Annotated in this window: 113 protein-coding genes, 1 tRNA gene and 1 other annotated feature (2 of these 115 running past the window's edge); of the genes, 5 read left to right on the forward strand and 109 right to left on the reverse strand. The window is 32.9% G+C overall.

Annotated elements, in window-relative coordinates; genetic code table 11:
* The 26 genes from J2S15_RS11640 to J2S15_RS11765 form a co-directional block, all read right to left on the reverse strand.
* Nucleotides 1-498 carry the 5' portion of a hypothetical protein gene (locus tag J2S15_RS11640; protein WP_307408479.1) on the reverse strand. It extends 330 nt beyond the left edge of the window, so the window shows 498 of its 828 coding nt (coding positions 1-498); its start codon is at nt 496-498; its stop codon lies beyond the left edge, outside the window.
* Nucleotides 499-540: 42 nt separating this feature from the next.
* Nucleotides 541-798, reverse strand: coding sequence for a hypothetical protein (locus J2S15_RS11645; protein WP_307408480.1), 258 nt, complete (start codon nt 796-798; stop codon nt 541-543).
* The gene (locus J2S15_RS11650) at nt 788-1228 is read right to left on the reverse strand and encodes a hypothetical protein (RefSeq protein WP_307408482.1); all 441 of its coding nucleotides are present in this window, start codon (nt 1226-1228) and stop codon (nt 788-790) included. Before J2S15_RS11650 ends, J2S15_RS11645 begins: the two co-directional genes overlap by 11 nt.
* 244 nt (nt 1229-1472) lie before the next feature.
* On the reverse strand, nt 1473-2354 hold the full coding sequence (locus J2S15_RS11655; RefSeq protein ID WP_307408484.1) for a M15 family metallopeptidase: 882 nt from the start codon (nt 2352-2354) through the stop codon (nt 1473-1475).
* Entirely contained in the window at nt 2347-2511 is a 165-nt protein-coding gene (locus J2S15_RS11660) for a hypothetical protein (RefSeq protein ID WP_307408486.1), read from the reverse strand. Before J2S15_RS11660 ends, J2S15_RS11655 begins: the two co-directional genes overlap by 8 nt.
* A gap of 135 nt (nt 2512-2646) precedes the next feature.
* On the reverse strand, nt 2647-2853 hold the full coding sequence (locus tag J2S15_RS11665) for a hypothetical protein (RefSeq protein ID WP_307408488.1): 207 nt from the start codon (nt 2851-2853) through the stop codon (nt 2647-2649).
* A 4-nt stretch (nt 2854-2857) separates the two neighbouring features.
* Nucleotides 2858-3148, reverse strand: a complete 291-nt coding sequence (locus J2S15_RS11670) for a hypothetical protein (protein ID WP_307408490.1) — start codon at nt 3146-3148, stop codon at nt 2858-2860.
* A gap of 1 nt (nt 3149) precedes the next feature.
* Complete coding sequence (locus J2S15_RS11675; RefSeq protein WP_307408492.1) at nt 3150-3923, reverse strand: hypothetical protein; 774 nt, start codon at nt 3921-3923, stop codon at nt 3150-3152.
* 37 nt (nt 3924-3960) lie between these two features.
* Nucleotides 3961-4644: a DUF5131 family protein gene (locus J2S15_RS11680; RefSeq protein ID WP_307408494.1), complete on the reverse strand. Its 684-nt coding sequence runs from the start codon at nt 4642-4644 to the stop codon at nt 3961-3963.
* A gap of 10 nt (nt 4645-4654) precedes the next feature.
* Nucleotides 4655-6682 (reverse strand): hypothetical protein, encoded by a 2028-nt coding sequence (locus J2S15_RS11685; protein WP_307408496.1) that lies wholly within the window; start codon nt 6680-6682, stop codon nt 4655-4657.
* A 31-nt stretch (nt 6683-6713) separates the two neighbouring features.
* Nucleotides 6714-8687: a DNA cytosine methyltransferase gene (locus J2S15_RS11690; protein ID WP_307408497.1), complete on the reverse strand. Its 1974-nt coding sequence runs from the start codon at nt 8685-8687 to the stop codon at nt 6714-6716.
* Nucleotides 8684-8857 (reverse strand): hypothetical protein, encoded by a 174-nt coding sequence (locus tag J2S15_RS11695; protein ID WP_307408498.1) that lies wholly within the window; start codon nt 8855-8857, stop codon nt 8684-8686. The genes J2S15_RS11690 and J2S15_RS11695 overlap by 4 nt, the downstream gene beginning before the upstream one ends.
* A 427-nt stretch (nt 8858-9284) precedes the next feature.
* Nucleotides 9285-9461: a hypothetical protein gene (locus J2S15_RS11700; RefSeq protein WP_307408500.1), complete on the reverse strand. Its 177-nt coding sequence runs from the start codon at nt 9459-9461 to the stop codon at nt 9285-9287.
* Nucleotides 9462-9572: 111 nt separating this feature from the next.
* Nucleotides 9573-10208, reverse strand: a complete 636-nt coding sequence (locus tag J2S15_RS11705) for a hypothetical protein (protein ID WP_307408502.1) — start codon at nt 10206-10208, stop codon at nt 9573-9575.
* A 17-nt stretch (nt 10209-10225) separates the two neighbouring features.
* Nucleotides 10226-10579 (reverse strand): ArsC/Spx/MgsR family protein, encoded by a 354-nt coding sequence (locus J2S15_RS11710; RefSeq protein WP_307408504.1) that lies wholly within the window; start codon nt 10577-10579, stop codon nt 10226-10228.
* 15 nt (nt 10580-10594) lie between these two features.
* Nucleotides 10595-11287, reverse strand: coding sequence for a phosphoadenosine phosphosulfate reductase domain-containing protein (locus J2S15_RS11715; protein ID WP_307408506.1), 693 nt, complete (start codon nt 11285-11287; stop codon nt 10595-10597).
* 3 nt (nt 11288-11290) lie between these two features.
* Nucleotides 11291-11473, reverse strand: a complete 183-nt coding sequence (locus J2S15_RS11720; RefSeq protein ID WP_307408507.1) for a hypothetical protein — start codon at nt 11471-11473, stop codon at nt 11291-11293.
* Nucleotides 11454-11687: a hypothetical protein gene (locus J2S15_RS11725; protein ID WP_307408509.1), complete on the reverse strand. Its 234-nt coding sequence runs from the start codon at nt 11685-11687 to the stop codon at nt 11454-11456. Before J2S15_RS11725 ends, J2S15_RS11720 begins: the two co-directional genes overlap by 20 nt.
* A gap of 18 nt (nt 11688-11705) precedes the next feature.
* Nucleotides 11706-11933, reverse strand: a complete 228-nt coding sequence (locus tag J2S15_RS11730) for a hypothetical protein (RefSeq protein ID WP_307408511.1) — start codon at nt 11931-11933, stop codon at nt 11706-11708.
* A gap of 10 nt (nt 11934-11943) precedes the next feature.
* Complete coding sequence (locus J2S15_RS11735; RefSeq protein WP_307408513.1) at nt 11944-12327, reverse strand: beta-sandwich lipoprotein; 384 nt, start codon at nt 12325-12327, stop codon at nt 11944-11946.
* Entirely contained in the window at nt 12324-12578 is a 255-nt protein-coding gene (locus J2S15_RS11740) for a hypothetical protein (RefSeq protein WP_307408515.1), read from the reverse strand. The genes J2S15_RS11735 and J2S15_RS11740 overlap by 4 nt, the downstream gene beginning before the upstream one ends.
* A 28-nt stretch (nt 12579-12606) precedes the next feature.
* On the reverse strand, nt 12607-12834 hold the full coding sequence (locus tag J2S15_RS11745) for a hypothetical protein (protein WP_307408516.1): 228 nt from the start codon (nt 12832-12834) through the stop codon (nt 12607-12609).
* Nucleotides 12831-13106, reverse strand: a complete 276-nt coding sequence (locus J2S15_RS11750; RefSeq protein WP_307408517.1) for a hypothetical protein — start codon at nt 13104-13106, stop codon at nt 12831-12833. The genes J2S15_RS11745 and J2S15_RS11750 overlap by 4 nt, the downstream gene beginning before the upstream one ends.
* A gap of 101 nt (nt 13107-13207) precedes the next feature.
* A complete protein-coding gene (locus J2S15_RS11755) occupies nt 13208-13501 on the reverse strand; it encodes a hypothetical protein (RefSeq protein WP_307408519.1) in 294 nt (97 codons plus the stop codon).
* A 167-nt stretch (nt 13502-13668) separates the two neighbouring features.
* On the reverse strand, nt 13669-13956 hold the full coding sequence (locus J2S15_RS11760; RefSeq protein ID WP_307408521.1) for a hypothetical protein: 288 nt from the start codon (nt 13954-13956) through the stop codon (nt 13669-13671).
* Between the two features lie 108 nt (nt 13957-14064).
* Nucleotides 14065-14138 (reverse strand) — tRNA-Trp (locus J2S15_RS11765).
* A 193-nt stretch (nt 14139-14331) separates the two neighbouring features.
* Here J2S15_RS11765 and J2S15_RS11770 point away from each other — a divergent pair.
* Nucleotides 14332-17763, forward strand: coding sequence for a hypothetical protein (locus J2S15_RS11770; RefSeq protein WP_307408523.1), 3432 nt, complete (start codon nt 14332-14334; stop codon nt 17761-17763).
* Nucleotides 17764-17770: 7 nt separating this feature from the next.
* Here J2S15_RS11770 and J2S15_RS11775 read toward each other — a convergent pair whose 3' ends face one another.
* Nucleotides 17771-18913: a glycosyltransferase family 2 protein gene (locus J2S15_RS11775; RefSeq protein ID WP_307408525.1), complete on the reverse strand. Its 1143-nt coding sequence runs from the start codon at nt 18911-18913 to the stop codon at nt 17771-17773.
* A 142-nt stretch (nt 18914-19055) separates the two neighbouring features.
* On the opposite strand from J2S15_RS11775, the gene J2S15_RS11780 reads away from it, so the two are divergent.
* Nucleotides 19056-19967 (forward strand): tyrosine-type recombinase/integrase, encoded by a 912-nt coding sequence (locus J2S15_RS11780; protein ID WP_307408527.1) that lies wholly within the window; start codon nt 19056-19058, stop codon nt 19965-19967.
* Between the two features lie 32 nt (nt 19968-19999).
* On the opposite strand, the gene J2S15_RS11785 is transcribed toward J2S15_RS11780, so the two are convergent.
* The 13 genes from J2S15_RS11785 to J2S15_RS11845 form a co-directional block, all read right to left on the reverse strand.
* Entirely contained in the window at nt 20000-22666 is a 2667-nt protein-coding gene (locus J2S15_RS11785; RefSeq protein WP_307408529.1) for a cation-translocating P-type ATPase, read from the reverse strand.
* Nucleotides 22667-22839: 173 nt separating this feature from the next.
* Nucleotides 22840-24873, reverse strand: coding sequence for an ABC transporter permease (locus J2S15_RS11790; protein ID WP_307408531.1), 2034 nt, complete (start codon nt 24871-24873; stop codon nt 22840-22842).
* A complete protein-coding gene (locus J2S15_RS11795) occupies nt 24863-25630 on the reverse strand; it encodes an ABC transporter ATP-binding protein (RefSeq protein WP_307408533.1) in 768 nt (255 codons plus the stop codon). Before J2S15_RS11795 ends, J2S15_RS11790 begins: the two co-directional genes overlap by 11 nt.
* Nucleotides 25631-25781: 151 nt before the next feature.
* The gene (gene metA / locus J2S15_RS11800) at nt 25782-26693 is read right to left on the reverse strand and encodes a homoserine O-acetyltransferase MetA (RefSeq protein ID WP_307408535.1); all 912 of its coding nucleotides are present in this window, start codon (nt 26691-26693) and stop codon (nt 25782-25784) included.
* Between the two features lie 4 nt (nt 26694-26697).
* Nucleotides 26698-27966, reverse strand: coding sequence for an O-acetylhomoserine aminocarboxypropyltransferase/cysteine synthase family protein (locus tag J2S15_RS11805; RefSeq protein ID WP_307408537.1), 1269 nt, complete (start codon nt 27964-27966; stop codon nt 26698-26700).
* 42 nt (nt 27967-28008) lie between these two features.
* Nucleotides 28009-28243: a binding site (T-box leader), on the reverse strand.
* 96 nt (nt 28244-28339) lie between these two features.
* Nucleotides 28340-28795 carry a hypothetical protein gene (locus J2S15_RS11810; protein ID WP_307408540.1) on the reverse strand — a complete coding sequence of 152 codons (456 nt, stop codon included), beginning with the start codon at nt 28793-28795 and terminating at the stop codon, nt 28340-28342.
* A 74-nt stretch (nt 28796-28869) separates the two neighbouring features.
* On the reverse strand, nt 28870-30333 hold the full coding sequence (locus J2S15_RS11815; protein WP_307408542.1) for an alpha-amylase: 1464 nt from the start codon (nt 30331-30333) through the stop codon (nt 28870-28872).
* Nucleotides 30334-30454: 121 nt separating this feature from the next.
* Nucleotides 30455-33514, reverse strand: coding sequence for an InlB B-repeat-containing protein (locus J2S15_RS11820; protein ID WP_307408543.1), 3060 nt, complete (start codon nt 33512-33514; stop codon nt 30455-30457).
* 14 nt (nt 33515-33528) lie between these two features.
* A complete protein-coding gene (locus J2S15_RS11825; protein WP_307408545.1) occupies nt 33529-34854 on the reverse strand; it encodes an RNA polymerase sigma factor in 1326 nt (441 codons plus the stop codon).
* A 204-nt stretch (nt 34855-35058) separates the two neighbouring features.
* Entirely contained in the window at nt 35059-36243 is a 1185-nt protein-coding gene (gene hydF / locus J2S15_RS11830; RefSeq protein WP_307408548.1) for a [FeFe] hydrogenase H-cluster maturation GTPase HydF, read from the reverse strand.
* An 8-nt stretch (nt 36244-36251) separates the two neighbouring features.
* Nucleotides 36252-37664: a [FeFe] hydrogenase H-cluster radical SAM maturase HydG gene (gene hydG / locus J2S15_RS11835; RefSeq protein ID WP_307408550.1), complete on the reverse strand. Its 1413-nt coding sequence runs from the start codon at nt 37662-37664 to the stop codon at nt 36252-36254.
* Between the two features lie 8 nt (nt 37665-37672).
* Nucleotides 37673-38710 (reverse strand): [FeFe] hydrogenase H-cluster radical SAM maturase HydE, encoded by a 1038-nt coding sequence (hydE, locus tag J2S15_RS11840; protein ID WP_307408552.1) that lies wholly within the window; start codon nt 38708-38710, stop codon nt 37673-37675.
* A gap of 9 nt (nt 38711-38719) precedes the next feature.
* On the reverse strand, nt 38720-38965 hold the full coding sequence (locus tag J2S15_RS11845; RefSeq protein ID WP_307408554.1) for a TM1266 family iron-only hydrogenase system putative regulator: 246 nt from the start codon (nt 38963-38965) through the stop codon (nt 38720-38722).
* A 243-nt stretch (nt 38966-39208) separates the two neighbouring features.
* Here J2S15_RS11845 and J2S15_RS11850 point away from each other — a divergent pair, with 243 nt between their 5' ends.
* Nucleotides 39209-39469 carry a hypothetical protein gene (locus tag J2S15_RS11850; protein WP_307408556.1) on the forward strand — a complete coding sequence of 87 codons (261 nt, stop codon included), beginning with the start codon at nt 39209-39211 and terminating at the stop codon, nt 39467-39469.
* Nucleotides 39470-39549: 80 nt separating this feature from the next.
* Here the strand turns inward: J2S15_RS11850 and J2S15_RS11855 are convergent, their stop codons facing one another.
* From J2S15_RS11855 to J2S15_RS12100, 50 genes are all read right to left on the reverse strand, one after another.
* Complete coding sequence (locus J2S15_RS11855) at nt 39550-40260, reverse strand: hypothetical protein (RefSeq protein ID WP_307408558.1); 711 nt, start codon at nt 40258-40260, stop codon at nt 39550-39552.
* Complete coding sequence (locus tag J2S15_RS11860) at nt 40233-41894, reverse strand: hypothetical protein (RefSeq protein ID WP_307408560.1); 1662 nt, start codon at nt 41892-41894, stop codon at nt 40233-40235. The genes J2S15_RS11855 and J2S15_RS11860 overlap by 28 nt, the downstream gene beginning before the upstream one ends.
* A gap of 27 nt (nt 41895-41921) precedes the next feature.
* Complete coding sequence (locus J2S15_RS11865; protein ID WP_307408562.1) at nt 41922-43091, reverse strand: BaiN/RdsA family NAD(P)/FAD-dependent oxidoreductase; 1170 nt, start codon at nt 43089-43091, stop codon at nt 41922-41924.
* A gap of 40 nt (nt 43092-43131) precedes the next feature.
* Nucleotides 43132-43326 carry a hypothetical protein gene (locus J2S15_RS11870; protein WP_307408564.1) on the reverse strand — a complete coding sequence of 65 codons (195 nt, stop codon included), beginning with the start codon at nt 43324-43326 and terminating at the stop codon, nt 43132-43134.
* A 10-nt stretch (nt 43327-43336) separates the two neighbouring features.
* The gene (locus tag J2S15_RS11875) at nt 43337-43822 is read right to left on the reverse strand and encodes a deoxycytidylate deaminase (RefSeq protein ID WP_307408566.1); all 486 of its coding nucleotides are present in this window, start codon (nt 43820-43822) and stop codon (nt 43337-43339) included.
* Between the two features lie 2 nt (nt 43823-43824).
* The gene (locus J2S15_RS11880; protein ID WP_307408568.1) at nt 43825-45057 is read right to left on the reverse strand and encodes a rhomboid family intramembrane serine protease; all 1233 of its coding nucleotides are present in this window, start codon (nt 45055-45057) and stop codon (nt 43825-43827) included.
* Between the two features lie 3 nt (nt 45058-45060).
* A complete protein-coding gene (locus tag J2S15_RS11885; RefSeq protein ID WP_307408571.1) occupies nt 45061-45969 on the reverse strand; it encodes an RluA family pseudouridine synthase in 909 nt (302 codons plus the stop codon).
* On the reverse strand, nt 45959-46444 hold the full coding sequence (gene lspA, locus J2S15_RS11890; RefSeq protein WP_307408573.1) for a signal peptidase II: 486 nt from the start codon (nt 46442-46444) through the stop codon (nt 45959-45961). The genes J2S15_RS11885 and lspA overlap by 11 nt, the downstream gene beginning before the upstream one ends.
* 114 nt (nt 46445-46558) lie before the next feature.
* Entirely contained in the window at nt 46559-47212 is a 654-nt protein-coding gene (gene nth / locus J2S15_RS11895; protein ID WP_307408575.1) for an endonuclease III, read from the reverse strand.
* Nucleotides 47212-47754, reverse strand: a complete 543-nt coding sequence (locus tag J2S15_RS11900) for a DnaD domain-containing protein (protein ID WP_307408577.1) — start codon at nt 47752-47754, stop codon at nt 47212-47214. Before J2S15_RS11900 ends, nth begins: the two co-directional genes overlap by 1 nt.
* A 2-nt stretch (nt 47755-47756) precedes the next feature.
* On the reverse strand, nt 47757-48209 hold the full coding sequence (locus tag J2S15_RS11905) for a hypothetical protein (protein WP_307408578.1): 453 nt from the start codon (nt 48207-48209) through the stop codon (nt 47757-47759).
* 14 nt (nt 48210-48223) lie between these two features.
* Complete coding sequence (locus tag J2S15_RS11910; protein ID WP_307408580.1) at nt 48224-48898, reverse strand: 5'-methylthioadenosine/adenosylhomocysteine nucleosidase; 675 nt, start codon at nt 48896-48898, stop codon at nt 48224-48226.
* Nucleotides 48895-49596 carry a class I SAM-dependent DNA methyltransferase gene (locus J2S15_RS11915; protein ID WP_307408581.1) on the reverse strand — a complete coding sequence of 234 codons (702 nt, stop codon included), beginning with the start codon at nt 49594-49596 and terminating at the stop codon, nt 48895-48897. The genes J2S15_RS11910 and J2S15_RS11915 overlap by 4 nt, the downstream gene beginning before the upstream one ends.
* A complete protein-coding gene (gene rsfS / locus J2S15_RS11920) occupies nt 49589-49933 on the reverse strand; it encodes a ribosome silencing factor (protein WP_307408583.1) in 345 nt (114 codons plus the stop codon). Before rsfS ends, J2S15_RS11915 begins: the two co-directional genes overlap by 8 nt.
* On the reverse strand, nt 49893-50957 hold the full coding sequence (gene nadD / locus J2S15_RS11925; protein WP_307408585.1) for a nicotinate (nicotinamide) nucleotide adenylyltransferase: 1065 nt from the start codon (nt 50955-50957) through the stop codon (nt 49893-49895). Before nadD ends, rsfS begins: the two co-directional genes overlap by 41 nt.
* Nucleotides 50954-51238 (reverse strand): ribosome assembly RNA-binding protein YhbY, encoded by a 285-nt coding sequence (gene yhbY, locus J2S15_RS11930; RefSeq protein ID WP_307408587.1) that lies wholly within the window; start codon nt 51236-51238, stop codon nt 50954-50956. The genes nadD and yhbY overlap by 4 nt, the downstream gene beginning before the upstream one ends.
* A complete protein-coding gene (gene yqeH / locus J2S15_RS11935) occupies nt 51238-52305 on the reverse strand; it encodes a ribosome biogenesis GTPase YqeH (protein WP_307408589.1) in 1068 nt (355 codons plus the stop codon). The genes yhbY and yqeH overlap by 1 nt, the downstream gene beginning before the upstream one ends.
* On the reverse strand, nt 52298-52822 hold the full coding sequence (locus J2S15_RS11940) for a YqeG family HAD IIIA-type phosphatase (RefSeq protein ID WP_307408592.1): 525 nt from the start codon (nt 52820-52822) through the stop codon (nt 52298-52300). The genes yqeH and J2S15_RS11940 overlap by 8 nt, the downstream gene beginning before the upstream one ends.
* A 121-nt stretch (nt 52823-52943) precedes the next feature.
* A complete protein-coding gene (locus J2S15_RS11945) occupies nt 52944-53999 on the reverse strand; it encodes a hypothetical protein (RefSeq protein WP_307408594.1) in 1056 nt (351 codons plus the stop codon).
* A complete protein-coding gene (locus J2S15_RS11950) occupies nt 53978-54535 on the reverse strand; it encodes a VanZ family protein (protein WP_307408596.1) in 558 nt (185 codons plus the stop codon). The genes J2S15_RS11945 and J2S15_RS11950 overlap by 22 nt, the downstream gene beginning before the upstream one ends.
* Before the next feature lie 15 nt (nt 54536-54550).
* Complete coding sequence (rbfA, locus tag J2S15_RS11955) at nt 54551-54898, reverse strand: 30S ribosome-binding factor RbfA (RefSeq protein WP_307408598.1); 348 nt, start codon at nt 54896-54898, stop codon at nt 54551-54553.
* 6 nt (nt 54899-54904) lie between these two features.
* Nucleotides 54905-56740 carry a translation initiation factor IF-2 gene (gene infB, locus J2S15_RS11960; RefSeq protein ID WP_307408600.1) on the reverse strand — a complete coding sequence of 612 codons (1836 nt, stop codon included), beginning with the start codon at nt 56738-56740 and terminating at the stop codon, nt 54905-54907.
* A gap of 8 nt (nt 56741-56748) precedes the next feature.
* On the reverse strand, nt 56749-57045 hold the full coding sequence (locus J2S15_RS11965; protein WP_307408602.1) for a L7Ae/L30e/S12e/Gadd45 family ribosomal protein: 297 nt from the start codon (nt 57043-57045) through the stop codon (nt 56749-56751).
* Nucleotides 57038-57295 carry an RNase P modulator RnpM gene (gene rnpM, locus J2S15_RS11970; protein ID WP_307408603.1) on the reverse strand — a complete coding sequence of 86 codons (258 nt, stop codon included), beginning with the start codon at nt 57293-57295 and terminating at the stop codon, nt 57038-57040. Before rnpM ends, J2S15_RS11965 begins: the two co-directional genes overlap by 8 nt.
* Before the next feature lie 15 nt (nt 57296-57310).
* Nucleotides 57311-59026: a transcription termination factor NusA gene (gene nusA, locus J2S15_RS11975; protein WP_307408605.1), complete on the reverse strand. Its 1716-nt coding sequence runs from the start codon at nt 59024-59026 to the stop codon at nt 57311-57313.
* Between the two features lie 14 nt (nt 59027-59040).
* Nucleotides 59041-59508: a ribosome maturation factor RimP gene (rimP, locus tag J2S15_RS11980; RefSeq protein ID WP_307408607.1), complete on the reverse strand. Its 468-nt coding sequence runs from the start codon at nt 59506-59508 to the stop codon at nt 59041-59043.
* A 108-nt stretch (nt 59509-59616) separates the two neighbouring features.
* Nucleotides 59617-61707, reverse strand: a complete 2091-nt coding sequence (locus J2S15_RS11985; protein WP_307408609.1) for a BglG family transcription antiterminator — start codon at nt 61705-61707, stop codon at nt 59617-59619.
* Nucleotides 61708-61925: 218 nt separating this feature from the next.
* Nucleotides 61926-62810 (reverse strand): 4-hydroxy-tetrahydrodipicolinate synthase, encoded by an 885-nt coding sequence (gene dapA / locus J2S15_RS11990; protein WP_307408611.1) that lies wholly within the window; start codon nt 62808-62810, stop codon nt 61926-61928.
* Nucleotides 62807-63415, reverse strand: coding sequence for an SIS domain-containing protein (locus J2S15_RS11995; protein ID WP_307408613.1), 609 nt, complete (start codon nt 63413-63415; stop codon nt 62807-62809). The genes dapA and J2S15_RS11995 overlap by 4 nt, the downstream gene beginning before the upstream one ends.
* 54 nt (nt 63416-63469) lie before the next feature.
* On the reverse strand, nt 63470-64774 hold the full coding sequence (ulaA, locus tag J2S15_RS12000; protein WP_307408615.1) for a PTS ascorbate transporter subunit IIC: 1305 nt from the start codon (nt 64772-64774) through the stop codon (nt 63470-63472).
* Between the two features lie 24 nt (nt 64775-64798).
* A complete protein-coding gene (locus J2S15_RS12005; protein WP_307408617.1) occupies nt 64799-65080 on the reverse strand; it encodes a PTS sugar transporter subunit IIB in 282 nt (93 codons plus the stop codon).
* 5 nt (nt 65081-65085) lie between these two features.
* On the reverse strand, nt 65086-65538 hold the full coding sequence (locus tag J2S15_RS12010) for a PTS sugar transporter subunit IIA (protein WP_307408619.1): 453 nt from the start codon (nt 65536-65538) through the stop codon (nt 65086-65088).
* 184 nt (nt 65539-65722) lie between these two features.
* Entirely contained in the window at nt 65723-66013 is a 291-nt protein-coding gene (locus tag J2S15_RS12015) for a hypothetical protein (protein WP_307408621.1), read from the reverse strand.
* A gap of 18 nt (nt 66014-66031) precedes the next feature.
* The gene (locus J2S15_RS12020) at nt 66032-66406 is read right to left on the reverse strand and encodes an SseB family protein (RefSeq protein WP_307408623.1); all 375 of its coding nucleotides are present in this window, start codon (nt 66404-66406) and stop codon (nt 66032-66034) included.
* Nucleotide 66407: 1 nt separating this feature from the next.
* Nucleotides 66408-67145: a type 1 glutamine amidotransferase gene (locus J2S15_RS12025; protein WP_307408625.1), complete on the reverse strand. Its 738-nt coding sequence runs from the start codon at nt 67143-67145 to the stop codon at nt 66408-66410.
* Nucleotides 67142-68455 carry a Mur ligase family protein gene (locus J2S15_RS12030; RefSeq protein WP_307408627.1) on the reverse strand — a complete coding sequence of 438 codons (1314 nt, stop codon included), beginning with the start codon at nt 68453-68455 and terminating at the stop codon, nt 67142-67144. The genes J2S15_RS12025 and J2S15_RS12030 overlap by 4 nt, the downstream gene beginning before the upstream one ends.
* A gap of 117 nt (nt 68456-68572) precedes the next feature.
* Entirely contained in the window at nt 68573-69010 is a 438-nt protein-coding gene (locus tag J2S15_RS12035) for a pyridoxamine 5'-phosphate oxidase family protein (protein ID WP_307408629.1), read from the reverse strand.
* Nucleotides 69011-69069: 59 nt separating this feature from the next.
* The gene (locus J2S15_RS12040) at nt 69070-69807 is read right to left on the reverse strand and encodes a helix-turn-helix domain-containing protein (protein WP_307408631.1); all 738 of its coding nucleotides are present in this window, start codon (nt 69805-69807) and stop codon (nt 69070-69072) included.
* Between the two features lie 58 nt (nt 69808-69865).
* Complete coding sequence (locus J2S15_RS12045) at nt 69866-70525, reverse strand: helix-turn-helix transcriptional regulator (RefSeq protein WP_307408633.1); 660 nt, start codon at nt 70523-70525, stop codon at nt 69866-69868.
* 29 nt (nt 70526-70554) lie between these two features.
* Entirely contained in the window at nt 70555-71175 is a 621-nt protein-coding gene (locus J2S15_RS12050) for a helix-turn-helix transcriptional regulator (RefSeq protein ID WP_307408636.1), read from the reverse strand.
* 159 nt (nt 71176-71334) lie between these two features.
* Nucleotides 71335-76767, reverse strand: coding sequence for a hypothetical protein (locus J2S15_RS12055; protein WP_307408639.1), 5433 nt, complete (start codon nt 76765-76767; stop codon nt 71335-71337).
* 28 nt (nt 76768-76795) lie between these two features.
* A complete protein-coding gene (locus tag J2S15_RS12060; protein WP_307408641.1) occupies nt 76796-78103 on the reverse strand; it encodes an RNA polymerase sigma factor in 1308 nt (435 codons plus the stop codon).
* A gap of 196 nt (nt 78104-78299) precedes the next feature.
* Nucleotides 78300-79427, reverse strand: coding sequence for a D-alanyl-D-alanine carboxypeptidase family protein (locus J2S15_RS12065; protein WP_307408643.1), 1128 nt, complete (start codon nt 79425-79427; stop codon nt 78300-78302).
* A gap of 77 nt (nt 79428-79504) precedes the next feature.
* Entirely contained in the window at nt 79505-83830 is a 4326-nt protein-coding gene (locus J2S15_RS12070) for a PolC-type DNA polymerase III (protein WP_307408645.1), read from the reverse strand.
* Nucleotides 83831-83896: 66 nt separating this feature from the next.
* Nucleotides 83897-84853 (reverse strand): sodium:calcium antiporter, encoded by a 957-nt coding sequence (locus tag J2S15_RS12075; RefSeq protein ID WP_307408647.1) that lies wholly within the window; start codon nt 84851-84853, stop codon nt 83897-83899.
* Nucleotides 84850-86112 (reverse strand): D-alanyl-D-alanine carboxypeptidase family protein, encoded by a 1263-nt coding sequence (locus J2S15_RS12080; RefSeq protein WP_307408649.1) that lies wholly within the window; start codon nt 86110-86112, stop codon nt 84850-84852. Before J2S15_RS12080 ends, J2S15_RS12075 begins: the two co-directional genes overlap by 4 nt.
* Complete coding sequence (gene rnc, locus J2S15_RS12085) at nt 86109-86792, reverse strand: ribonuclease III (RefSeq protein ID WP_307408651.1); 684 nt, start codon at nt 86790-86792, stop codon at nt 86109-86111. Before rnc ends, J2S15_RS12080 begins: the two co-directional genes overlap by 4 nt.
* Nucleotides 86793-86820: 28 nt before the next feature.
* Nucleotides 86821-88812: an ATP-dependent DNA helicase RecG gene (recG, locus tag J2S15_RS12090; RefSeq protein WP_307408654.1), complete on the reverse strand. Its 1992-nt coding sequence runs from the start codon at nt 88810-88812 to the stop codon at nt 86821-86823.
* Between the two features lie 31 nt (nt 88813-88843).
* Nucleotides 88844-89395 (reverse strand): chromate transporter, encoded by a 552-nt coding sequence (locus J2S15_RS12095; RefSeq protein WP_307408655.1) that lies wholly within the window; start codon nt 89393-89395, stop codon nt 88844-88846.
* Entirely contained in the window at nt 89389-89949 is a 561-nt protein-coding gene (locus tag J2S15_RS12100; RefSeq protein WP_307408657.1) for a chromate transporter, read from the reverse strand. Before J2S15_RS12100 ends, J2S15_RS12095 begins: the two co-directional genes overlap by 7 nt.
* Before the next feature lie 96 nt (nt 89950-90045).
* On the opposite strand from J2S15_RS12100, the gene J2S15_RS12105 reads away from it, so the two are divergent.
* Nucleotides 90046-90921, forward strand: a complete 876-nt coding sequence (locus J2S15_RS12105; protein ID WP_307408659.1) for a LysR family transcriptional regulator — start codon at nt 90046-90048, stop codon at nt 90919-90921.
* Nucleotides 90922-91346: 425 nt separating this feature from the next.
* Here the strand turns inward: J2S15_RS12105 and J2S15_RS12110 are convergent, their stop codons facing one another.
* The 6 genes from J2S15_RS12110 to J2S15_RS12135 form a co-directional block, all read right to left on the reverse strand.
* Nucleotides 91347-93284 (reverse strand): ABC transporter ATP-binding protein, encoded by a 1938-nt coding sequence (locus J2S15_RS12110; RefSeq protein ID WP_307408661.1) that lies wholly within the window; start codon nt 93282-93284, stop codon nt 91347-91349.
* Entirely contained in the window at nt 93277-95553 is a 2277-nt protein-coding gene (locus J2S15_RS12115; protein ID WP_307408663.1) for an ABC transporter ATP-binding protein, read from the reverse strand. Before J2S15_RS12115 ends, J2S15_RS12110 begins: the two co-directional genes overlap by 8 nt.
* Nucleotides 95547-95996, reverse strand: coding sequence for a MarR family winged helix-turn-helix transcriptional regulator (locus J2S15_RS12120; RefSeq protein WP_307408665.1), 450 nt, complete (start codon nt 95994-95996; stop codon nt 95547-95549). The genes J2S15_RS12115 and J2S15_RS12120 overlap by 7 nt, the downstream gene beginning before the upstream one ends.
* Nucleotides 95997-96245: 249 nt before the next feature.
* Nucleotides 96246-96749, reverse strand: a complete 504-nt coding sequence (locus J2S15_RS12125) for a GNAT family N-acetyltransferase (protein ID WP_307408666.1) — start codon at nt 96747-96749, stop codon at nt 96246-96248.
* A gap of 13 nt (nt 96750-96762) precedes the next feature.
* Nucleotides 96763-97833 (reverse strand): DNA recombination protein RmuC, encoded by a 1071-nt coding sequence (locus tag J2S15_RS12130; protein WP_307408668.1) that lies wholly within the window; start codon nt 97831-97833, stop codon nt 96763-96765.
* Nucleotide 97834: 1 nt separating this feature from the next.
* Complete coding sequence (locus J2S15_RS12135; protein WP_307408670.1) at nt 97835-98320, reverse strand: flavin reductase; 486 nt, start codon at nt 98318-98320, stop codon at nt 97835-97837.
* Between the two features lie 166 nt (nt 98321-98486).
* Here J2S15_RS12135 and J2S15_RS12140 point away from each other — a divergent pair, with 166 nt between their 5' ends.
* Nucleotides 98487-99260, forward strand: coding sequence for an SDR family oxidoreductase (locus J2S15_RS12140; RefSeq protein ID WP_307408671.1), 774 nt, complete (start codon nt 98487-98489; stop codon nt 99258-99260).
* Nucleotides 99261-99339: 79 nt separating this feature from the next.
* Here the strand turns inward: J2S15_RS12140 and J2S15_RS12145 are convergent, their stop codons facing one another.
* The 13 genes from J2S15_RS12145 to J2S15_RS12205 all read right to left on the reverse strand — a co-directional run.
* The gene (locus tag J2S15_RS12145) at nt 99340-99873 is read right to left on the reverse strand and encodes a hypothetical protein (protein ID WP_307408673.1); all 534 of its coding nucleotides are present in this window, start codon (nt 99871-99873) and stop codon (nt 99340-99342) included.
* 20 nt (nt 99874-99893) lie between these two features.
* Entirely contained in the window at nt 99894-100925 is a 1032-nt protein-coding gene (locus tag J2S15_RS12150; RefSeq protein WP_307408675.1) for an aldose epimerase family protein, read from the reverse strand.
* Nucleotide 100926: 1 nt separating this feature from the next.
* The gene (locus J2S15_RS12155; protein ID WP_307408677.1) at nt 100927-102417 is read right to left on the reverse strand and encodes a UDP-glucose--hexose-1-phosphate uridylyltransferase; all 1491 of its coding nucleotides are present in this window, start codon (nt 102415-102417) and stop codon (nt 100927-100929) included.
* 2 nt (nt 102418-102419) lie between these two features.
* Nucleotides 102420-103391, reverse strand: coding sequence for a UDP-glucose 4-epimerase GalE (gene galE, locus J2S15_RS12160; protein WP_307408678.1), 972 nt, complete (start codon nt 103389-103391; stop codon nt 102420-102422).
* Between the two features lie 19 nt (nt 103392-103410).
* Entirely contained in the window at nt 103411-104691 is a 1281-nt protein-coding gene (locus J2S15_RS12165; RefSeq protein WP_307408680.1) for a galactokinase, read from the reverse strand.
* A gap of 1 nt (nt 104692) precedes the next feature.
* A complete protein-coding gene (gene lacZ / locus J2S15_RS12170; RefSeq protein WP_307408682.1) occupies nt 104693-107707 on the reverse strand; it encodes a beta-galactosidase, LacZ type in 3015 nt (1004 codons plus the stop codon).
* Between the two features lie 11 nt (nt 107708-107718).
* On the reverse strand, nt 107719-108354 hold the full coding sequence (locus J2S15_RS12175; protein WP_307408684.1) for a sugar O-acetyltransferase: 636 nt from the start codon (nt 108352-108354) through the stop codon (nt 107719-107721).
* A 39-nt stretch (nt 108355-108393) separates the two neighbouring features.
* Complete coding sequence (locus tag J2S15_RS12180) at nt 108394-109230, reverse strand: carbohydrate ABC transporter permease (protein ID WP_307408686.1); 837 nt, start codon at nt 109228-109230, stop codon at nt 108394-108396.
* Nucleotides 109223-110122: a carbohydrate ABC transporter permease gene (locus J2S15_RS12185; RefSeq protein WP_307408688.1), complete on the reverse strand. Its 900-nt coding sequence runs from the start codon at nt 110120-110122 to the stop codon at nt 109223-109225. The genes J2S15_RS12180 and J2S15_RS12185 overlap by 8 nt, the downstream gene beginning before the upstream one ends.
* Before the next feature lie 65 nt (nt 110123-110187).
* Entirely contained in the window at nt 110188-111474 is a 1287-nt protein-coding gene (locus J2S15_RS12190) for an ABC transporter substrate-binding protein (RefSeq protein ID WP_307408691.1), read from the reverse strand.
* A gap of 21 nt (nt 111475-111495) precedes the next feature.
* Nucleotides 111496-112608, reverse strand: a complete 1113-nt coding sequence (locus J2S15_RS12195) for an ABC transporter ATP-binding protein (RefSeq protein WP_307408694.1) — start codon at nt 112606-112608, stop codon at nt 111496-111498.
* 346 nt (nt 112609-112954) lie between these two features.
* The gene (locus tag J2S15_RS12200; protein WP_307408696.1) at nt 112955-114739 is read right to left on the reverse strand and encodes a sensor histidine kinase; all 1785 of its coding nucleotides are present in this window, start codon (nt 114737-114739) and stop codon (nt 112955-112957) included.
* A protein-coding gene (locus tag J2S15_RS12205; protein WP_307408698.1) for a response regulator transcription factor crosses the window boundary here: on the reverse strand, nt 114729-115343 show its 3' portion. It continues 900 nt past the right edge of the window; 615 of the gene's 1515 nt are visible here — the last part of the coding sequence; the start codon falls outside the window, past its right edge; its stop codon occupies nt 114729-114731. The genes J2S15_RS12200 and J2S15_RS12205 overlap by 11 nt, the downstream gene beginning before the upstream one ends.

Below are 115343 nucleotides of genomic sequence, written 5' to 3' on the forward strand. Positions count from 1 at the left end.
ATCTGGCGAGAATGTCTCTCTCATTGGATGGTACTTTCTTCTCATTCTTTCTCTTTTAGGAATTCGATTAAATCGTGGCTTAATAACAACAGTTACAAATCTTTCCTGATTTTCTTCATATCCATACTTCTTAGAATCTATGCACTTTTTATCAACTTCAAGTAAGCCTATTCCATATCTATCAAAATACAGTTTTCTTAATAATTCTGTTGGATCATACTTATATCCCCATCTTTCTCGTTTAGGGATTGCTATGTAAACATAATCAGCATATTGTAATGCTCTTAGAGCTTGATCCATAACTTTAAAAGTTATAGATGTTTTCATTTCAACAATTATATTTATTTCATTAGCTGCTAACCCTACAACATCAAAGTTTATAATCTCTCCATAAACTGCTTCGCAATCGACTTTTTTTATTAGAAACTGTTTAACAGCTTCAAACATTTGCTTTTCTTTCATATATTTCTTGCCTTCCAAAATATTATTTACAAGCATACAAGTGTATCTAAAAATCTTATATGCCAGATAATTGATTCATCATATTTTCTTTTCTATAAAGTATATGCAATATGGAATAATCAATAGAGGTAATGTAAATTCTAATATCGTTCCCAATAGTGGACCAAATGCTGATAATAATTTATCAATATTCATATATAGTGTTGGTAAAAACCTAATGTAAATAATTAACACAACAATATCAAAGAGCCACCAAACATATCTCAATCGGTTTAATAATCTTAATTTCTTCCATTTTCCTATCTTCTGTTGCTTATTTATGAGATTACTTTTCATTACGCCTCTTCTCTTCTTTCTGTATCATTTCAAAGAAATCTTCTATGAAACAATATGATCGGATTTTCATAAGATTCCCTTTAGCATCTTCAAAGATGCAATATAGTTCTGCTAACGATCCTGTTAAATTTGTATACTTTAACACATCACCCTTTTCTACATAAACTACAGATCCATCTGTTATTGACTCAAAGTTTAAAACTCCTGCCCATCCCCACACTTTTGATTTATATAATCTACCTCGAATTCTCATAAATGGCTCTTGAGAATAGTCACATTGCCATTCATCCGTTTCTAACTTTACTTTTACCTGATGAAATAACTGTGCAATCTTGCTGTTCTCATAACTATCCCAACAGGTATCGCACAATCCACTTTCCTTAAGCAAGTCTTTATGTTCTTTCATTGCATTCTCTAATAATTTTTTCATAGATCTATTCCCTTTCGGTTTTTTATTTAAATTGCCTTAACTTCATGTAAGAACCAAAATAGGATCAGAAGCGAAATCACAATTAATATAAGTATTAATTTTGGATTATTTAGGTTTCTATCCACCCATTTAGTTAACTTTGATGGCTCACTGCTTTTATCCTTGATTTTTTTCTGGCTTACATAGATAAGAAAATATATTGTATATATGACTATTACCACTATTATTGACATTTGCATTAAATTCATTCTGTGCAATCTCCTTTTCGATCTTTCTTATTGGCATGATATTCATCTAGTGATAGATTATTCTCATATAAATACTTTGCTAGATTTTTCCCAACATACCTGATGTGCCAAGGTTCGTATGGATAACCAGTATTCTTATCTCTTGGGTACCTTAAAATGAAAACAAACTTATGCAAATGTGAATGCATTATTCTAAATTCATCTTCACATGCAAAGAGCTCTTCATTAGTTTTGCACCACCTATAATTCACATATACATTTACATCGATTGCCTGTCCTGTATGATGCTCGCTATGACCTACAGGAGCAACATATTCTCTTGCATACTCTGAACCATATTGACTTAATAATTCGTTGTAAACTGCCTGTTGATCATCAAAGCTTCTAAATGCACTTTCTATTCCAATCAAAAGTGACTTATCATTCAATAAATAACTTGTAAGTTCAATAAAGTGCTTATATGCCTCCACTTCAACACGCGTTGGTCTTCCAAAGATATCAACTAAACTATATGTATGAATAGATTCCAGCAATATCTCTTCAACACGGTTCTTTTTATTAATCAAACAAGCATAAATCTCTTGATTAATTATTTCATCAAATCCAATACCTGGATGTTTAGACAGATGCTCATCTAATATCTGTTTGGAAATCTTTTTGTTTTTCAGTAACTCCAGCACTTGCTTGGTTTTATAATCATTGCGATTGCAGCAGCCATTCCACAATTCATATAGTCTTAATCCAAATAATTCATAGTTCTTTATTGTTTCTATATGCTTGAATCCTGATGAGGTTAATATGCTAGCCAGTGCTTCCATTGCTTCAGGTACTCCCTGTAAAATCTCAAATATTATATTGCTATTTACTTCTTCACTCATACTTCCACCCCCATATATTGCGAAAGAAGCGATTTTCTTCAAATTTACAGAACGTATCATATGGCATATTTGCAAATCTTATAACAACTAGCTCATTTTCAACTGATGTTTTTACAATTTTAACTAACTGCCCACTTTTAACGTCATAAACAGTCATATTTGTGCCCAACTCTTCAAATTCCAATGGTTCATCCTGTCTACTAATTCCTGTAGTATATTGAACTCTTCAATGAAACATTCATCTAATGTTGTTCCTAAAGGAAGGCTATTTGATGGCTCAACTTCCCTTAACCTATCTAATGCTCTTTGGTATCTTTCGTTCATTATCTCTTACCTCGACAATTTCATATCTTTCTTTATCAAGAGTTGTTGCGTCGGCTACACCCCAAAAGCCATCAATATGTTTCGCTGCGATTGATATAGCCTCTTCTTTTGTGTTCGCTTCAAACTCTTCTTCCCATACGAATGTTTGCGTTAATTTAATTGTGTATGTTTTCACATTCTTATTCCTCCTCTAGTAATTGTTTTAATAAATCAATCTGTGATTGTACTTTATTTAACTCATTTTGTGTGATTGGACCATATCCCGAAAAATCATAAATATCTTTCATTAGTTTTTCTTTCTCTTCCAACAACTTTCTTATTTTGTCTTTTGGAATGAAATCTTTTTTTGATAGCAGTTCTTCTTTTAACTCTTCCCAAATTGTAGGTCCATTATTAATTGGGAATCCCATTCGCATCAAAGACCTTTCATGGAGTCTTATTTTTTCTTCTAATGTATGTTTATTTTCCATATTACTTATCCTCTTCATTTTTCTTTAATAAATAATCTTCTAAAGTACATGATCTTACATTAAAGTCTGCAAGTTCATATATTTCTATTTCATGCTCTCTAGTTTCTCTGTATTTATGAATATCATTTATTTCTTCTGGTGTAATTTGTGTAACAATATCAACTAATGAAAAATCAACAGTGTCTAGCTCAACAAAGAACTCTAAATTCACGTATTTATATTTGTTTCTGATACTAAAAGTCTCTGGAACTCTAATTTTAATATTATTAACTTCAATAAGTTCCATCTTTTTATTTGATCTGTTTTTAATGAAATATTCGATGTAATCCATTAATTCAACACGAGGTTCACACTTCACAAAATACTTAAATTTATCATTCTCCATTTGCTTAAATAACTCAGTACGAATTGTTATTGATTTTACTATTTCTTCTATTGTTGATGCATCACTGATTGAATATGAATCTAACGGATTCCCAATAAAATAAGTTTTTCCACCAAATGTAATATCTAAGCGATAATCAAATGTAGATGAATTCTCTAATTTGAAATCAAGTTCTCCAAATTTATTAATCAAATGCTTTTCTAATTGATTTTTGAATAACTCAAAGGCACTATTCTTTTTTTCCGTCACTTTACTATTAGTATTTTTAAAAGCTTCGATACAACCAATGATTGGGTTATTCTTTTCAAGTAATTTGATCTTTTCACTAACCTTTTTACTTTCTTCTTGCAATTCTTTTTGCTTTATTTTTAAGTCATTTAAATTTTCCATTTTTCCTCCACTCTAATTGCCGATAGCAATTTTTCTTTTAAATATAAAATGCTATTAATTCTATTGGAAACTCTTGTAGTATATTATCTTTTCCAATAATTTCTATTAAACTATCTTTCATAAAAACTGGAACATTATGTTTTTTAGCTTCTTCAACTATCTTCATGATCCATTCTTTTTTTGGGATAATTTTTCCTTTTCTGTTACCTGTTTCAGCTCCAATTATTATCCAATCTATTTGATTTAAATATTTGGGCGCTATAGAGACTTCATCATGTAAAGGCTCAATAGATAGGAATTTTCGTCTTGCTGAGGTTTCTTCAATCAAACAACCCAAGCGTGTCCAATCATCATCTGTCGTATATGTAACTCCTAACCATATTTCGGTGTTTATGCCTAAGTAATATGAAATTGCTTCAGGTCTCTTTGTTAGAAATAAATAATTATGGTGAGAATTATCATGCATTACTCTATTTACTTTCTTGACAATATCAATGTTCCAGTCTGCTACATCACTCATGCTATTCATAAATATATTTTTTGGTTTTCTCAATTTGGCTATATAATCCAGTTTATCTGGAAAGACTTCAGGTTTTCCCCATTCTTTAACCCACTTAAATCTTTTATTCAGTCTAGCTGCATAACAATACGAACAGCCATATGTACATCCTATAACCGGATTTACAGTTTCATCGCACCATTCAATTTTAGTTTTTCCCATTTTCATACCTCTAGTAATAATTTGATTTTTCAATTTTATTTAACGCTTCATCAAAATCAATTCCATGTGTCCTGCAAAATGCTTTCAATCCTGACTTAGATATCCAATAGATACTATCTTCACCACTTCCAAAAATACTTACATAATTTACATCTGATGAATTAACACCAGCGGATCTTGTGGCTGTATAGTAATTATGAATTTTCATAAAATCAGGAACTTCTTCTTTATTTATAAATGTCCAAATCCTTTTCATCTCATCAATATGATTGATTTGGAGACTAACTTTATAAACACAAGACTTGCTACCATTTAATACACAGCAATGTCCTTCTTCATATTCTTTATAAGACATTTGATTGCTTTGTCGGTACTTCCAATATAACCATAGGTTTAGTCCAGCATCTTCCCAACTTTTATTTTCTCTCCACATATCTGGTTCTCGAAATCCTCTATGTCTGATTGTAGAGTTCTTTTTCTCAGTCAATGCATCTAGTAATGTAGCCTCAACAACTCTTTCTCTAAACTTCTCAGATAATAGATAATTCAAAAATCTAACATATGCTGGTACCTTGGACTTAATGATTTTTTCATATTCTTTCTTAATCAATCTGGATAAATTAGAATAGAAAAGATTATCAGTATATGACCTATATTGAGATTTTGTACCAAAGAAATTATTTGTAATACCAGATATAACATCAAGCCAAGGCTCTCTCTTATCCCATACATCCACAGCCACTTCAGCTTGCTTTCCTTTCGCATCAATTACTTCATCTTTGTTCAATTCAAAATAGATAAGTTCAAGTGGTTGTTTCTGAATTTTATTTCTAACATTCTCAATAGCCTCTTCTTGAACACTCCACCATCGTTCGCATTCATAGGAATTTTCAAATCCCCTTTTCATTTGTTTAAGATAATCCTTGTACATCTCATGAGCAATCTGATCTAAAATTTCATCCAGTTTTGGTAACTCGTACTCCGTTTTATTTAGATCACTTGCAAGAATTGGTAACTGTGATTTATTAATTGTTTTACCTTTATATGTCAACGCTAATGATTGACTTGTATATGTGAGTTCGTTTACTTTAGGTTTCTCTTTAAATAAAAGGTTATTTACATAATCAAACATGAAGTATTGTAGTAATATTTCATTATCTTCCAGTTCATTTAAGGTAAATGAACTCCAATCTTTATTATTTAAAGCGACATGATATTTATCCTCATTAAGAGGTCTCATAATTCCAAACGCATCCTCATACCACCAAACATACTTGAACTCTTTCAAATGAACATAAGGCATTAAGTCTCTATATGTATTTCTATCAGCTGTAAATAAACCATTATTCCCCTCGCTTCGATTGATATCACTAAATGCAAATAGATTTTCACCATTTTTCACAATATAAGCAAAATACCCAATTTCTCGTGAGTTCTCATCTTTCACGCCTACAAGTGCAATAAAGTTAACTGGTATTTTACTCATCACTCGTACAGCTTCATCCATTGTTCTAAAGCAATTAATGTTTCTGATGTAATGAGGTTTTATATCTGTCGACTCTCCTTTGAAGAACTGATGCAACTCCATATCACTAATTGTTAAAAAATGGAATTTAAGAATTTCAAACATCTTCTCACCCTTATCAAAGTAATTATCAATTTTTGTATTTTTTCTATAAACATCATCAAGAAATAATCTCATCTTTTTAAATGTTTCGGATTTTTGTGTGTAGTAGTTCGACTTTTCTAGTGTATTTATTATTTCTTTGGAAATCTTTACGCAATCAACAGCATCCTGATCTCTTTCAAGAACTAAATCAACTAGAGAAATACTACATTTATTCAAAAACGCTGCCAACATTAAATCGAAAGTCAAACATATTGAAAACGCATTATATTTCTTCTCCATTGCAATCTTTATTGTTTCTAAATATTCCCTTGTCTCATATGTTGGTGAATAATCCATAATCTTCTCAAATTTCGGTAGAATTTCGTTTAATGTGTTAAATAAGCCATTGTTCATTTCATTCTGATTCATTACATATCCTCCTCATATAATCCTGTGAATTTTATACTTGATATGCGATTCTTTCATTAAGCTCTGCCATTGTATGTATTTTCTTATCAACAGCATATTCAGGTAAGTTTGCTTTTACCAATGCTTCAGCAAATGCTGGAGGAACTGAGTTACCTACTCGTTTTACTTTTTCATATTTAGGTAATTCTTTTCCATTTGCTCCTTTCGATATTTCATAATCTTTTGGAAACCCATGTGCTGCATATAATTCATGTGGCTCTAGCATTCTCAGTCCAATGTCAACAATCTTGTACTTTGTCCCTTTAATCGTCACCAGACCAAAGGTATCCCTGCTTCCTATTGTGTGAAGTGGCTCTTCCAATGACTGCCCAATAGCCTGATTATAGTATTTAATTAAAAATGCTTTCACTTCACCTTCGTGAGCATTCAGAGCATCTCCATTTGCTTCCATTTTTAATTCGCATAAACGATTATGATCAACAGCTGTAACTGTATCGAGTGGATTTTGTACATCACTTCCACTCCCTAAGTAATTTCCACCATACGTTTTTTCGATAAATGCAGTAACCAATCCTTGTTTTGTAGTCGAAACAACCGTATTTAATGGTTCCTTCAAATCTAGAATTCTTGGTTTTTGATTCTGTTTTTTGTTTTCACCATAACCAGTTTGAATCATAGTTGAAACTGCCAATCCAAATTTATTACCTGCACTAGTTACCGCACCTAATGGGTTTTCTAAATCCAATACTCTTTTTCCTTCACTATCGGGATAACCCATTTGTAGTAGTGTTGGTGTTATTAATGCATGATGATTTCCTGAAGTAATTGTTTTTACAGGCTCTTTCAAATCATTTCCACTATGGTTTGAATTATTGATCATCATATATGGTGCCACTAACGCATGGTGTGGTGTTCCAGTAATCGTTGAAATTGGTTCTTCAATATTGGATCCATTATGCTCTTTGTAGTAAGTCATAATTGTCGGAGTAACTACGCAATGCTCTTGTTTCGTCACAATTGTATTGATTGGTTCATTAATAGATGTATTTCTATCTTTTGTGAATCCTGTTTGCCCCATCTGTAATATAAATGGTTCAGGATCATTAATAACGTATTTGAATATCCCTCTAGCAATTCGTTTCATTGTTGCTTCTGCCAATGGTCTTTTTCTTTCAAAGATTGAAGTTGTTGGAAGTGTCCAATCAATTATCTCTTTTGCTGGTACATACGGTTGCTTTATCTTATTTTTCACTTCTTCGCTAAACCTTGGTGCATGCGTTGATTCTGGAAACACAATTGGCTCCCCATCACATCTTGCAACTAAGAAAAATCTTTTCCTAGTTGTCGGAGCTCCATAGTCACAAGCTTTCAATTCTGTATATTCAACATGGTACCCAAGGTTTTCTAAAGCCTTTTTGAACAATCTAAAGGTTTTTCCAGATTTCTTTTTATCTGGCTCTAATAACTGCTTTTCAAAAGGAACAACTTCACCTTTATTTGCAACTCTATTTTCTTCAACATATTTGCCAGTCACTGGATCTAATACTTCGTAAATATCAGTAGTAATTATTCTCTTGGTTTTTTTGTCACGTCTTGCTTTTAGTGGTCCCCATGTCTTGAATTCTTCTACATTCTCAAGCATAATAACTCTTGGTTTTACTGCTGAAGCCCATTTAAGAGCAATCCAAGCCAATCCTCTTATTTCTTTCTTTACTGGCTTTCCACCCTTTGCCTTACTAAAATGTGTACAATCAGGTGATAACCAACACATTGCTACTTGTCTTCCTCCTGTGGCTTCTAAGGGGTCTACATCCCAAACACTTTCACAATAATGCTTTGTGAATGGGTGATTTGCTTTGTGCATTGCTATAGCATTCTTATCGTGGTTTATAGCAATGTCTACCGGTCTTCCTATTGCTAATTCAATACCTGTAGATGCTCCACCGCCTCCAGCAAAGTTATCAATAAACATTTCATCAAATAATGATGGATTATTTTTTTTCATTTTAGCACCTCTTCATTCTTTGATATATTAAATTTATTACTTCCTGATCTATACTCAGAAGTATCACTTACACAATTTGCTTTATCTAATACTTCACTGGATATTAATCCAGTTGCTGACATCAATCCCATCATTCCTAAGAAAGATGCGACTATTATTAAATTTTCCATTTCCTAACTCCTTCATAGTTTATATTTGTTTAATTAATTAGATTTATTTGTTATAATTGCTTATATATATTTGATTGGGACCCATTCTCATTAAATATATGTATTATGGAATGCCTGTATCCCTCATAGATCAGGCATTTTTTTTGTTATTTATTTACTACCTTATTTCTTCTCTTTTTTTATTTAGATATATGTTTCAAATACTTATTTCTTACTAGCGGAATTAAGCATTTTTTTAATTAACTTTGTGTCTGAGCATTACAGGGTTGAAGTATTTAATTTTAATAAACCAATCTATACATGGATTCCAATTTTGAAGGGCTTTCAAAAATAAGCTCAGACACAAACAAACAAGATTCCAAAGGGCATTGGAAATTATCTTATTTGCCTATTAATTATTCGGGGTAATAGAAATCCACGTTTTATTTTAGGAAATCATAGAATTATTCAAGCGATTTGTTATCCAGTTCTCATGTTCATAAAATTTATTCATCACTATAAACTCTTTTTTTCCTTTAACAGTTTTCCCTATTAAAAGCTTCTTTAGTCCCTGGTTTTTTTCTTCTGATTTTTTCAATTTATATTTTTTCCATTTTTTTAACATGAATTTCTCCTCGTATTTTGTTAAGCCTGATTGACTAACTATCATATTTCTTATATTCCATCACACTGCCTTGCCATGTATTAATCGAATGGATTGTATCCATAATATTTATTATTCTTTTGACGAAAATATTTTATGTTCTATCTTTTCAAGTTCTTTTTCTTTACTAGCCTTTATCTCTTTTCGAGATTGTTTTTTCTTGGTTTCAATTACTCCAAGTTCATCTAATGCCTGATAATAAAGCCAACATACCATTTCCCAACTTGCATATTGATTTATTTCAAAATCGGTTGTATGATCATAAACTTTCTTTGTATAAATTCTTAAATTATTGACCTTGAGTATGTATTCATGCTTAGGTCTATCTGGAGTGAAAAGATTTTCGTTCTCCTCAAATGTAATTGAAATTAATGTATTACTTATCATCCCAATTAATTTAGTATGCTTTACAATGATTTGATCAAAACAAGTAATCATTCCTCTTTTTGTATATAAGTTTTTCTTTTTTCTTATGGAGATAAAAATATTAAATAAAAGAATTATCATAACTACTTGTATGGCTATTGCTAGCACTACATTCCAATGAGCTTTTCCCAAAGCACTCCAAATATAAATAAATATTTTATCGCTAAATATCAAAGCAACTGGAATCGTTAACATTTGTAATATCCATAGCAATCTCATTAAATATTTTCTTCTTGTATAAAACCTTCTACTTTTATCTTTGTATCTTTTTATGTATTCCATCCTTCACTCCTTTTTACTTATTGCATTCGCCCTGCTAGTTCGATTTCATCATCAGACCATCCAGTTATAAGAATATCTTCATTTACAACCACAGGGAGCTTTAACATGTTTGGCTTCTCCTGAATGAAATGCGCAAGCTGACTAATAGACATATCATCTATATCTTTATGAATTTGCATATATGGTTTTGACCTGGTACTAATTAAATCTGATGTTCCATTCTCACAACGGCTTAACAAATATTTAATTTCTCCAGTTGATAATTTTGAAGTTTGAATATTCTTTTCTACAAATACCTTTTTATTCTTTATGAGAAAATCTTTAGCTCGTTTCGATCCAACATTTCCCCAGTTCGTATAAACTACAATCATTCTTTATACCTCCCTTTAGTAAAGTTCTTTTTCAAATCTATGCTCCAATTGATGGATTCCAACTTTTCTATATAATCTGCTAGTTCTGCATTGCATAGATTTTAATCTATCCCAATAATCTGGTAAGTGATTATACATATTTCTTAATTCTTTTAAATTCTTATTTCCACAACAGAAACAACTTGCACGATCTAACAAGTCATATAATCGGAATCCTTCTTCTATGTATTCAATACCATTTTTATAGCAATGATTTAATGCATCAGCTTCTGTCATCTCCCAATCATTCAATGGAAATACTTTTATTCCTTTTCTCTTCTTTACAATTCTTTGTTGCTCATCATGTGCAAAACCAATATACTCAATATTGCCTCTACAGTATTTTTCTAAATTCCTGATTTTTTCACTTGTTCCCCATCTTGCAAGACCTCCACACCACGAATATCCTTTTTGGTGAGTTCCATCTCGTTTCCTTACATCTTTTTCAAAAGCTAGATAATCAAATGTATGTTCGCTTTTTATTGTTGTAAACTTTATTCCCAAGGTCTCGCATTTCATCTTGTGTTGTTTAATGTTTTCATATACAGCATCAAATTCCCATGTTGTATCAAAAAACACGACTTCATCAATTGGCATACCCTTCTCAATCATTAAGTTCAGCATCGCTGTACTATCTTTTCCCCCGCTGAACTGGACAATATGTCTCATAAGTTAATCCTCTTTGTTCAATGTATTCATAAGGCTCATATTCATTTCTACTTGCTCTATGTCCTTTATATAAACAGCAGCTGCACAGTGCGCTGAACAGTAAACCCTATTATGTGTTGTATATACTACATCACCTTCATGAATATCCTCATTACATTCATCACAGTTAGCAATTACCTCTTTCATAATTCTCCTTACTTAAATTTTCCTTAATACTCTTTTCGACCATAAGTCTATGAATGGCATTTATTTCCATAGCAACTTGAAATAGCATTACAAATATCGCTAATAATCCAGTAAATAATATATCTCCATCTAATACCATTTGAAGCGTTAGTAGAATTATGAATGCAAATACTGTAAATTGTAATATTTTCACTCTCTGTTTTACATATTCCATAATTTTCTCCTTTATTTTTTATAGTTTATCTACATCAAATTTATTTATGCGTAATTTTCTAGTATGACCTTTACATAAATTCATATCAAAAGGTTCTTTTTCAAAAGGAATCCAAATGATTTCTTTATTAGTTTTGATTTGTACAAGCGGATTACCATTCACTACTGCTGAAGCAGTTATAAAACCATCACCTCTTGGTGTCTGAAAGGTAATACCTAAATACGGTGTTATATCATAAATCCTCATTGCCGATCCCCTATTCCACATCTATTGTAATTGGGATGATTTGTTCTGGTTTAAATATTAATTCGTATTTATACTTATCTACTTCAATCCATTCCAATTGCTCAACTGTATAAGTAACAGTTGGTGATAAACCAAAGAAATGCTTTTGGTAACTATTATCGCCAATCTTACAAGTTACTTCGAGTTGTTCATCCTCCATATCCGCTGTAATGGAACAATTCCCTTCCACTGAAAATAAATATGTATCAGTCATTGTATTCATAAATACAATTCTTCTTCTCACTCTAAACTCATCAGCTTCTTTGCTGATATTTTCAGATGCAACATCCGACTCCCTACTACATCCAACTAAAACTAAGCTAACTGCAAATACCATCAATATTAATTTTTTCATTTTTTACTTTCTCCTCTATTAAATATTTGTTTAAATGTACTTTTTGATGATTTCAATGTATTTTTCACTAATTTCCAAATACCTATAATTACGATTGGTATTAGGAATAGAAACCATAATGCGAATACTGAAAGTAAGCTCTTTTCTTGAGCATTTTTAGAAAATACTAGAAAATAAAGTCCTACTGTTAAACCTCCAAAAGGTATCCATATAAATATGATTCCAATGATTATATTTAAAATTTGTTCCATATCAGTTCCTTCCTAAACAACAACTACCTCAAACTTTTTTTGATACTTCAGCAATATAAGTTATATCTTTCTTTTTCCTACCTACCTTATGTAGGGTTTCATCAGCTATAATGGATGTTTTAATTTCTACATCTACACCCATTTGAGTTTTAATTTGTTGCGTCACTTTTTCTACTCCATGCTTTTTTATTAACTTATTAGGAATCAAGCGATTATTGTAATTATTTAAATTCCATCCAACCCATTGAGGAATCATAAACGTGTCTCCTCCTTCTCATCTTCAGTTTCACCAATGGAAAGATTATTTCTTTCCAGATACCTCATACACTCGTCTTCAAGCTGCTTGATATTATCATTAATAAAATGGTTACGACCTATCATCATCAAAAGTTCAAATGTATCTTCTATTGTTGACTTGTGATTTCTTTCTTCATTTTTGTTGTAGATATTTCGCATTTTCACAATCTTCTGTAATCTTTCAACTTGCTCGTTTGTGAGTTCGTGTTCTATTTCAATCGTTATTTTCATTACTATCCTCTTTCTGTATAATTTTTAATATGTGTAGCACACCAATTGCATTGTCAATCAATTTGGTTCGAGTCCTTTGGACCTAAACCCTTTTACGTGTTTTACTTATTTCTTGCTGGGTATTGCTTTCTATGAATCTTTTCTAATTGGTCATAAAGCTTGCTTATTTTACCGCTAATTATAGGAAAGTCAGGTGTACCAATAGCTGCTTCTAATTCAGCTGTTTTATCATCTAATTTTCTACTTATTCTTTCATATTGAGTTTCTAAAATATAATCATCTATCTGTTTATCTATATCTCTTCTAAAATAGCCAAATCCATTACTTAGAAAGAAATCAATGATCTCTTCTTTCGTGCAATTCTTCATCAACTTCAGATAACGTTTATCTTCCATGTGTTAAATCCTCCATTTTTTCTAAATACTATTGAAATATATTTATAATTTGCTATAATAAGGTTGTAAACATGACGAAAAGTGTAGTTTTACTACTATAAAATTTTGGTTCATGTGTATTCTGTAATCTAATTCATGCTTTGGACGGCTTGGGAATTAGATTTTTTTTATTTCCTTTTTTTCTTCTTTTTTTGTAATTCTTCAAATTCACTTCTTTCTTTATCTGATAGTGCTGATATCATCACTTCATTAGAAACTCCAAATTCTTTAGCTAGCATTTCAATTGAACGTTCTTCAATAAACATCTTATTTTTATTATTTACTAAACTATATGTAACTGAATATGCTTTATTTAGTTTTTTGGACAACTGAAGGATACTCATTCCTCTTTTTAATAAATAATATTGCGATCGTTCCGCTAAATTCTTCTTTGTTTCATATAAAATTTCATACATAATATGTTCTCCTTTCTCATTTTTACGTATAATCTGGTAACTAACCTGTTAGTCAAAACACAAAAAAACAGACATCTAGTTTAACTAAATGTCTGTTTTGTGCTTTCTTGGCAGGGGTGACAGGAATTGAACCCGTATCAGCGGTTTTGGAGACCGTTATACTACCATTGTACTACACCCCTAGATTTTCACTGCTAGATTATAATACCATGAACTCCCCTATTTTTCAACAATCTTTAAGGAAATTAATGAATTATTGTAAATTTTTCCAATTGTTACATTAACATATTAATAACCTTTAAAAATTATCATTAAAGACACACTAAAAATATCTAATAAAGGATAATATATAGTTATCTATAGGAAAGGATAAACATGAAATATTTGACTGAAAAATATTGGATAAATTTTGAGAAAAAAGTTGTTATTAAAGGGGTAAAAAAGATTATAAAAGATGGAAAAAAATTTGAAAATTTAATAAAAGATTTACTTGCTCTTGAATATGGGGATAATAAATGGGTTCCAACTCAAGATAGTTGGGATGGAAGTAAAGATTTTTATTTTTACAATGACAATAATAAGTGGGCAGAGTGTAAAAATTATAAAAGTGATATCTCACTTAATACTTTATCACCAACCTTAGTCATGGCAGAGATAAAAGGTATTGATGAAATTCTATTTTTTTGCTATTCACAAATAATTGATAATGCTAGATATAAAATAATTAACTTTTGCAATAGAACTAATAAAATTGTAAAGTTTTATGATGATACAACTCTGGAGCAACTAATAATAAAACATAGAAACAAATTATCAGATTTTTTTGATTTTACTAAGTTAGAAAATGATATAAATTTTATAGAAGATCCACTAATTGATTACTCAATTAATAAAGACTTTTTAATGAATTATGATGTAAAAATAAACGAAGATGTTATAAAACGCGATTTGCATGATATAAATGTAGACGAATTATTTAGAATTGATATTGCAATTACAAATAGAATTATGAAGGAAATTAAAATTCTTTTGAAGTTTGATAATAAAGATATATATCAACTTGAAAATATTGAATTCATTACATTCTCTGAAATGAAATATGAAAATGCAGTGATAGATATAGATGGTAATGATAGTAAAATTATTAGCATTATTCTTAAAGTGAAATCATATACTGAATGGCTGCATATACCAAATATTGAAATAGAAGAAGTTAATTCAAAGTTTAAATATAGTATTTCATTTTCATCAATAAAATGTAATTTTTTAAAAACACCAAAATTGATAGGAAGCTCATATAGAGACAAATTAGATTTATTTAAAAACAAAGGGTTAAGAGAATATTACTTTTCATCATTTTTGTTATTTGGACAAAGTGGAGTAGGAAAAACTAAATTATCAAAATCCATGTTAGAAGAAGGTTTAAGGAAAAAATTTAATATTCTGAAATTTTATGGCGATAATTCTAATAACAATGACAATTACAGTGTGAATACTTTACTAAAAGAATTGATTTATTCTGTTTACAATATACCAGATGTAGATACTTTGTATTCTTCCGAAATAGAAATATATGGAGAGAATGATAATTCTAATAATACTAGTTATGCTTTTCATTTGATAAAGGAAGTTTTTTCGTTAAAAAAGGAGGAAGAAACTATAAAATTTATTGATGAAAAGATAAAAGAATTATTTTATTTGCTTTTTTCTAATAAGTATTTACTAATTATTGACAATGTACAATATTTTGATAATCTCTCTCTTTTCTTAATACAAAAACTAATTACCTATGGATTAGAAAGTAATAGAGAATGCAATCTTTGTCTAGTTTTAATATTTAATGTAGATTATATTACTCCGAATTCTAGACTTGAAAAATATTTTGAAAATCTTTTACGTTTAAACGATAAAATTTATCCTATTCATCTCAAAGGGTTTAAAGACAAAGGAGAATCTAAACAATATCTAAAGCAGTTACTATCTGGCATAGAATTTGATGAGCAATCATTAAAAAAAATTATAAACAAAAGTTCTAATAATCCATATGTTATTAAAGAAGTTGTTTTATGGCTTGAAGATAATAATTGTATAAAATATGAAGATAATAGCTATCATATTCGCGACCACAATAAATTTTCAAAAATGATAGAAATCATACCTGATTCGGTAAATAAACTGCTTGAAAATAGATGGAAAAAGTTTTGTGAATGCGATAAGTCCCTCAGAATTATATCAGCAATTCATTTTTTAGATGGATTAAAACTAAATGATATAAATTTGTACAATTTATCTAAAGAGAGTATTTCATTACTATTAAAACATAAATTTATCTCTATAGATGAAATGGATAAAAATTTATATATCTTTGATCACGATTTAATTGAAAACTTTTTTATTGATAGAGATAGTTCGTTATCAGAAATTTTCATAAACTGGATAGGACTAGAAAAGCTAAATGATATGAATCTCGATTTTTTTAGAAGTTATTATATACAACTGTTGACACCTAATAATAAGAGTAGTCTAAAAGCTCTAAGTTTAGTACTTGATGATTTAAGTTTTTTAGAAATACCTCAAAAATTAAAATATGATTTTTATACAATAATTTTTAAGAAACTATTTTTTGCATTTAATCATACAAAAAATAAGAATGATTGGTTAGAATTATGTTTTAAATACCTCCAAATAACTCACCATAATACAAAGAATATATTTATTAGAGATTTATATGAAAAGGTATACTCAAAAGTTGAGTTAAGCGAAGAAATACCTAAAATTACCAAAGAATATTATTCATTTATTCTTTATTATACAGAATTATTGGATTCAATAGGAAATTACAATAAAGCAATACAAATTACTATGAAATTATGTAAACTATTCGAAAAAGAAAAAAATACAGTATCTAAAAATTATGAATTAAATGTAGGATATAGTTATTTATTAAATCGTCTTAATGTATATGAAAGGCATAAACACAATTTTCCTATCAATAGTTCCATCATATTAAATTATCTCGAACAATCACTATCGATTAGCAAAGAAATAAATGATGATATTATGATTTATACAAATTATTCTGATTTTGGATACATGTATTTTATTGATAGAAATTACACTAAAACTGTTCTTTCTTATTGGGAGAAAGCGGCTTCTTTTTTTGAAGAAAAAGAAGCAATTGATAGTCCTGTAAAAGAAAAAAAACTTAACTATTATAGAAAAAAAACACAAATAGCTATTATTTCACATGATTTTAAAATGGCTTCAAAATATTGTTCATATGGAATTGATTACATAGAAAATGGAGAATATTCTTATCAAAAAATACTATTCAGGAGATGGTTTAGTATAGCAAATATAGCAATTCTATTATTGAACTATAGTAATAAAAAGAATAGTGAAATTGAGAGTGCTTTACAAAATGCTGATGACTATGAAATATTAATGGATTCTCCTAAAAAATTTGTAGTTTCATATTTGCGTTCAATTTATTACTTTAAGATAAGAGATGAGAATAGAATGATAACCTCAATTATACAAACATATTTTTTATTAAAAGATAGTACATATTGCACTTATAAGAGCAATATAATTAATCAGTTCTTGGATAATATCATTATCATGTGTAAAAATGTAAACATTAAAAAATTAAGACTAGAGTTTGAAGAGTTTGATAATTCTGACTATAATCAAATATTTAGTATATTAGGATATTCTATAAATAAATTTAATATTTATATTGATAATTATGAACCTACAGCAATAATTCATGAAGATATATATAAACTTAATTACCCTGAAATCTAGTCTCTTTCTATATGACTAGATTTTCTAAGTCAGTATAATTAATGAAATTACCATGTATATCTACTATTAAATCATGGTTTACATTTCGCAGTGTAGACCATATTTTATTGTCAAATAATGAGGTGAAGTTATCTACGAAATAAATAACAGGAGTAATTAAATCAATTAAATAAGACTCCAATACACCTGAGAGTGATATATGTTTTATATTACGTTCTTTTAATGGATAATGATAAACATCATATATATTAAGCTTTAAATTATATTTAAAGAAATCTATATATTCATGAGAAGTTGGAAAAGTACTTAGGTTTACAATAACATAGTTTTCTTGTATGTTATTTGTATTTTTTTTATACCACTTAAAGCTTTTTGCTAACCAACTTTGGTAATCTATGGAGCGAATATTTATATACTTACTATAAAAAGCAGCCTTTGAGTCTTCTCTAAGATATCGGAATGAATAATATTTAGAATTATTATCATTAGTATCACCAATATGATAAACACAAGAGTTCGCAGCAACAAATGTATTTAAACCATGTTTTAATAGTTTTAGACAATAAGCATTATCACAATAAATATAAGGCATATCAGTATCAATACCATTTACTAATTCAAAGTTTTTTTTCGAAGTGAAAAAAATCGCACCACATGCTGATTGAACTTCTCTATCTGATAAAGTATATGGATGATTATAAGGGAGCCCCTTTGACATGTGAATGACATTGTAATCTAAGTATGCCATTCCAAAATCCATAATTCTATTGCTAAGAGGATTAATGATTTTTGAACTTACAACACCAACATTTTTATTAGAAAAATAGCATTTAATTAATTCTTCTAACCAATTATCCCAATAAAAAATATCAGGATCACAAAACAATAAATATTCAGTATTTGAAAGCTTTGCGCCTAAATTAATTGCACCTGGCCAAAATAAGTTTTTATTTCTCCTAATCACTTCAATATTTTTTTCTTTAAATTTTAAACTTAATTGACTTTTATCATAGTTATTTGCAATAACCTTAATTGTAATGTCATTTGGTATTGTTCTTAATAATGTCTTAATACTCAGTTTAATCATTTCCTTATTTTTATGAAAAGGTATTATTATTGTTAAATTATCATATATTTCCCTGAAATCCATATTTCCCTCCTTGTATAGATAACTATATATTATCCTTTACTATTTTCTTTTACTGCATTATACCAAAATACTTTCACAGTTACTATTTCATTATATTTTTAAATTAAAAGTATATTATAATACTAATTACGGAGGTATTTAAATGCGATTAGACTATTCTACAATTGATAACTATATCAATTACTGTGAAAACCAAAGAAAACTAGGAAAGCAAACCATAAAGGCTTATAAGATAGATATGAATCAATTCCATTGTTTCTGTAAAAACTTTGATTACATAGTAGATAAGACAACTCTACAAAGATATATGGAGCATCTTAATAAAGCTTATAAATCAAAATCAGTGAAACGGAAGATTGCTACAATCAAAGCCTTTTTTAATTATTTAGAATTTGAAGAAAAAATAGAATTAAATCCTATGAGAAAAATAAGAGTATCTATTAAAGAACCTATTACCTTGCCTAAGACTATTCAACATAATGATTTAGATAATCTATATAAATTATTATACAGTTGGAAGAAGGAAATAAACGAAGAAAAAGAATACAACAATATTCTAAGAGATATTTGTATATTAGAGTTATTAATATCAACTGGTATTAGAGTATCAGAAATATCTGACTTAAAACCTTCAGATATCAATTTATCTGAAAAGAATATCTTAATAAGTGGTAAAGGAAATAAAGAAAGAATTGTGCAGATTGGAAGTAAAGAATTATATGACATATTAAGTGAGTATATGTTAGATACACAAGTACAATCCAATCCATATCTTTTTATGAATAAACGTAAGTCTAGAATATCCGATCAATCAATTCGAATGCTTATATCAAAATATGCAAAACTTGCTGGTATAACAGAACGTATCACACCACATATGTTTCGCCATACATTTGCGACGTACTTGTTAGAGGAAGATGTTGATATTCGTTATATCCAAAAGATACTAGGTCATTCTTCAATTACAACAACCCAAATATATACACATATTGCTTCTAGTAAACAACGATATATATTAGAGAATAAGAATCCCAGAAGTAGAATACACACATAAAAATAGCAGCGTTTTGCTGCTATTTCTTTTGCTTATTTTAATCCTGTTACTTTCTTTAAAATTGTTACTAATACGGTAGCAATTACAGATATCGTAATAATTAATACCCAGTCAATAAGTGGCAGAGGTACTGTACCTACTACATCATTTAAGAATGGTACATAAATTACCATTAACTGTAAACTTACTGATAAAAGCATTGAGATAATCATTGTTTTATTTTGCAATAGTGATTTATCAATACCAAAGATTTTATCTCTACGTACATTTAGGATATGTAATAACTGCATAATCGCCATTAATGTAAATGTAGTTGTTTGTGCTTCAATAACTGGTGCACCACGCATTAGCATAATTTGGAAAATCGCAAATGATGATAATCCTAATACTGCTCCACTAAGTAAAATCTTTAATAAGAATTTCTTAGATAGTAATCCTTCATTCTTATCTCTTGGCGGTTGTTTCATAATATTATCTTCAGCTGGTTCAAATCCCAATGACATAGCTGGGAAAATATCTACAACTAAGTTTAACCATAAAATATGTAGTGGCAATACTGGTAAGTCTGGTAATAAGAAAATCAAACTTAACATAATTGCGGTAATCTCAACCATATTACATGAGAATAAATAATACACGAACTTTTTAATGTTGGCAAAGATAATTCGTCCTTCTCTAACTGCATCTACAATCGTTGAGAACTTATCATCTGTAAGAATCATATCTGAAGCTTCTTTTGCTACTTCAGTTCCACGGATTCCCATTGCAACTCCAATATCGGCACCATTTAATGCTGGTGCATCGTTTACACCATCACCAGTCATTGCAACAACTTCACCATTGTTCTTAAGTATATTTACAATCTCTAATTTATTTCTTGGTGATACACGAGCAAACACTCCAGTCTTACATACTTCTTTTGAAAAACTATCATCCTTCTCTGATTTATCAAATTCAAATCCAGTCATTGTTTCTTCGTATTCACTCATTCCAATATCTTTTGCAATCATAGAAGCTGTCTGAGGGTGGTCACCTGTAATCATCTTAACGCGAATTCCTGCATCCTGACAGATTCGTATTGCTTCTTTTACATCTTCTCTAGGTGGGTCAATAATACCAACCAGACCTAATATCTTAACATTACCATCACAGTTATTGGTATAAATAGCTTCGTTATCTGTAATCTCACCAATTGCTAGTACACGAAGACCTTTCTTCGCTAACTCTTGGTTTGCTCTATCAATTTCTTCTTTTGTATCTTGATCATGATGCGACATATCAAGCAATACATCAGGTCCACCTTTTATATATGTCTTTTTACCTTCTGCTGATTCATATAAGGTAATCATATATTTTAATTTTGAATTAAATGGAATTTCATCTAAACGTTTATATTCACTTTCTTCTAAACCACTACGTGTTACCTGTAACTTTTCTCCTAATACAATTAAGGCACCTTCTGTAGGATCTCCGATAATTGCATTTTCATTATTATCATCTATTGTAATCGTAGCATTGGTATTTAATACAGATGCATAGATAAAATCTTTTAGTTGTTTATCTTCTTCTAAGGATACATTCTTGCCATCCTTCGTAACATCACCTTTGGTCTGATATCCTCCACCAGTGACTTCATATACTCCATCATTTAATAAATAAATACGTTCTACTGTCATCTGATTTTCTGTTAATGTTCCTGTCTTATCACTACAGATAACACTAGTAGAACCTAAAGTTTCCACTGCAGGTAAACTCTTTACTAATGCCTTATGTTCACTCATTCTCGACATCCCACGAGCCAATGTAATTGTAGATACTGCAGGCATTGCTTCAGGGATTGCTGCAATCGCTAGAATTAAGGCAATCTGAATAATAAATCCAAACTCTCTACCAGTCAATAATCCAACAATAATAACTAATACTGCAAAAATTGCTGCCAGTAATATTAATAATCTTCCTAAGTGTTCCAACTCTTTATTCAGAGGAGTTTCTTCTTTCTTGTGGTCCTTTAGCATACTACTAATTTGACCAACCTCACTATCCATTCCAGTAGCTGTTACAACCGCTGTTGCATTACCTCTGGTTACAGCTGTACCAGCAAATACAAAGTTTGTTCGATCTCCAATTGAAACTTCTTCTTCATCAAATACAGCTTCACTGTCTTTTGACACTGGCGCTGACTCGCCTGTTAATGCAGACTCTATACAGGCAAAGTTCTGATCTTGTACCAGTCTACCATCCGCACTAATCGAATCACCACCAACTAACAACATAATATCTCCAGGTACAAGTTCTTCTGAAGGAATTATCTTCTTCTCTCCATCACGAATAACGGTTGTTGTATTTTCAATCATGCCCTGTAATGACTCTACTGATTTTTGTGCCTTGAACTCGGTCACAAAACCAAAAATAACCGCAATAAATACTGCTATCAGAACCGCGACACCTTCAATCGGGTCGTTCATTAAAAACGACACAACAGACGCACTTAGCAATAAGTATACGATTATATTGTTTACCTTTTCAAATAATATTTTCCATGCAGATATTTTCTCACCAGTCTCCAAAACATTCTTGCCATACTGCTCAACACGTTTCTGCACTTCTTTGTCACTTAATCCACTTTCTATACTTGTATTTAATTCTTCTACTACTTGCGAGCTACTCGCTCGATAAAACTCTTTTCCTTTGTTTTCCATAAATATATCCCTTTCTTTCCTATATACATTTTAATATACATCACTTCATTTTCTTAGGGATATGCTCGATAAATTTATTTTACTTCTTACAGAAGACATAAAATAAGCGATGACTATTGACATCGCTTATGATTAAAATGCTTATTTTCACTATATGCTTTTTGATATGAATCTTACTTCATTTTAACAATATTACAGTAATATTTATAAGTAACAAAGAAGTAAACTCCATAGATTAATACAATACATCCTCCTCCCATTAGGGATGATGCAAAGATATCTCCTTTTCCATACAACAATACAATTGTATTTACTACCTGTATACCAACAATACTATGAACAATAGCTAATGCCAATGGAATCATAAAGTACATTAGTAATTGCAGTAAGACTGATTTGCGAATCATTTTGTCATCGGCACCCATCTTCTCTAAAATCAGATAACGACGTTTGTTGTCACTTGCCTTTGATAATTGTTGAAGCGATAATACAGCAGCACTTGCAATCAGGAAGGTAATTCCTAAATAAATACCTACATAAGTAGCTAATACGGATACACCTTTATTAGATGTATAAACATCATCATGATCAACTACATCAATGTATGTGTAACCATTGTATTCCTCTCCTTCTTCTACTGCTAGTTCTTCATATATTTGATCTGTTTTTCTATTTAATTCCTCCACTACCTTCGTTACGTCTACACCCTCTTCAAAATCGAAGTTATAATATCTCATATATTCAGCATAGTTTGAATCAGCAATTTCATTATCATTAATAATTATAACCGTTGATACCGTACTATTTGCTCGTGTTGTTGCCACATTCATTAATTCATACTCATATGGTTTAATTGTATATGCCTTGCCTGAAAGAGTAAGTTCTTTCAGTTTTCCTGAATCCACTATTTCTTCTAATTCTTCTGATCTTCCCTGATGATTTGACCATAATGCAATTTCATCATCTTTTAATTCTAATGGCTCCATATCTACATCTTTCATCAACTGATTATATTCACTTAATTTAATCAGTTGAATCATTGTAGTACCAGTATACTCACTATCATAATAGCTGGTTTCTTTTGCGGTTGTGTATTCTCCAAGTATGCTTTCATTTAATTCACTGTAATACACATGCAGTTCCTGCATATTTTTCACACCATCAATTTCATCTAATCCAAAATCTTCGACTGGATCTCGGTTTTCTGGCGTGAACATTAAATGAACCGAAAGGTCATATGGAGTCATCATTTCCATTGCTGTATTTGATGCACTATTTAAACTTAATCCAATAGATAATGCACCTATTGAAAACAATAGTAAGATACATACAAAACTCATTGATATAAAGTTTGATTTAATACTTGAGTTTACTTCTCGTAGTACAAACATATTTAAGTTTCTGAAATATAGTCGTTTGCTTGTCTGAACAAATCTTAACAGGAATCCTGCAAGTGATAAGAAGAACAATAAGGTTCCAATTAATCCTAAAGGTATAATTATATTTAAATAATTGAATGCCTCTATTCCTTTACTTAACCCCATGTAATATGCAGTTCCCAATAATCCTATAGATACAAGGAACATTAGTACATATAACTTTACATTCTTAACTTTTAATATTTCATTTTTACGGTCTGCATACAACAAGTCAATTAGTTTATACCTTCTTAAAACAATCGTATTAAAAATCATTACAATAATAAAGATAACTGAGAATGCAAAGATGGTAAGCATCGTTGCATCAACAGAGAATACAAAACTGTAATTTAATGGAATCGTAAACATTCCAGCAGTTACTACTGTTAATACTTGTGATAAACCAATACCTAATAACATTCCAACAATTAGTGATATAAGTCCAATTAGAAATGTTTCATATACAAGAATCTTTGACATCTTTCCTTTTGGCATACCTAGTAATGTATATAAACCAAATTCTTTTTTTCTTCGCTTAATCAAAAAGTTATTTGAATAAAGAATTAAGAATCCTAATACTAATGCCACAAAGACTGATAACCAAGTAAGTACTTCAGCCAATCCTTCAATAATCTCAGATTGAGCAGCCGTCATATCCAATACTGCCTGTTGCGCTTGAAAGGAATTAAACGTATAAAACAGACAGACAGAGAATGCCAATGTAAGAAAGTAAATAAAGTAATCTTTATAACTTTTCTTTACATTCTGCATTGCTAACTTAAAGTACATTAGATGCATCTCCTCCAAGGAGAGTAACTACTTCAATAATTCGATTAAAGAATTCCTTTCTAGTATCTTCACCTCTGTGTAATTCATTAAATATTTTTCCATCTTTGATAAACAAGATACGTTCTGCATACGATGCAGTAAATGCATCATGAGTAACCATCATAATTGTTGCATTCCATTCCTTGTTTAACTTTTCCATTGATTCCAGTAACATTCTACTTGATTTTGAATCAAGCGCACCGGTTGGTTCATCCGCTAAAATCAAACTAGGGTTATGCACAAGTGCACGTGCAGAAGCAACTCTTTGCTTTTGTCCACCACTCATTTGGTAAGGATACTTTTGTAGTACATCCTCAATTTCCAAACGTTTGGCAACTTCATTAACTTGTGCTTCAACTTCTGAGGGTTTCACTTTTTGTATTGTTAATGCTAGTGCAATATTTTCAAATGCTGTAAGTGTATCTAACAAGTTGAAATCCTGAAAGATAAATCCCAGTTCATTTCTACGAAATGCTGATAACTGTGATCCCTTTAACGTTGTAATATCCTGATTATTAATCAAGATATGACCACTTGTTACACGATCAATTGTCGAGATACAATTTAATAATGTTGTTTTACCAGAACCACTAGGCCCCATCACTCCTACAAATTCTCCTTCATCGACTGAGAAACTGATTTGATTGATTGCCTTTGTAAGACTATCTTGTGTTCCATAAAACTTTTCTATGTTTTTAACATCTAATATTTTTTCCATAGTATATCTCTCCTTTAACTGATTACAGTATATTATATCCAAGTATAATCGTGACATTGCTTCCGCTTACATTTATATTACATTTTTGTAAGGTTCACATTATTATAGCATGTAATCAAGAGCATATGAAAACCCTACAATATTGTAGGGTCTACTTTAAATCTTCTAAATTATATGGAGTCTGTTGATAAACATAGTTTAACCAGTTATGGTAAAACAAGTTTGCATGTGATCTCCATGTATTAATTGGAATACTTGTTGGATCATCATTACGGAAATAATTATGAGGCATTTGAATATCCAAACCTTTATCAACATCTCTTTGATATTCTTTGGCTAATGTAAATGCATCATATTCCAGATGTCCAAGAATAAATATATTCTTACTGTCTTTGCTTGTAATCATATTGATTCCAGCAGGATGAGAATAAGTTAATACTTCCAACTCCTCATGTTCTTCTACCTGTTTCTCATTGATTCCAGTATAACGAGATTGTGGTGTATGGAATTCATCATCAAATCCATCCACAAGGAAATGAGTACTACACAGATGTTGGCCATAGATACCAAACAACTTTTGATTATAAGTTACTTTATCCACTCCATAATGATAGTAAAGTCCTGCCTGTGCTCCCCAACAGATATGTACGGTTGAGAATACATGTGACTTACTCCACTTCATTACTTCGCAGATTTCATCCCAGTAATCCACTTCATTAAATTCTAAATGTTCCAGTGGTGCCCCAGTAATAATCATTCCATCATAACGGTTATCTCTGATTTCATCAAAGGTCTGATAGAATTTCTTTAAATGACTGATACTTGTGTTTTTTGATACATGAGATTTCATTGTTAGAAAATCAACATCAATTTGTAATGGTGTCTTACTGATTAATCTTAACAGCTGAATTTCTGTATCAATCTTATTTGGCATCAGATTTAATATAAGAATACGAAGAGGCCGAATATCCTGATGGATTGCTCTTTCATCATCAATTGAAAAGATATTCTCTTTCTCTAACACATCTTTTGCAGGAAAATCATTTTGTAGTTTAATTGGCATAGAACTATCCTAACGCTGCAAATGCTTGGGTTAAATCTTCTAGGATGTCATCGATATGTTCAATCCCACAAGACAGACGAACAAGACCTGGTGTAATACCACATTCTAATAACTGTTCATCATTTAACTGACGATGTGTTGAGGTTGCTGGATGTAAGATACAAGTACGAATATCTGCTACATGCACTTCCAAAGAAATTAACTTTAATTGATCAATCAGTGCTGCTGCTCTTTCTCTTCCACCTTTTACTTCAAAAGAAATAACTCCACAGTTTCCTTTTGGAAGATATTTTTGAGCCAACTCATAGTAAGGACTACTTTCTAATCCTGGATAATTAACCTTTACTACATCATCCTGTGCTTCTAAAAATTTAGCTACCGCAAGTGCATTTGAGTAATGACGTTCCATTCTTACAGGTAATGTTTCTAATCCTGTATTTAAGTAGAAAGCATTTTGAGGAGCTGGTGAAGACCCTAAATCTCTCATCAACTGAACTCTCGCTTTTACAATATATGCCTGTTCTTTGAATGTTTCCACATAACTAATTCCATGGTATGTAACATCTGGTTCTACAAGACCTGGGAACTTACCATTGTTCCAGTTGAAGTTACCACTATCTACAATTACACCACCAACTTGTAATGCATGTCCATCCATGTATTTAGTAGTACTGTGAATTACAATATCTGCACCAAACTCAATTGGTCTACAGAAATAAGGTGTTGGGAATGTATTGTCGATAAGCAATGGTACATCATTGTCATGTGCCAGTTTCGCAAACTTTTCAATATCCAATACTGTAAGTGCTGGATTTGCAACTGTTTCTGCAAATACTGCCTTAGTATTTTCTTTTACATACTTTTGTAGTTCTTCAAGTGGTAAATCCTGATCAACAAATGTTACTTCTATTCCAAACTTCTTAAAGGTATGAGCAAATAGATTTACCGTTCCTCCATAAATATAAGAGGAAGAGATAAAGTGATCTCCACATTCTAAGATATTTAATATCGCAAAGAAGCTAGCTGCTTGTCCTGAAGAAGTACATAGTGCTCCAACCCCACCTTCTAAAGAAGCAATTTTTTGTTCAACTGCATCTACTGTTGGATTGGCTAATCTTGTGTAGAAGAATCCTGGTGCAGTTAAATCAAACAATTGTCCAACATATTCAGTTGAATCATATTTGAATGTTGTACTTTGACAAATTGGTAGAACTCTTGGTTCTCCATTTTTTGGTTTATAACCTTCATGTAATACTTTAGTTTCAATTTTCATATTGCTCACGCTCTCTTTCTAAAAATAAAAAATCTTTCATCTATATAGGACGAAAGATTCGTGGTACCACCTAATTTTGTTATAGCTTCACAACTATAACCTCTTCGAGTACTAATATACTCTATCGCTGTAACGTGCGAATACGTCATTCTCTAACTATTGTTCGAGCAATGCAACTCCAAGACCATCTTCTAATATCATCACTTTATTCCATTTCACCATACTGGAATTCTCTAAGAAAGCTTCTATATTGTACTCTTCTCTTCAACGTATTTTATTGATTTCAATTTTATCATAAAGCCTATCGATGTCAATACTAATTTCATTTTTTTACAATTCTTTCATTAATTTTCATTTGAGTTTCAATTTAAAACTAATCTTTTAATGAGTGTTCTACATCATAAGCAGTAATATAGTTTTCTTCTTTTGCTAACTTATCAAGCCAGCGATTTTCAAAATCTCTTCTTATTGTGTAATGATCTGCGATTCCATATAACTGTAATTTCTTTGGTTTATGAATATCTTTTAAATCTTTTGTTTGTTTCATTAATCTATCATAATTGCTTTGCTGTTCTTGTGTTAGTTCTTTACCTTTTACTTTTTCACTTATTTTATTATCTACATCAATATAACTATCTACTCTTTCATACTCATATAAATAGAATACTATCGTAATATTACATTCATTAGCGTAGCCAAAAAATGTTTCTTCATTATGTACATCTAATGAAAATCGTCTACGATCATACCCTGTTTTTCTTAATGGTATAAGGGTAATACCATATCTTTTCCCTAACTCTAGAAAATCCTTTTCATTTAATATATCCATTTGGGTCCTCCTGTCCATAATAACTATAGTATACTACATAATCATACAAAGAAAAAAAGAGAGTTTTTCACTCTCTAAATAATCTGATCAATTGCTTTCTCTGAAATCCATACCGATGCTGATCCATCATTCACGGCAAAGTCAGCACATCCATCTTCTTCAATGGTAAGTTTCTCTTCACGATTACCTGTACAATCGACAAAGATTTCTCCAGCATGTTGAGCACCAACACTCATACGTTTGATTCCACCTTTGGCATTGGTAACAACAACTGCCAATCCTGAGTCTTCATGTTCATCATCACCAAAACGAGTAAAACCAATTACATCCGGATGATCAAAGTAATCCATCTCAGGTCCATAAGCAAACTTCTCACGTACTTTTATCAAAGCTTTAAGTTCATCTCCAACTGGAGCTATTTCTTGGTTAGGGATACCATAGAGGTCTCCATAGAAGACACATGGTACACCTTCATCTTTTAATAAGATCAATGCATATGCCTGCACCTTAAACCAACCTTCTACCCAAGACTCTAAACTTTGTCCTGGTTGGGTATCATGATTATCAACAAAGGTAACAGCCCAATTATGGCGTTCTTTCAATAACGTATTTTCAAAGATATTACGCATATCAAATCGCCCGTCTGAATTTGATGCATTCTGTAAATTATAATGCAAAGGAACATCAAACAAACTCATCATTCCTCCACAAGAATCCAGATAGTTTACTAACTTGTCCAAATCTCCATGCCAGTATTCACCTACCGCAAACATATCTTTACCTGCTTCTTCATTTCGATTTTTCAACCAATCAATAAAGAAAGAGAACTGAATATGCTTCACTGCATCTAAACGATATCCATCAATACCTGTTGTTTCCTGATACCATTTTCCCCAGCGATTTAACTGTTCTACAGTTTCTGGATAATCCATATCCAAGTCAGCACCCATCAGATAATCAAAGTTTCCATTTTCATCATCTACATTCTGTTCCCAGCGTTTTCCTTCAAACCCAAAGATTGCACTTTCCTTAGTTTTCTCATCCCAGTTTACACCTTTAAAATTATTCCACCACCAGTGATAATCATTATACATTCCATTTCTTCCAGGAAACGTAAAACGTGTCCATGCAAGAATTTCTTCTTTATCACTAATCGGTTGATTACGGTTCGTATCTGAAAAGCGAATTGCCTCTACAGTTTCAGCTTCATCAGCACCCATAAAATGATCGAATACAATATCTGCATATGCTTCTAATCCAACTTCATGTAAGGTGTTGATAGCATGCAAGTACTGATCCTTTGTTCCATACTTGGTAGCTACTGTACCTTTTTGGTCAAACTCTCCTAAGTCAAATAAGTCATATACTCCATATCCTACTTCATCTTTACCTGCTGAACCTTTATATGCAGGTGGTAACCAAACACCTGAAAAACCCATCACTTTCAGTTGATGAGCAATTTCGCTTATATGTTCCCAGTGATTTGAATCTGCATCCAAATACCACTCAAACGCTTGTAATATTGTTTTATTCTCCATAATCTCTCCATCACCATTCCTATATTACCCTTATTATACTTTTTTTTAGTACTATCATGCAAATGATACACAACATTTTAAAAGGAACTCTCCTAATGGAAAGTTCCCTGTTTCATATTATTTAATCCTTTTTTAGTTTTAATGCTGTAACTGCGCCAAAACTTGCGAGCAGTAATAAAATCAATAGTTGTGTATTTTTATTATCGCCTGAATTTACTCCAGCCATACTAGCACTGCTATTGTTTCCATTTGGATTCGTACTTGGATTGAATGTGGCTTCTCGACCAATTGCCTTATAATACAACCTTAGAGTTAGACTTCCATCACTATCAATCACTCCACTTTGCTTCGTATTAACATGGAATGTATTTGAAACATATCCAGTATAAGTTTTATAACTTGCACTTACATTTGAACCAATCGTTCCTGTTTTATTTTCCACTTCTTTTACCACATATGTTCCGTCTGTCTGTTGTAAGTAGTGTTCTACTTTATACGATGCTGTTGTTTGCGTTGGTGGAGTAACAACTGTTTTTTCACTCCACTGTGCATACAATGTAACATTACCTGTTATCATAATCATATCATTTACACTATATGCTGTACCACTGCCATCAGCCTTGGTATTCCATCCTTTAAACTCATAATTATCACGTACATAATTTAGGTTTGTATCACTACTTGCTAATACTGTATGCGAACTACTGTAGTTAGCACTTACTGAGTAGTTGCTTCCACTTCCACCATTTGTATCATAAGTAATCGTATATGAATTAATTTTCCATTGTGCATATAGTGTTACATTAGCAGTAATTGTTATTGGCGTATTCACTGCATAAGCAGTTCCACTACCATTTGCACTAGTATTCCACCCATTAAATGTATATCCTTCACGTACTAATGCTCCTTGACTCATTACAGTAGCAGTAGCATTTGCCAAATATTGATTTGCATCAACTGGTACATTTCCTGAAGTTGCATTATTCTTATGATAAGTTATGCTATATTTTTCAGGAACTTTCACTACTCCATTCACAGTAATAACTAAATCACCATTTACATTAGGAATTGAAATAGCACCTGTTGTTTTGTCATAAGTAAATCCTGTTCCTTGTACTAATGAAATTCCATTCATTGTTACAGTAATTGTATCTGGTAAAACATAACCACTATCTGCTGTTGTAGTTGCTGTATAAGTTGCACCAGGTGCAATACTATCAGCACCACTAATTGAAGCATTCGTTGCTGTTTTCGTTACTGCATAATCGGCAGTTCTTGCTAATACATCCACAGGTAAGATAAACTTCACCAACACCTCAGCATCACTTGTTCGTGTAATATTACCACCAACATTGAAATCATTTCCTTGAAGCGTTCCAGTAACTGTACCATCACTATTGTCAGTAATTGTTCCTGTAGCATCTGCATCACTATAAGCAAATACAAATGTATTGTCAATTACTCCTGCTGTACCATCACTAGCAATTCCAGTATAAGTAAATGGTTCTTCAGCTGTATTTACATGTAAATCATTAATATCTATGAAATACACATCTCGCTCATTCACTGATCCTAATGTTCCTGTTGCACTAGAATTAATACCAGAAACTTTGTCATTCACTCCTGTATTCAAACAAAATACTTCAGAAATATCAATTGAATATGTATCTTGTGGCATAATTCTTAGTCCTATTACATTTCCATACACTTCACTATTTGCACCTGTAAACTCCATTGAACTGAAGCAAGATTTAATTGTTGAACCATATACTCTTGAATTACCACTCCAGTTTCCTGCCTGCCCTGCAATTCCTCCAGCGAATAATCCTTTGCTTGCCAAACCTCCTGTAGCATTTGAGGTGATGGATCCTACAGCACTACATCTTAATACTTCAGCACCACCATCAATAGAACCAACAACTCCACCTGCACTAATTCCTCTAAATCCAGTTGTAGTAAAACTACCTGTGAAATTCATATCATACGTTGCAGTACAATCAACAATTTCAAAAACAGCATTGGTTCTACCTACTAATCCTCCAACTGCCTCTGGCCAAGTAACATTCGTACCTGCTGATGATCGGTTTACTTTGAAGTTAATTACATTACTGTCATGAACTGATGATGCTGATGACGCTGGTCCAGGTCCCCCAATCGCACCATAGTCATTTCCATGTCCGCCAACTAATCCACCGATTGCCAGTAAATATCCACCACCACTTGTACTATAATTTACTGTTGAATTAATTGTAGTACAGTTAACGACTTTTGATGGTGTTGTATCAATATTCCAGTTCAATGATCCTACTAACATACCTGCCGTATTCCAACCATCACAGTTAATATTAGTTAAATTCATAGTACTGTCTTTTACGGTAATGTTTTCAAATGTTGCACCTCTTACTGCACCAGCAACGATTCCAACATGATTTGTTTCATATTGCCCAAGACTAGAACCCTGTTGATCAATTGTTGCATTTTCAACAACTAAATTTTTGATAGTACCACCATATACAAAACGAAACATTGCAGTACCATTCATTGCATCTCCTGCAGAATTTGTCGATACAGAACGACTCAATCTCATTCCACTAATTGTATTACCACCACCATCAAATGTCCCAGCAAAACTTAAATCCGAATTATAAGCAATTGGTAACCAAGTATATGCACTAATATCAATATCATTCATCAATTTAATTGTTTTTCCACTAAATGGAGCGTATGAATTACTCGTCATATATGCAAATGCTGCAAATTCTTCTGCCGTATAAATCTCAAATGTATCACTTGAACTATAGTTACTAGAAGTAGTCGTTCTCCATGCAGCATCATAATGAAGTTCCCAACCATCACTAGAACGTGGTTGGCGAAGAAGCGTGGCTGCAGTATCTGCGCTTACTACATCTGTCTTCACATCATCTGTGTTTTCTTCTACTTCTTCATTCTCTGAATCAACTTCATCCAAAGTAGTTTCTTCTTCATCATTCTGATCAGTTCCCATTTCTTCTTCCATTAGTTCTTCTTTTGAAGTTTCTTCAGCCTGTTCACTAGAAACTTCTTCTCCTTGCATATCTGTTTCCTCTGAAGCAGATACAACATTAAATAGCCCTAAGCTAACAAATGCTACAAGCACTGCTATCATAATCTTTAATGTCTTTGCTAATTTAAGTTTACTCATTTTGCCCTCCTTACTTAAATTTTATTATTTACTTGAATATCAAGAGTATTACCTGCATAATCACTTATTTTGAAAGTGTCTAATGTGTAATGATCCGGAACTGTTAATGTGTTATTTCCTACATTAAATTGATAATCATAACTTTGCACACCATCTCGATAGAATTGTATTGATTCTGGATTAATCTGGGATAAATCATCATAAAGGTATAGAATATAATAATCACCTTTATGTTCAAACGTTCCAGTAGGACTTTGGGTATCAATATTCATGATTGTCACTTCTTTTTCATCTATGATCGTACCTTCTTTTGCCAACTGTACTGTATAGGTTCCATTCGCTAGAATCGTTGTTGTTTCTACACCATTCACTAGAATTTGATCATACTCCTCATTTGTAGTACTAATTTCTAGATTGACTGGTTGATTGGTCCAATACTGACTAAAAACAGTATCTTCAATTTTTGCAGTTTCAATCTCTGGTTCTACCACTGGCTGCTCTTGCACTACTGGCTGTGGTTCCACAGCTACAATTGGTTCTTCCTCTTTTGGTGGCGAATAGTTTAACACTGTCACACCAACAACTGATGCACAAACAGCAACCCCTGCAATCACCTTATACGATAGTAAAGATGTTGCTTTTCCTGCAGCTGCTGTAACGGAAAGAGCTCTGATTGCGGTCTCACTTGGAATACTTTGAACAACATAGACTTCACTTAACATTTCATATGCATGATGAATCATTGCAGGTGTCAGCAATGCAATTCCATAATTTTTTGGAGAAATACCATTATTCTGTAAATCCGAACGTAATACTTTTTTTATCTTGTCTATTCTTGAATTCACTGTGCCCCTGGGTATATTTAGTATCTCTGCAATTTCTTTTAACTGCATTCCATCATAGAACCGTAGCATCCCTACACTTCTTAATGGAGTACTCATATTCTCAAGTGAATTCATTATAATCTTATTTACCCTGTCATCTTCCATTTTGTCTAATGTACTTACATGTTTCTGATCACCGAAATCTTCTACAGTCATCTCACTTCCAAGATCCACAATTTTCATTTTTCTACGATTTTGATTTAGGCAAATCGTATAGGTAACTTTTTGAATCCATGTATTAAAAGTTTTGGGTTCTCTCAAGTCTTTTAATTTCTTATGAACCCGTATGAATACTTCTTGCACAACATCTTTTGCCATTTCTTCATTGTGAAAGTATTGCATCGCTATAAAATAAATCTTATTGTAATATGCTTTGTATATACTGCTAAATGCTTCAGTATCTCCTCCCTGCGCTCGTCGTACTGTATCTTCTGTAATTGCACTAAGTTGTTTCACTTCTATACCAACCTTTCTACTTGCCCTTTTCCTCCTATTAATTAGTAGTGATTTTCTCTGTAATCGTTCACTTTTTGTTCAATACTTGAGATATCATATTTAAAGAAATGTTTTCCCAGCATGACATTTCTCCAAATCACTACATAGACACAATGAATGTATAAAATTGTCGCAGTTTTGACATAAAAAAATCAGTATAAATTTTTATATACTGATTTTATCTAAAATATTATTTACATATGCAATAGTGACTCCATAGTTTGTAATTGGAACACCAGCCTGCTTTGCCTGTTGTAATCTTGATAATACATACTTTCGATTAAACATACAAGCTCCACAGTGGATAATTAAATCGTAATCTCTTACATCTTCTGGAAAGTTATTTCCACTTACAATATCGATCTGTAAGTTTGGATCAATTCGCTTCTTCAACATTCTTGGTATTTTTTCCCGACCAATATCTTCCGTCAGTGGAGCATGGGTACATGCTTCCGCAATCAATACCTTTGAATCTTTGGTAAGTTTGTCAATTGCATTTGCGCCTTCCACAAACGTATGAATATCACCTTTGTAGTCTGCAAAGAGTACCGAGAATGAAGTAAGTTTACTTTTCTCTGGCTTCTTATCATATACAATTTTAAATACCTGTGAGTCACAAATAATTAAATCCGGTTCTTTTGATAACGATTGTAGCGTCTGATCAATTTTATCAGTTGTACAACTTACCACAATACATTTCTTATCCAGTAAATCTCGAATTGTCTGTACCTGTGGTAGAATTAATCTTCCTTTCGGTGCCTGAATGTCCTGTGGCATAACTAACATTACTAGGTCATCTTCTTTTGCCAACGACTTTGTGATGCTATCCATCCCATAGTCTTCTGGTAATAAACGAATGATTGCTTTACGAATCTCATCAGTATGATCAGCTTTCGCATTGATTACCATTACATCTTCCTGTAGGGTTGCTTCCACTAATTCTTTTATCTTTTGAGTATCATTTTTATTAGTATCATTCACTACTAATAAAGTAGTAATATTTAATTCCTTAAAGAACTGATACCACTGTACTCCTTCTTCAATCTCTTCATCTGCAAACATGACAATTGCGATATCACTTTTCTGAGCAGCAAGACGTGTCTTTTCCATTCGCTGCTCTCCAAGTTCACTGACATCACCAAAACCAGCAGTGTCAATGAATACAACAGGACCAATCCCGTGTAACTCCATTGCTTTATAGATTGGATCGGTTGTTGTACCTTCCTTGTCAGAAACTATTGCAACTGACTGCTTGGTAAGTGTATTTAGCAGTGTTGATTTTCCACTGTTTACTTTCCCAAATATTCCAATGTGTAATCTGTTTGCATGAGGTGTGTTCTGTAATCCCATAAACTCACCTAGAAACGGAAGTCACGTTTACCATCATGAAGTTCTTTTAGATAACCTTCGGCAATAGCGCGAACTTTCTCGTTTTTAATATGAGGAATTTCTTTACGAATCACTTCTTCACCCAATGCTCTAGTTTCTTCACTGGCATAGTCTTCCAGATATTCTTTTAATGTCATAAGTGCATTTGGCTGACAGATATTTGCAATCTGGCCTGATTTTACAAGACTCATAAAACGGTCACCCGTTCTACCTTCACGATAACATGCAGTACAGAAACTTGGAATAAATCCTAATGATAATAACCAGTTCACTACTTCATCTAAGGTTCTGGTATCACTAACATCAAATTGTGCACTGTTTTCTTCTTCAGGTTCTACATATCCACCAACACTTGTTGATGAACCACCACTTAACTGTGATACTCCCAAGTCAAGAACGCGTTCTCTTGATTTTTGTGATTCTCTTGTAGAGATAATCATTCCTGTATAAGGTACTGCAATACGAATGATTGCAGTAATCTTTGCAAATACATCATCACTGATTGCATCTTCAAAATCCTCTGGATCAATATCATCTGCAGCACGAATCCTAGGTACACTAATTGTATGTGGACCTACACCAAAACGTTCTTCTAAATGTTCTGCATGCATCAGTAAACCAACAAAGTCATAACGATACATGTTCAGACCAAACAATACACCAATTCCAACATCATCAATTCCACCCTGCATAGCACGGTCCATAGCCTCTGTGTGGTAGGCATAGTTATGTTTTGGACCTGTTGGATGTAATTCTTCATAATTCTTCTTGTGATACGTTTCCTGGAACAAGATATAGGTTCCAATTCCTGCATCATGCAATCGCTTATAATTTTCAACTGTAGTCGCTGCGATATTTACATTTACTCTACGAATTGCACCATTTTTATGTTTGATTGAATAAATTGTTTCAATACTTTCCAGTACATATTCAATAGGACTGTTAATTGGATCTTCTCCAGTTTCCAGCGCTAAGCGTTTATGTCCCATATCCTGTAATGCAATTACTTCCTGTTTGATTTCTTCCTGTGTTAATTTCTTTCTTGCAATTGTCTTGTTTTTATAGTGATAAGGACAATAGACACATCCATTTACACAATAGTTAGAAAGATAAAGTGGCGCAAACATAACAATACGATTTCCATAAAACTTCTGTTTGATTTCTCTTGCCAACTCTTCAATTCTTTTATTTTCTTCTGGTAAATCACATTCCAATAGCACTGCTGCTTCACGATGTGACAACCCCTTACAATCTTTTGCTTTTTCTAAAATACTATCAATTAATTCTTTGTTTGATTTATTTGCTTTCGCATACGCAAGTGTATCTAAAATTTCACCATCATTGATAAACTCTTCTGCTTTTTCTGATCCTTTATTGTACATAACTTCCTCTACTTTCTAAAATCTCCTCTGTCATATGAAATTGTATAACCAATCTTTTCTAAACGCTTTTGAAGTGACGCTAATGATTCTGCAGCCTCATCATCCATACATGCTTTATCATTGTATAATAAATACTTCTTACGAAAGCGTATAGGAGACAAGTTAGGCATTACAACATTTGCACCTGCCAATATTCCTTTATCTCTTCCATCATCTGCAATTGTAGCAAGTGCAGTTGTGGAAGGAATAAGTGCATATGGATGCATCAGTCGTAATATTGCAACCACAATTAAGGTCAATTCCAAACTACCTTTTTCCTTATCTTTAAACGGTGTATCCTTATGTGGCAAGTAAGGTCCAATCCCAATCATCTGTGGTTGTAATTCTTCTAAGAATAAGATATCTTCCACAATGTTATCAATTGTCTGATTTGGTGACCCTACCATAATTCCACTACCCGTTTGAAAACCAATTTTCTTTAAATTAAACAGACATTCACTTCTTGTCTGTATGGTCATCCCCTGTGGATGAAGTGATGCATAATGTTCAGCATTAATTGACTCATGACGAAGTAAATAACGATTTGCACCCGCATCATAATACTGCTTATAAGTATCATAATCTTTTTCACCTAAACTTAAAGTAATTGCACAATCCGGATACTTCTCACGAATTGACTTAATAATATCTACCATTACCCTAGGTGTATAACTATCATCTTCGCCCCCCTGCATTACAAAGGTACGAAATCCTAAACGATATCCTTCTTCACAACTTTCCAACACTTCTTCTTTTGTGAGACGATAACGCTGCGCTTTATCATTACTACGACGAATACCACAATAATAACAATCGTTCTTACAATAATTCGTAAGTTCAATTAAACCGCGAATAAAAATTCCATTTGAAAACTGCTCTTGCGCTACCTCTCTGGCATTCAAAAACAGATACTCCTGTTCTTCTTTCGTAAGTGATGTTAGTAATTGCTTATATTCATCTGGTTGTAGTTTTCTTGTCTCTCTTAAACGATGAATCAACTCTTTCATTGTCCACCTCTAAATATTTGCATATAAAGTCTTTGACTTAATATGCTCAATCATTCCCAGTTTACCTGATAATGCCGAGATGACATCACTAGGTGCATCAATGATAATACTAATTACTGAAACTCCTCTTTTCTTATAAGGAATTCCCATTCTACCAACAATATACTCCCCATACTGATGTAAAATCTGATTCATCTTTTCCACCGACTCTGGTGATTCTACAATAATTCCAATTTGTGCGATCCTTGTTTCCATGAAACCTCCAAAATAAAAAGTCCTTGCACCACAAAAAGCAAGGACATACGTTTCATATATCTTCGCCTTAATGCTTGGGACGAACCCTTGCATGCAGTACGACTACCATTCATATTGTACTCCTTTTCAACCAAATAAACAACACAATCATTTTTTTACATGCTTATGGTTTTACTAACGATTAAAAACAGTTATAATAGTAGTAACAAATATAAAAATATTTTGGGACTGGAGGATACAGACATGAAAAAATTTGTTGGAATTACACTTGCAGCATTAGCAGCAACAGGAGTTGGTCTTGCGATTGCAGCGAAAAGAGAAAAGAACAAAATCAAACGTGAACTAGAAGAAAAAGATCCAGAAGAACTAATCAAAATTTTAAGTGATGCTACTGCATTACTTGAATTAGAAAAGATTGCGAATATGGATGAAGCAACTAGTGAAAAATTTGAAATGGCTAAAAACAAACTTAAAGAACACATGAAATCAAAAGATAGCGAATAACCGCTATCTTTTTTCTTTACTTTAGAAATGCTCTAAGATATAGATGATTTACGTCTGAATATAGGATAATCACATATTTTTTAGGATTTTCTTTTTATTTTTTTTCTCTTCACCCTTTCTTTAACATCTTTTTCAACCATATTTATTTTATCAATAATCTCTTCTTCATTCTCTACAATTTCATAATAATTCTGGTTAATTATAGATATTATTCTTTTTAAATCTCTGAAATTGAACCCTTTGACTTTATTAATCAACCTGAATACGTTTCCGTCCAACTTTTTTAATACTTTTATAATATCATCTGACTGACCTCTTAATTCGTATTCCTTAATAATAAAATCATGAATTTGAGTAAAGTATGTAATCATAGATTGTTGCGGATCATAATAAGATTCAACGTTATCTAAAACTAATTTATTCTCTAAATCATCATAAATCCTTTTTCCTTGAGTACTAAATTCAAAAATACCATCATCATATGAAAGAAGTCCTAAGATATTTTCACGAAGTAAAAAAGAGGAATTTATATTCGAAATCGTTCTAAATACACTCAGTGCTTCATCTTCTTGTAATCTATCAATGTCTTCAATAATCAAGAAAAAACGTTTGTTGTATATTAACATTTTCTTAATTTCTTTTACAAAAAAATCTTGATATATTCTGCTATAATCTTTTTTGAAAATAATTATATAAGGTATCATTATTTTATAGATTACATAAGTGAGAATCACAATTATAATTATTAGTCCTAATTGATGATTTACAAGAGAAATAAAATTGTTTCCCATATCAGTTTTATCAAACGTAGAGAAAAAAGAATATATATATAATTATTAAGTGTAAATCCATGGGCAATTTCTGCATTAAATAATAAGTAAACATAATCCTTCACTGCATAAAGGAAAGTAACAATAGATATCAATAATGTCATAAAAAAGGGAAAGCATTGAATACCCGGTTTGTGAAAAATAGTTTTAGTTTTTCTTTTTATCTGCATAAATAATAAGTACAAAAAATCATGATCTGAATTGGCTTCCCATGGAGAGATAATAATTGGACTTCTATTCTCATTTAATGTCCATACTAAATCAAAAGTTGTCTTTCCTACTCCAAACTCACCCTTGTGATAAAGGAATTTTCTTTTGTCATTGACTTTTGAAGGCAATTTAAACTTATTTAAGCTATTTTCACCATTTAAATCTACTATGTGATAACAGTCAATAAAAACATTTGAAAAATTAAATATTTCATTATTATAAGAATATTGACTAGAATAAGTATATATACTTTCACCTATCTTATTAAATTTAAATTTTAATGGAACTAAGCTTGAATCCACTTCACCAACTAAATCGCTATTAGCAATTGAAAAATTAACATAAAATTCTAGTTTTTCATATAATACTTTTCCGTTTTTATTTATTTGAATAATTAAATTAAAGTATTTGACCCCTACTACATTATCATTAACTGGTATTATATAGTAAAAATATTTTTTCTCTTCTATTTCTCTGTTGTTACCAAAATAATAATCTTTATAATTTAAGACACGAAAACCATTCGCACCTTGTCTCTCTAGAAATTTCGATATATCTATTTTAAACAATTTATATCTTGTAATTTTTTTATCAATGAAGTTATTCATGATAAATACACGACTTGTTAAAATATCACTTAATTCCAAATTTGTATATCTTATTGTAATTTGATTCTCTTGAATAATATAATTATCATACTTGGGTATTGATAAAAATATACTAAAGAAATATAAAATTATACAACCGAAGATTCCTAAATTGGAAATTTCCATTTTCCCTATGCCAAGTATGTTCTCTCTGAATAGAAACAGAAGGAAAATAAGAATAAATTGATGTATATGAAATCCTAAACGAAACCCTATGTGAAATCCTATATTTTTTTTCATTAAATAATAAATATTTATTATTTTACTAATTATTTTATTTAAAGCATTTCGATTATTCTTCTTCTCTCTAATAATATCCTTATTGCTCGATGTTATTATTGAAAAATTTAAAACTATTAAAATTATATATTGAAAAACAACTAGATAATTGAGGCAAGCCAAAGTGAAATGTAACTGAATATTGTCATAAATGAAATATTCCAGTATGAATACAATAATTAGCTGAAACAGTCCCCACCACCAATAATAAATATAATAATTAAGTTCTTTTTCTATTCTTCCTTTATTATTAGAATAAAAGAAAATTACTATACAAGGTATTGCCCAAGCAGCTATAAAAAAAGCCCAAATTTGGATAAACTCCTTTTCTATAGATATTGGAATAAATAATAGAATAAATTGAAAAGCTAAAGCCACAATAGATACTAATAATGCAAATATTTTTCCCCACAACTCTTCATATACCAATTTGTACAAAATCATTTTAACACTATTCAATTTTAAACATCCCCCTTCAATTCTTTTTCATCGCATATATTTCCCTGCTAAATATCCACTTACAAATGCAATTGTAATATTATAACCACCTGTATGTCCATGCACATCTAACATCTCACCACAAAATGCGATGTTATTGTGTAATTTAGATTTCATGGTTTTAGGATCTACTTCTTTGATATTGATTCCACCATCGGTCACAAATGCATTAGTAAATCCTCTTGTTGTATAAATAGTGAGTGGAAATTTTTTTATACTTGTTAGGATATCAGCATTCTTATCATACTGTGTTTTTAAATATTCACATAAACGTTTTGGTAATTCACAAGCACTAAAAATTTCTTCTATTGTCTTCGTTTTTAGTTCCTCTTGTAACATCTCTAACGATACACTAGGTAAGAAATCAATATTAATCATTACAGGTGTTTCTTTCACTAATACTTTTTGTACATAGTAACTAGCCTGTAATGCTGCAGGTCCTGAAATACCAAAATGAGTAAAGATTAAATCATGATCTACTTTGTACTTTGCTTTTCCTTTTTGTAAGACTGTAACTCTAACATTACTAAATGATAATCCCTGTAGTTCTTTTGATTGAATTACCTGATCATTTGATACAAGTGGAACCTCTGCTGGCTGAAGATTTGTTACTGAGTGTCCAAGTTGTTTAGATAGTTCATATCCTGTGCCATCTGAACCAGTCATTGCGTAGGAACAACCTCCTGTTGCCAGTATTAGATAATCATAGGTATAAATACCTCTATTTGTAATGATTGTTTTATCCGTTACTTCTTCTACTGTTGTATTGTATTCAATTTTTATATTTAGTTCTTTCATCTTTCTTTTTAATGCAAAGATAATATCATTGGCATCATCACTTTGAGGAAATACTCGATTATGTTCTTCTACTTTTAACGGACAATCGAGTTGTTCAAAGAAAGAACAGATATCTTTTGTATTGTATTGCATTAAAGCACTGTAAAGAAATTTTCCATTCTTCACAGTGTTTTTGATTACTTCTTCGTTTGTTACATCTGCAGTAACATTACAGCGACCACCACCAGTTAACTTTAATTTCTTACCAAGTACATTGTTACGTTCGACTAGAATAACATCAAGATTTGAATGATGTTCCTTGGCTGAAATTGCTGCCATCATACCAGCAGGTCCTGCTCCAATAATATATAATGTTTTCATCTTTTCCTATTATAACAAAAAAATACCGTAATAACGGTATTTAAGTTGCAAAATAATAGATAACTCCCAGAATAATAATTGCTGGCAGGAAAAATCCAAAGGTAATATGTATAATTATTTTTAATACATAGTATGCAAAGGATATTAATACCAGAGGAATTAATACTCTTAGAAATGCTTCAAAGTATTGTTTTTGATCTATTAAGTTCATCGTTCTGTCAATATAATTTCTCATAATAACCTCACTAGTTGTTATCCTCAGTTTCAACCTGTAACTTTACACAATATGGTAATTTGTCATAAGTTACACCTGCAGCATCAAACATCTTACGACTTGCAAGTCCTGTATCTTTATAGAAGTTTTTATCACTTTCATAAATTACGCGTTTGATTCCACTTTGAATAATTGCTTTTGCACATTCATTACAAGGAAACCTTGAAACATAAAGACTGCATCCACTTAAGTCAGTTCCACTGTTTAAGATTGCATTTAATTCTGCGTGTACAACATAAGGAAATTTAGTATCTAAGTAATCTCCACCTTTACCCCAAGGAAATGTATCATCGTCACATCCTTTTGGTAACCCATTGTATCCAATTCCTACAACTTTCATATCCTTAGACACAATACACGCACCAATTTGGGCAACTGGATCTTTTGAACGTAGAGCACTTAAATGAGCAAGTCCCATGAAGTACTCATCCCAAGTTAAAACATTTTCTCTTTTCATTTTTACTCTCCATATAATCGATCAACATTTTTTTCCAGATAATTTGCATAACCATCTAGTCCTAATTTTCTAACATCCTTAATCACCTGATAATCCGTTGTTGGATATAAAGGTTTTACAGTATTGTTGTTTAATCCATAAAAACTAAGTCCACCAATCAGAATTACAAAACAGATTGCAACGTGAGGCTTTAAGAACTTCCACTTCGCGTTTTTCACAAACAGGAAGGACATAATTGCTCCAGCAACGAAACCTCCCATATGCGCTGTAAAACTAACTCCTGGCAGTAATGAAATTAGTAAGTTAATCCACACTACTCGTAAGAGTGAAGATCGAACCTGTGGGATTCGAAATGTCTGATTCTCAATGGCAATTACAATTACGGATGCCATTAATCCATATAGTCCACCAGATATACCAGCGCTAATTTGATTATTTTCAACTACAAACACTAACAAGTTACCACAAATAATGGATACCAATAGGATTGCAACATATTGTTTTTTATTAAATGATTTCTCTACTACACTTCCTAATGAATATAAAGCTAACATATTCATTAATAAATGCGATATACTCAAATGATGAAAACCAGCTGTTATAAAACGCCAGTATTCATGAGCAGCAACTACAAAGGTTTTATAGTAAGCTCCTGCAATTAATAATGCTTTGGTCCATGCATCACCACCTAGTTGCATTGCCAGCAACTGAGTCAATAAGAAGACTGCAATACACACTCCCATAATCCCTAACGTAAACTTAGGAATCTGGCGTACCGTATTCGCTCTTGTTTTCTTCATTTGGAAATTACGTAAACTCTGATTAATTCTACGGATTTCACTATCATTGTTGTCTACTTTCTTCACTGCATATTGAAGGTGAGGAAATGTCGCAAACAACATACTGCTTTCTTTTTCATCATGAAACAGAATTTGTTGAAAGTTATTTTCTTCAAACTCCGTACTTGCTTCATTAGTATTTATAATCAATATTTTTTCATTTGACTGTAAAAGTCGACGCATAAACATTGTTACTCTTTCTAAATAATCCTGTTCAAAGATTAGTGACGTACTAGTAGCCGGATTCAACCGAATCACTGGATACTTTGGATTATCTTTGTTGGTTAGCCATAGGTCTTGTTTCTGTCCCTGAAAACGAATAATTGAATACCCATAATCTTCTACCAGACAATCCATAATCTGATAAAGAATGACATCATTTCTTTCATAACTCATAGGCTACTCCTTTCTTAATTCTTCCAATACTTCTTTGAAAACATCAGGCATATCTGCCTGTACTACAACTTTCTCACCTGTAGTTGGATGTGTAAATTCCAGTTCATATGCATGTAGCAGTTGACCTGAAGTATCCATTGTCTTCTTATACGAATATGTTTCATCTCCAACAATCGGAAATTTTATATATTTCATATGTACACGAATCTGATGCGTTCTTCCAGTTTCTAAAGAACATTCGATTAATGTATAATCATCAAAGCGTTCAATTACTCTGAAGTGAGTAACTGCATCTTTACTGTTCTGTTCACATACACACATCCGTTTACGATCTTTTACATCTCTACCAATTGGTGCATCAATCGTTCCATACTCATGAGGAATCTCCCCATGAACCAGTGCATAATACTTTCTAGATACAGTTTTACTTTGCAGTTGTTCACTTAATGATTGATGTGCTTTATCATTTTTGGCGATAATCAGTAATCCGCTTGTATCTTTATCAATACGATGAACAATACCTGGACGTAAAACACCATTGATACCACTCAAGTCTTTACAGTGATACAAAATTGCATTTACTAATGTCCCATGCAAATTACCAGGTGCAGGATGTACAACCATCCCTTTCGGTTTATTTACTACCATAACATCATCATCTTCATAAACGATATCAATTGGAATATCTTCTGCTAATACTTCATATTCTTCATTCTCTGGAATATGAATCATTATCTCATCATCTTCTTTTAAACGATAATTACTTTTCACAACATCTCCATTTACTAAGATATCACCATCAGTAACTAATGTCTGAATACGACTTCTTGATAAATCTAAACGATCACCCAAAAAGCGATCAATTCTTGTTTTCTCATGTTCTGCACTGACTTTTATTGTTTCATCGTACATTCAACTTTCCTCCAAAACTAGTTCGTAGTTCATCCAAAACAATCAGTCCTATCCCTATAACCAAACACATATCGGCTACATTAAATACTGGAAAATCATATCCGAAAATCGTGAAGTCCAAGAAATCACGAACATATTGAAGAGTTAAACGGTCAATGAAATTACCTATTGTTCCTGAAATTGCTAATATAATTCCAGTATAAGCAATTAAACTAGCGTTTTTCATATTTCTTAAAAATAAAATCAACAATACCAACGCAACGACAGTAACTATATAAAAGAATGTCATTTTTCCTTCAAAAATACTCCAGGCAGCCCCAGTATTTTGAACATACCTGATTTGAAAGAATGAAGGTATAATCTCAATCGCTTCCCCCAAACGCAAAGAAGCTGTAACTATATATTTAGTAACCTGATCAATAATTAACGTAATTGCAAGTATTGATGCAAGCAAGATTTTTGTCTGTTTCTTCATATGAAATATACTCCTATTTACATTGTACCATTATAACATTTTTATAGTAGTTTTCCAAAGTCTTACGCTATTATTTCAAGCAAGATAAAGAAAAAGCAGACAATGTCTAATTATCTACTTTGTTTTTGCTAATTTCTTCTTATATAGTTCAAACTTTTTGTTCTTACAAAATCCAACAAATGCACATTCATCACATTTAGGATTTCTGGCTGTACAGTGGTAACGTCCAAAGAAAATAAATAAGTGATGTGCCTGATTCCAGTCTTCACGTTTAATCTTTCTTCTTAGTTTCTGTTCTACCACTTCTACACTGTCACCAAACTTCGCAAACCCTAAGCGTTTTGATATCCTCTCTACATGTGTATCCACAGGCATCGATGGAATATCAAACCATACCGAACGCACAACACTGGCTGTCTTCCTACCCACTCCAGGTAAACTCATAAGTTCTTTAAATGAACTAGGTACATGACCATCAAAGCGTTCATCAACTTCTTTGGCACAGGCTTTGATATTTGCTGCTTTATTGCGATATAATCCAATTCGACGAATACAGTTTTCAATTTCCTTAATATCTCCATCACCCATTGCTTTCGGTGTAGGAAACTTTTCAAACAATCCTGGAGTAATCTTATTTACGGCCTGATCGGTTGTTTGGGCACTAAGAACTACGGCAATTAATAATTCAAAATCATTTTTATGAATTAACTCACACTCCGCATCAGGAAACATCTCACGCATTGTATCTAAAATAAAAGGTACATCCATTAGCGATTTCCTTCCTCATAATCATGAGCAGTCAGTTTCTTTTCTTTCCACTTGATTAAGATGACATCAATATAATCAAAACTGCGAGTTTCATATACCACTGCTTCACGCAGTGCATATTCAATTAACTTTAGTTCATACGTTGACATCCATTCACTTAGACGTTGTGATTCACTCATCGTTAGTGGGCGTCCGAATTCGCTTTCATACAAATCAAACAGGCTTTGAAATTCATTGGTTGGTAATACATCCAAGTTTTCTTTTACTTTGAATACCTGATCCAAACAATAGACAACTTTACGGTTTTCCATCTTAATTTCTAAATAACCTTTATTAATTAAATGATTCATTAAACCATCAAGCACAGTTGGCTGCATTTTCATTTTACGTGCACAAGTTTCTAAATCAAAGTTAATATTGAATTCATTACAGTAATCAATATAAAGAAGGACAAATGCTTCTTCCACATTTACATCTAAATGTTCGATTTCACTTAGAATAAAGTTACGATGATTAAAATATGTTTTTTGGTATAACTCCATCCTTACTTTCCTCCACTACTATAAATAACTTCTAATGTATCAAAATCAACTACTAAGACGTAGATGCCTTTTGTAATATAATATGCTGGTGCTTCATATCCATAACCAACACGAACTTCTGCACCTTCTAATTCTGAATAATCGCTAACGATTTTTTCAACATCTGAGAACTTTGCTTCACTTTTCTTACGAGTTGCAATCTTCTCACCATTTTCATCAAAAATAACATAGTTCTTTGAAGTCTCACATGTATAAGTCACAAATTGAAAACTAATACGGTCAATCACATCACATGATTCTTCTTTTTTTATCGTTGCTTCTATTTTTGCTTCATCATTCTCCTGCTTACGAAGTGGACCACTAACATAAACGCCTAAAATTGAAACAACAATCAATCCTAATAACAGTAAAAGGAAACAAGTTAATAATATTTTTTTATAGTTTAAATTTTTCATGTTTCCTCCTTAATTTATTCATTAATAAACTTAACACAGAATGCTGCAGATCTCACACTTGCTTTTTGTGCATACGTATAGAAATCCATTTCACTACCTTCTTTGGTTGCATTGTCTGAAAGTGAACGTAGTACAATACAAGGCACTTGACGACGATTACATACATACGAGATTGCACCTGCTTCCATTTCACAGGCAATTACATCTTTAAAGTTATGTTTAATTAATTGTATCTGATCATCTCTTCCAATGAAGACATCACCACTGGCAATTGTACCAATGTAGACATTTGATTCTTCATCTTCAAGCAGGCGATAAGCTTTCTTGATTAACGCTTCATCACAAGATGAATATAACCCAATTCCCTCAGCACCATCTGCAACACTTGTATCAAAATCGTGTTGCACCACTTTATCTGCAATTACAATATCCAGTACCTTCTGTTCTTCTTTAAATCCACCAGCAGTACCAATATTAATAACATACTCGATATCATATTCATGTAAGATTGTTGCTGTTGTCATCGCCGCATTGACTTTACCAACACCACTTAATACTAATACAACATCTTTATTCCCAATCTTACCAGTTGTCAGCGAAACATCTGCAATCGAGTGCTCTTCAATATCACTCATATGCTCTTTTAGAGCCGCTACTTCTATTTCTAATGCGCCTATAATTGCAATCATTTCTGCTCCTTCCTACAAACGAAGAAATGTTTTTCTCCACTTTGTATTCCTTCTTTATCAAAATCAGTATAAATACTCACTTTAAAACCAGTTTCTTCTAATAACTGTTTTACCTGCTTTGGGTCAAACACATTTTGAACATGGTGTTCATACGAAGGAACTCCCTGTTCATTATAGAAGATAAAACTGTGATAAAGTGAAGTATCTTCACTTTGAATATTCCAGACAAACTCAATTCCATCCACAATACCTGCTTCATAAAATTCATCAGAAAACTCATCTAGACGATCTAGCGTATGCATATCAAATAAGAATACTCCATCCTCATTCAAATGAGCATATACTGAGTGAAACATATCACTTAATTGTGAACCTTCTAAATAATTCATACTATCGCAATAACAAAGTACATTATCAAATGTGTCTTCACTATCGATATCTGTCATATCCATCCACTTGTAGTCTACCAAGTGTTCTTCATCTTTTTCTTTAGCAACATCTAGCATCTGCTGTGAAATATCCGTAGCCAGCATATCAAAACCAACTCTTGCAAGTGCAAGTGAAATCTCTCCACTTCCACAAGCTAATTCCAATGTTTTTTTACCACTGGTATTTGCTGTTGTAAAATCTACATATGCTTTGGTTGCATCTTCATCTTTTACTAAACTATCGTAATGTTTGGCTAATACATCATACATTGTACTGACTTTCCAATCGAGGAAGATCAGCATACAGTCTTTCTAATTGATATAAATCACGTTCTTCATCTAAGAAAATATGAACAACGATTTCATCCGCATCAATCAAAATCCAACGTGAATCTCTACTTCCTTCAAAATGATGAATTGTGTATCCTTTTTCTTTCAATTCATCACGAATGTTGTTTGCAATCGCAAATACCTGACGCAGGTTATCTGCATGCGTAATCACTACGCGATCAATAAATGGGTTTAGTGCTGTAAAATCATACACTAAGATATCTTCCCCTTTTGTCTTATTGATTGCGTTCAATATCACTTCTAATTTTTTCTCCATCTACATACTCCTTACCATAACATTTCATTTGGTCTTCTTTAACTTCCTGATATCCCAAATGGATATCTTTATATGCATATGCCAATAATTCACTGGTGTCTCCACGTAATGGATCAAGTTTATCAGCAATATATAACAACTTTGAATAAATACCTAAGTGTTCACCTAATACATGGTGTTCCACTGCAGCCAATACCCGTTTATCACGAATTCCCAGATTATGTCCACAGACATATGCTCCCAGAAACCCATGCCAGATGCTTTTCTTCACATCAATCAGTTCAGGTCGTAACTGCGAAACCAACGTTCTTCCATCATCTTCATTAATATAAATAAACTCTTTATTAATATCATGATAGATTCCACACATATATGCAATCTGCTCATCTAGATGATGTGCCTTTGCTAAATTTACACAAAGCTTTGCTACACTTACACTATGATTGTAACGATATTCACTCATATAACTACTTACAATTCCTTCGTACAAGAAATTCTCTACAATGTAATCCTTTACCTTTGGATGTAAGTATTTTAACTTTCCTTCACGAATCTCGCTACTGCTGATTGGATAAGGTTCCATTGATAACATCCTCACATTATAAGGTGTATCAACTGTTTCACCATCTCGCATAAAACCACATAACTGTACTTCACTTTGCAGTTTCTCAATATCTTTCCATTTATTTAGTTGTTTGATCTGATCGCCACCAATCATAAAGAAGAAGGTTGCATCTTTATGCTGTGTCTTTAAACGTCCTACTGTATCAATTGTATAATTCTTACCATTACTGGTTTCTTCAATTGTACATAGTTTAAAACCATCAAAGCCATTCAGTGCCAGTTTTACCATTTTCTTGCGTGCATCATAATTACTTAATGTACGATCCTTTAATGGTGTATCATAACTCAATACAAACCAGACTTCATCCAACTGCAGTTGTCTCTTTGCCTGCTTTGCCATTTCAATATGACCAAGGTGAATGGGATCAAAGCTTCCACCAATTAGTCCGATTCTACTCATAGTTCAATGATCCGTTTTTTACTCCTGCGAAACAATACAATGGTACGACCAACGATTTGAACAACCTCACTGTTTGTCATACCTGCCATATCTAATGCCATCTCTTTGACGTTATCATCACAATTCTTCAGCACACTGATTTTAACTAACTCATGTGCTTCTAAAGCCAAGTCCACAGTCTCTATAAGATTTGCACTTAACCCATCTTTTCCTATTTGAATAATTGCTCGTGTTGTCACGGCAATACTTCTTAAATGTCTTTTCTGTTTTCCACTTAGCATTAAATCATCGCCTCTCTAAATATTACATCTACATTCTCATTTACATAGACATCAATCTGGCTTACATTACCTTGGATACAAAACCATCCAAGTCCTGCAATTACCACGTCCATCTTTGGTATTTTCTTTGTATTTGTATACTTCTTCATATCTTTAAATTCATCATTAATTGATGGTGACAACAGTTCATTTAAATGAGTTTCCCATAACTGATCTGCCTGCTCCATCTTTCCTCGATGAATATTCAAACGTTCATTGAAGTAACAAACAACATTTACTTTATCACAATCTTTTAAATCCAAACGTACATATCCACCTACTGCCAATGACTGATTCTTTGTCAGTTGAAATTTCTTTGGATTGATTTGCTTTTGAAAGATTACATCTTTTAACTGTTCTACAGGAACATACGTCAATAATGACTTACTGTTTACAATTCCTGGAGTATCATACAGTGTATATCCATTATATTCAATAGGATTCAAATCAAGAGTTGTTCCTGGATGCCACGATGTTGTAAGTTCAGATGAATTCATTAACCCATTCAACAGAGTACTCTTTCCAGCATTTGCATTCCCAAGCAATACTACATCACGATTGTTACGTACATGTTCAATTGACTCATTTACATTTTCAATTGATTCAGGATCTTGTTTATGTAAGTCAGGACATAGTGTCACACCTACAATTTTGATTCCATGTTCCTTCAATCGGCGCATAATAAAATTCGCAATTTTATTTGGGTTAATATCTCTTGGTAATAAATCACTCTTTGTACAAACCAACAGAATATCTTTACCAATCAGATGACGGTTCATCCCTTTGATGAGACTTGACTCAAAATCAACCACATCAACAACCCAAACAACTAGAGCATCTAAATCATTTACTTTTTTTAATAACTCATCGTTGTCAATTCCCTGTTGCATTGAAATAACTACATCATTATAATGCGTTAAACGGAAACAACGCTGACAATATTCTTTATCAAGATTTGGTGTATATCCAATTTTATCAGGATGTTCATTTTGTAATGTAACACCACAACCTTTACATGTTTTACTCATCAAATACTCCTCTTTTCATTACATTTTTCTTTTCTAATCGACGATAAATCTGATTCTCTAAACGTCGATTTAACTTTGTTGTTTTCAAATCACGGGTTACTAACGGATGAGTTAGAATCGTATCAATACTCATTCGGTTTCCACCAAATACATCGGTTAATAACTGATCCCCAACCGCAACAATATCGCTTGGTTTCATATTATAGTCTTTTAAAATTTGTTTATAGGTCAATCGTAACGGTTTCTTCGCAAATCCATAATAAGGTACTTCCAGCGCATCCGCAAATAGCTTTACTCGATCCTTATTGTTATTGCTGATTAGGCATATCTGTAATCCTGCATCTTGTACTCGTTTAATGAAATCTTTTGCTTCTTGTGAAGGTAATGCTTCATCATGTGCCACAAGTGTATTATCGATATCACAGATTACTAATTTCTTCTTATGCTCTATAAGATTATCTACATCGATAGAGCGAAAACTTCTAACATATTTAAATGGTTTAAATAATCGAATCATAACTACTCACTTTCTAAATTACACTTGTATTTATAGTATCATTTTTTCTACTCATTATCAATTTTTCAAAGGGTAAATTCATCATTAATTTACACCTTGAAAAACTGAAATACCACAATTATTAAACTGTGGTATTTTCTTCAAATGATTGGTAACTTAATTCTATCGAAAGTTTTTCGTTGATTTTCTTTAAAGCTTTTAAAAATGCTTCTTTATCATAGATTGCTAAATCAATATAAGAGTAGGTTGTACCAATCGCACCACCAATACTCTTCGCAATTCCCTGCGGGAATAATAAATCATTTAATTTCTTCTCCAACTGTTGGCGATAGATTGCATCTGCTTCATTACCAGCATTGTTTTTATAATACAAGAAACCAAACTCCCCACCATAATCAAAGAACTGATGGTAAGTAACTAATTGACCTTCTAACACTTCACTGATTAAGATTGGATGAACAGTAAATATCATCTTCATATCTTTACGTACATCTTTACTATCAATTTCATCTTTTAAACTATATACACGATAAATCGTAGTAGGATCATAGTATTCAGGCCATTCCTTCTCTTCAATAATATCAATCATTATTTCATAGAATTCAGGTAAGATACAAGCATTTCCACTACGTTCACTATCAATGACATCAATCGTACCAATATATGCTTCTAATGCACATTCACCAATGAATAACTGCAGCATATACACTGCTATTTCATTGGCTTTATTTGGATCTAAAAACTGAAATGCATTACAGTATAATTCTACATGAAAACTTTTGTTTGCTTCATCAAGATCATAAAACACTCTGAAATCTTCAGGGTAATATTCCTGGTCTTTAATTCTTAATACTGTATTCAATGCCTTATCACTAAGTGGAGGTAAATAAGAGTTAATAATCCACTTCTCATTCACTCCCTCAGGTACAAATTGTTTTAATAATGCAGTAACTAACTGTACATTCTTATCTTGTCCTGTATGGAATGTAAGTTCATAGAAATCATCACTGATTGCTACTTCCAGTGAAGAATTACTACATTCTTCATAATATGTATTTAAGATTTTCACAATCTCATTCACTTCTTGTTCTTTATTTTCACTTAACGCATTTTCCAGGTTGACCTTTTCTTCCATGAAAATACGCCAAAATCGCTTCACTTGTTCTCTAATTGACATAACTGCCTCCTGTATATAAAACGATATATCCCATATCCAATACACCCACCGATCGTATTGAATATAAGATCATCGATATCTGTAATTCCAACATACCCAATAAACTGCAACAACTCTATCGTAAAAGATAATCCAAAGGCAATACCAAAGGCTTTCCAAAAATATGGTTTCTTAAGATAAAAGTTAACCATAAACCCTAATGGAACAAACCAGGCAATATTACCAACAATATTATAAATTAAAAACAACATTGCCCTTAGTGGATCAACACTAAGTGAATATTCATATGACTCTATTAACATTTCAAACGGAATTAAGTTTACTGTTCTTGTTGAGTTCATAAATAACCCTTCACGATAAACAGTAACATAAAGTAAACATATCAAATAAAAGAGAAAAATAAAGGTAATGACTTTCTTTTCAAAAGCCCTCCCTTTATTTTTTTTATACATATAAATACATCCAAAGATAAGAGTAGATAACAATGCTGAGACTATGAAACTGCTTAATAGTAATTCAATAATCCACTCTAACATAGCTAACCTCCTACTCTACTTATCTTTTGCATGAATGTCTGCAATAATCTGATCGATCTTATTTCCTCTATCTAGCGTTTCATCTAGCAGGAATACAAGTTCCGGCACCTTACGGATAGAAAGTTTCTTAGATAGTTCACTACGAATAAATCCTTTAGAACGATCTAGTGCTTTCATCCCAGATTCTTTTCTTGCATCTTGACCTAAAAATGAAACATAGATTTTCGCAACTGATAAATCACTTGCAACCATACAATCCGTAACCGTAATGAATCCAATTTTTGGATCCTTTACTGCTCTTGAAATGATTTCAGAAATATTACGTTGGATCAGTTGTGCAATCTTTTCATTTTTTAATCCCATAATATATTATTCCACCTCTACTTGTTGGTCCTCAAATGCTTCAATAACATCATTTATTTTAATATCATTAAAGTTTTCAATTGTGATACCACAGTCATAACCATTACTTACTTCCTTAACATCATCTTTAAAACGTTTCAATGATCCAAGTTTTCCTTCATAAACAACAATTCCTTCACGAATCAGACGGACTCCACAATCTTTCTTGATGACTCCATCAGTAACCATACATCCTGCAATTGTTCCCAGTTTACTTACTTTATAAGTTTCACGAACTTCTGCCTGACCAATAATTACTTCTTCATATACTGGTGCTAACATACCTTTCATCGCACTTTCCATTTCTTCAATGGCTTTATAGATGATGTTATGTAAACGGATGTCCACACCTTCGTCTTCTGCTTTCTTTCTTACTGCTGCATTTGGACGTACATTAAATCCAATAATTAGCGCATGTGAAGCACTTGCTAACATTACATCAGATTCAGTAATAGCACCAGCAGTTGAACGGATTACATTTACACGTACTCCCTTAACTTCAATCTTTTCAAGTGAAGCTTTTACTGCTTCTGCACTACCTTGTACATCTGCCTTAACAATCGTATTAATACTTTGAATATCGCCTTCTTCAATTTGGCGTGCCAAATCTTCCAAGCTCATTGCTGAAGAAGCATTTCTTTCTTCTTCCACACGAACATTCAGACGAGCTTCTGCTATTTGTCTTGCTTTCTTTTCAGAATCAAAGGCTTTGAATACATCACCAGCAATTGGAACACTGTTTAATCCAATGATCTCTACTGGAGTTGATGGACCAGCCACCTTGATTTCTTTACCCATATCATCTGTCATTTTACGTACACGACCAAATGCTGTACCAACAACAATTGCGTCTGATGCATGTAACGTTCCAGCTTCAATTAATAATGTTGCAACCGAACCACGACCTTTGTCTAGTTTCGCTTCAATTACGGTACCAACAGCATTTTTGTGAGGATTTGCTCTTAGGTCTGCAACTTCTGCAACTACTAAAACGTTTTCCAACAGGTCTTCAACACCTTCACCAGTTTTTGCACTTACTGGTACAAAGATTGTGTCTCCACCCCATTCTTCAGGCATACAACCCAATTCACTCATTTCGCTCATAACACGTTCAGGGTTTGCCCCTTCTTTATCCATCTTGTTGACAGCAACAATGATTGGTACACCAGCAGCTTTCGCATGGTCAACTGCTTCTTTTGTTTGCGGCATAACTCCATCATCTGCAGCTACAACAATGATTGTAACATCGGTAACTTTTGCCCCACGAGCACGCATAGCAGTAAATGCCTCATGTCCTGGAGTATCTAAGAAAGTAACTTTACGTCCATTTACTTCAACTTGGTAAGCACCAATATGTTGTGTAATTCCACCAAACTCACCTTCAGTAACTTTTGTTTTACGGATGGTATCTAACAATGTTGTTTTCCCATGGTCAACGTGTCCCATAATTGTAACTACTGGAGGGCGACTTTCTAATTTCGAAGGATCTTCATCCTCTTCCATTTCTTCAAAGTTAAACTCCTCTACAATGTTTTCTTTATGGACTTCAATTCCAAATTCCATACCAACAAGTTCAATATTCTCGTCGTCTAGTACAGTATTGATTGTCGCCATGTTACCTAGCAAGAACAAAAACTTAATGATTTCAGAAGCTTGCTTATGCATTAACTTCGCTAATTCACCAACTGTTACCTGTCCAGAATATGTAATCTCTGTAACTGTAACCTCTTGTTTCTTAGGCGTAAAATCTCTTTTTGTGTTTTTGTTGCGATTGTTATTTTGTCTTTTCTTCGCTTTTGCCATATCCTCACCTATCCTTTCAATATTTCGCTAATCTTCTTTGCAAACCCCTGATCCAAAATACCAACTGCTTTGATATTATGTTTTCCAACGGCATTGCTTAATTCTTCACTACTTTCTATAAAACCATATTTCACATGGTAATATGTACACTTATCGGTTATCCGTTTCTTTGTATTATCAGATGCATCTTCTGCAATCACCACATACTTGCAACGGCCTGCGCGAATCTCTTTAATCAGAGTTTCACCAATCGATATTTTTCTTGATGCTGCAGCCAATCCAAATATTCCATATTGGCTATTCATTTACTAACTTCCTTAGTTCATCATATACAGCATCATCTACTTCAACATTCAGTGCACGATTAAGAATTTTCTTCTTTTGTGCCAAATCAATTGCATCAATTGATTTCTTTAAATATGCACCACGGCCATTCGCTTTTCCAGTTTCATCCACAATTACTTGTTTCTCTGGAGTGCGAACTACTCGAATCAGTTCTTTCTTAGGCAACTGTTCCTGCGTAGCCACACATTTTCTCAAAGGTACTTTTCGCAAGTTCATCCCTCTTTTCTATTCTTCGTCGTAGAATTCATCGTACTCATCGAAGTCAATATCATCATTAATCCAATCTTTTTCTTGTTCGGCTTGTTCAGCAGCTGCAATTTCAGCCAATTCTTCTTCAGTATAGATTGGTTTCAACTCGTAATCCTTTTCATTTGGATCAAATGTAGGTTGAGGAGTTGAATCTTCAAAGATGTTATCATCATCGTTTTTCTTATATTTTTTCTTCGCTTTTGGTTTCACTGCTTCTTCTTTTTTAGCTCCAGCAATTTCTTCAAATTTCGAAACATAAGCACGTTTTTCTTCGATATCAATTCCTTGTGCTTTCTTTTCTTTCGCTAAACGAGCAGCCTTTTCAAGCTCATCTTCTTCTTTTGGTTTTTCTTCAACAACTTTTTTCTTCGCTTTCGGTTTTGCTGGTTTCACTGGTGCTGCTTCTACTGTTTCTTCCACAACTTCAGTTTTTGCTTCTTCTACAACTGGTGCAGTTTCTGCAGGCTTATCAGCTTCTTTGATGAATTCTTCTTCAATAATTTCATCACCTAATAACTCATCACTAAATTCTTGTTCCACTTCTTGGCTTTGAAGTTCACTAAAGATTTGTTGTTGTTCAAGTGCACGTTTTTCTTCTTTTTCTTGGGCAACACGTTGCGCCTCATTTGCAGAAATCGTTTGCCAGTCAATACCCATTCTTTCAGCATCACTGATTGATTTGATATCGATTGTGCTTCCAGTTAATTTAACAGCAAGGCGTGCATTCTTACCTTTTTTACCGATTGCAAGTGATAATTGATCATCATTTACAATAACCATTAATCCACGTTTTGCTTCATTTGGAATTACTGCAAGAATTTCAGCAGGAGCAAGTGCGTTTTTAATTAACTCACCAACATCTTCACTCCATTCGAAGATATCAATCTTTTCACCCTTTAATTCTTCAATAATTACTTGTACACGAGTACCACGAGGTCCAATACAAGCACCAATTGGATCAATGTTTTCATTGTTTGAATAAACTGCCATCTTACAACGTTCACCCGCATCACGAGCAATTGCTTTAATTTCCACAATTCCTTGGAAAATTTCAGGAACTTCTTTTTCAAACAAACGTTTTACTAACACAGGATCTGCACGAGATACTAATACTTGTGCTCCTTTTGTTTCTTTATTTACATCACTAATAACAACTTTTAAATGTTGTCCTTCGTAATATTCTTCACCAGGAATTTGTGCAACCTTTGGCATAAGTGCCAATGTCTTACCAATATTAACAAGACAGAACTTATCTTCCACCGTTTCCACAACACCAGTTACTAACTCTTCTAACTTGTCAGAGTATTCATCGTACACTGCTTGTTTCTGAGCTTCTCTAGTTTTTTGTTTCATTACGTTTTTCGCTAAAATAATTGCGATACGACCAAACTCAGTGAAATCAACTTCTTCTTCCACAAAATCGCCTAATTGATAGTCTTCACGAATCGCTTGTGCATCTTCCAAAGAAATTTCTAATTCATCATCTTCCACTTCTTCAACTACCAACTTCTGGTGGTATACTTTAATGTCATCGTTATCAAATGAAACACGTACATATGCATCTTGAATATCGATATGTTTACGATATGCTTTTGTTAGTGCTTCTTGCAACGCTTCAATAATAATGTCTTTTGATATACTACGATCTTGTTCAATTTCCTGCATCGCTTTGATTACATCTTTTAATTTCATTTTCTTAGTCCTTCCTATAATTTAACGGATAAGCGAATCAGACGAATATTATCCTTTTCGACTGATATCTTCTTCTTAATATTTTTCACAAGATATTCTATTTCAATGCTGGTGTCATCTACTGCACGCAGATAACCCAATACTTCATCCAGTCCAGCTTTTGGATCATTCAATTTCACATAGATGAATTCTCCAAGCGCTTCCTTAATTTCTTCATCAGTTCTAAGCTCACGCTCAGCCCCAGGTGAACACACTTCCAAATAGTACTCATACTTGATGATATCCAGTTCATCTAACTTATCTGAAATAACACCTGATACCTTTGCACAGGTATCAATATCCATTTTTCCTTCTTTATTAAGAATTGATACTTGCAAAATCTTCATGTTGCCATCTTGTGTCCAGACAATATCATACAAGACTAAGTCCTCAGCTTCGACAATTGGCTCAATAATTTCTTTTAATTTTAAAACCGTAGCCATGCTACCTCCTATTCAATAAGTAAGAGTGGGCTCACACCCACTCTTGTTTTCCATATGTGCACATTCTATCACAGTTTATAGCAAACTTCAATGATTATTACCATTTTCTCACTTGCCCTTCGTATGCTCATAAATATACTGAATAATCTCTTGTGGCTGTTTTGCACAATCCAACATTTCATAAAACTTTTGATCAGCCATCAGATCAATCAATTCATTCATCGCCTGCAAATGTAATTCACTGTTGGTAGAACTCAAAGAAAAAATATACTTCACTGGATCATTTTCAGCACTTCCAAATTTAATTGGTTCCTTTAATACACTAATACCAATTGCTGTACCATAAGCTCCTGCCTCAGGTAAAGCATGGGGTAATGCAAAATGTTTAGTAATTACAAAGTAAGGACCAAGACGACGCATATCTCTAATAATTGTTTCAATATATTCATCATTTACAATCCCATCTGTTTTCATTTCTAAGAATCCTTCACGGATTGCATCTTCACGATTTTTTGCTTCTAGCCCTAGATGAATATAGCGTTGATTAAGTAAGTCAATCAATTGCAGTGATTTTTTTTCTTCATTTAATACCTGAAAACTAAAATCAGTAAAATAAGAAGCCAAATCACTATATAAGTCTTGTTCCTCTTTTACTTCTGCATATTTACGTATAATATTCATTACCACATCAATATTTGGTCGATTAGTAAACGTATTACCAAATAATGCATATAGTTCTCGTACAACTTGATATCGTTCTCTGGTGTTCATTACTGGCGATACTCTTACAATTGGAATATCTAAATCAACATCATTTAAAATATAACTGGTGGCAAATACAATATCTGCCTGATCTTTCATTTCCTGTAACTTCCCCACATTAATTGGCGGTAAGAAGTGAAGTTCAGGAAACAGATTCTTTAATTCATTATAAAGAATTGCAGAACTTCCGATTCCATTTCCACACACAACAAGTGCGGTTTTCTGTTTATTATTTTCAAGCATTCGATGATTGGAAAAAATCGTCGCAAAATGCATTGTAAGATAAGCAATTTCTTCATCAGGAGTTTCCTGAGGAAACAGAAAAGCAACTGATCGCATTGATTCCTTCACTAATTTATAAAGTTCGGGGAATTCATCTTGGATTCTCTCACTTAATGGGTTGTAGATCGGAAGTTTCATAATCATTCGATAATATGCTGGACGAATATGTCCATAAAGTTGTGTGAATATTTTTTCTATATCTTTAAAATGAACACCACTTAATGATTCAAAACGCATCAGCACTTTCATTACCAGTTCAGATATCAATGTCCAGTCTTTGGTATCTTCATTAATATCTCCTACTGAGATACCAAGAATCCACGAACTTATATAATAAATATCTGCTTTTGGTATATTCTCTGTATTCTTATAATTTTTTAATAACTCAACTGTAAATTTATATTCTTTTAATGATTGAAGAATTGCTGGTTGAATATGAATCAGTAGTTCTTCATTTTCATGACTGCTGTTTAAAATTCGCATCTTTAAAAAGATAAAGATATAAATAAACTCATTCAGACGATCCTCCACAAAATGAATATTGTGTTGATTTGCCAGTTCATCAATTACTAACTTTGAATATTGAAAAATATCTAAATGAAATTCATCAATAAACAAATCAAACATTCTTCCACTTGGTTCTTTTGATAATGTTGATAATACAATCTCAATCATATAACGACGAATATCTCCTTCATCACCTTCCAGATAGTATCCGGACATTCGATCATTCTTCACAACAATCGAATAACTTGTTAGTTCATCCGACAATGCTTTTATGGTTTGAAGTACAGTAGAACGACTTAACTGCAGAGAATTGATAAAGTGTTGAAGTGAAAGATATTCAAAATTTAAGAACATCATTAAAAATAGGTAATTTTGCCGTTCTCCTTTATTCAAGTAATAAGGCTGCACCTGTTGTTGTTTATGCAGAATCAGTTCAATTGCACTACGAATATCTGGTGTGATTACAAGTTCTCCATTACTGCTTAGCTGAATGGTTAGCTGATTTGTTGTTTTTAAAATCTGATTGATTTTATCTAAACGATACATAATCTGTCGTTTAGATACTTTGGTTTGAATCATCAGATCATCAACTGAAAGATATGCTTTATTGGCAATTGACTGCATTAGTAGTAATAATTCTACTTCCATGTAACTTCCCTCCGTTAATTATATTTTATAAGTTCAATATAATTATCTGCGCTTTTTATTATAGCACTTACACTCACCCAATACCTATATTTTTTGCAAATTCTCCCTTACAAATGATATAGACAGTTTCAGAGATGTCACTTAACATCTCTGGTTTATCTGTTCTCTTTTTATGGATTTGGTCATTCTCACTTATGACACAAACCTTTCTATCTTTATTATAACTTACCTTTATAGTAATCTAACATTTCCTGTATTTTCTTATCATCTTCTTTTGTAGGTGTTTCAAGTGGTAAACGAACTTCGCCAACATTTAATCCTGATAGTACAAGGGAACGTTTCAATACTGCTGGTTGAATCTTCAGTTTATTTACACCTCTTAACGTCTCAATATCAAGTTGTGCTTTCTGCGCGGCTTCGATATCACCTTTCAGATAATTCTGATAAATTGCAACATCTATTTTCGTTAATAAATTAGAAGTTGCAGCAACCGCTCCTGTTGCACCTGCCTGTAATGCTTTTAGAATCATGGAATCAGATCCTGCAAGAACAATAAAATCTTTCTCTTTTGTGACTTCAATATATGCTTTCATATTATCGAAATCACCACTACTATCTTTTATCCCCTTAATGTTTTTTACATCACTTAGTTCTTTTACAACTTCTAGTGAAATTGGATTTCCTGTAAGGGAAGGAATATTATAAAGTAAAATTGGCAAATCAACATTTTCAGCTATCGTTTTGTAATGTGCTATCAGTTCTTTATCTGATAGTTTTTGAAAGTAAGGTGCAATTAGCGATACTGCATCGACTCCCACATCATTCATCTTATTGGCTAGATCAATTGATAGCTTTGTCCCACAAGATCCTGCACCTGCATATACTGCAACTCGCTTATCAACAATATCTACCACTAAGCGACAAAACGATACTTTCTCTTCATCACTTAGACTTTGAAACTCTCCATTCGTTCCTAGGATAAAGATTCCATCAACTCCATCTGCAATTAGTTTTTCAATCAACTCTTTAGTCATTTCTTCATTAATTGTATAGTCAGCGCGAAATGGTGTGACCATTGCCGTAATCATTCCTTCAATTTTCATTTGTTTCCCTCCCTGATACTTTTTCCTAACGAACCACCTGGATGCCATTTTACATATTCACTTGGAGTAATTTTTTTATATTCCTGAAGTAGGATTGATAACCCCTGAAGTACAATCATTTCTGCAATAATTGAAGATCTTGGTGGTTTATTCAAAACATCTCCTTCTCGCTTTACACCCGCAAACAAACATACATCACATTCTTTCGCTAACCATGAATCAACATTTCCTGTAACAGCTATTAGCACTGCTTTGTTTTGTTTCAAGGTTCTCACGGTTGCCTTTAACTCTTCTGTTTCACCACTGTTGCTAATTGCGATGACAACATCTCCTGCCACTACCTGACCTGAACTACCATGAATGGCTTCGGTAGCATCTAAGACATAAGCTGGTGTTCCAGTAGAAGAAAACAGGGATGCAGCATATTCTGCCACATGGGATGGTTTTCCAATTCCTGAAATATGTACACGGTTTCCATTTGCTTCTGCTTTTACAATCATCTCTTTGGCTTTTTGTAATGCATCTGCATCTATTTTATTCATAAAACTTTCAATTTCTTCTTTACTAATCGTTATGTAATTCTCTAATATCTCTTTTTCTCTCATTACTAAGCTCCTTTAATTTTAACGAAAGGCAGAAACCAAGTTTCTGCCTTATCTTTAGAATCCAAATAAAGATTTAACAAATTCTACTACTTGGTATAATGCACTTCCGATAATGTTGTAATCGATGTTTGGGAATGATGCTCCTTCGATTCCCAGAGCTGAGAATGTTGGATATAGAAGTAGTGGTAAAGCTACTAATCCAATACCGACAATAAATGATCCGATAAAGGCTCCTTTCCAACCTCCATATGCATTTCCAAATACCCCACAGGTTCCTCCAGAGAAGAAACAAATACCGGCTGCTGGAATCATAATAACTGAACTATTGAGAGCAACCATAGCACCCATGGCAACAAGTCCACCTAGGAATGAACCAACAAATCCTACAACTACTGCTGTTGGAGCAAACGGGAAGATTGCTGGACAGTCAACTGCTGGTTTTGAATTAGGGATGTATTTTTCAGAAATTGCAACGAATGCTGCTGTAATTTCAGCGATAAATTGACGAACCCCATAAATCAGAACACTCATACCTGCTGCAAATTGTAATCCTTGAAGTAATGGGTAAATAAACCATAAATCGGTTCCTGCTAATTCTTTTACTGTATCCATATGACCGTTTGCTACACATGCAAATACTGCTACATAGAATAGTACAACCATAAATAATGCTACTGAGAAAATGAAATCTCTAAATAAATCAAAGAATTTAGGCATTTTCACTTTACTTGAATCAGCTGGTTTTTCAGATTTTCTTTCGAATTTCCCAATTACTTTTCCAACCCATCCTGAGAATGCGTATCCTACACAGTTAAAGTGACCAATTGCGATATCATCATTTCCTGTGATTTTATTCATATATTTCTGACAAAGTGTTGGTAAGGCAGCTCCACAGAATCCTAGAATAATACCTCCAACAATTACGGTTACAACCATTGGTGCACCTAATGCAATCATTACTAGACCTAACACACATGCAAAGTATAGAAAGTGTTGTCCAGTTAAGAAGATTGCTTTGAATCTTGTGAACTTAGCAAATAATAAGTTAGCGGCAAATCCAACTAACAACAAGAGGGCGACCTCGGTTCCATGTACATTTAACGCCATACTAGTGGCAACCTCAACTTGTGTTGTAACTCCTTCAATTCCAAATCCTTGATTAAATAATGTTGTGAAATTCGTTACGATGGTTCCTAAGAAATTTGAACCAATATTGAAAATCATAAATCCAATAATAGTCTTTGAAGTTCCTGATATAACTTCTGTTGCTGACTTCTTTTGTAGCAACAACCCAATACAAGCGATAATACCGACAATTAAAGCTGTATTTCTCGTTTGGGCTAAAATAGCATCTAACATCTCTTTTCCTCCTTATATGTTTTATTATTTTTCTACTGCTTCTAAGAAGCCTTCTAGTTTCTCTTTAATCTCTCCTTTGTTCATAATATTTAGAACACCAAGAGCATAATAATCTCTTCCTTGTAATTCTTTGGCAAGGTCATCCATGGTAACTACTAAGTCTCCAGTAAATCCATTTAATGAATCTAAGTTTCCATGTTCTGTTTCAATATCAAAGTTATTTTCTTTGATTACTTGATCCACTTTAATTTTCAGCATCATACTAGAACCCATTCCAGCACGACAACAAACAAGTGCTTTATGCATAACATTTACCTCCTTTCTTTCTCACTCACATACTTAAGAATTTCTTTTGGTTGTGTTGCCTGATCCAAAACTTTATAGAAGTTCTCATCTTCCAGTAAATCAGCTAATTCTGCAAGTGCCTCTAAATGCTCTTTGTTCTCTTTTGCACTTAAACAGAAAATATACTTTACTGGATCATTTTCCTTATTACCAAACACAACAGGTTCTTTCAACGTCGCGACACCAATCGCAGTTTCAATAACTCCCATTTGTGATCTGGCATGAGGAATTGCAACATGTTTGGTAATTACGATATATGGACCACTTTCTTTTACACTATCGATAATGGCATCTACATATCTCGCTTCTACCTTGTTTGATAAAACCAATGGTTGCGCTGACTGACGTATTGCGTCACACCAATCTTTTGCATCAATATTTAGTTTTATCAGTTTCTCACTTAATAACTTACTTAACATCGCTCTCTCTTCTCCTTGCCATTTCCTTTGCATCTCTATCATAAATCTGACCCGTTTTCTTTTCAATTTGTTTTCGGTCCAACTTTTGTATGTGATTCTTACATTTTATAAACTCTTTAGAATTTATCACAAAAAAACACCTTAGTTTTCACTAAGATGTCGTTCAATTTGTTACATGAAAATGTTAAAATTCTTTTCTGTTTATCAAATATTTTTTGATATCTAAAACATCAACAATACAAATAGCAATGAATAAAATAAAGACGAAAGTAAACAATAGATATTCTTTTTGCATAAAAAATAAATAACTCATACCTCCAAGCAAAACTGGCCAAATAAGATATTTAAGTGTAACTCCCAAAACATAAATTATCCATGCTCCAGTTCTTACGCTTAGATGTAGTTCATCATTTTTTCTTGCACTATTTATTTTAGAAGACAGTTTTTCCCAATAAATACCTATAAATGATCCCATAGTTTTCCTTTCTCTTTACTAGTTTAATCCTTGTTGCAACAATCCTTTAATCTCATCCGCATATAATACAATGGATTCCTCTTGTCCTGGATTAATTACAATATTATTCTCTTTCAATGTTTCTAACAAGTCCGCAGCATTTGCTTTCACATATGGAGTTTCATTTTCTCCCAAGAACGTTTCTAATGACTGCATTGACAAGAAAATCGGAACATAAGAAATATCATCATGTTGAATTGAGAATACACGAAGGTTATCACCTTCTTTAACTCTAGTTCCATCTATATCACTTGATGCGATAATATATACATCATTCAGCAATAATTCAAAGAAAAATTGTTTCTGCATTTCTTCATCACGAAATGCTTGTTCAAAAAGACTATCTAATGCCATATTACCCTTTCTTTGCATGCATCCGTTTACGCATTGCTTCTTTCGCTTGTAGTTCTAACGTATCATCAAGTGGTTTTAATTCTACATTATCATATTCTTTTGACAATGCTTTCTTAATAATGAAATCTGCCACTTCTGGGTTTTTAGGTAATAAAGGACCATGCATATAGGTTCCTAACACTTGTCCATTATAGAATCCTTCATATTCTCCTTGGTATACATTTCCATGGCCTGATACTACTTTACCAAATGGTGTAGTAACATTCATTGTTTGACCACCATGGTTTTCAAAACCAACAACCGTTACTTTCTTTCCATCCAAATCAGCTTCAATTTCAATATTACCAATACATCTACCAACATTTGGATTACTTTTTGTATAGTAATCAAAAATACCAAGACCTTGGATTTCACGATTATTGTTATCAATATAGTATTGACCAAAGAACTGATAACCTCCACAAATTAACAACACAAATGATTTTGCATCAATTGCGTCTAAGATATCTTGTTTACGATTCACCAAATCTTCGTATAACAATCCTTGTTCACGATCAGCACCACCACCAATAAAAATCAGATGAAAGTCACTTAGATTCTTTTCTTCATTGATTCCACATGTATCTACTTCAATTTCAATATCACGATCCAAACAACGTTTCTTTAATACCTGTATATTTCCACGATCACCATATAAATCCATAATGTCATGGTACATCCACAATACTTTCATTTTCATGAGGCATTCCTCCTCAGTACTCCACGCATTGGTTGTAATGCAGTATAAGTTGCAATTACATATGCATGATTATCTAAACTTTTTAACTTTTTAATTGCATCATCCATATCTTCTAGCACAATTAAGTTTCCTTCGTAATTTTCATAACGTAATCGTAATGCCATATCATAAGCACGTAGCCCACAACAAATAATATTTTTCGTTGTATCATTTACTAACAAATCGAAATGAGCATCCCATATCCACGATACATCAGTACCATCCTGATCATTGTCATTTAATACGATCACAATATCTTTCGCTTCTTTATCACGCATAATATATTTCATTACTTCATTGGCACCAGTTGGATTCTTAACTAAATTCAACAGACAATCTTTACCAATATCAAAGTGTTCCATTCTACCATCTTTTAATTCAAATGACTTTAACACATCTCTAGCAATCGCTAAATCCATGTTTTCTAATTTCGCCAATGAGATTACCCCTACACAATTATAAATCGCATACAGTGCATCCTGTGGTGCATGAAACTGCATTCCATCTACCACAAACGTTTGATTCGCAATGTCTACTTCATGAGCTTCCAGATAGAATTCATTGTGTCCAAATGAACAGTTAGGACAATGAAAACGACCAATGTGTGAATATTGATAATAATCATACTTCAATTCCGCATTACAACGGAAACAGAACTTTCCTTCACTTGCTTCATTGGATACTTTCATACTCATTTCATTTTCATCTACACCAAAGTAATGTACTTGAGCATGTGTTGCTGAATCTGCTAAACGCACAACATTTGGATCATCACCGTTTAATACCAATGTTCCTTTGTATTCTTTTAATGCAGATTCTACTCTACCTACTACATTTTCCATTTCTCCTGCACGATCTAATTGATCACGAAAGAAGTTATTTACCAATACTTTTGTAACTGGTACATATTTCATTACATGAGGTACATTTAATTCATCTACCTCAATTACAATACAATCCGCATTTACTTTCTTATTCATTGATGTATTCTTCAACATCAGTGTAGTAATACCAACTAATAAGTTATCACCACGATTGTTGCAGATAACACGATTGTATTTTTTCTGCATCAGTGCATATACCATATTTGTGGTCGTTGTTTTCCCATTTGTACCACTTATCAAAATGATATCTTTTGGGTATGTAATTTTACTTAAAATATTCTTATCTAGTTTCAATGCAATCTGCCCTGGTAAAGAACCACCTCTACCAAATAAGCGTAAAATTGCAGTAATCAGTTTTACGATAATAATTGTAATTCTAGCTTTCATTGGATCTCCTAACAATAACTGCCATAATTATAGCATTTCCCCAAGAAAAGTAATAGCAGTTTTCTTCCAACCTACGCAAAAAGAAGATCAATGATTTTTGACCTTCTTCATCTATTATTAAATTTCTACTTCAAAGAACTCTACAGGAACTTCTCCTTCAAATCGCCATCCTTTTAATCCAGTTAATTCAATTTCAATAAATTGATTACTCTGCATATCTTCTCCAGGTGCTCCTTCTTCAAATGCACCAACATATTTTTTACGATAGGCTTCATTAATAGCTTTATTTTCATCTGCAAATACACTACCTAAAAATTTAACTTTCCCTTCTCCCTGATAAATACCATTCATCCCAATACAAAATCCTATATTATTATTGGTTTCCATCTGACGATATTTATTAGAACCTTTACTTGTGTAAAAAATAATACGACCATCCACCAACAATGGACTCACTGTTCTCACTCCAACTTTTTCACCATCAGAAGTTGCAAGAATCATTACCTCTTCTTTATTCACTAACTCTTTTACTGCTCCCACTAAATCAAAACTCATAATGTATACCTCCATCTACTTTCCAGTATAAAGTAGAAAGAAAAAGAAGTCTTGTAAATTTAAGACATCTTTCTATAATTCTCAATTAGTTTTGTTGGTGATACACCTATATAACGATCAATTTCTTTACAGAAGTGTGACTGGTCATAGAACCCTGATTCTTCTACTAATGATATTAATTGTTGATTATTTGAATAGATTAGTAAATGAAGTGCTTTATGTAATCTTACAATATTTAAGTAAGTTTTAATCGTAAATCCACATCGCTTTAAAAATACTCGATTCATCTGGCGATCACTATAACCTAAGCGCTTAGCCAACTCATGACTATATTTAATTGTTTCCATATTCTTAAGAGAATTGATTTCTCTTATAAACATATCCACTTGCGATGCTTGCGTGATTTCACTTAAATAATTAAGTAAAAAGTGTTTCCTTTCGTCTTCTGACTTTTTACTAAAAATATCAGATAATGAAATATGTTTTTCTATTTCTTGATATGGTATACGTTTATCCATAACATCAACACTATTAATATTATAGATATTATGAAAGACTCCCGTACGAAAACGTATTCCCATAAAATCAATATCTCCAGTTAATGACATATTTGTAGTTGCTTTACTCATTGCAGAAAATACAATTTCTTTTCTGTTAAAATCAATAACCAAGTCTATACACGCATCAGGAAGAATTATATTATTAACAGGTACTTCTAGATATGACTTTGACTTCATTACCCATATACACATAATATGTTCCTGATATTGTTTGGGAATATATTCTTTATACTTCATTCTTTTTCTATAGTCTTCATCTAGGATGTTTGGTATTTGTAGAGGATAAAATAAATATTTATTCACTGACTGATGTTATTTGGCATGTAAATCCCTCTTGGGTAAACAACATCCAAATAGTTTCCCTTATACTAAGCAAATCCACTTCATCATCCCCATTTTCTTTAGCATCCTCTACTATTGCCTCTGCCTTAGTGATTAAATCTTCACGAGATGATGTAGAACCTTGCCAGATAACTCCATATTCTGGATCTTTTTCTACATGAAACATAAGCGTTTCCCCTTTCTTTGTACAAGTTACGCGCTCTGTTGGTTTTGAAGCATCAACTGGTTGATACTGTGTTATCGTTTCATCAAAGTCTTCATCACCTATTTCAGGAATCGGTTTCTCTTTTGTCCATCCAGATATCCCAGTTAAAAGTGTAATCAACAATATAAAACCTGCTAACCCTGCAATAACAATTGCTATCCCTTTACCAAAGGACATTGGTTCTTTCTTTGTTTCAACCTTAACTGAGATTACCTTTTCTTTCCCCACCAATTCATCTAGAGATACTTCAAATATCTCTGCAAGTTTGGCAGCTTGTTTTAAATCAGGTGCAGTCTGATCACTTTCCCAATTGGAAATTGTCTGCCTCGATACCCCTAATTCACTAGCAAGGTCTTCCTGAGACAACCCTTTCTTTTTTCTTAACTTATATATATGTTCTCCAACCATATATTTCTCCTCACCATAAACTGTATCAATTATTCATCAAAAGATTCACAATCAATTCCATTCTTTTTTAATGCTTCTTTCACTTTATCAAGAGTCTCTTCAACATTAATCAAACCATTTTCATCACGTTGAGCAAGGTCAATAATGTCATGAACTTCATCAGGTAAATCAGTTCTCCATTCATGCGAATAACTTCCATCATCAACCAATGTAAACATAGCATCTATACCATTAATTTCACAAACAAGATATTCTGCAACTGCACCTTCATCAATCATTTCTTCATACTCTTCTACAGTAAAGTCATCCACCCAAGCATCCCCTCTATTAGGTGCAGATAATGCAGCTAGTAATGTAAGTATCAGAAAGAAACCAAACAATCCTACAACAACAATCCCTACACCTTTCCAAAACGGCATAATTGGTTTCTTTGTCTCAACCTTTACTGATATCGTTTTTTCTTTACCACTTAATTCATCTAGACTAACATCAAACACTTCTGCCAGTTTTGTGGCTTGTTTTAAATCAGGAGCTGTTTGTCCACTTTCCCAATTTGAAATCGTTTGTCTTGATACTCCCAATTCACTAGCGAGGTCTTCTTGAGATAGCCCTTTTCTTTTTCTCAACTCATAAATTCTTTCTCCAACCATATACATGTTTCCTCCTAGTGAAATCATACAAAATTATGTATTTACGTTCCACCAAATGCCTTTATAAAAGTGTCAAATTTCTTTAACATTACCCTCTAATACTATCATATTAGGCCCTAAAAACATATAAAGGAGTCACCAACGGTAACTCCTAAGTATTTAATTCATTTTTCTTTTCTTCAATCCGATAATCGAACCAAGTGATGCTAATAACATCATAATCATTAAGTTTACATTTGTTTGATCTGATGTATCTACACCATTTGATGCCAATGAAGAATTATTTGTCCCTGAGTTTTGTCCAGGAGTTGCCGTACTTGGTTTATATTCAAATGTTCTTTCAATATCGTAATATAAACGTAATACTAAACTTCCATCTCCTTTAATCACTCCACCTAATGTCGTATCTTTTGCAGTAGGTGCAAACTTGAATCCTTTATATTCTTTGATTTCAGCAAGTACATTCGTATCTGTCACACCACTCATAGCTTCACTTTCCACAAGTTTATATGTACCATCTTTTTGTTGCTGGTAATATTCAACTGTATATTTAGTATCTTTTTTAGCAGTCCATGTAGCTTCATATACACTGTCTTTACTCACTGTCTCATCCACTTTCGGGCTCCATCCAGTAAACTCATAACCTGCGTCTCCTAATACATCTACACTAAGTTTTGGTGTATCAGATCCATATGCTACATTCGTAATTACTTCTTCTTCAAATGTTCCATGATCACCTGGTTGATAAGTAACACTATGTCTAGTCAGTGTATATTTGATTTCAAACACTAGACTTCCATCACCTTTGATTACATCAGATATGAATAATGTTCCTACTCTCGATAGGAAACTCGCACTTTCATAACCAGTGTATGTTTTTGGATAAACTGTAACCGTATCTCCTGTCATTCCAGTAAATGATTCTGTATCAGTTAACACATAAGTTCCATCTAACTGTTCTAGATAATGTTCTACTTTATAAACCGTATCTGTATTTGCAGTGTAATAAAGTTTCAATACTAGTGATCCATCTCCTGCAATCACTCCACTTTCTATTGTTTCTGCAACTGTTGTATCTAATGTGTAACCTGCATATGTATTATCATCCGCATATACCGTATGACCTGTCGTACCAGTTTCAGTTATTGTATCTTCAAGAACATAAGTTCCATTTGGTTGTTCAAGGTAATGTTCTACCTTGTATGATGTATCTGTATTCGCTGTGTAATATAGTTTTAATGTTAGACTACCATCACCTAAGATAGTTCCATCTTCCAATGTTCCTAAAACTGTATTATCAAATGTGTATCCATCATATATATTTACAGTTGCACTTACACTGTCCCCTGTCATTCCATTCATGTTTATAGTATCTTCTACTGCATAGGTACCATCTTCTTGTTCTAGGTAATGCTCTACTTTATATGCTGTATCTAGATTCGCTGTATAGTATAACTTTAATGTTAAACTTCCATCGCCTAGAATTGTACCACTCTCTACTGTACTAACTACTGTATTATCAAACGTATAACCTGCGTATGTTTTAGCTATTGCTATTACTGTCGCACCTGTTGTCCCACTCAGATTATCTGTATCCTCTAATAAATACGTTCCATCTGGTTGTTCAAGATAATGTTCAGTCTTATATGCTGTATCTGTATTTGCAGTATAGTATAACTTCAGTACAAGTGTTCCATCTCCTAAGATATTTCCACTTTCTACTGTACTAACCACTGTATTATCAAACGTATAACCTGCATATGTTCTTGCAGTTCCACTTACAGTCGCACCTGTTGTTCCAGCTAATGCTTCTGTGTCTTTTAATATATACGTTCCATTCGGTTGTTCTAGATAATGTTCTACTGTGTAATCCACATTCGTGTTTGCTTTATAGTAGAACTTCAGTATAAGTGTTCCATCTCCCAATACTGCAGCACTATCTAATGACCCAGATACTGTACTATCATATGTAAAGCCTGCATATGTTTTTGCAGTTCCACTCACAGTTGTACCTGTAGTCCCAGTCAGATTATCCGTATCTTTCAATACATAAGTTCCATCTGGTTGCTCTTGGTAGTGTTCTACTTTGTATGTCGTATTCGTATTTGCACTATAGAATAGTCTCAATACCAATGTTCCATCACCTTTAATACTTCCTGCTAAAACAGTATCAGTATGAAACAGATTAGCTGTATAACCTGCATATGTTTTTACACTTGCAGTTGCCAAAGCACCTGTAGTACCTGTTAAATTATCTGTATCTTTTAGGGTGTATGAACCATTTGGTTGCTGCTGATAATGTTCTATTTTATAAACCGTAGTTGTATTTGCCTTGTAATGTAACTTAAGGATTAGCGTTCCATCACCTGCAATTGATCCTGATTCCACTGTTCCTGAGATCGTGTTATCAAACGTATAACCTACATATGTTTTAGCAGTACCATTTACAGTTGCTCCAGTCTTTCCTGTTAAGTTATCCGTATCTTTTAAACTATAACTTCCATCTGCTTGTTGAATATAGTGTTCTACTTTGTATGCTGTAGTTGTATTTGCTTTATAGTATAACTTGAGTGTTAAACTACCATCTCCTAATACTGTACTACTTTCTAGTGTTCCAGCAATTGTATTATCAAATGTGAACCCATCGTATACTTTGGATACCGCAGATACAGTAGCACCTGTTGTTCCAGACAAATTATCTGTATCTTTTAACACATAAGAATTATTTGCTTGTTCTTGATAATGTTCAACTTTGTATGTCGTATTTGTATTTGCACTATAGTATACCTTCAATATTAATGTACCATCGCCTTTAATATTTCCACTAAATAATGTATCTGCATGGAAAAGGTTGATTGTATACCCTGCATATGATTTTGCTGTTGCTGACACAGAAGCACCAGTAGTTCCTGAAAGATTATCTGTATCTTTTAAAGTATAAGTTCCATTTTGCTGTTGCTGATAATGCTCCACTTTATATGTAGTATCAGTATTTGCTTTATAGTATAACTTCAATACTAAACTTCCATCTCCTACTACTACACCACTTACTTTTGTACCAGAAATAGTATTATCATAAGCATATCCACTATATGTCTTAGATGTGGCATTTACTGTATGCCCTGCCGTACCAGTTAAATTATCTGTTTCGTGTAATGCATATAACCCATTTGATTGTTGTAAGTAATGTTCTGTTTTATAAACAACATTTGTTCTTGCTTTATAGTAAAGTTTCAGCGTTAACGTACCATCACCCAAGATAGCACCAGACTGCAGTGTTCCACTTACACTAGAATCAAAATAATACCCTTCATATGTTTTAGCAGTTGCACTTACTGTTGCACCTGTTGATCCAGTTAAGTTATCTGTATCTTTCACTGCATATGTACCATCTGCTTGTTCCTGATAATGTTCTACTTTATATGCTGTAGAAGTAAGTGGAACCCATTGGGCTACATATGTTCTATTTTGTGTAACTGTAGAATCCAAAGTTGGTGACCAACCAGCGAACTCATATCCTGCAGTTCCTGAAGGTTTTCCATCTGTTCCCACAGTTCCATTATAAGCAGGAGTTGTTGTATTAATTACAACATTATTATGAGTAATTGTTGAAAACGTTCCTTCATCTCCTGGTTCATATTTCACAGTATATTTTTTCTTTACATTCGTCATGTACAATACATGACCTTGTGTGTCTCCACTAGCAATTGTAAAAGCAGAAGATACAACTTTGCCTAATACAGCATCATATCCAGCTGAGTTAACTAAATCATAATCACTACTATAAGCTGCCTGTTGCACAAAACGATATGTTCCATAACCTAATGCTGAGGTATCAACATAACCATCAGAACTAATTGTAGCCCCAGACCATCCAGCATAATCAATCCAGTTTCCACCAGAGTCGATTTGAAGTTTCATTTCAACTCCTTCTAATATACTACTGGTATCAACGTCAGACAGAAATACTCTTGCTTTATTTGCATCAACCGTTCCTGCCGAACCACTTATTCCTTGAAGTGTTCCTGTAGCTGTTCTATTTACTGTAGAACCATTCTTAGTAATAGCAGCAGTATTCGTTCTAGCTGAATCACTAATGACCTTAGGATAATCCTCACTAAAATCAATACGGTATTTCGCTACCTGCCCTCCAATTACATTTCCATCTCCATACGCCTGAGTATAATAATCTACTAAGTCTGCTCGATCACTTTCAGTATAAAAGCCTCGACTAATTCCATTATTTGCAAATGTATTTGCATAATTAGCATCAAGATCAGAATACTTCATTCCATTATTTCCAATGTTTCCGAAATTAATTACTAATGTTTGTATACCACCTGCATCTTCATATACTCCATATTCAAAAACATTTAACCTGTTTTTGAATGTTGTATAATCTTCAGATTCACTTTGATATACTTGTGTGAATTTACTTGTTGCAGGAATTCCTGATCCAGTTCCAGATGCATTCCCTGTGACTAAGTCGACTGGATTTTGAAAATACGCATAAACAACAAATCCCCCTGCATATTCTCCCGTTAATACATCTTCAACATATGTATTATTTTGTAAGGTAAAATTGCTTCCCCAATTTGGTGTTGTTAATTCTGTAACACCTATATTGTTTAATGCAATTGTCCATTGAACTCTTGAATTAGAAGCAGAATTCGCGGATTTGAGATCATTCGTATTAATTGCAGATAGCGTTTGTTGTTCAAACATTATTTGCTTTGTTACTCCACCTGAAACAACGTTTTGAACACCTCCAGCACTATTTGCATTTTGCAATGCTCTTGACCCCGTTGAAAACTGTCCACTTATACTTTGCTTTCCTTCAGCATTTTCTCCTAACTGCACTTCTACATTTCCGCCTGTAATTCTCCATTGCCCTAAAATCACATTAGAAGAATCTGTGAAATTTTCCCAAGATGAGGTTCCAGAAATCCAATTTCCTGCTGTTTGATTTTTAGGAAGAGAAATAGTAAACGTATCATTTTCATGAAGTACCGCACCTCCAGATGGTGTTAATTCCCATTCAACTGCGTACTGATAGTAACTATATGACTTTGCAGTATTCGTAGTTGAAAGTGGATCTCCATTAGCGTCTAGAATATCCCATTTATTTACAGTTACCTGACTTGTATAGCTTGCCCTCAACAAACTACTTCTATCTATCGTTTCTGTCTCAGTAGCAGTAGCTTCATTATCAACTGCTTCAGTTTCTAATGTGTCTTCTTCAATTTCTGTTACTGCTACTATTTTTGTATATTCTGTTTTTATATCTTCTTCATCATAATAAGTAATGATAAAGTTATAATCACCATTTTTATCTGTTTTGTAATTTACATCCATAAGATCCATCACTTCTCCTGTTGGATCTTTTATTTCTTCTATTACATATTTCTCATCGATTGATGCAGTATCTAATGAGATAATCGCTTCTTTATTATCTTCGCTATAGGTTACTGTTTCATTGATATTGAATTCTTCATTTGCAGTTAAAATAACATTAAAGATATTTAAGCTTGTTATCGTTACAACCGCCGCAATAAAAACTTTAAATACTTTATCTAATTTAAGCCTTTGCATATACGCCCTCCTTGTTGACTTGCAAAAGTTAATATACAGTGATTTCTAAAACGTTACCTGCATAATCACTAATATAAAACTTATCAGTTGTGTATTTTTCTTTTACTGTTAATGTGTCTGTATCTTTATGATAGGTATAGTCATTACTGAGTACACCATCTCTATAAAATAGAATATTTTCATAATCTATTTGGGATAAATCATCCTGTAAATAAATAACATATTCATTCCCCCTATGTTCTTCACTACCAGTTGGACTATGTACATCGATATTTGTGATTTCAAATGTTCTTGTATCAATCACTTCATTATTTTTTATCAGTTGTACCTCATACACTCCATTTTCTTTGATATAGTTTGTATTCATTCCATTAATTAATATCTGATCATATTCACCATTACTAGTTGAAACATTTATCTGAAAACCATCATTTGTCCATTCATCTGAATAATTAACAGTTGTGATAACTGCCTCTTCTGCAGGAGTTGATTCAGTTGCTATTTGTGGTTTTGATATTTCTTCTTCAATCACAGGTTCTGGCGAATCTTGATTTGTAAGTACTAGAACACCTGCTAAAGTTACAGGTGCTAAAATTCCCAACATTAATTTTGTAGATAAAGCTAAACCTACAGTTGTGGAACTTGCTGTTGTACTAATAACTGTTTCAAAAATATGATTACTGATTTCACCATCCATAACGTATCGTTGGCTTAATGCCTCATAAGCACTTGATATCATTGCTGGTGATAATAGAATAAATCCATAGTTCTTTGGTGATATTCCATTCCTTTGTAAATCCTCTTTCAAAATTTTTCTAATTTTATTCATTCGAGAATTTACTGTGCCCTTTGGAATATTAAGAATATCTGCTATTTCATTTACTTTTAGTCCTTCAAAGAAGCGTAATAAACCTACACTCTTTAGTGGGATTTTCATAGATTCTAAAGATTCTATGATAATATTTTTTATTCGTTCATTTTCCATAACATCAGAAACATCAATTGCTTTAAAATCACTAAAATCTTCTACTGTCATCTCTTTACCAAGAGTTGTTACATTTAGCTTTCTGCGATTAAAGTTCATGCAGGTGCGATAAGTAACTCTTTGAATCCAAGTAGGAAATGCTACGGGATCATTCAAGTCTTTTATTTTTGTATACACTTTAATGAATACATCTTGAACTATATCCTTTGCAGTTTCCTCATTTTGAAAATATTGAAACGCAATGAAATACACTCTTCTGTAATATGCTATATATATTTCACCAAATGCTTCTGTATCGCCCTTTTGTGCATTATAAATAGTTGTTTCATCAATTTTATTGAAATGTCTCATGTTACTTCAACCCTCTTTCTATTTTTATCCCTCCTATAATTAGTGGTAGAATTACAAGAATTCGTTCATTTCACATAACGTAAAAAAATATACACAAAAAAAGAAGACTTATTATGAAACTCATAATAAAATCTTCTCTTTCACTAACTAGGACACATTCTATTTTAAAACGCTTCATTTTTTAGATGAAACTTTATCAATACCCTCCACCAGGTACTCCAAGATATTCCTCTAACGTTAATCCTGAATTATAAATTGATTCTGCCTGTGAACCAACATAACGCAAATGCCAAGGTTCTGCCTGATAACCAGTTATTGATTCTTTTCCTGCCTGATAACGTACAATAAATCCATAACGATGAGCATTTTGAGCAATCCAGTTTGCTTCATTTGCATTTGTTACTAAAGTTCCATTTGTATGAAGTAAATCAAAAGCTAAACCTGTCTGATGTTCAGAATAACCAGCTCTTGCAGAGAAGGTATCTGCAGTTGCCTGACCATGACTATTTACATAACTTTGGTATAACTGTGCCTGATACTCATAACTACGGTATCCACTATAAGAGTTGCTAATATCAAATCCTTGCGCCTGCATATCACCAATCATCTGGCGAATTGCATTTCCTGCAGTTGCATTCTCTCCTGGAGCATAAGACTGTGGTAAACTGTGCTTCTTATTTACAACCATAATATCACCAACATAATACGGACCACTTGAAGTTGGTGTTGTTTCTGGTGCATTGTTTGAATTATTACCTGAAGTATCTTGAGGTTGTGGTGTTTCCTTTACCACTTCTTTCACAATTACCTTTATTGTAGACTCACTTTGGTTTCCATTTGAATCTGTTGCTTTAATGCCAACTGAGTATTCACCTTGTTCTTCCAAATTAACTGCACTGTCATCATAGGTAAGCGTAACTCCTGCAAGATCACTTGCTTCTACAGATTCATTGTAATTGATAGACTCAGTATGTTGATCCACTTCTATTATCTCTTGCTTCAAAGTAATCTCTGGTACTGTTGTATCACTAATCGTAACATTAATAAACTTAACTTTTTCTTCACCATTTAGCTTATAGGTAACTCTTGTTTTATAAGTACCAACAGCTATGTAGTTTTTGTCTTTTGGTAATTTATCTGTTTCTACTTTCATCGATTCTAGTACTTCTTTATCATCACTATCAGTTAATTGACTAGCTGATATTTCAATTGTTTCACCATATTCAAACTGAAATTTAGTTTTCTTAAATGAAATTTTTGCTTCTTGTGAGGAACATGCTGATAATAAAAGCAGTATCGATATTATAATTATCTTTGATTTCAAATCATCACTTCCTCTCATTTATATATATTTTATCACTTAATAAAAAAGAAAACAAAAAGCTGATGAATCATCAGCTCTTAGAATAACGACATTTGGTTTTCGTCTTGCAGTCCATCAAGAACTCCAAGAGCATCCAATTTCTTAACTAGTGTACTACTTAACAAAGTACGATTTAATAAGTCTTGTTTCGAAATAAACGGGTGGCTTTTTCTTGCTTCCACAATACTAAGCGCAACGTTTTCTCCAAGTCCATCAACACTTACAAATGATGGGATAATCGCATTTGGATGATCTTCATCAATTACATACAGTGTTGCCTGAGATTTATTAATATCAATGTTACGGAAATGATATCCACGTAATACCATTTCAAGTGCTAACTCTAAAGAAGAGAATACATTTCTTTCTTTATCGGAAACATCAAATTTTGTTTCTGGATTATTCGAACGATTTGAAATATCACTCATTTTAGCTTTAATGCTTGCTTCTCCCTTAACCATTGTTTCAACATCATATGCATCACAACGAATCGAGAAGAACATACAGTAATAATGAAGTGGTTTATGAACCTTAAACCAGGCAATACGAACTGCCATTGTTACATAGGCAACCGCATGGGCTTTTGGGAACATATATTTAATTTTCTCACAAGAATCAATGTAGTAATCTTCTACATTGTTTGCTTTCATTTCTTCAATCCATTCAGGTTTCAATCCTCTACCTTTACGAACACTTTCCATAATTGTAAAGGCAAGTTTTGGTTTCATTCCCTTTTGCATTAGATATACCATGATATCATCACGACATCCAATAACATCTTTTAGGGTACAAACTCCAGCATCAATTAAATCCTTTGCATTGTTTAGCCATACATCGGTACCATGAGATAATCCTGAAATCTTTAGTAACTCATCAAACGTAGTTGGCTTGGTAATTTCCAGGATACCACGAACGAATGGAGTACCAAACTCAGGAATTCCTGCTGCTCCCGTTTTTTCAATATTCTTTGTTGTATCAATATTTAATGATGATACACCAGAGAAGATTGCCATTGTATCCGGATCATTCATTGGTATTTTGGTTACATCGACACCACTCATCTCTTCTAGAATTTTCATCGCTGTTGGATCGACGTGACCAAGAATATCAAACTTTAATACATTCTGTTCAATATCATGATAATCCAGATGAGTTGTACGCATATCTTCATTTAAGTTATTTGATGGATATTGCACTGGAGTAAATTCACTGGCATCCATATCTTGTGGGAATACGATGATTCCCCCAGGATGTTGTCCCGTACTTCTTCGTACTCCATCACACTCTTTCGCAATATACGTAATACGAGCATTGGACATTCTTCCTTCCAATCCCATTTCTTCACAATAACCTTTTACATATCCAAATGCAGTCTTACTGGCAACGGTTGCAATAGTTCCAGCACGGAATGCATTTTCTTCACCAAAATATTCCTGTAGGAATTTATGTGCCTTCTCTTGATAATAACCAGAGAAGTTCAAATCGATATCCGGTACTTTATCCCCTTCAAATCCTAGGAAGGTTTCGAATGGAATATTCTGCCCTTCACCAATCATTTCATGATCACACTTAGGACATTTCTTTGGAGGTAAGTCAAATCCTGACTGTACTGTTCCTTCTTCCACAAATTCACTATATTGACAACTTGGACAAATGTAGTGAGGAGCCAAAGGATTAACCTCGGTAATGTTTGCCATTGTGGCAGCAAAACTTGATCCTACGGATCCACGTGATCCTACCAGATAACCATCATCCAGTGATTGCTTCACCAGCAAATGCGATACATAGTAAACAACCTCGAAACCATTTCCAATAATACTGTCTAATTCTTTATTCAAACGATCGATAACAATCTTTGGTAACTCAGGTCCATATAAACCATGTGCTGTATCCATACACAAGTCACGAAGCATCTTTGCACAACCTTCAATTTTTGGAGGATACAAATCACTCTTGATTGGTTGAACAAAGTCAATCATATCTGCAATCTTATTTGAGTTCTCTACAACTAATTCATATGCTTCATCACCTAGATAAGCAAATGCTTCCAACATTTCATCTGTTGTACGAAAATGCTGAGCTGGTGAAGGATTTGCCATTCGCTTTTCACGATTATAAATATAAAGTGGATGACGTACTCCTCCAATTCCTTGAGAGTTGATAAATACATCACGTATCTGCTTATGATCTTCTCTTACATAGTGAGCATCACCTGTAGCAACTACAACTTTACCTAATTTCTTACCAGTATCAATTAATGATTTCACAATTAACTTCAATTGGTTTTCATCTCTTACACTACCTAGTCCAACTAGATTACGATAGTTCTCTAATGGTTGAATTTCAATATAGTCATACATTCCCATTACTTCTTCAAGATATTCATCACTTCTTGTTTGTGCGGCTTCAAATACTTCCGAATTCAAACAGCTAGAACCAATAAGTAAATTTCCTTTTTCTTTAAATCGCAAAATTTCCTCACGAATAATTCTTGGCTGACAAATTGGTTTGTTATTACTCTTTCCAGTCTGAGCCAGATATTTGGTATGACTTAAGGTAATTAAATCAAAGATATCTTTAATACCAGCTTCATTTTTTGCAAGTAGTGTTAAATGTTGCGGTCTTAAAGAACCATAACTTACTTCTTTATTTAATGCACATAAGTCGTTTAATGTCTTATACTCTTTTAATTCATTCAACATATGCAACAATACTTCACCAAGGATTTCCGCATCATAGTCTGCTCTATGCGCTACATCAGCATCATACTTAATCTTATAGTAACGAGCAATGTTACCAAGACGATATCCACGACGATCTTTAATCATCGCCTTCGATAAGTCAAGTGTATCAATTACTGGATTTGTCAGTTTTTCTTTTCCCATTCGCAACAATGCTTCATTTAAGAAGTTAACATCAAATCCTGCATTATGAGCAACCAGAACCCCATCACCAATAAACTCCAATAGTTTAGGCATTGCTTCTTCAATCGTTGGTGCATTTTCAACATCACTATTACTAATGTTAGTTAATTCACTAATATGTGAAGAAATTGTAATTGGTGGTTTAATAAACAGTTGCATAGACTCCTTCACAACACGATTCTCAATAATTTGAGCACCAAATTCAATGATATGATCATATTTTGATGACAATCCTGTTGTCTCAAGGTCAAATACAACATAACGAGCTTTTTCTAACTCTACATCACTTGGATTGTAGACAATATTCAATTCACTTTCAATCATATTCATTTCAACACCATAAATCATTTTAAATGGATTATCTCTACCTGAATTGATTTTATTCACAACTCGTTGTGCAGTTGGATATGCCTGCACTACATTGTGGTCAGTAATCGCTATGGCATCATGTCCCCAAGTGTTAGCCTGCGTAATATATTCTTCAATTGAACTAACTCCATCCATTTCACTTAGTTTTGTATGTAAGTGTAGTTCTACTCTTTTTCTACTTGCATTATCCTTCTTCTGAGGAACAATAATCTTTTCTAATGCCATTGGCACAAATACATTTTCTCTACGATATTGGTTATATTCTACACGACCACTCGCTTCAATATAATCTCCTTCATGAATCGCTTCCAATATTTCTTTCGTTAGTTTTCCACGTTCAAAACGTTGAATAACGATTGCTTCTTCTTCATCAGTAACATACATACTTTGTGCAATCTTACCATTACGCATAACACGGTTATCAATTTCAAAGACCTTACCACGAATCTTTACTTCATTAATCCCTTCACTTAAATCAATAATTTTAAGCAATGGATAATCGGTAACTTTCTTTCTGGTATAACCCTTTTCTTTGGTTTCTACTTGTACAGGAACTGGAGTAGGTCGATCATCAAACTTTTTCTCTGCTTCACGAATCTTCTCTTCCATGTTTAACTGTTGGATTGAAATCTCAATTTCAATACCAAAGAATGCCAATTCTTTGTATACATCATCAACTAAATCAGCAGCCTGTTTCTGTTCATCCATTGTTTCATAACGATACGTAAGTTTTCCATCTTCCATATTAGGAAAAACACTAACAAAAATCTTAAGGTCTGGTCTTGATCTCACAATATGATGAATGTATTTATTTACATTCACAATTGTATTTTCCTGATAACGGTTCTTCATCTGTAAGCGCACCTTACAATGTGTACTCTGCATTAACTTACCTAAAAAGATGTCATATACCTGATAATCAAGCAGACATTCAAATTCAATATACATTACAATTGTATTTTCCGCTTTATAAAAAGCAGGTTTTTCTAGAAAAACTGCTTTCTCAAAACTTTTTAATTCAATTTCATTCATGCCAGTATTCTTGGCTAAATCATAAACTTCATGACTCATACTTCACACTCTTTTCTTAACTAAAATTATAACAAATTCATAGATGCTTTTAAAGAATTCTTATCACTATATTGAAAGTATAATACTAACAACATACATAATCACAATTCCTACTCCTGCAAGATATACAAATAAAGATGATTTCTTATACTTTAATCCAAAGTAAGTAATCAAAGATGCTACAATACCACATCCTGCAAAGATAATTGCTTCACGATCATACATATAAATTCCTGAACCAGTATATAAGATATCTGCAAAACACAGAATCATGAAATTAAATACACAACTTCCTACAATGTTTCCAATTGATGCATTAAAGTTGTTCATTCTTACTAACGAAACCGACGCACTTAATTCTGGTAATGATGTCGCTACTCCTAGGAAGATTGCTCCTCCTACGGTAGAACCTAATTGTAATTCTTCTGTCAGTTGATCAGATACCTGCGTTAAGATAATTGATGCACCTACAAGTAATATCGCAAATACAACAAAGCGAAGAACGATTTGTTGGACTGATAATGCTATATCTGCGTTCTCATCACTATCACCACTGTCGTCATCATTCATCATCTTTACTGAAATTGCATAGATTACAATTAATGCAATCGTAAAGATATCTACATGGAATCCCATAATATTAATATCGCTGTTTAAGTTTAATGCAGCAATTGCACATCCATACATTAGGATACCAAACAACAGTGAAGAACTGTTCGATTTGGCAACTTTCGCCTTCATAAATTTCTTATGGGCGAATATCATAAGTACTCCAAGAATAGATAAGTTGAAGATATTACTTCCCATTACATTCCCTTGAACCAAGGATGGTTTATCTAATACAAACACTGCTGTCATCGATGTAAACAGTTCTGGCAGAGAAGTTACTGCTGCCAGCATTACTCCACCAATAAAGGCACCAGATAAATCTGTTTTTCGATCCAGCATGTCAACATATGATGCCAGTTTTACTGAAAAGAATACGGTTGCTGCTGCTAATAAAAAGTATTGAATATATATCATAATTTCCTCATTATCCTTCTGTAAATTACAAAAATAACTAACAACATTATTGTGGCACCATTCAAGATAATCACAAGTGGATTATTGTCTGCATACACACTAAAATAATGTACATAATATTTAAGATTATTACGCTCAATTTTTTGAGTTGCTTTTACTTTAATTTCTTCTACTACTTCATCATCTACTTTAATACTTATCGTTCCAATAACCTGCCCTTTTTTGATTGGAGCTTCCAGATCTTTTTTCGCCTTAAAAGTTACAGTTACCTCTGCATCATTTGAAAGGAAATAGGAATAATCTTTTGGTGATGTAATAGTATATGTATCATCATCACTATAAAGTACGGATATTTCTCCTACATTATCTCCTTTTTTTAGGACTTGTGTGCGATCATTGTTTTCATAAATATACTTATATAAACTTTCAACTTCAGGAAGAACTGCTGAACGTGATGGTAATCCTTGAACAACCATAATTAATCGTTCTTCTTCATCGGTTGAAAAACTTGCCAGACAATACTGTGCTTCCAACGTATATCCAGTTTTTCCACCTTCAAAATATAGAATTGATGCATCATAATCTGATTCCATTTGAGTTGTAGTATGCTTTAAAGTAAGTGAGTTATCACTTGTATTATAAGCATCTGTTTCCAAAAGAGAATATAGTTCTTTCTGGTCTAATGCATATTCAAGAATTTTTGCCATTTCATAAGGAGTTGTATAATGGTTATCATCATGTAGTCCAGTAGTATTCATAAAATGAGTATGCTTAAGATTCAGTTCTTCTGCCTTATCATTCATTGCCTCTACCATTTTATCGACACTTCCATAAAGTGAAAGTGCAAGTTGGTTACTGGCTTCTGCACCACTTGGTAATAACGTACCAGCCAGCAAATCGCGATAAGTCACAACCTGTCCTTCTTTAAATCCTGCCATACTGGCATTGGCTTCTTTTAGACCAACAAATGCTTCTGCACTCATTTCGACTTTTTGATCCAAATCATCAATTTTATCTAACGCAACAATCGATGTCATTATTTTTGTCATACTTGCTGGATAAATTTGATCATTTGCTCCTTTATCATAAATTATTCGCTGATCTTGCACATCATAAACAACAGCATGGCTTGCCTGTGAGTTATAATTTGCGCTTGTTGTTGTAGGGGTGGTTTCTTCTACGGTTTCCTCTGCTGCTACATGGAAATTACTTCCCAAAAAGCAACAAGTTAAAATACTAATTAATAATATTTTTTTCATCGCGCCAGTTTCAGGAAGGCATCTTTCGCTGCCTGCTGTTCTGCTTTTTTCTTTGAAGACCCCTCTCCTCTACCCAATACAATATCATCCAGACGAACTTCTATTAAGAAGTTAGGATTGTTACTTGGTCCAGTTGTTTTCACTAAATGATAAGCAACCGTTTTTCTTGTATCTGCCTGAATATATTCTTGTAATTTGGTTTTATAATCAACGACACTATCTTCTTTTGGTGCATCAATAAATGGTGTAATTACCACACTTAAAATTTGGTCTATATATTGATAACCAACATCAAGATAAATTGCACCTAATACTGCTTCAAACATATCGGAAAGTAAAGAGTTACGTTCTCTTCCACCGCTTCTCTCTTCTCCAACACCAAGCATCAGACATTCATCCCAGCCAATCATACGACAATAATTAGCCAAAGCTTCTTCACGTACCAACTGACTACGTAAGGTTGTCATTACTCCTTCATCAAAAGGTGGCTGATGGTGATATAAAGCATTGGTTACCCATAGTTGTAATACTGCATCTCCCATAAATTCTAAACGCTCGTTGTCTCCTTCCAACCCCGCATGTTCATTTAAATAGGACGTATGAACACAGGATTGAAATAATAAGTCTTTGTCTTTATATGGAATGTTGTTGTGTTTCATCCACGTAAATATATCATTCATATTCTTTTCTCCTTCTTAAAAGTATACGCTAATCTATAAAAGAAGTTAATTCCTTTTTTAAAATATATTGTTTTATTTGAGGATAGTGATCAAGATTTCCCAGTAAATCGGTTGCATCTTGTTTTGCCACCTCTAAAATATTATCATCCATTATAATATCACCTAAGATAAAACCAGGTATTCCACTTTGACGTTTTCCTAGCATATCCCCAGGACCGCGAATCATTAAATCCTGCTTTGATATCTCAAATCCATCATTGCTGTCACATAAGATCTGCAGTCGCTTTAAACTATCTGGATCTTTACTTTTGGTAAGCAGATAACAATATCCTTGTTTATCACCTCGACCAACTCTCCCACGAAGTTGGTGAATCTGACTTAATCCAAATCGCTCTGCATCATAGATGACCATAATATTCGCATCTTTTACATCAACTCCTACCTCAATTACACTAGTAGCAATTAAGATATCAAATTCTTTATTCACAAAAGACTGCATAATTTCATCTTTTTCTTCTGTCGACATTTTACCATGCAGATAATGCATTCGATATTTCTCTGGTAATGTCGAACGCATATTTTGATATAGTTCTTCCACATTACGCATTACATATTCATCATTACGTTCAATTGCTGGACATACGATATAACATTGATTACCTTCATCAATATAACTTAATACATCCTGAAGAATTGTTCGCATACTACTTTCTTTTACCAGTGTCGTAATAATCGGCTTTCTTCCTTTTGGTAATTCTTCAATACTACTTACATCCATATCTCCATATAATGATGTAGCCAAGGTTCTAGGAATTGGTGTAGCACTCATTAATAAGAAGTCTACATTCTCACCCTTCTCCAATAGTTTTCTTCGCTGTTCAACACCAAAACGATGTTGCTCATCAGCAATTACTAATCCAAGATTGTGATATTCTACTTCATTTTGGAATAACGCATGGGTACCAACAATGACATCAATCTCGCCATTACGTAGTTCTTCATTCACTCGTTTTTTCTCTTTAGTTGCCAAAGATGAGAACAGCAGTTCTACACGTACTCCATAAGGCTCTAATACCTTGCTCACATTTGCCATATGTTGTTTCGCTAATATCTCCGTTGGTGCTAAGAACGCCGATTGCTGGCCTGCCAGAGCACTTGCATACATTGCCATAACTGCTACTAAGGTTTTCCCACTTCCTACATCACCCTGAACCAGACGATACATAATATGATTGCTCTTTAAATCTTCTAGAATATCTTTGATTGCATTCATTTGATCATCAGTTAGTTTGAATGGTAAATTATCAATTGCCTTGTAAATTTTTGCTTCATCAAATTCTTTTGCCTGTTTGGTAATTTCTTCATTCTGATGTTTATAATATTGCATCTTCAGCTGAAATTTTAAAAATTCTTCATACTTCAGACATCTCATACTCTGCTTCAACATTTCTCGTTTCACTGGAAAGTGAATATAATACAATGCTTTATGCTTATCGATTAATTTATATTTTTGCTGTAAATCAGTAGGAATAAAGTTTCCTATTTGAAATGCTTCTAAAGCATTCTTCATATATTTTCTTAAATCTCTTTGGTTGATTCCATCTTTCACATTATAGACTGGTACAATCCCCAATTGTTCTTCAATTGGTTGAGAATTATACTGCATAACTGTTACTTTATAATTCCCTTCATATTTACCAGAGATTGTAATCTTAGAGTTCACTTTAAAATTTTGAATCCAAGGCCGATTAAACAGAGTTAAATCAATTTCTTCTTCATCATAAAGAACCTTAAATCTAGTTACACTTTTCTTATAACCAAATCGAGACAACCGTGGAGAAGAAATAATTAATCCTTCAAAGAAAACTTTTTCCTCTTTTTCCCACTCATCAAAAGGTTTTACCACATTCTCTTCATAACGAAAAGGATAATGCGTCAGTAAATCCTCTACACTATCGATTCCCATACTATTCAATATTTCTTTTTTCTTAGGTGTAACCTTTATCTCTTTCAAATCCATGAAACAATTATATCATGAAATCCTCAAACATTTAGAAAAAGAAGAAACCAACTACACCCATAATCATCAGTACCTTCATACTATCTAGTTTTTTGATTCTTTGAATGATAATTCCTACAACAATACATAAGATAATTCGCCAATCTACATTCAAAGATATACTACTTAAATCTGAATTTCCATAAAGCGTTAATAATACCATTGAACAGAATGCGGCAGTAATCATTGCAAGAGATGCAGACTTTAATCCCTGAATAATATCTTTCATTAACTGATGATCTTTTAGTTTTGAATATCCCTTATATAACGCTAACGATAATAATACACCACCTAAGATACACCCAATGGTTGCAACAACAGCCCCTGATATTCCCATTGTTTTCATTCCTACAAAGGTAGATGAGTTTATAGCTAATGGGCCTGGAGTAATTTGCGATATTGTAATAATATCCAAATATTCACTCGTTGTCAGCCAACCCTGATTATTTACTATCTCTTGTTGGATAGTTGAAATAACTGTATATCCACCACCAAAACTAAGAATACCGATTTTAAAGAAGACGAAAAAGATAGTCGCTAGCATTGTGCCACCTCTTTTACACTCCACAAACTATAAATCGTTATAACTACAAGATCACAAAGTAACATAATTGCTACAGAAATGTTAAAGAATAAAATACATAGGAAAGTCACAACAAATAACAATTGAAAAAAGCGTTGGTTACCGACAAACTTCTTATAAGAATCCACAATGAAATCAAAGATAACAATAATCACTCCAATTCCTAATCCTGTCATCACTGCATTGATTGCTGTAATCTGCATAATTGTATCGTAGAACACTGTTACTACTGAAATAATAACAAGTGGTGGTAATACGGTTGCAATTACAGATACAAGTGATCCAGGTAATCCCCCAATTCTATAGCCAACTAGTGTTGATATATTTACTGCAATCGCTCCTGGACATGATTGGGCCACAGCAGCAATATCAAACAGTTCTTCCTCTTCCAGTAAATGATACTTCTCAACAAATGGTTTTTGAATCAAAGGTATAATGACATACCCCCCACCAAAACAAAATGAACTGATATATAGAAACTGTATAAATAATAATCCTAATGTTTTAACTTTCATAAATAACTCCTTCTTATAGCATTATAGAGTTAAAAGAACTATAATTAAAATATAATATATCTATATATACTATTAGCATTTACTTATGGAGGCTATATGAACTTACGACTACTTGAAATATTTAGAGTTGTTGCACAAGAAGAAAATATGACTAGTGCATCTAAATTATTGTTTATCTCTCAACCAGCGATTTCTCAGGCAATCGCTGAATTAGAAGAAGAACTTGGAGTTCCTCTTTTTGATCGTAGAGCAGGAAGAATTAAACTTAATGAAGTAGGAAGAAAACTACTTCACAAATCAATTTTTCTGCTTGATGAAATGAACTCTTTAAAAGAAGAGATTACCCAATCATTTCAACATATGGAAATTCATATTGGAAGTAGTATTACATATGCTACCGCTAAATTACCAAAACTATTAAAAAAGTTTGAAGAACTATATCCAACCATTAAAGTTAAAGTAAGCATCAATAATGCATCGACACTAGAACAGAAACTATTAAAAGGTGAATTAGATTTATGTTTTCTAGAAGGTAAAATAAAGCATGAGCAATTTCATAGCATTCCTGTATATGAGTTTCCCATCTCTTGGTTTTGCGCAAAGAAGCATTCTTTCTCTACTATATCTTCAGTACCATTAGATGAACTACTTAAAGAGAATCTTTTACTCAGAGAAGAAGGCAGTGCGCTTCGAGAAACCGTTGATACATTTTTAAACACCCATGGCTATACTGCAGCACCTAAATGGGTTAGCGTAAACTCAGGCGTTATCATTGAAGCCGTGAAAGAAAACTTAGGAGTTAGTGCTCTTCCTGATGTTTTACTTCAACCTGAACTAAAGAAGAAAAATATAGTTACTTTGGATATAGATAATTTAGTAATTTCTACTCCTGTACAAATTGTTTATTATAAAGATAAAGTATTGATTGAACCGTTAAAGAATTTAATTGAGCTATGTAACAAAAAAAGTTAATTATTAAAATAAAAAAAAGCGCCATTTCAAATTGGCGTTTTCAAATAAAGTTCGATCACTATACACGCAGACCTCTCGTCGTTTCTTGCTTATTGTAAGCCCCATTGCAAGCTGGGGAACCCGGGGAACTTTTTCCAAAGCTGTGGAGTTTCACCCTCAATATTAGAACAGATGGATAGACAATATATCTTTCCTGTTCACTACATATTATACACAAAATAATTTCATTGTAAATATTGTGAAAAAAGTAGTATCTGACACTAAATTCTATTCTTTATTTACTATATTTTACAAATCCCATTTGCCTCTACTAGTGTATTATCCATTCATTAAATATATCCTAATTATTTTTGACAAAATAAAATGATTGCGTTTAAAACAATCATTTTATTAAAATATTCATTAGTCTAATTTGTAGAAAAGAATTATTCTTCTTCTCCATCTTCAAATTGTGAGTTATAAAGTTTTGCATAGAAACCATCTTTTGCAAGCAGTTCCTCATGATCGCCAATTTCCACTATGTCACCATCGTTCATAACGATAATAACATTGGCATTACGGATTGTTGATAAACGGTGAGCAATTACAAATGATGTTCTACCCTTCATCAGTTCATCCATACCTTCTTGGATCAATACTTCTGTACGTGTATCTACATTACTTGTTGCTTCATCTAAAATCAAGATTTTAGGATCTGCCAAGAATGCTCGTGCAATTGTAAGTAATTGTTTTTGACCTTGAGAAATATTTGATGTTTCTTCATTTAACATTGTGTCATAACCATGTTCCAATGTTTTAACAAAGTGATCTACACGAGCTGCATTTGCTGCTTCGTATACTTCTTCATCTGTTGCATTTAGTTTAGAATAACGTAAGTTTTCCATAACGGTTCCATTGAACAACCATGCATCTTGAAGAACCATTCCAAACATGCTTCTTAAATCACTACGTTTGAAGTCTTTGATATCATGATCTCCAACATAGATAGAACCACCATTTAATTCATAGAAACGCATCAGCAGTTTCACAATTGTTGTTTTACCAGCTCCGGTAGGTCCAACAATTGCAACTTTCTGACCTTCTCCAACTCTTAAGTTAAAGTTATGAATAATGATTTTATCTTCACTATATCCAAATTTCACTTGATCAAATGTAACTGTACTAGGTACTGTAATGTTTCCATTTGCATCATAAATTTGAACTGGATTCTTAGTATCTTCAGATAATTCTTCTTCACCTAAGAATTCAAATACACGTTCACTTGCTGCTGCAGCACTTTGTAAGGTATTAATTGTTTGCGCCATTTGTGCCAGTGGTTGATTGAATTGTCTTACATATTGAATAAATGCCTGAATATCTCCAATTGCTATCCCAATTCCAGTAAATGTGATTCCTAATAATGTAACTGATGTATGTGTTGCCAAGTATCCACCTAGCAAACAAACTAATACATATCCAATGTTTCCAATGAATGTAGTAATTGGCATCATAAGACCAGATAAGAATTGTGACTTCCATGCTGAGTTATATAACTCTTCATTTTGTTCACAGAACTTTTCAATTGAGTCTTCTTCACCATTGAATGCTTTCACAATCATGTGTCCACCATACATTTCTTCAACATGTCCATTAAGTGCTCCAAGAGAAGCTTGTTGTTGAACGAAATATTTTTGTGAACGTTTTGTTACTATCATTACCAGAATTGCTGATATTGGCAATACAATCATTGCCACAAGTGTCATCATCCATGATATTGAGAACATCATGACTGCAACACCGACTACCATCATTACTGATGTGATTACTTGTGTAACCCCTTGACTCAAACTTTGTCCAATTGAATCAACATCGTTGGTAACTCTGGATAGTACATCACCTTGTGATGTTTTGTCATAATAAGATAATGGTAAACGATTTATTTTTTCACTAATGTCTTTTCTTAAACTGTAAGCCATTTTTTGTGAAATACCAGCCATCATAAATCCTTGAATATAAGAACAGAATGCACTGAATAAATACATACCTGTTAGTAACAACAGTATTTCTTGTATTCTACCAAAATCAATTTCACCAGAACCAGTTGCTTTTGCCATTAGCCCTTCTGATAAAGCAGTTGTAGCTTCACCTAAAATTTTAGGTCCTACAATTGCAAATACTGTACTTAAAACTGCAAAGAAGAAAATAATATATAACTGAAGACGGTAGTTACGCATGTAATTAAACATCTTTTTAACACTACCCTTGAAGTCTTTCGCTTTTTCTCCAGCTCTAGCACCTCCACCTCCGGGTCCTCTTCCAGGTCCACCAGCAGGTCCAGCATTTGTTACAGGAGGTTTTCTTGTTTGTGTATCGTTATTACTCATTTTCAAGTTCCTCCTTACTTAGTTGTGAGTAGGCAATTTCTTGATAAACCTCACATGATTTCATTAACTCATTGTGAGTTCCCTTACCAACTATTTTACCTTCATCTAATACAATAATTTGATCTGCATTCATAATTGATGCAATTCTTTGTCCAACAAGTAGAACTGTACTTCCTGTTTTCTGACAAAGTTTATATAACGCTTCTCGAAGATTTGCATCCGTCTTAAAGTCAAGTGCACTGAAACTATCATCGAAGATAAAGATTTCAGGTTGTTTCGCAATTGCTCTTGCAATTGAGATTCTTTGCTTTTGACCACCTGATACATTTGCTCCACCTTGAGCAATCTCTGATTCATAACGTTCTGGTTTAGAATCAATAAATTCTGTTGCTTGAGCAACCTCACTTGCTTCTTCCATAACACTATCGTTCATATTTTCATCACTATATTTAATATTGGATTCAATTGTTCCTGAGAACAATACACCTTTTTGAGGTACTAACCCAATCTTAGACCTTAAATCTTTTTGAGTAACACTACGTACATCCAATCCATCAACTTCAATGCTTCCGCTTGTAACATCAAAGAAACGAGGTACTAAGTTAATAATTGTACTTTTACCACTTCCGGTACTACCAATAAATGCAGTAGTCTGTCTTGGTTTCGCTACGAAGTTAATATCATGTAATACATCCTCTTCAGCTCCAGGATAACGGAAACTTACATCCTTAAATTCGACGTAACCTTTCATGTCATCACTAAATGTTTCCGGATGTTCAGGGTCTGCTATACTAAGTGGTGTTTCCAATACTTCAAAAATACGTTTTGCAGCTACACCAGCTCTTGGCAACATAATTGAAATCATTGCCAACATCATAAATGACATAATGATTTGCATTGAATATTGAATAAATGCCATCATATCACCAATCTGCATTGTTCCTAAATCAATTTCATGTGATGCCATCCACACAATCAATAATGAAGTAGCACTAAAGATAAAAGTAACAATTGGCATTACTACAGACATTGTACGTGAAGTAAATAAATCTACTTTACGTTTTGCTGTACTTGCTTCATCGAAACGTTCTTCTTCTACTTCTTCCGTATGGAATGCACGAATAACTAACATCCCACTTAATGATTCACGAGTTACTAAGTTTAACTTATCAACAAGTTTTTGCATGATTCTAAACTTAGGTCCCGCAATTGCAAATGTCGTAATCATAACTCCCATGATAACCACTACAACTAAGGCAATAATCCAAACCATACTTGTTGATGAGTTCATTACTCTTACGATTGCTCCAAACGCCATAATTGGTGCGTAGATTGCAATACGAAGGGTCATAATAAGTGCCATCTGCACTTGTTGAATATCATTTGTTGTACGCGTAATCAAAGATGCTGTAGAGAACTTGTTAAGTTCTGTACTTGAGAATGATTCAACTTTTTCAAATGTATCTTGTCTCATGTTTCTTGAAACTTTTGCAGCCATTCTACTAGAGAAGTATCCTACTAAAATAGCACAAAGACCTCCACCTAATGAGATTAATAACATTGTTAATCCAGTTGACATAATATAATTTGTTTGAATTGTATCAACATCTACACCTAATTTTGCATATTCTGCCTTCACTCCTGAAGCAGCAGCAATTTCAATTGCTGATTCTCCAACTGCATCAAATTTTGCAGTGAAGTCTTTCATCTGCTCATCCAATTGTTCTTGTGGCATCATTCTCATCATATCGAAAATTGTCATACCTTCTGGAATCTGAGCAAGCATTTCTTCAATCTTTTCCTTGTCCTTTTCTTCCATTAAACTAGTATCACCATTCGCAATTGATTCTAATGAACTAACCATCAACATTGGTTCACCCATTGCTTTTGTAAGTTTATCGAAATTTTCATCCGACACCTCACTTTTTAAAACATAAAGTCCAGTGTCTTTCACAACACTTTTGTCTGACATATCGATTTCATATGGCAAATCTTTATTGTCGATATCTTTGAACTCTTGATAGTTGTATTGTGATAACACAAATTCTTTATCTTCATCGCTCATAAATATCATTGCATTATCCATTGTTTCCTGACTCATAATCTCAGGTACAACTTCATCAAACCCACCAGTCTGAATACCATAAGTAACAATATTACTCATGTAATCTGGCAGTGCTAATTCGGCTTGTGCTTGTCCATATAATAACGCTATGATACAAACTAACGCTAGCCAGTACTTCTTTACATACTTAAGAACCTTTAGCATTTCCTAACTCCTTCCTGCTTGTCCACATAATCCAACACTTTATCCAACAAACGAATCAATTCGTCTGTATCCTCTTCTCCTAGATAATCAATCATATCAACTAATGTCTTATCCATATGTGCTTGAATCATCTTGATTTCCTTGATTGCTTTCTCACTGACTTTCACATAAACACTTCTACGATCCTCATCACGAATAATTCTCTCAATATATCCCTGATCTTCCAGTTTACGCATAATCTGTGATACAGCAGGTGCAGTAATTTTGAAATAGCTTGATAGCTGTGACATTTTAACTGCCTCTCCATCTCCTACTTTTTGAATCCCTACAAGCATCATCATATCGTGCATACGCATATGATCTTTGCCTTTTTCAGGGCGTCTAACATTCTTAAATCGGTACATCAATCTTCTCAATTTATGTACTCTATTTTCATCGCACATGAACACCTCCCGAAAATAGTTAACCAACTTAACTATTAAGCTAGTAAATAATACACCCGTTGTATCAATGTGTCAATACAAATGAGTAAAATTTTTATTATTTTTTTATACATATTTTTCAACAATGCATGTTTACGTTATCATACGCTATTTCAAGACAAAAAGAAAAAGTTAAGAACGGAATAATTGTCCTTAACTTTAGTATCTAACTAAGTCATTTATTTAGATAAATATGATCACTAAATATTACTATTTATACTTCCGAATAGAATAATAGATACAATGCTGCAATTCACCTTGGTAAACAAACTCTTCTTCTTTGTTTATTCGTTTCATTCCACATTTTTCCATTACTTTAAAACTACCTTTATTAGATGCAAATGCACCTGCAATTACTTCATTATATCCATTTTTAAATAAATCTTTAATAGCAGCTTGCAGTGCTTCTGTCGCAAAACCTCTACCACTATATTCTGGATCAATCACATAACCTAATTCAATCATATCATCTTTGCTATCTACATCATTAATCCAACCAATCAGATTGTTATTATAATAGATTCCTCGCTCATAGTGTTCATCAGATAATGAGTAATCTTTCATTTTAAAAAACATCTTAACTGCATTTTCCTGCGTATCAAAATCAGGAATAATAAATGTTTTTTTAATTTCTTTATTTGTCAGCAGTTCAATCATACGCTTTTGATCATTATCAGAATATGGTTTTAAAATTAATCGTTCTGTAACTATCATATTACCTCCAGATTTAATGCTCATCCTCATCGAACTCTACTGCTTCAATCTTTTGAAATCTTGTAACGATTTTATTTGCAGTTATCATTACATCTTTCATGTCCTGATAAGAGCGTTCAAAATCTCTTTGCACGGTTTCATAACGTTTGGTGAAACGATCAAATTCCAATGCTAGTTTACGCAGTTCTTCCTGAATTTCCTGCATTCTTTCATTCTTCTGCTGACCTAAGTATAGTGCTTTGATTGCAGTGATATAAGCCATCAGTGTTGTTGGTGATACCAAGTATACTTTCTTCTGATAAGAGTATTCTACTACATCACTCAGATTGGCATTGATATAAGAAAAGATTGCTTCTGCAGGAATGAACATATATGCAAACTCACTTGTCTCATTTACAATCAGATATTTATCTGCAATTGCATTAATATGCTTTTTCACATCGCTTTTAAATTCATTTTGAATTACCTGTTTTCTTACTGCAGGTAATTCCGGTTCCATTAGACGATTGAAATTCTCTAATGGAAACTTAGAATCTATAGGAATCATTCCCAGTGCATCATTACCATAGATAACAGCATCAACAATCGTTCCATTACTTAATCGATATTGTTTCGCATATCGATTATAGTCTAAACCAAACGCATTCTCCAGTAATCCATAAAGTTCGATTTCACCATAGATACCTCTGGTCTTTTTATCATTTAAAATGCTATGAAGACTTGAAACATCATAACTCAATAATTTCAGTTGTTCCTGGGTCTGATCAATTTTTCCAATCTGACGCATAACTTCCTGAAATACTTTGCTAGTTGATTCAAATCCCATATTTAGTTGTTTATTCACATTATGTTCCATCTTAAACAACTTATCATTGGTATTTTCATTTAATACATTCATATCACTACGCAGAGCTTGGGTAATTGCACTTTGAAAGTCCAACAGTTGTTTGGTCATCTGTAACTGCAATCGTTCATTTTCTTTGTTATCAACTCTCTGGTTTTGCTTGCGCAGCAATAACACAACCATTGCAATCAATACGATTACCAAGATACATAGTAAGAATAATAAAATCCCAACATCCATATTAACGCTCAATTACCTCAAGGATTTCTCCAATATATACATCATGATAATCCTGAGTAGGATAATGACCCTCAATTGAATCATCTAAAAAACATTCAGACTTCAATGTATCTTGATAAATCTTTCTACATTTCAATGTCAGTTTTGCTTCTTCAAAATAAACTGCTCCATCCTTAATGCTTCCATGTAATCCTTCATAATTTTCTTTGTCAATATCACGACCTGATTTTGATCCCATAACTGATAACATTTTACGATAAGATTCATCAAAGAAACTCAATGTAAAGTATTCACTGTCATCTACAAATTCTTTTGTATATCGTTGAGGACGAATATAAATTGTTGCAACTGATTTATTCCAAAGAACACCTAACCCTCCCCAACTAGCAGTCATCATATTATAATGGTCATCTTTGCTTGCGGCGATTAAACACCAGTCTTTTCCAATCAATTCAAACACATTTTGCTTTATCTCATTTGGTTTCATAGTTACCTCCACTTTCTATCTATTATTATACTACGTTTATCAGGTTATCTTACCTATAAATTTATATTAATTTCTTAGCATCATATCAGTTGACTAACCTAGTTAACAGGCGCATAATAAGGAGGTTAGACAACTATAACTTATTTTGAGAAAGGTGGTAAACAAAATGACAAATATGTTTGATTTAACTGGTAAAGTTGCTCTAGTTACTGGAGGTTCTTCAGGGCTTGGACAACAATTCGCTAGAGCACTTGCAGCACAAGGAGCAAGTATCGCAATTGCAGCAAGAAGAAAAGAAAAACTGGATGATTTCGCTAAGGAATTAGAAAGCAAAGGTACAAAATGTTTAGCCGTAACATGTGATGTTACAAATGAACAAAATGTTATCGACATGGTAAAAGAAGTTAAGGATACATTTGGACGTATTGATATTCTAGTAAATAATGCTGGAACTGCAGTTAATGCAAAAGCTGAAGATCAAACTCTAGATGAATGGAGCAAAGTAATTGATGCAAACTTAACTGGTGTGTATGTAGTAGCAAGAGAAGTTGGAAAAGTAATGATTGATCAAAAATATGGAAAGATCATTAACATTGGTTCTCTTCACAGTAATACTGCTATTCATCCAGCACTTGAACAAATTACAGCTTACTGTTCTTCAAAAGGTGGAGTACAAATGCTTACAAAAGCTCTTGCAGCTGAATGGGCACAACATAATATTACAGTAAATGCAATTGGACCTGCTTACTTTGCTTCAGAAATGACACAAGCAGCAGCCTCTAATGATGCATTCCTACAATTTGTAGGTGGACGTTGCCCTATGGGACGTATGGGTAAAGAAGGAGAATTGGATGGAGTATTATTACTATTTGCTTCTGATGCATCTTCTTATATTACAGGTCAGTTATTAAATGTAGATGGTGGATGGAATACCATTTAATTATTTCAAATAAAAATTGTAGGTTTAAGGATTATCATCCTTTCCTACAATTTTTTTCTTTATAAATTGAAAGTAATACTTATAGTAGCTCATATGAATATATTTGTTTTGCTGGATAAAATTCGATTAAACCAATTCGTTCAAGCAATCCATAAAAAGGTAATTGTTGCTTTAATAAATAATTAACCGCAGTTACTAATTTCTTTTTATCTATTTCTGTTGTTAGCTGACAATCTGGTTTCCAGGTTCCTTGTTCAAAATAAATATTCATGTCTTCATCTATATAATCTTCAAATTGTTCTCGTATTACTCCCTGTAATTCAAGTAGTTGTTTAGTGACAACAATATCAATGCAGACAAATGGCTTTTCATTAGGATAAAAACTAAAAGTTTTAAATTGTATATTTACTTTCATAATTTTTTTAACCAGAGATTGTAATATTTCTTCTGCATTAACAATATCAATAGTGTTTAATATCAATAACTTTATATGAGGGGTATTTTCTGAATGAATTAAATAATCATCTACTTCTAAATCTGCCATACTTCTCCATAAAGAATTTATTACTTCTGTAGACTTAGCATCAAAATACCCAACTATTGCATATCCCATTGGTTCTCCTTTTTATTAATTTATTTTATAGAAAACTCATAAGTTGTTATCTGCTTGTAAGGATGTTGTGTATCAAATACTCGTCCTTCATCGCCAACAATATTGATTCCATTTGGGATATCCTGCGTTTCTAAAGCAATGCTACAGAAAGGATATCCTTTTTTATTTTCATTTATGATTAACTGTGAATCAAAATAGTTTGCACTATAGACAACAACACTCTTCTGATCAGTTGTTACATTCATTAATCTTCCACTTTCTTTATCATGAAGAGTTATTGTGTTTCCTTCATTCAAAAGAAATGCTGTATCGTAACCCCTAGTAATTTCAAATTCTTCATCACCCTTCGCAAAGTTTTGAAGAATTGTTTTATAATTCAAAAAATCAAAGGCTGAATTCTTATCGATATCAACAATCGCTCCAGGATAATTATCTTTATCAACTTTTGTTTTCTTTGATGAAGGAATCTTTAGTTCATGTCCATTGATACTATCTTTTAGATCACCACTTAAATTGAAATACATATGTGAGGTCAAATTGGCAATACCCTTATTTTGAGGTGCACAAAGTGACTTAATCGTAAATGTATTTCCTTCAAGAATATAATCAATCTGATAAGTGTATGTACCACTGTATCCATCTTTACTGTGATCAACATCTAAAGTGAAACGAAGAATCTGTTTGTCTCCATCTTTTAATTCTTCCGCATGAAAGAACTGTTTGGAAATACCTGTTGCACCACCATGCAAATGATTTGGTGGACTATTTAATGATAATGTATGTTCCTTACCATCCAACATATACTTACCATAGGCAATGCGACCTGCAGTAGGTCCAACCATTGCATTCAGGTAAGGTCCTGGCTGAGTGAAATATGATTCTATATCATCATATGCAACAACTACATTTTCTTTTACACCGTTTTTATTCTTTGCCTGTATCATAGTAACACTAGCACCATAATTTAGTGCTCTTATTTCCAGTTCATCATTTCTCATTGTATATTCATAAACAGGATTTCCCTGATAATTATATAATTCTTCAGATTTCATTTTAATCACCTTCAATTCTATCTAAGAACTTTTGAAATTGTTTCTGTCCTTCTTGTGTTTGTTTATAAACTCCTGCATCTTCTAATACATGAAGAAAGACCATACCTATTTCTTTTTGTAATACATCATCTATTATATCTTCTGTTATATTTGGATAATTCAATCTCAAATCGTTATACCACTTCTGATACTTGTTCATGTCTTCATGAGTTAAATCAGTTTCATTATGAATCCATAGCTTCTTTAGTTCTTCCATCTCCCTCAATAATCTTGGAGGAAGAATTGCTAACCCCATAACTTCAATAAGACCAATGTTTTCCTTCTTAATCATATGCCATTCTTTATGTGGATGAAAAATACCATCTGGGTATTCTTCACTGGTACGATTATTTCGTAACACCAAGTCCATCTCATACACATGTTCTTTTTTACGTACAATAGGTGTAATCGTATTATGAGGTTCCTTTGTATACGCAAGGATACCTGCCTCTTTATCACTGTAATTACGCCATAATGCAAGGATATGACTAGCACAGTTGATTAACTTTTCACGATTACTACTATTTAAACGAATTACACTTAAAGGCCAGAATACACGACTGTATTCCACCTCTGGAAACTTCGCTGATATTACTGGTTTTGATGTTTTTGCCTCTGCCATCGCAAAGGTGTAATTTCCACCTTGAAAATGATCATGACTCAAGATACTTCCACCAACAATTGGTAAATCGGCATTTGAACCTACAAAGTAATGAGGAAAGATATCCACAAAATCAAACAATGCAATAAATAAATTTTTATCAACTTGCATTGGTTTGTGTTCTCCATTTAATATAATACAGTGTTCATTGTAGTATACATAAGGAGAATACTGCAGATAATAAGTTTCACCTCTTAAACTAAGTGGTATCAGACGATGTTGGCTACGTGCTGGATGATTCATATTTCCAGCATACCCTTCATTCTCTCTACACAATACACACTTAGGATATCCTGAGCTTTTTGCCTGTTTCGCAGCTGCTATATCCTTTGGATCTTTTTCTGGTTTTGCTAGATTAATCGTAATATCCAACACTCCATACTCGGTTTCCACTTTCCACTTCTTATCTAAATGCAAGCGATCTCTTTGAATATAATTACTATCCATCGCCAGATGATAATAATAATCAGTTGCAGTTCTAGGATTCTCTTTGTATAATTCTCCAAATTTATGAATTACCATCGAAGGTTTAGGAACTAATAAATCTACCAATAGTGATTCCCATCGTTCTTTATGTTTATTTCCTTCTTCTAATAATCCGCGTTTGATCATCGAAGAATATAACTCATCTAAAATCTGAGAAAGGTCATAACTTTCCTTAAGATTTGATGGTTCATATTCCTGATAATCTAAAATCTCTAACATTCTATTTCTTGTATATATTTCATCTTCCTTGTGAATCAAATGATGTTGTAAACCATAATCAATAAATGCATCAATATACTTATTCATTTTTATTTCTTATTATGAAAGTTCCATGCTGTTTCAATAATCTTTTCAATATCCGTATATTCCGGATCCCATCCAAGAACATTCTTAGCTTTTTCATTAGAAGCGATTAATCTTGCTGGATCTCCACTTCTTCTAGGAACGATTTCCTTCTTGATTTCTTTACCAACTACTTTTTGCGCAGCATTGATAATTTCAAGTACAGAAAATCCCACTCCATTTCCTAAATTGAAAATATTACTTGTCTGTTCTTTTTGTAAGTATTCCAAAGCTTTGATATGTGCATCTGCCAAATCCATTACATGAATATAATCACGAATACAAGTACCATCTTTGGTATCGTAGTCATCACCAAATACCGAAATAAATTCTCTCTTGCCTGCTGGAACTTGTAGCACTAATGGAATTAAATGCGTTTCTGGATTGTGCAGTTCTCCAATCTTGCCATTTGGATGTGCACCACAGGCATTAAAATAACGAAGTGCTACATACTTGATTCCATATGCATAATCACACCACTTCATCATCTTTTCCATAGCCAGTTTGGTTTCTCCATAGGCATTCGTAGGATTCGTTAATGTATCTTCTTTAATTGGCATTTCCTTCACATCACCATAGGTTGCTGCAGTTGATGAAAATACAATATTTTTAATATTGTGTTCTTTCATCACTTCTAAAAGAATCTGAGTTCCATATACATTGTTATCAAAGTATTCCAAAGGTTCTTTCATACTGACCCCAACTAATGAGTTAGCTGCGAAATGAATCACTCCATCAATATGTTCCTTTTCAAAGACATTACTTAAAAATTCTTTGTCTCGAATATCTCCTTTGTAGAAGACTGCTTCGGGATGAAGTAATGATTCAAATCCGGTCTGCAGATTATCTACAATTACTACCTGATGTTGTTTCTCAATCAAAGAATATACGGTATGACTACCAATATACCCAGCTCCACCTAATACTAAAACTTTCATAATATTTCTCCCTTCTTATTTATATAAACTGATATCCACCATAAGGACGCACTTTTAATACATGACAACTATTCTCACCAAATACCTTTTCCATTGCTTCCTTATATTCATTTAATAATTCATTTGGTACATATGCTTGAATTGTTCCTGCAAACCCTCCACCATGTACTCTGCATACACCATTATCTGTGAGTATTTTCTCACTGATTGCCAATGCAATCGCAAGATTTTGTTCTTCTACATCTTTTGGCGTATAAACATTCTGTAAGTATTTAAAAGAACTGTTTCCAGAATCTTTTACCAACTCTTTGAATCGATCAAAGTCCTTACTATTTAACGCATTTACCTGATCGACTACGCGTTCATTCTCATTAAAGAAATGGTAAGCGCGTAATACACTACGATCACCACAAAGTTCTCTTAGACTTGTAATATCACTATAGAACTCATTGATATCTACTTCTCTTAAGTAATCTTTACCAAAGTAGTTAGCAACTTTCTTCATTTCTGTAGGAATTGATGCATAGTCATCAGTTAAGTCAGCATGCGAACCCTTCGTATCAACAATACAAAGTGAATGCTTTGATGAATCAAAGTCATAATTAATTTTTTCTACTACTGGTTTTTCGGGATCTTTAAAATCAATTGTAATAAATCCACCAACACTACTTGCCATCTGATCCATTAATCCACATGGTTTCATGAAATAGTTATTTTCACTGTATTGGCCAATTTTCGCAATCTCCACTGCATCAATTGCATTGTCATTGTATTCACCAGAAATAATCGTTCCTATGAGTACTTCAAACGCTGCGGAAGAAGACAATCCTGCTCCTTCCAGCACCTCACTAGACATATAGGCACTGAATCCACCTACTTCAAATCCTAGTTCTTTGATTCTTGCACAAACACCACGAATTAGGGCTTCTGAAGTTCCTGCTTCTTTTTCATTTATCTCCAAATTACTAATATCCACTTTTTTGATATTGAATCCTTCAGAAATAATATGAACAATATTATCTTCTCTTTTCGATACTATTGCGACTGTATCCATATTAACTGCAGCAGCAAGTACTCGTCCATGTTGATGATCCGTATGATTTCCACCTACTTCTGTTCTTCCTGGTGCACTGTAAATTGAAACATCATCAATTACAAACTCTTCATGATACTGATTCAACAAGCTTACATAACGTTCTTTTTGTCTTTCACTGACTGCTTTATCTACATATAATTCTTCAAATTTCTTATCAAAAAATCCATCTTCAATTCTTTCAATTACTGTGTATAAGTTTTCCACTCTAGTTGCCTCCTTTGGCCTGTTTGATTGTAAATGAATATTGGATATCCTGATCACCTTGAATCAGATACTCATCCAGTACAGGAGCTCCCCAACTGTCATCACCACCAACACCCATCTGTTTTGCCATAATTGTTACATATGTGTAATAAGATTTTGGTAATTCTTCCTGGTGCATAACACATTCCAACTGTTGCATACTATAAGGCAATACATTCATTTCGAATGGTGTATTCTTAGAGACAAATGACAATCCATTATCATTTTCATCTGTCACTTTCACATAACGAACATCACATCTGTTTCCACATTCCTGTGGCACAAGATAAGGTGTTACATTATCCTTTACCTCTTGTCTGTATACATCTAGTTTTGCGCCTTGTTTTCGGTCCGCATAGTTTTCTAACGGGCCACCACCAAGATATGTAAATCTATCCACTATATTATACAGTTTAAAGCACATTCCTACTAGTGGCAACTCAGGCAAATCATTTTGTCCATGGTAGAAACAATCAACATTTATAACTCCAGGTGATGTAACCGTATAAGTTACATCAAAGCTTGTTTGTGGAACTGTTGGTAACAGATACTCATAATGAAGTTGTACCTCATCATTTTTTATTTCATAATCAAATTTCTGACAATAGAAGAATGTAGAAGCACTATACCACATCGAACTTGTATATTCATGTTTGATTCCTCGATCATTATCCGTAGAGGCTCTAGAAAATACTGGTCTAGGTGCCCTTGCAATGTACTCTTCATTATCATACTTCAGTGAAATCAGTCCTTCACTGTTAGCGAACATTGCTTTAAAGTTCTCGCAATAGATTCCAATATTTCCATCACCTTCTACTATCTGCAGAGGTTGTCCTGTTGTTGCTTTCTCTTCATAACTTCCTTTACTCATTTGTCCAAATGCTACTTCATATCCTTTTGACTGCCATTTTGTATCTTCTTTTAATACTGCACGAACCGTATAAATTACTTCAGAATCTGGTGTAATCCAATCGATATCAAATTGTTTTGTTTGTAGTGGCTTTACAGATACTGAGAGGAAGCCTTGTTGAAGAATTTTATCATTACTCTTGGCAATATATTCAAATGTATAATTGTCTGTATTAGTGAATAACATTTGGTTATTAATTTCAAATCCTTGCTCATTTACAGTAATCTTTATATCCTGATAGCAGAATTTCACTTCCTGTGCTTTTGGTGATATTTTACGATCTGCAAAAATAATTCCATCACCACTAAAGTTATAGTCAGTGTAGCGATCTTTAAAGTCACCACCATACCCTAGCACTTTCTTGCCATATTGGTCCGTATACTCAATTGCCTGATCAATATAATCCCAGATAAATCCACCTTGATATTTTTCATATTCATGTTCTAAATCCGTATAGTGTGAGATGCCACCTAAAGAGTTTCCCATTGCATGCATATATTCACATGAGATATAAGGTTTCTTTGGATCATTATCCAAGTATTCTTTTATATCTTTTACCTTTGCATACATTCGTGACTCCATATCCGTTGCATCCTCATAGTCACGATTCCAGACGCAACCTTCATAATGTACTAATCGAGTATTATCTCGTTCACGAAAGTAATTTGCCATCGCCACAATATTATCACCAGCATATGATTCATTACCACATGACCAAATCAATATTGAAGGATGATTCTTATCTCGCTCCAACATATTCTTCGCACGATCCAACACTACTTCCTTCCACTGTGGATAGTTACCAGGAACATTCCATGATGGTTCACATTCACTTAACTTCTGCCATGAACCATGACTTTCTAAGTTTGTTTCATCAATCAGATAAATTCCATACTCATCACAAAGTTCATACCATAAACTCTGGTTTGGATAATGCGAGGTACGAACAGCATTGATGTTGTGTTGCTTCATAAATTTAATATCAAACAACATATCTTCTTTGGTAACTGAGCGTCCTCTTTTAGAAGAAAACTCATGACGATTCACACCTTTAAAAATAATACGTTTTCCATTTAGCTTCATTACTCCCTGATCCATTTTGAATTCACGAATCCCAAAAGATTGAGGTACTACTTCAATAAGATTATTGTTTTCATCATATATATGAAGATATAGTTCATATCGATTTGGTTGTTCAGCTGACCACAGTTGTACATCGTCTAATGAAAAATTAAATGATGTAAGTGTCATTTGATTACTTTCATACACAACTTCTCCAATTGGGTCATATACTGTAACTTCTAGCGTTCCCTTTTGATGACTAGTTTTTAAGTCAACCTGTATATCTGCACTTTGATAATTATTCTTTAGGATTGAATGAACAAATATATCTTCTATATGAATCTTAGGTCTGGCATATAAACTAACATCTCTAAAGATACCTGAGAAGCGAAAGAAGTCCTGATCTTCCAGCCAACTTGCGCTACTATACTTATATACTTCTACAGCTAATTTATTAACTCCATCTTGGATTGTTTCACTAATATCAAACGTGGTGTTTGTGAAAGTATCTTCACTGTAACCAATAAAAGTTCCATTCAACCAAACATAAAATGCACACTCTACTCCTTCAAATACCAGATCAATACTCTTTTGATTCTTTAAATCATCATCTAGAGTAAAGTAATTCACATAACTCGCCACTGGATTATAGGTCTTTGATATATGAGGTGGACGTAAGTGTTCTTTTCCATCCCATGGATACAATGTATTAATGTAATGAATCTGATCATATCCCTGTAATTGAATATGCGAAGGCACTTCAATCATATCAAAGTGATGACAATCAAATTCAGGTTTATAAAAGTCAGAAATTCGTTCATTGGGATTTTTTGCATAAGCAAAATACCACTTTCCATTTAAGGATTGTTTCCACTTCATTTCTTCTTTCTGTTTTGCTTCTTCTATACAAGCATAATAGTTATGATCTGAATAAGGCTGTTTACGATTAACCTCGAATACTTCGGGATTTTCCAGCCAAGCTAAATCTGCTTTATTAATGTTCATACTACCTCCACTTACCAATCAAAATTCATTTTTTGATCTTTATAATAATATTCTTTGTCATGATCCGATATTTCACGAATCACTTTACATGGTGTACCTAATGCAAGTGAGTTCTCTGGTATGTCTTTTGTGACAACACTTCCTGCACCAATCACACTATTCTTTCCTATGGTTACTCCTGGTAAGATAATAACTCCAGCACCAATCCATACATGGTCTTCAATATAAACAGGGTATGAAAATTGTCCTCCATCTTTGCGATATTCATAATACAATGGATGACCCGTTACTGAGATTACTACATTAGGTCCAAACATCACATGATTACCAATATGTACTTCAATATCATCAACAACTGAGAAGTTGAAATTAGCATATACATAATTGCCAATGTGGGTATTACATCCATAGGCAAAATGAATGGGTCCTTCAAAGAAACAATGCTCTCCCATACTTCCCAATAAATCTCTTAATATACTTGTACGTTTTTCTTGTTCGCTAGGAAGTGTATGATTATATAGAAACACTTGATCCTTACAAAAGTAACGCTGTTTCTCTATTACCTTTTCATAGACTTTATCTTCATCACTGGTATGTCCATATTCCTGATATAGTTTTCCTGTTAACATATTTTTTTCTAACGACATAATTTCTCCTTATTCAAAGAAAGCCATACAATGTATGGCTTATTTTACGGAACCTAACATACCAGCCACAAAATATTTCTGCATTACCAAGAAAATAATTGCTGTTGGTATTGTAGCTATTACAATCCCACACATGATCATTCCATAATCCGGTGTATACGAAGCACCCATTGCTGATAAAACAAGTGGTAGTGTTCGTTTGTCTGGTGTCTGTATTGTAATTAATGGCCAAATATAGTTATTCCAGCTATTCATAAATGTAATAATTGCTGCAGCCGCATACGTATTTTTTAACGTTGGCATATAGATTTTAAAGAATAAACCCATTTCGCTAACGCCATCAATACGAGCTGCTTCTAACATTTCTTTTGAAAATGATTTTGTATTCTGTCTGAAGAAAAAGATTAGAAATGCGGTTGATACTGATGGAATAATTAATGATATAAATGAATCAATTCCAATTGCATCAAGCCCCATCGAAGATATCTGTGAAAAGATTCTAAACAATGGAATCATTAATGCTGCAAATGGTACCATCATACTCAACAACAATATATTAAATATTCTTTCTCTTCGTTTTGTTTTATATACTTCAAATGCATATCCTGCTGCAGATGATACAAGTAGCGCTAATACGGTTGTAACAATTGCTGCAACTGCTGAGTTCTTTAGTGCTCCTAAGAAATCTAAATCAGAAGCAAAGAGTGAACTCATATTTGCAAAGAACTGATCACCTATCTGCATCTTACCAGCAGTAATATCCATTGTATTATTTGTCATACCCAACAACATCCAGATAAATGGGAATAGAGATATAAACGAAATAATAGTTAACATAACATATTTTAATACTCTTAGTACTTTCTTTTTAGTCATCGCTCTTACCCACTTTCATTTGAATCACTGATAATACTACAATTGCTACTACGATTACAAACGCTACTGCTGCTGCATATCCAAAGTTTGGTGAAAATTTAAAACTTAAATTATAGATATACTGTGACAATGTTGTCGTTGCATTTGCTGGCCCACCATTGGTTATATTTACTACTTCATCAAACAATTGAAGCGTACCAATAGTTGACGTAATTGTTGTAAACAATATAATTGGTTTCAACATGGGTACAGTAATTTTGGTGAACTTGGTAAATGTAGAAGCCCCATCAATTTCTGCTGCTTCATAAATCGAAGGATCAATATTCTGCATTCCTGATAAATAGAAAATCATATTATATCCAGTCCAACGCCATGTAATTGCGATAATAATTAATACTTTCGCAAAGAACGCATCCGTAATCCAGTTGATTGGATCTGCAATCAGATTTAAATTCAGTAAGAGCTGATTAATCAAACCATCTCCACTAAATAAACTTTTCATAATAATTGAATATGCTACTAGTGATGTAATACACGGCAAGAAGATAGCTGTTCTAAAGAATGCTTTTCCCTTTAATTTTCGATCATTCAATACTGATGCAATCAATAGTGATAAAACAATCATAATTGGTACCTGTATCACAAGATACAACAATGTATTACCTGCAGCCTTTAAGAAGGTTGCATCATTCAATAATTTAAAGTAATTATCAAATCCAACAAACTGCAGATTATTTGCTAATCCACTCTGCAAAGAAGTAATAAAAGCTTGAATCATTGGGATAAATACAAGAATACTAATTAGAATCATACTTGGTGATACTAATAACCATCCAAATCGATTTTCCCCAGTACTTAGTCCGTTTTTTACACGTTTATTTCTAAGTTTCAATTAAACTCCTCCTTTATAAGTAATCAGGACTGCCATCACAGCAGTCCTGACATTTGCTTTTATACTTAGTTTACAACTGCAGATTCTGCTTGGGTTTGAGCATCTTTCAATGTTGAATCAATATCTGCTCCACCTAAGATTGATTGCACTGCTTCTGCAACAACTGCTTCGATTGCATATGTGTGTAATCCATAGTTAACACCCTTAACTTCTCCAGACCACTCTGATAACATTTTTAATGTTGGTTGTCCATTATAGAATTCATTTTCTGCTTCATAACTTTCTGTATTCTTAGCTTCTTTTAATGTACTAACTACTCCAATATCCGTTGCTAATGTATCCATTAATTCAGGACTTGATGCAAATGTATCTTTCATAAATGCTTTTGCAGTATCTACATTATCATTGTTGATAATATACCATCCAGAACCACCAATACTTGAGTAATTTACTGAATCAGCATTTGCTTCCATTCTTGGTATTTGTGTAACTGCCCATTTTCCAGATAAGTCATCTGCTGCTGTAATTGAACTTGAAATCCAACATCCAGTAGGAACTGTAGCTACATCTCCTTGTTGGAATGCTGAAACAAATGAATCCCAATCAGATACTTGTTTTACGATTCCAGCATCAATCATGTCTTTGTATATTTTTATACCATCTTTTAAAGCCTGGTTATTTTCAATATTAACTGTTTCTCCATCTTCTTCCATGTACCATGCACCTGCTGATTGCATCATAATACGAAGTTGTCCAACATCACTTGGATCTAATGTAAGCATATCTTTACCAGTCTTTTCTTTTACTGCTTTACCGATTTCAATATATTTTTCCCAAGTTAAGTTTTCCATATCTTCCATCGTATATCCAGCTTCTTCAATGTAATCTGTACGGTAGAATAATCCTGCTACACCTGAATCAAATGGTACACCATAGATTTTGTCATCAACTTTGTTGATAGCAAATTTATATTCATCAAATGCTTCTTCGTCTACAATATCTCCTACTTCAGCAAAACTATCTTCATATGCTGTTAAGAAGTTTTGAATACGGTAATCTTCAATCAATACAATGTCAGGTAAACCATCAATTTTTCCTGATGATAGACTTGTATGTAATTTTTGTACGATGTCATCCTGACTCATCGTAACGATTTCGATTTCAACATCTGGATCAATGTCTTTGTACATTGATGCTGCTTCTTTCATTGCAGCGATATTAAATGTTTCATCCCATGCCCAAACTGTAATCTTGTTACTCTTTTCAGCTGTTTCGTCTTTATCGCCTCCACCACAAGCTACTAATCCTAGTGCCATGAATGTTACAAGAAAGACTTTCAATAATCTTTTCATTCTCATTATCCTCCCGTTTCGTTATTTAATGAGTGCCTTTTGGCTTTCTAAATCAAATAAGTGAATCTTATTAGCATCAATTGCGATTTTTTCTTTATCACCGCTATGAATACCAAAGCGTGCATTGGTTCTTACAACCATGTCTTTTCCCTGGTATTGAAAATAAAGATTCATTTCCGATCCTGTCATTTCCACAAGATCAACTTCTATTTCTACTACACTATCTGGATACAAATCTGATACTGTTTTCTCAACATGGAAATCTTCAGGTCGAACCCCCATTGCCACAGTTTTACCAACAAAACCTTCTAGTGAATCAATTGGGGTTTTTCCTTCTGGAATTGGAAAGCGAATTCCATTAAAAGAAACATAGTATTTATCTTCTTCCTTTTCTAAAGTTACATCAAACATATTCATCTCTGGTGAACCGATAAACCCTGCAACAAACATATTCGCTGGATGTGCATATAAGTTTTGAGGAGTATCAATCTGTTGGATGACTCCATCTTTCATAACTACAATCCGGTCTGCCATCGTCATTGCTTCGGTCTGATCATGTGTTACATATACAAATGTTGTACCTAACTTCTGATGAAGTTTTGATATCTGTGTACGCATTCCAGTTCTTAGTTTTGCATCTAAGTTTGATAATGGTTCATCTAATAAGAATACGGATGGATTACGTACCATCGCTCTTCCTAATGCAACACGTTGGCGTTGACCACCAGACAATGCTTTCGGTTTTCTTTTTAGATAATCCTTTAGGTCAAGCATTTCTGCTGCCCATTGAACTTTTTCATCAATTTCTTCTTTATCTACTTTTCGCTGCATTAATCCAAATGCCATATTTTTATAAACATTCATATGTGGATATAATGCATAGTTTTGGAAAACCATTGCGATATCTCGATCTTTAGGAGCTACATCATTACATAAGCGATCTCCAATGTGAAGTTCTCCATCTGTAATTTCTTCCAGTCCTGCTATCATTCGTAAGGTAGTTGATTTACCACACCCTGATGGTCCAACCAGTACCATAAATTCTTTATCACGAATTTCTAAATCAAGATCTTCAATGGCAACTACACCACCTTCATATTCTTTTTTTATGCCTGTTAATGTAATGCTTGCCATTTAACAGCCTCCTTTTTATTCAAATAAACATAACTTTTTATTAGCGTAATGATCATTTACAACCACACTATAATCACTAATGAAAGCGCTGTCAACGATTTAAAGGTAGCTTCAAAAAGAATTACCAAAGTTCTAAAATTTTTACCATTTTCAGTTTTCAAACCATAAATTATTCTTATTCTATCTAAAATTTTTTCTATTTTATCATTTTCATTTTTTGATATAATACATCTTAAATAAAATCGTATTCTTTCAGGTTTACCCTATTCACTTTGATATGAAATTTAGGTCTCATACATTTTACACTGAAAACTAAATACTGATTTTATCGTAAAAGAAGGCTCAATTATTGGGCCTTCTTTTGTAGTACAGGTAATTTAATCGTAATGATGGTTCCCTGATGAAGAATACTGGATACTTCTACCCCATAATCATCTCCATATAATAACTTAATACGATTATTTACATTTTTAATACCTAAACCTGAAAGTCCTTTTTTCATAGTATGGTCGCTTTCAAGTAATAACTGTAATTTTTCTTTTTCAATTCCTTTTCCATTATCAATAATTTCAATTACCAGATAATCTTTTTTGATTCTGGCAAAGATATTAATCGTTGCATGTTCCTGATCTGGGAATGCATGAAAGAATGCATTTTCCACAAATGGCTGCATTAACATCTTTACGATTTCTAACTCCTTACACTCTTCACTGATATGGTAAGATACTGATACTTTATCATTGTAACGAATATTCTGAATCATAACATAATTCTTCAGGTTGTCGATTTCTGATTGTACTGTACTGTACTCTTCATCACTTCCCAATGTATTACGTAACAGCTCAATAAAGGCATCCATTGCCTGTATTGCCTGTTCATTTTTATTCTGCCACATCAAGAATTTAATTGATGTCAGCGTATTGTATACGAAGTGAGGATTGATCTGCATCTGCAGTGCATGAATCTCTGATAGTTTCTTTTCTGATTCTAACTTCACTACATTATCAACATAGTTATTAAGTCCATCCAGCATATAGTTAAAAGCATCTGCCAGTTCCATAATTTCTCCAGAACTGTCGACTTCAATCTGATTATCAAAATCCCCTTCAATAATTTCAGGAATATGATCTACGATTACATTTAAAGGTGTAAAGTATTTACGAAGTAATATTACAACAATCCCAATTAATAGAATTGAAATTGCAAGCGTAAAAATAAGTACAGGTGGCAAGAAATTAATTTCTGCCATCAGTGCTGATTCATCAATCATACTCATTAACTTGAATTCCATAAACGGAAAATCAGCTACTCTTACTGCATATTTGCTATTGCTGATATCGGCTTCAAACTGTTCCTCATTTTCATAATCCACTAGTAAATTACTGATTTCATTATTTTGGGTTCCTTCATATTCTGCATTATTGGTAGATACAATTTTTCCATTTGCATCCACACAGTATACTTTATTGATTTTACTATCAATTAATGATTCATAATAAGAAGCAAATTCTTTTTCATTCATCATAATGATGGCAACACCGTATTCTTTCTTAGATGAATAATTACGAAGTACTTTTACTGCCATAATTATATCTGTATCTTTTGTATTTCCTGTAAATCCATTATCTGAATAATAATAAGTAATTTGGTCGGAGCGTGAAAGTGCATCCTGAATAATATCACTAGATAAAATCTCCTCTGCACTATCGGTACCCGATCCAGCACCTGGAGTATATTTTTTTCCATTGAAACCAACTAACATCAGATTGGAAGATACTTTCTGGTGAAGTATTCCATAATCTGACATCTGTTCCTTCATCTTATAAATAATCTGTCCTTCTTCTACTGAACTCAGATTATCTTCTGTGAAATAGTCTTCTACTGATTGACTATCCTGTGCCAGTGTAAGCACATTTACTACATCTACATGCAACTGGTAATATTCATCACTAACCTGATCCATAATTTTGTCATTAAAGTCTTTATAAGCATCTAAATAAACTTCTTCTGACATATTGATTACAAACAAAGAAACGGTCATTGTCGCAATGATAACCGCAATCCCTGCGGTAATACTAATCTGAATAAAGAAACGTTTATTGGTAATCATCTGCTTTAATTTATTCCACATGAATCATACCTCCACGTCGATAAACACTTGGAGTTACTCCTATTTGTTTTTTAAACACCTTGCAGAAATAACTGTGATCAGAAAAACCTACTTCATATCCAACCTCACTAATATTTGCTTTTCCTGAACGCAATAATTCTGCCGCTTTATTAATTCGTATCTTATTTAAATATTCATTAAATGATAAATCTGAACGCTCATTAAAATAAGCAGATAAGTAACTGTAACTAAAGTTAAACTCATTCGCAATTTTATTAAGAGTTAAGGGTTGTTTATAATTCAAATGAAGATACTTCACTATCTGATTCATAATATCTTCATTCTTTTCTAAATGATAATTATCAACTACTACACTTAAATCACTAATTACTTTTTTAAATTCTTTTTCTAACTGGGTTGCATCAATACTAGATTCCAGCGCACTTAACGCAGTTAGTTTAAACTCATGAATATAATCAGAATTTATATGATGTTCTTCCATCGTCGTTATGAAGGAATATAAGGAGTTTCCAATTAATGCTTTTAGCTCTCTAGGATTATTTTTCATCTCTAAAGCATGAGTTACAAACTCCTGCAACATCTCTAGTGCATCTTTTAACTGTAA

The organism is Breznakia pachnodae (genome assembly GCF_030814225.1).
Classification (GTDB): domain Bacteria; phylum Bacillota_I; class Bacilli_A; order Erysipelotrichales; family Erysipelotrichaceae; genus Breznakia; species Breznakia pachnodae.

Excerpts from the sequence above, each read along its gene's own strand:
- J2S15_RS11985 (WP_307408609.1), bottom strand. The coding sequence starts at position 61,707 with ATGGAAGTAGAATTATTACTACTAATGCAGTCAATTGCCAATAAAGCA.
- J2S15_RS11770 (WP_307408523.1), top strand. The coding sequence starts at position 14,332 with ATGAAATATTTGACTGAAAAATATTGGATAAATTTTGAGAAAAAAGTT.
- J2S15_RS11945 (WP_307408594.1), bottom strand. The coding sequence starts at position 53,999 with ATGTCAATTAGAGAACAAGTGAAGCGATTTTGGCGTATTTTCATGGAA.
- J2S15_RS12195 (WP_307408694.1), bottom strand. The coding sequence starts at position 112,608 with ATGGCAAGCATTACATTAACAGGCATAAAAAAAGAATATGAAGGTGGT.
- J2S15_RS11845 (WP_307408554.1), bottom strand. The coding sequence starts at position 38,965 with ATGGAAACAAGGATCGCACAAATTGGAATTATTGTAGAATCACCAGAG.
- J2S15_RS11900 (WP_307408577.1), bottom strand. The coding sequence starts at position 47,754 with ATGGAGTTATACCAAAAAACATATTTTAATCATCGTAACTTTATTCTA.
- J2S15_RS11910 (WP_307408580.1), bottom strand. The coding sequence starts at position 48,898 with ATGATTGCAATTATAGGCGCATTAGAAATAGAAGTAGCGGCTCTAAAA.
- J2S15_RS12145 (WP_307408673.1), bottom strand. The coding sequence starts at position 99,873 with ATGGGATATGCAATAGTTGGGTATTTTGATGCTAAGTCTACAGAAGTA.
- metA (WP_307408535.1), bottom strand. The coding sequence starts at position 26,693 with ATGCCAATTAAACTACAAAATGATTTTCCTGCAAAAGATGTGTTAGAG.
- J2S15_RS12005 (WP_307408617.1), bottom strand. The coding sequence starts at position 65,080 with ATGCATAAAGCACTTGTTTGTTGTCGTGCTGGAATGGGTTCTAGTATG.
- J2S15_RS12200 (WP_307408696.1), bottom strand. The coding sequence starts at position 114,739 with ATGTGGAATAAATTAAAGCAGATGATTACCAATAAACGTTTCTTTATT.
- J2S15_RS11735 (WP_307408513.1), bottom strand. The coding sequence starts at position 12,327 with ATGAAAAAATTAATATTGATGGTATTTGCAGTTAGCTTAGTTTTAGTT.
- J2S15_RS11740 (WP_307408515.1), bottom strand. The coding sequence starts at position 12,578 with ATGGAACAAATTTTAAATATAATCATTGGAATCATATTTATATGGATA.
- J2S15_RS11850 (WP_307408556.1), top strand. The coding sequence starts at position 39,209 with ATGAAAAAATTTGTTGGAATTACACTTGCAGCATTAGCAGCAACAGGA.
- nusA (WP_307408605.1), bottom strand. The coding sequence starts at position 59,026 with ATGAAATTAAAAGATGTAATCAAAGCGATGCAGGAAATTGAACAAGAT.
- J2S15_RS11820 (WP_307408543.1), bottom strand. The coding sequence starts at position 33,514 with ATGAGTAAACTTAAATTAGCAAAGACATTAAAGATTATGATAGCAGTG.
- J2S15_RS12025 (WP_307408625.1), bottom strand. The coding sequence starts at position 67,145 with ATGAAAATGAAAGTATTGTGGATGTACCATGACATTATGGATTTATAT.
- J2S15_RS12110 (WP_307408661.1), bottom strand. The coding sequence starts at position 93,284 with ATGAGTAATAACGATACACAAACAAGAAAACCTCCTGTAACAAATGCT.
- rimP (WP_307408607.1), bottom strand. The coding sequence starts at position 59,508 with ATGGCTACGGTTTTAAAATTAAAAGAAATTATTGAGCCAATTGTCGAA.
- J2S15_RS11815 (WP_307408542.1), bottom strand. The coding sequence starts at position 30,333 with ATGGAGAATAAAACAATATTACAAGCGTTTGAGTGGTATTTGGATGCA.
- J2S15_RS11875 (WP_307408566.1), bottom strand. The coding sequence starts at position 43,822 with ATGAAAAGAGAAAATGTTTTAACTTGGGATGAGTACTTCATGGGACTT.
- lspA (WP_307408573.1), bottom strand. The coding sequence starts at position 46,444 with ATGAAGAAACAGACAAAAATCTTGCTTGCATCAATACTTGCAATTACG.
- J2S15_RS11760 (WP_307408521.1), bottom strand. The coding sequence starts at position 13,956 with ATGTATGAAATTTTATATGAAACAAAGAAGAATTTAGCGGAACGATCG.
- J2S15_RS12115 (WP_307408663.1), bottom strand. The coding sequence starts at position 95,553 with ATGCTAAAGGTTCTTAAGTATGTAAAGAAGTACTGGCTAGCGTTAGTT.
- J2S15_RS12095 (WP_307408655.1), bottom strand. The coding sequence starts at position 89,395 with ATGCTAGCGACTATCTTTTTCGTCTTCTTTAAAATCGGTATTCTTAGT.
- J2S15_RS12080 (WP_307408649.1), bottom strand. The coding sequence starts at position 86,112 with ATGAAAAAAATATTATTAATTAGTATTTTAACTTGTTGCTTTTTGGGA.
- J2S15_RS11670 (WP_307408490.1), bottom strand. The coding sequence starts at position 3,148 with ATGGAAAATAAACATACATTAGAAGAAAAAATAAGACTCCATGAAAGG.
- J2S15_RS11855 (WP_307408558.1), bottom strand. The coding sequence starts at position 40,260 with ATGGGAAACAATTTTATTTCTCTTGTAAATCATCAATTAGGACTAATA.
- J2S15_RS11790 (WP_307408531.1), bottom strand. The coding sequence starts at position 24,873 with ATGTACTTTAAGTTAGCAATGCAGAATGTAAAGAAAAGTTATAAAGAT.
- J2S15_RS11795 (WP_307408533.1), bottom strand. The coding sequence starts at position 25,630 with ATGGAAAAAATATTAGATGTTAAAAACATAGAAAAGTTTTATGGAACA.
- J2S15_RS12150 (WP_307408675.1), bottom strand. The coding sequence starts at position 100,925 with ATGAAATCTGAAGAATTATATAATTATCAGGGAAATCCTGTTTATGAA.
- J2S15_RS12135 (WP_307408670.1), bottom strand. The coding sequence starts at position 98,320 with ATGAAACCAAATGAGATAAAGCAAAATGTGTTTGAATTGATTGGAAAA.
- J2S15_RS11715 (WP_307408506.1), bottom strand. The coding sequence starts at position 11,287 with ATGAGACATATTGTCCAGTTCAGCGGGGGAAAAGATAGTACAGCGATG.
- recG (WP_307408654.1), bottom strand. The coding sequence starts at position 88,812 with ATGGATTTGAAAGAGATAAAGGTTACACCTAAGAAAAAAGAAATATTG.
- J2S15_RS12030 (WP_307408627.1), bottom strand. The coding sequence starts at position 68,455 with ATGAAAGCTAGAATTACAATTATTATCGTAAAACTGATTACTGCAATT.
- J2S15_RS12180 (WP_307408686.1), bottom strand. The coding sequence starts at position 109,230 with ATGACTAAAAAGAAAGTACTAAGAGTATTAAAATATGTTATGTTAACT.
- hydF (WP_307408548.1), bottom strand. The coding sequence starts at position 36,243 with ATGGGATTACAGAACACACCTCATGCAAACAGATTACACATTGGAATA.
- J2S15_RS11995 (WP_307408613.1), bottom strand. The coding sequence starts at position 63,415 with ATGAGAGAAAAAGAGATATTAGAGAATTACATAACGATTAGTAAAGAA.
- J2S15_RS11885 (WP_307408571.1), bottom strand. The coding sequence starts at position 45,969 with ATGTACGATGAAACAATAAAAGTCAGTGCAGAACATGAGAAAACAAGA.
- J2S15_RS11870 (WP_307408564.1), bottom strand. The coding sequence starts at position 43,326 with ATGAGAAATTATATTGACAGAACGATGAACTTAATAGATCAAAAACAA.
- J2S15_RS11810 (WP_307408540.1), bottom strand. The coding sequence starts at position 28,795 with ATGGATATATTAAATGAAAAGGATTTTCTAGAGTTAGGGAAAAGATAT.
- J2S15_RS12015 (WP_307408621.1), bottom strand. The coding sequence starts at position 66,013 with ATGGGATCATTTATAGGTATTTATTGGGAAAAACTGTCTTCTAAAATA.
- J2S15_RS11720 (WP_307408507.1), bottom strand. The coding sequence starts at position 11,473 with ATGAAAGAGGTAATTGCTAACTGTGATGAATGTAATGAGGATATTCAT.
- J2S15_RS11730 (WP_307408511.1), bottom strand. The coding sequence starts at position 11,933 with ATGAGGATTTATGATATAACACCGTATTTAGGTATTACCTTTCAGACA.
- J2S15_RS11950 (WP_307408596.1), bottom strand. The coding sequence starts at position 54,535 with ATGTTAGAGTGGATTATTGAATTACTATTAAGCAGTTTCATAGTCTCA.
- dapA (WP_307408611.1), bottom strand. The coding sequence starts at position 62,810 with ATGAAAATTGAAGGAATGATTACGGCAATGGTCACACCATTTCGCGCT.
- J2S15_RS12120 (WP_307408665.1), bottom strand. The coding sequence starts at position 95,996 with ATGTGCGATGAAAATAGAGTACATAAATTGAGAAGATTGATGTACCGA.
- J2S15_RS11880 (WP_307408568.1), bottom strand. The coding sequence starts at position 45,057 with ATGAGTTATGAAAGAAATGATGTCATTCTTTATCAGATTATGGATTGT.
- J2S15_RS11650 (WP_307408482.1), bottom strand. The coding sequence starts at position 1,228 with ATGAAAAAATTATTAGAGAATGCAATGAAAGAACATAAAGACTTGCTT.
- J2S15_RS11725 (WP_307408509.1), bottom strand. The coding sequence starts at position 11,687 with ATGGAATATGTAAAACAGAGAGTGAAAATATTACAATTTACAGTATTT.
- J2S15_RS12075 (WP_307408647.1), bottom strand. The coding sequence starts at position 84,853 with ATGATATATATTCAATACTTTTTATTAGCAGCAGCAACCGTATTCTTT.
- J2S15_RS12155 (WP_307408677.1), bottom strand. The coding sequence starts at position 102,417 with ATGAATAAGTATATTGATGCATTTATTGATTATGGTTTACAACATCAT.
- J2S15_RS11785 (WP_307408529.1), bottom strand. The coding sequence starts at position 22,666 with ATGGAAAACAAAGGAAAAGAGTTTTATCGAGCGAGTAGCTCGCAAGTA.
- J2S15_RS11645 (WP_307408480.1), bottom strand. The coding sequence starts at position 798 with ATGAAAAGTAATCTCATAAATAAGCAACAGAAGATAGGAAAATGGAAG.
- J2S15_RS11805 (WP_307408537.1), bottom strand. The coding sequence starts at position 27,966 with ATGAAAATTGAAACTAAAGTATTACATGAAGGTTATAAACCAAAAAAT.
- J2S15_RS12125 (WP_307408666.1), bottom strand. The coding sequence starts at position 96,749 with ATGATAGTTACAGAACGATTAATTTTAAAACCATATTCTGATAATGAT.
- J2S15_RS12100 (WP_307408657.1), bottom strand. The coding sequence starts at position 89,949 with ATGAAAGTTAAAACATTAGGATTATTATTTATACAGTTTCTATATATC.
- J2S15_RS11865 (WP_307408562.1), bottom strand. The coding sequence starts at position 43,091 with ATGAAAACATTATATATTATTGGAGCAGGACCTGCTGGTATGATGGCA.
- J2S15_RS12175 (WP_307408684.1), bottom strand. The coding sequence starts at position 108,354 with ATGTCGTTAGAAAAAAATATGTTAACAGGAAAACTATATCAGGAATAT.
- J2S15_RS11710 (WP_307408504.1), bottom strand. The coding sequence starts at position 10,579 with ATGATTGTAGTTTATACGAACTGGGGAAATGTTGGATCGAAACGAGCT.
- J2S15_RS12130 (WP_307408668.1), bottom strand. The coding sequence starts at position 97,833 with ATGGATGTTGGGATTTTATTATTCTTACTATGTATCTTGGTAATCGTA.
- J2S15_RS11690 (WP_307408497.1), bottom strand. The coding sequence starts at position 8,687 with ATGAAAAAAAATAATCCATCATTATTTGATGAAATGTTTATTGATAAC.
- J2S15_RS11940 (WP_307408592.1), bottom strand. The coding sequence starts at position 52,822 with ATGATTCGATTATTTAAACCATTTAAATATGTTAGAAGTTTTCGCTCT.
- J2S15_RS11685 (WP_307408496.1), bottom strand. The coding sequence starts at position 6,682 with ATGAATCAGAATGAAATGAACAATGGCTTATTTAACACATTAAACGAA.
- ulaA (WP_307408615.1), bottom strand. The coding sequence starts at position 64,774 with ATGTTAGATGCTATTTTAGCCCAAACGAGAAATACAGCTTTAATTGTC.
- J2S15_RS12060 (WP_307408641.1), bottom strand. The coding sequence starts at position 78,103 with ATGAGACATTTCAATAAAATTGATGAAACAACTATTTATAATGCACAA.
- J2S15_RS11745 (WP_307408516.1), bottom strand. The coding sequence starts at position 12,834 with ATGATTCCTCAATGGGTTGGATGGAATTTAAATAATTACAATAATCGC.
- hydG (WP_307408550.1), bottom strand. The coding sequence starts at position 37,664 with ATGTACAATAAAGGATCAGAAAAAGCAGAAGAGTTTATCAATGATGGT.
- J2S15_RS11965 (WP_307408602.1), bottom strand. The coding sequence starts at position 57,045 with ATGAATAGCCAATATGGAATATTTGGATTGGCTGCAGCATCAAGAAAA.
- J2S15_RS11755 (WP_307408519.1), bottom strand. The coding sequence starts at position 13,501 with ATGGAAGATAAACGTTATCTGAAGTTGATGAAGAATTGCACGAAAGAA.
- yhbY (WP_307408587.1), bottom strand. The coding sequence starts at position 51,238 with ATGCTAAGTGGAAAACAGAAAAGACATTTAAGAAGTATTGCCGTGACA.
- J2S15_RS12190 (WP_307408691.1), bottom strand. The coding sequence starts at position 111,474 with ATGAAAAGATTATTGAAAGTCTTTCTTGTAACATTCATGGCACTAGGA.
- J2S15_RS11750 (WP_307408517.1), bottom strand. The coding sequence starts at position 13,106 with ATGAAAATAACGATTGAAATAGAACACGAACTCACAAACGAGCAAGTT.
- rbfA (WP_307408598.1), bottom strand. The coding sequence starts at position 54,898 with ATGGGATTAAAAAATGAAAAGATTGCACAACTGATCCAACGTAATATT.
- J2S15_RS12070 (WP_307408645.1), bottom strand. The coding sequence starts at position 83,830 with ATGAGTCATGAAGTTTATGATTTAGCCAAGAATACTGGCATGAATGAA.
- J2S15_RS11660 (WP_307408486.1), bottom strand. The coding sequence starts at position 2,511 with ATGACTGTTTATGACGTTAAAAGTGGGCAGTTAGTTAAAATTGTAAAA.
- J2S15_RS11675 (WP_307408492.1), bottom strand. The coding sequence starts at position 3,923 with ATGGAAAATTTAAATGACTTAAAAATAAAGCAAAAAGAATTGCAAGAA.
- rnc (WP_307408651.1), bottom strand. The coding sequence starts at position 86,792 with ATGAATGATATATTTACGTGGATGAAACACAACAACATTCCATATAAA.
- J2S15_RS11915 (WP_307408581.1), bottom strand. The coding sequence starts at position 49,596 with ATGTATGATGTATTAGCCAAACATTACGATAGTTTAGTAAAAGATGAA.
- J2S15_RS12010 (WP_307408619.1), bottom strand. The coding sequence starts at position 65,538 with ATGTTAAGTAAGTTATTAAGTGAGAAACTGATAAAACTAAATATTGAT.
- lacZ (WP_307408682.1), bottom strand. The coding sequence starts at position 107,707 with ATGAACATTAATAAAGCAGATTTAGCTTGGCTGGAAAATCCCGAAGTA.
- yqeH (WP_307408589.1), bottom strand. The coding sequence starts at position 52,305 with ATGAGTAAAACATGTAAAGGTTGTGGTGTTACATTACAAAATGAACAT.
- nth (WP_307408575.1), bottom strand. The coding sequence starts at position 47,212 with ATGGATGTACCTTTTATTTTAGATACAATGCGTGAGATGTTTCCTGAT.
- rsfS (WP_307408583.1), bottom strand. The coding sequence starts at position 49,933 with ATGGAGAAAAAATTAGAAGTGATATTGAACGCAATCAATAAGACAAAA.
- J2S15_RS12045 (WP_307408633.1), bottom strand. The coding sequence starts at position 70,525 with ATGGTTGGAGAACATATATATAAGTTAAGAAAAAAGAAAGGGTTGTCT.
- J2S15_RS11780 (WP_307408527.1), top strand. The coding sequence starts at position 19,056 with ATGCGATTAGACTATTCTACAATTGATAACTATATCAATTACTGTGAA.
- J2S15_RS12020 (WP_307408623.1), bottom strand. The coding sequence starts at position 66,406 with ATGGCATTAGATAGTCTTTTTGAACAAGCATTTCGTGATGAAGAAATG.
- J2S15_RS11775 (WP_307408525.1), bottom strand. The coding sequence starts at position 18,913 with ATGGATTTCAGGGAAATATATGATAATTTAACAATAATAATACCTTTT.
- J2S15_RS12050 (WP_307408636.1), bottom strand. The coding sequence starts at position 71,175 with ATGGTTGGAGAAAGAATTTATGAGTTGAGAAAAAGAAAAGGGCTATCT.
- J2S15_RS11700 (WP_307408500.1), bottom strand. The coding sequence starts at position 9,461 with ATGTTAAAAAAATGGAAAAAATATAAATTGAAAAAATCAGAAGAAAAA.
- J2S15_RS11695 (WP_307408498.1), bottom strand. The coding sequence starts at position 8,857 with ATGGAAAATTTAATAATAGTCGCATCTTTCTTAGGAATGATGGGATTG.
- hydE (WP_307408552.1), bottom strand. The coding sequence starts at position 38,710 with ATGAAAGAGTTGATTCATCGTTTAAGAGAGACAAGAAAACTACAACCA.
- J2S15_RS12040 (WP_307408631.1), bottom strand. The coding sequence starts at position 69,807 with ATGAAGTATAAAGAATATATTCCCAAACAATATCAGGAACATATTATG.
- J2S15_RS11655 (WP_307408484.1), bottom strand. The coding sequence starts at position 2,354 with ATGAGTGAAGAAGTAAATAGCAATATAATATTTGAGATTTTACAGGGA.
- J2S15_RS12105 (WP_307408659.1), top strand. The coding sequence starts at position 90,046 with ATGAACTTACGACTACTTGAAATATTTAGAGTTGTTGCACAAGAAGAA.
- galE (WP_307408678.1), bottom strand. The coding sequence starts at position 103,391 with ATGAAAGTTTTAGTATTAGGTGGAGCTGGGTATATTGGTAGTCATACC.
- nadD (WP_307408585.1), bottom strand. The coding sequence starts at position 50,957 with ATGAGTAGAATCGGACTAATTGGTGGAAGCTTTGATCCCATTCACCTT.
- J2S15_RS12140 (WP_307408671.1), top strand. The coding sequence starts at position 98,487 with ATGACAAATATGTTTGATTTAACTGGTAAAGTTGCTCTAGTTACTGGA.
- J2S15_RS11905 (WP_307408578.1), bottom strand. The coding sequence starts at position 48,209 with ATGAAAAATTTAAACTATAAAAAAATATTATTAACTTGTTTCCTTTTA.
- infB (WP_307408600.1), bottom strand. The coding sequence starts at position 56,740 with ATGGCAAAAGCGAAGAAAAGACAAAATAACAATCGCAACAAAAACACA.
- J2S15_RS11705 (WP_307408502.1), bottom strand. The coding sequence starts at position 10,208 with ATGGAATACATAAAAAGATACAAAGATAAAAGTAGAAGGTTTTATACA.
- J2S15_RS11680 (WP_307408494.1), bottom strand. The coding sequence starts at position 4,644 with ATGGGAAAAACTAAAATTGAATGGTGCGATGAAACTGTAAATCCGGTT.
- J2S15_RS12035 (WP_307408629.1), bottom strand. The coding sequence starts at position 69,010 with ATGAGTTTTGATTTAGTGGGAGCAGTAAAAGAGTTAGTGAATAAAGAA.
- J2S15_RS12055 (WP_307408639.1), bottom strand. The coding sequence starts at position 76,767 with ATGCAAAGGCTTAAATTAGATAAAGTATTTAAAGTTTTTATTGCGGCG.